Annotated in this window: 104 protein-coding genes, 10 tRNA genes and 1 pseudogene (1 of these 115 cut by a window edge); 40 read left to right on the forward strand and 75 right to left on the reverse strand. The window is 59.9% G+C overall.

Annotated elements, in window-relative coordinates; translation table 11 throughout:
- Positions 1-16 precede the first annotated feature (16 nt).
- The 26 genes from ABNT42_RS09675 to ABNT42_RS09800 all read right to left on the reverse strand — a co-directional run bounded on the left by ABNT42_RS09675 (position 17) and on the right by ABNT42_RS09800 (position 20648).
- Positions 17-92: transfer RNA gene (locus ABNT42_RS09675), tRNA-Gly, on the reverse strand.
- Between the two features lie 49 nt (positions 93-141).
- A tRNA-Gly gene (locus tag ABNT42_RS09680) sits at positions 142-217 on the reverse strand.
- A gap of 62 nt (positions 218-279) precedes the next feature.
- Positions 280-355 (reverse strand) — tRNA-Gly (locus tag ABNT42_RS09685).
- Positions 356-476: 121 nt separating this feature from the next.
- Positions 477-1058: a CDP-diacylglycerol--glycerol-3-phosphate 3-phosphatidyltransferase gene (pgsA, locus tag ABNT42_RS09690; RefSeq protein ID WP_161035005.1), complete on the reverse strand. Its 582-nt coding sequence runs from the start codon at positions 1056-1058 to the stop codon at positions 477-479.
- A 99-nt stretch (positions 1059-1157) separates the two neighbouring features.
- The gene (uvrC, locus tag ABNT42_RS09695) at positions 1158-3020 is read right to left on the reverse strand and encodes an excinuclease ABC subunit UvrC (RefSeq protein WP_348696500.1); all 1863 of its coding nucleotides are present in this window, start codon (positions 3018-3020) and stop codon (positions 1158-1160) included.
- 36 nt (positions 3021-3056) lie between these two features.
- Positions 3057-3452 carry a holo-ACP synthase gene (acpS, locus tag ABNT42_RS09700; RefSeq protein ID WP_348696502.1) on the reverse strand — a complete coding sequence of 132 codons (396 nt, stop codon included), beginning with the start codon at positions 3450-3452 and terminating at the stop codon, positions 3057-3059.
- On the reverse strand, positions 3449-4210 hold the full coding sequence (gene pdxJ / locus ABNT42_RS09705) for a pyridoxine 5'-phosphate synthase (protein ID WP_348696504.1): 762 nt from the start codon (positions 4208-4210) through the stop codon (positions 3449-3451). The genes acpS and pdxJ overlap by 4 nt, the downstream gene beginning before the upstream one ends.
- A gap of 21 nt (positions 4211-4231) precedes the next feature.
- Positions 4232-5122: a DNA repair protein RecO gene (gene recO, locus ABNT42_RS09710; RefSeq protein WP_348696506.1), complete on the reverse strand. Its 891-nt coding sequence runs from the start codon at positions 5120-5122 to the stop codon at positions 4232-4234.
- 10 nt (positions 5123-5132) lie between these two features.
- A complete protein-coding gene (gene era / locus ABNT42_RS09715) occupies positions 5133-6032 on the reverse strand; it encodes a GTPase Era (protein ID WP_155435128.1) in 900 nt (299 codons plus the stop codon).
- A 9-nt stretch (positions 6033-6041) separates the two neighbouring features.
- Complete coding sequence (gene rnc / locus ABNT42_RS09720; protein WP_348696508.1) at positions 6042-6860, reverse strand: ribonuclease III; 819 nt, start codon at positions 6858-6860, stop codon at positions 6042-6044.
- A 29-nt stretch (positions 6861-6889) separates the two neighbouring features.
- Complete coding sequence (locus ABNT42_RS09725; RefSeq protein WP_348696510.1) at positions 6890-7267, reverse strand: DUF4845 domain-containing protein; 378 nt, start codon at positions 7265-7267, stop codon at positions 6890-6892.
- Positions 7268-7293: 26 nt separating this feature from the next.
- A complete protein-coding gene (lepB, locus tag ABNT42_RS09730) occupies positions 7294-8211 on the reverse strand; it encodes a signal peptidase I (RefSeq protein ID WP_348696512.1) in 918 nt (305 codons plus the stop codon).
- Positions 8208-10001 carry a translation elongation factor 4 gene (lepA, locus tag ABNT42_RS09735; RefSeq protein ID WP_348696514.1) on the reverse strand — a complete coding sequence of 598 codons (1794 nt, stop codon included), beginning with the start codon at positions 9999-10001 and terminating at the stop codon, positions 8208-8210. The genes lepB and lepA overlap by 4 nt, the downstream gene beginning before the upstream one ends.
- 278 nt (positions 10002-10279) lie before the next feature.
- Entirely contained in the window at positions 10280-10525 is a 246-nt protein-coding gene (locus ABNT42_RS09740) for a glutaredoxin family protein (protein ID WP_348696516.1), read from the reverse strand.
- Between the two features lie 50 nt (positions 10526-10575).
- Positions 10576-12111 carry a Do family serine endopeptidase gene (locus tag ABNT42_RS09745; RefSeq protein WP_348696517.1) on the reverse strand — a complete coding sequence of 512 codons (1536 nt, stop codon included), beginning with the start codon at positions 12109-12111 and terminating at the stop codon, positions 10576-10578.
- A gap of 123 nt (positions 12112-12234) precedes the next feature.
- On the reverse strand, positions 12235-12546 hold the full coding sequence (locus ABNT42_RS09750) for an RseA family anti-sigma factor (protein WP_348696518.1): 312 nt from the start codon (positions 12544-12546) through the stop codon (positions 12235-12237).
- Between the two features lie 83 nt (positions 12547-12629).
- The gene (gene rpoE, locus ABNT42_RS09755; RefSeq protein WP_348696520.1) at positions 12630-13232 is read right to left on the reverse strand and encodes an RNA polymerase sigma factor RpoE; all 603 of its coding nucleotides are present in this window, start codon (positions 13230-13232) and stop codon (positions 12630-12632) included.
- A gap of 82 nt (positions 13233-13314) precedes the next feature.
- Entirely contained in the window at positions 13315-13812 is a 498-nt protein-coding gene (locus tag ABNT42_RS09760) for a protein YgfX (RefSeq protein WP_348696521.1), read from the reverse strand.
- Positions 13813-13973: 161 nt separating this feature from the next.
- On the reverse strand, positions 13974-15221 hold the full coding sequence (gene fabF, locus ABNT42_RS09765) for a beta-ketoacyl-ACP synthase II (protein ID WP_348696523.1): 1248 nt from the start codon (positions 15219-15221) through the stop codon (positions 13974-13976).
- A 29-nt stretch (positions 15222-15250) separates the two neighbouring features.
- On the reverse strand, positions 15251-15490 hold the full coding sequence (acpP, locus tag ABNT42_RS09770) for an acyl carrier protein (protein ID WP_055936274.1): 240 nt from the start codon (positions 15488-15490) through the stop codon (positions 15251-15253).
- 145 nt (positions 15491-15635) lie between these two features.
- Entirely contained in the window at positions 15636-16382 is a 747-nt protein-coding gene (gene fabG / locus ABNT42_RS09775) for a 3-oxoacyl-ACP reductase FabG (protein WP_155435118.1), read from the reverse strand.
- A 69-nt stretch (positions 16383-16451) separates the two neighbouring features.
- Entirely contained in the window at positions 16452-17387 is a 936-nt protein-coding gene (fabD, locus tag ABNT42_RS09780) for an ACP S-malonyltransferase (protein ID WP_348696525.1), read from the reverse strand.
- A gap of 99 nt (positions 17388-17486) precedes the next feature.
- The gene (locus ABNT42_RS09785) at positions 17487-18512 is read right to left on the reverse strand and encodes a beta-ketoacyl-ACP synthase III (RefSeq protein ID WP_348696527.1); all 1026 of its coding nucleotides are present in this window, start codon (positions 18510-18512) and stop codon (positions 17487-17489) included.
- Positions 18513-18535: 23 nt separating this feature from the next.
- A complete protein-coding gene (plsX, locus tag ABNT42_RS09790) occupies positions 18536-19594 on the reverse strand; it encodes a phosphate acyltransferase PlsX (RefSeq protein ID WP_348696528.1) in 1059 nt (352 codons plus the stop codon).
- 193 nt (positions 19595-19787) lie between these two features.
- Positions 19788-19970: a 50S ribosomal protein L32 gene (gene rpmF, locus ABNT42_RS09795; RefSeq protein WP_008449924.1), complete on the reverse strand. Its 183-nt coding sequence runs from the start codon at positions 19968-19970 to the stop codon at positions 19788-19790.
- 177 nt (positions 19971-20147) lie between these two features.
- Entirely contained in the window at positions 20148-20648 is a 501-nt protein-coding gene (locus ABNT42_RS09800) for a DUF177 domain-containing protein (protein ID WP_348696531.1), read from the reverse strand.
- 128 nt (positions 20649-20776) lie between these two features.
- Here ABNT42_RS09800 and ABNT42_RS09805 point away from each other — a divergent pair, with 128 nt between their 5' ends.
- Both ABNT42_RS09805 and ABNT42_RS09810 read left to right on the forward strand, forming a co-directional pair.
- Positions 20777-21388, forward strand: a complete 612-nt coding sequence (locus ABNT42_RS09805; protein ID WP_348696532.1) for a Maf-like protein — start codon at positions 20777-20779, stop codon at positions 21386-21388.
- A 19-nt stretch (positions 21389-21407) separates the two neighbouring features.
- Positions 21408-22133, forward strand: coding sequence for an SAM-dependent methyltransferase (locus tag ABNT42_RS09810; protein WP_348696534.1), 726 nt, complete (start codon positions 21408-21410; stop codon positions 22131-22133).
- 51 nt (positions 22134-22184) lie between these two features.
- On the opposite strand, the gene ABNT42_RS09815 is transcribed toward ABNT42_RS09810, so the two are convergent.
- Together ABNT42_RS09815 and rlmJ are read right to left on the reverse strand one after the other, a co-directional pair.
- Complete coding sequence (locus ABNT42_RS09815) at positions 22185-23453, reverse strand: EAL domain-containing protein (protein WP_348696536.1); 1269 nt, start codon at positions 23451-23453, stop codon at positions 22185-22187.
- Positions 23454-23551: 98 nt separating this feature from the next.
- Entirely contained in the window at positions 23552-24805 is a 1254-nt protein-coding gene (gene rlmJ, locus ABNT42_RS09820; protein WP_348696537.1) for a 23S rRNA (adenine(2030)-N(6))-methyltransferase RlmJ, read from the reverse strand.
- A gap of 206 nt (positions 24806-25011) precedes the next feature.
- Here rlmJ and ABNT42_RS09825 point away from each other — a divergent pair, with 206 nt between their 5' ends.
- Together ABNT42_RS09825 and ABNT42_RS09830 are read left to right on the forward strand one after the other, a co-directional pair.
- Positions 25012-25269 carry a hypothetical protein gene (locus ABNT42_RS09825; protein ID WP_348696539.1) on the forward strand — a complete coding sequence of 86 codons (258 nt, stop codon included), beginning with the start codon at positions 25012-25014 and terminating at the stop codon, positions 25267-25269.
- Positions 25266-25490, forward strand: coding sequence for a hypothetical protein (locus tag ABNT42_RS09830; RefSeq protein ID WP_348696541.1), 225 nt, complete (start codon positions 25266-25268; stop codon positions 25488-25490). The genes ABNT42_RS09825 and ABNT42_RS09830 overlap by 4 nt, the downstream gene beginning before the upstream one ends.
- Positions 25491-25543: 53 nt before the next feature.
- Here ABNT42_RS09830 and aceA read toward each other — a convergent pair whose 3' ends face one another.
- From aceA to rraA, 3 genes are all read right to left on the reverse strand, one after another.
- Entirely contained in the window at positions 25544-26839 is a 1296-nt protein-coding gene (gene aceA / locus ABNT42_RS09835; RefSeq protein ID WP_348696543.1) for an isocitrate lyase, read from the reverse strand.
- Positions 26840-27131: 292 nt separating this feature from the next.
- Complete coding sequence (locus ABNT42_RS09840) at positions 27132-27734, reverse strand: PEP-CTERM sorting domain-containing protein (protein ID WP_348696544.1); 603 nt, start codon at positions 27732-27734, stop codon at positions 27132-27134.
- 47 nt (positions 27735-27781) lie between these two features.
- A complete protein-coding gene (rraA, locus tag ABNT42_RS09845; RefSeq protein ID WP_348696545.1) occupies positions 27782-28279 on the reverse strand; it encodes a ribonuclease E activity regulator RraA in 498 nt (165 codons plus the stop codon).
- A 159-nt stretch (positions 28280-28438) separates the two neighbouring features.
- On the opposite strand from rraA, the gene ABNT42_RS09850 reads away from it, so the two are divergent.
- Positions 28439-29377, forward strand: a complete 939-nt coding sequence (locus ABNT42_RS09850; RefSeq protein ID WP_348696547.1) for a diguanylate cyclase — start codon at positions 28439-28441, stop codon at positions 29375-29377.
- A 5-nt stretch (positions 29378-29382) separates the two neighbouring features.
- Here ABNT42_RS09850 and clpB read toward each other — a convergent pair whose 3' ends face one another.
- The 6 genes from clpB to ABNT42_RS09880 form a co-directional block, all read right to left on the reverse strand.
- On the reverse strand, positions 29383-31965 hold the full coding sequence (gene clpB / locus ABNT42_RS09855; RefSeq protein ID WP_348696549.1) for an ATP-dependent chaperone ClpB: 2583 nt from the start codon (positions 31963-31965) through the stop codon (positions 29383-29385).
- A gap of 119 nt (positions 31966-32084) precedes the next feature.
- A complete protein-coding gene (locus tag ABNT42_RS09860; RefSeq protein ID WP_348696551.1) occupies positions 32085-32582 on the reverse strand; it encodes a molybdenum cofactor biosynthesis protein MoaE in 498 nt (165 codons plus the stop codon).
- Positions 32582-35068: a DUF349 domain-containing protein gene (locus ABNT42_RS09865; RefSeq protein WP_348696553.1), complete on the reverse strand. Its 2487-nt coding sequence runs from the start codon at positions 35066-35068 to the stop codon at positions 32582-32584. The genes ABNT42_RS09860 and ABNT42_RS09865 overlap by 1 nt, the downstream gene beginning before the upstream one ends.
- Positions 35069-35136: 68 nt before the next feature.
- Positions 35137-35808, reverse strand: a complete 672-nt coding sequence (locus ABNT42_RS09870) for a hypothetical protein (RefSeq protein ID WP_348696554.1) — start codon at positions 35806-35808, stop codon at positions 35137-35139.
- Between the two features lie 141 nt (positions 35809-35949).
- Positions 35950-38370 (reverse strand): GNAT family N-acetyltransferase, encoded by a 2421-nt coding sequence (locus ABNT42_RS09875; RefSeq protein ID WP_348696556.1) that lies wholly within the window; start codon positions 38368-38370, stop codon positions 35950-35952.
- An 18-nt stretch (positions 38371-38388) separates the two neighbouring features.
- Positions 38389-39387 (reverse strand): DUF2804 domain-containing protein, encoded by a 999-nt coding sequence (locus ABNT42_RS09880; protein ID WP_348696558.1) that lies wholly within the window; start codon positions 39385-39387, stop codon positions 38389-38391.
- 182 nt (positions 39388-39569) lie between these two features.
- Here ABNT42_RS09880 and ABNT42_RS09885 point away from each other — a divergent pair, with 182 nt between their 5' ends.
- The 9 genes from ABNT42_RS09885 (at position 39570) to ABNT42_RS09925 (ending at position 51560) form a co-directional block, all read left to right on the forward strand.
- The gene (locus tag ABNT42_RS09885) at positions 39570-42224 is read left to right on the forward strand and encodes a diguanylate cyclase (protein WP_348697130.1); all 2655 of its coding nucleotides are present in this window, start codon (positions 39570-39572) and stop codon (positions 42222-42224) included.
- An 84-nt stretch (positions 42225-42308) separates the two neighbouring features.
- On the forward strand, positions 42309-43547 hold the full coding sequence (locus ABNT42_RS09890; RefSeq protein WP_348696560.1) for an exonuclease SbcCD subunit D C-terminal domain-containing protein: 1239 nt from the start codon (positions 42309-42311) through the stop codon (positions 43545-43547).
- Positions 43544-47431, forward strand: a complete 3888-nt coding sequence (locus ABNT42_RS09895; RefSeq protein ID WP_348696562.1) for an AAA family ATPase — start codon at positions 43544-43546, stop codon at positions 47429-47431. The genes ABNT42_RS09890 and ABNT42_RS09895 overlap by 4 nt, the downstream gene beginning before the upstream one ends.
- 115 nt (positions 47432-47546) lie before the next feature.
- Positions 47547-48164, forward strand: a complete 618-nt coding sequence (locus tag ABNT42_RS09900; RefSeq protein WP_348696563.1) for a putative metalloprotease CJM1_0395 family protein — start codon at positions 47547-47549, stop codon at positions 48162-48164.
- Positions 48165-48204: 40 nt separating this feature from the next.
- Complete coding sequence (locus ABNT42_RS09905; protein ID WP_155435095.1) at positions 48205-48414, forward strand: hypothetical protein; 210 nt, start codon at positions 48205-48207, stop codon at positions 48412-48414.
- A 76-nt stretch (positions 48415-48490) separates the two neighbouring features.
- Positions 48491-49543, forward strand: coding sequence for a hypothetical protein (locus ABNT42_RS09910; RefSeq protein ID WP_348696565.1), 1053 nt, complete (start codon positions 48491-48493; stop codon positions 49541-49543).
- A 113-nt stretch (positions 49544-49656) separates the two neighbouring features.
- Complete coding sequence (locus ABNT42_RS09915; protein WP_348696567.1) at positions 49657-50826, forward strand: class I SAM-dependent methyltransferase; 1170 nt, start codon at positions 49657-49659, stop codon at positions 50824-50826.
- Between the two features lie 52 nt (positions 50827-50878).
- Positions 50879-50955, forward strand: a tRNA-Met gene (locus tag ABNT42_RS09920).
- 74 nt (positions 50956-51029) lie between these two features.
- Positions 51030-51560 (forward strand): GNAT family protein, encoded by a 531-nt coding sequence (locus ABNT42_RS09925; RefSeq protein WP_348696569.1) that lies wholly within the window; start codon positions 51030-51032, stop codon positions 51558-51560.
- Positions 51561-51587: 27 nt separating this feature from the next.
- On the opposite strand, the gene ABNT42_RS09930 is transcribed toward ABNT42_RS09925, so the two are convergent.
- The gene (locus ABNT42_RS09930) at positions 51588-52055 is read right to left on the reverse strand and encodes a hypothetical protein (protein WP_348696571.1); all 468 of its coding nucleotides are present in this window, start codon (positions 52053-52055) and stop codon (positions 51588-51590) included.
- 162 nt (positions 52056-52217) lie between these two features.
- On the opposite strand from ABNT42_RS09930, the gene ABNT42_RS09935 reads away from it, so the two are divergent.
- From ABNT42_RS09935 to dbpA, 4 genes are all read left to right on the forward strand, one after another.
- Complete coding sequence (locus ABNT42_RS09935) at positions 52218-52676, forward strand: VOC family protein (protein ID WP_348696573.1); 459 nt, start codon at positions 52218-52220, stop codon at positions 52674-52676.
- Positions 52677-52789: 113 nt separating this feature from the next.
- On the forward strand, positions 52790-54451 hold the full coding sequence (locus ABNT42_RS09940; RefSeq protein ID WP_348696575.1) for an acid phosphatase: 1662 nt from the start codon (positions 52790-52792) through the stop codon (positions 54449-54451).
- A 125-nt stretch (positions 54452-54576) separates the two neighbouring features.
- On the forward strand, positions 54577-54801 hold the full coding sequence (locus ABNT42_RS09945; RefSeq protein WP_348696577.1) for a hypothetical protein: 225 nt from the start codon (positions 54577-54579) through the stop codon (positions 54799-54801).
- A 77-nt stretch (positions 54802-54878) separates the two neighbouring features.
- Positions 54879-56288: an ATP-dependent RNA helicase DbpA gene (gene dbpA / locus ABNT42_RS09950; RefSeq protein ID WP_155435089.1), complete on the forward strand. Its 1410-nt coding sequence runs from the start codon at positions 54879-54881 to the stop codon at positions 56286-56288.
- A gap of 75 nt (positions 56289-56363) precedes the next feature.
- Here dbpA and ABNT42_RS09955 read toward each other — a convergent pair whose 3' ends face one another.
- The 3 genes from ABNT42_RS09955 to earP form a co-directional block, all read right to left on the reverse strand.
- Entirely contained in the window at positions 56364-57971 is a 1608-nt protein-coding gene (locus ABNT42_RS09955) for an amidase (protein ID WP_348696580.1), read from the reverse strand.
- A gap of 225 nt (positions 57972-58196) precedes the next feature.
- Positions 58197-58772: an elongation factor P gene (locus ABNT42_RS09960; RefSeq protein WP_161040723.1), complete on the reverse strand. Its 576-nt coding sequence runs from the start codon at positions 58770-58772 to the stop codon at positions 58197-58199.
- Between the two features lie 133 nt (positions 58773-58905).
- Positions 58906-60063, reverse strand: a complete 1158-nt coding sequence (earP, locus tag ABNT42_RS09965) for an elongation factor P maturation arginine rhamnosyltransferase EarP (protein ID WP_348696582.1) — start codon at positions 60061-60063, stop codon at positions 58906-58908.
- Positions 60064-60260: 197 nt separating this feature from the next.
- On the opposite strand from earP, the gene ABNT42_RS09970 reads away from it, so the two are divergent.
- The 3 genes from ABNT42_RS09970 to ABNT42_RS09980 all read left to right on the forward strand — a co-directional run bounded on the left by ABNT42_RS09970 (position 60261) and on the right by ABNT42_RS09980 (position 63429).
- Positions 60261-61136 carry a hypothetical protein gene (locus ABNT42_RS09970; RefSeq protein ID WP_348696584.1) on the forward strand — a complete coding sequence of 292 codons (876 nt, stop codon included), beginning with the start codon at positions 60261-60263 and terminating at the stop codon, positions 61134-61136.
- 62 nt (positions 61137-61198) lie between these two features.
- Positions 61199-61474 carry a hypothetical protein gene (locus ABNT42_RS09975; protein WP_348696586.1) on the forward strand — a complete coding sequence of 92 codons (276 nt, stop codon included), beginning with the start codon at positions 61199-61201 and terminating at the stop codon, positions 61472-61474.
- Positions 61475-61485: 11 nt separating this feature from the next.
- Positions 61486-63429: a S8 family serine peptidase gene (locus ABNT42_RS09980; protein ID WP_348696588.1), complete on the forward strand. Its 1944-nt coding sequence runs from the start codon at positions 61486-61488 to the stop codon at positions 63427-63429.
- A 52-nt stretch (positions 63430-63481) separates the two neighbouring features.
- Here ABNT42_RS09980 and ABNT42_RS09985 read toward each other — a convergent pair.
- The 8 genes from ABNT42_RS09985 to ABNT42_RS10020 form a co-directional block, all read right to left on the reverse strand.
- A tRNA-Glu gene (locus tag ABNT42_RS09985) sits at positions 63482-63557 on the reverse strand.
- A gap of 38 nt (positions 63558-63595) precedes the next feature.
- A tRNA-Glu gene (locus tag ABNT42_RS09990) sits at positions 63596-63671 on the reverse strand.
- A 244-nt stretch (positions 63672-63915) separates the two neighbouring features.
- Positions 63916-63991, reverse strand: a tRNA-Glu gene (locus ABNT42_RS09995).
- A gap of 42 nt (positions 63992-64033) precedes the next feature.
- Positions 64034-64109 (reverse strand) — tRNA-Ala (locus ABNT42_RS10000).
- 118 nt (positions 64110-64227) lie between these two features.
- Positions 64228-64303 (reverse strand) — tRNA-Glu (locus ABNT42_RS10005).
- Between the two features lie 23 nt (positions 64304-64326).
- Positions 64327-64402: transfer RNA gene (locus ABNT42_RS10010), tRNA-Ala, on the reverse strand.
- Between the two features lie 85 nt (positions 64403-64487).
- Positions 64488-65897 (reverse strand): glutamate--tRNA ligase, encoded by a 1410-nt coding sequence (gltX, locus tag ABNT42_RS10015; protein WP_348696589.1) that lies wholly within the window; start codon positions 65895-65897, stop codon positions 64488-64490.
- Between the two features lie 88 nt (positions 65898-65985).
- On the reverse strand, positions 65986-68346 hold the full coding sequence (locus tag ABNT42_RS10020) for a glycoside hydrolase family 127 protein (protein ID WP_348696591.1): 2361 nt from the start codon (positions 68344-68346) through the stop codon (positions 65986-65988).
- A gap of 233 nt (positions 68347-68579) precedes the next feature.
- On the opposite strand from ABNT42_RS10020, the gene ABNT42_RS10025 reads away from it, so the two are divergent.
- Positions 68580-69278, forward strand: a complete 699-nt coding sequence (locus ABNT42_RS10025; protein WP_348696592.1) for a DsbA family protein — start codon at positions 68580-68582, stop codon at positions 69276-69278.
- Positions 69279-69314: 36 nt separating this feature from the next.
- Here the strand turns inward: ABNT42_RS10025 and ABNT42_RS10030 are convergent, their stop codons facing one another.
- Both ABNT42_RS10030 and apbC read right to left on the reverse strand, forming a co-directional pair.
- Complete coding sequence (locus tag ABNT42_RS10030; protein WP_348696594.1) at positions 69315-69704, reverse strand: DUF4399 domain-containing protein; 390 nt, start codon at positions 69702-69704, stop codon at positions 69315-69317.
- Between the two features lie 12 nt (positions 69705-69716).
- The gene (apbC, locus tag ABNT42_RS10035; protein WP_348696596.1) at positions 69717-70817 is read right to left on the reverse strand and encodes an iron-sulfur cluster carrier protein ApbC; all 1101 of its coding nucleotides are present in this window, start codon (positions 70815-70817) and stop codon (positions 69717-69719) included.
- A gap of 99 nt (positions 70818-70916) precedes the next feature.
- On the opposite strand from apbC, the gene metG reads away from it, so the two are divergent.
- Complete coding sequence (gene metG / locus ABNT42_RS10040; RefSeq protein ID WP_348696598.1) at positions 70917-73124, forward strand: methionine--tRNA ligase; 2208 nt, start codon at positions 70917-70919, stop codon at positions 73122-73124.
- A gap of 24 nt (positions 73125-73148) precedes the next feature.
- Positions 73149-73628: a GNAT family N-acetyltransferase gene (locus ABNT42_RS10045; protein WP_348696600.1), complete on the forward strand. Its 480-nt coding sequence runs from the start codon at positions 73149-73151 to the stop codon at positions 73626-73628.
- Here ABNT42_RS10045 and ABNT42_RS10050 read toward each other — a convergent pair.
- The gene (locus ABNT42_RS10050) at positions 73625-74563 is read right to left on the reverse strand and encodes a pyridoxamine 5'-phosphate oxidase family protein (protein ID WP_348696601.1); all 939 of its coding nucleotides are present in this window, start codon (positions 74561-74563) and stop codon (positions 73625-73627) included. The two genes, ABNT42_RS10045 and ABNT42_RS10050, sit on opposite strands and share 4 nt — an antisense overlap.
- Positions 74564-74565: 2 nt before the next feature.
- The gene (locus ABNT42_RS10055) at positions 74566-75189 is read right to left on the reverse strand and encodes a glutathione S-transferase (protein WP_348696603.1); all 624 of its coding nucleotides are present in this window, start codon (positions 75187-75189) and stop codon (positions 74566-74568) included.
- 121 nt (positions 75190-75310) lie between these two features.
- Here ABNT42_RS10055 and ABNT42_RS10060 point away from each other — a divergent pair, with 121 nt between their 5' ends.
- Positions 75311-76213 carry a LysR family transcriptional regulator gene (locus ABNT42_RS10060; RefSeq protein WP_348696605.1) on the forward strand — a complete coding sequence of 301 codons (903 nt, stop codon included), beginning with the start codon at positions 75311-75313 and terminating at the stop codon, positions 76211-76213.
- Here the strand turns inward: ABNT42_RS10060 and ABNT42_RS10065 are convergent.
- Positions 76210-77109, reverse strand: a complete 900-nt coding sequence (locus ABNT42_RS10065) for a DMT family transporter (RefSeq protein ID WP_348697132.1) — start codon at positions 77107-77109, stop codon at positions 76210-76212. The two genes, ABNT42_RS10060 and ABNT42_RS10065, sit on opposite strands and share 4 nt — an antisense overlap.
- 147 nt (positions 77110-77256) lie before the next feature.
- Between ABNT42_RS10065 and ABNT42_RS10070 the strand changes: the two genes are divergently transcribed.
- The 8 genes from ABNT42_RS10070 to ABNT42_RS10105 all read left to right on the forward strand — a co-directional run bounded on the left by ABNT42_RS10070 (position 77257) and on the right by ABNT42_RS10105 (position 84589).
- Complete coding sequence (locus tag ABNT42_RS10070; protein WP_155435074.1) at positions 77257-77466, forward strand: DUF3460 family protein; 210 nt, start codon at positions 77257-77259, stop codon at positions 77464-77466.
- Positions 77467-77506: 40 nt separating this feature from the next.
- The gene (locus tag ABNT42_RS10075) at positions 77507-78421 is read left to right on the forward strand and encodes a ScpA family protein (RefSeq protein WP_348696607.1); all 915 of its coding nucleotides are present in this window, start codon (positions 77507-77509) and stop codon (positions 78419-78421) included.
- A gap of 41 nt (positions 78422-78462) precedes the next feature.
- Positions 78463-79302 (forward strand): pantoate--beta-alanine ligase, encoded by an 840-nt coding sequence (panC, locus tag ABNT42_RS10080; RefSeq protein WP_348696609.1) that lies wholly within the window; start codon positions 78463-78465, stop codon positions 79300-79302.
- A gap of 590 nt (positions 79303-79892) precedes the next feature.
- Entirely contained in the window at positions 79893-80396 is a 504-nt protein-coding gene (locus ABNT42_RS10085; RefSeq protein ID WP_348696611.1) for a hypothetical protein, read from the forward strand.
- Positions 80397-80455: 59 nt separating this feature from the next.
- Positions 80456-80800 carry a DUF3024 domain-containing protein gene (locus ABNT42_RS10090; protein ID WP_348696613.1) on the forward strand — a complete coding sequence of 115 codons (345 nt, stop codon included), beginning with the start codon at positions 80456-80458 and terminating at the stop codon, positions 80798-80800.
- A 108-nt stretch (positions 80801-80908) separates the two neighbouring features.
- Positions 80909-81280, forward strand: coding sequence for a hypothetical protein (locus tag ABNT42_RS10095; RefSeq protein WP_348696615.1), 372 nt, complete (start codon positions 80909-80911; stop codon positions 81278-81280).
- A 1489-nt stretch (positions 81281-82769) separates the two neighbouring features.
- Positions 82770-83753, forward strand: coding sequence for a hypothetical protein (locus ABNT42_RS10100; RefSeq protein WP_348696617.1), 984 nt, complete (start codon positions 82770-82772; stop codon positions 83751-83753).
- A gap of 35 nt (positions 83754-83788) precedes the next feature.
- Positions 83789-84589 (forward strand): hypothetical protein, encoded by an 801-nt coding sequence (locus ABNT42_RS10105; protein ID WP_348696619.1) that lies wholly within the window; start codon positions 83789-83791, stop codon positions 84587-84589.
- 241 nt (positions 84590-84830) lie between these two features.
- Here ABNT42_RS10105 and ABNT42_RS10110 read toward each other — a convergent pair whose 3' ends face one another.
- The 16 genes from ABNT42_RS10110 to flhD all read right to left on the reverse strand — a co-directional run bounded on the left by ABNT42_RS10110 (position 84831) and on the right by flhD (position 99211).
- A complete protein-coding gene (locus ABNT42_RS10110; protein WP_348696621.1) occupies positions 84831-86030 on the reverse strand; it encodes an HDOD domain-containing protein in 1200 nt (399 codons plus the stop codon).
- Positions 86031-86078: 48 nt separating this feature from the next.
- On the reverse strand, positions 86079-86723 hold the full coding sequence (gene cheZ / locus ABNT42_RS10115) for a protein phosphatase CheZ (protein WP_348696623.1): 645 nt from the start codon (positions 86721-86723) through the stop codon (positions 86079-86081).
- 2 nt (positions 86724-86725) lie between these two features.
- Complete coding sequence (cheY, locus tag ABNT42_RS10120; RefSeq protein WP_008450066.1) at positions 86726-87115, reverse strand: chemotaxis response regulator CheY; 390 nt, start codon at positions 87113-87115, stop codon at positions 86726-86728.
- Positions 87116-87238: 123 nt separating this feature from the next.
- A complete protein-coding gene (locus ABNT42_RS10125; RefSeq protein WP_348696625.1) occupies positions 87239-88309 on the reverse strand; it encodes a chemotaxis response regulator protein-glutamate methylesterase in 1071 nt (356 codons plus the stop codon).
- Positions 88310-88350: 41 nt separating this feature from the next.
- Positions 88351-88947, reverse strand: coding sequence for a chemoreceptor glutamine deamidase CheD (gene cheD / locus ABNT42_RS10130; protein ID WP_155435061.1), 597 nt, complete (start codon positions 88945-88947; stop codon positions 88351-88353).
- Positions 88948-88956: 9 nt separating this feature from the next.
- A complete protein-coding gene (locus tag ABNT42_RS10135) occupies positions 88957-89826 on the reverse strand; it encodes a CheR family methyltransferase (RefSeq protein WP_348696627.1) in 870 nt (289 codons plus the stop codon).
- An 84-nt stretch (positions 89827-89910) separates the two neighbouring features.
- Positions 89911-91641, reverse strand: a complete 1731-nt coding sequence (locus ABNT42_RS10140) for a methyl-accepting chemotaxis protein (protein WP_348696628.1) — start codon at positions 91639-91641, stop codon at positions 89911-89913.
- A 129-nt stretch (positions 91642-91770) separates the two neighbouring features.
- A complete protein-coding gene (locus tag ABNT42_RS10145; protein ID WP_348696630.1) occupies positions 91771-92259 on the reverse strand; it encodes a chemotaxis protein CheW in 489 nt (162 codons plus the stop codon).
- Positions 92260-92279: 20 nt separating this feature from the next.
- Positions 92280-94499 carry a chemotaxis protein CheA gene (gene cheA / locus ABNT42_RS10150; protein ID WP_348696632.1) on the reverse strand — a complete coding sequence of 740 codons (2220 nt, stop codon included), beginning with the start codon at positions 94497-94499 and terminating at the stop codon, positions 92280-92282.
- 45 nt (positions 94500-94544) lie between these two features.
- Entirely contained in the window at positions 94545-94910 is a 366-nt protein-coding gene (locus ABNT42_RS10155) for a response regulator (RefSeq protein WP_155435056.1), read from the reverse strand.
- A gap of 64 nt (positions 94911-94974) precedes the next feature.
- Entirely contained in the window at positions 94975-95523 is a 549-nt protein-coding gene (locus tag ABNT42_RS10160; RefSeq protein WP_348696633.1) for a chemotaxis protein, read from the reverse strand.
- 22 nt (positions 95524-95545) lie between these two features.
- Complete coding sequence (motB, locus tag ABNT42_RS10165; protein ID WP_348696635.1) at positions 95546-96490, reverse strand: flagellar motor protein MotB; 945 nt, start codon at positions 96488-96490, stop codon at positions 95546-95548.
- Between the two features lie 51 nt (positions 96491-96541).
- Positions 96542-97402: a flagellar motor stator protein MotA gene (motA, locus tag ABNT42_RS10170; protein ID WP_348696637.1), complete on the reverse strand. Its 861-nt coding sequence runs from the start codon at positions 97400-97402 to the stop codon at positions 96542-96544.
- A 131-nt stretch (positions 97403-97533) separates the two neighbouring features.
- Positions 97534-98235, reverse strand: coding sequence for a class I SAM-dependent methyltransferase (locus ABNT42_RS10175; protein ID WP_348696639.1), 702 nt, complete (start codon positions 98233-98235; stop codon positions 97534-97536).
- Positions 98236-98318: 83 nt separating this feature from the next.
- Positions 98319-98864 carry a flagellar transcriptional regulator FlhC gene (gene flhC / locus ABNT42_RS10180; RefSeq protein WP_155435053.1) on the reverse strand — a complete coding sequence of 182 codons (546 nt, stop codon included), beginning with the start codon at positions 98862-98864 and terminating at the stop codon, positions 98319-98321.
- A 29-nt stretch (positions 98865-98893) separates the two neighbouring features.
- Positions 98894-99211 carry a flagellar transcriptional regulator FlhD gene (flhD, locus tag ABNT42_RS10185; protein WP_155435052.1) on the reverse strand — a complete coding sequence of 106 codons (318 nt, stop codon included), beginning with the start codon at positions 99209-99211 and terminating at the stop codon, positions 98894-98896.
- Between the two features lie 623 nt (positions 99212-99834).
- Here flhD and kynU point away from each other — a divergent pair.
- From kynU to ABNT42_RS10205, 4 genes and pseudogenes are all read left to right on the forward strand, one after another.
- A complete protein-coding gene (gene kynU / locus ABNT42_RS10190; RefSeq protein WP_348696642.1) occupies positions 99835-101076 on the forward strand; it encodes a kynureninase in 1242 nt (413 codons plus the stop codon).
- A 12-nt stretch (positions 101077-101088) separates the two neighbouring features.
- Positions 101089-101979 carry a tryptophan 2,3-dioxygenase gene (gene kynA, locus ABNT42_RS10195; RefSeq protein WP_348696643.1) on the forward strand — a complete coding sequence of 297 codons (891 nt, stop codon included), beginning with the start codon at positions 101089-101091 and terminating at the stop codon, positions 101977-101979.
- A 159-nt stretch (positions 101980-102138) separates the two neighbouring features.
- Positions 102139-102582: pseudogene (locus ABNT42_RS10200) on the forward strand (CHRD domain-containing protein); the annotation flags it as partial.
- Between the two features lie 9 nt (positions 102583-102591).
- Positions 102592-102690 carry a PEP-CTERM sorting domain-containing protein gene (locus ABNT42_RS10205; RefSeq protein ID WP_348697133.1) on the forward strand — a complete coding sequence of 33 codons (99 nt, stop codon included), beginning with the start codon at positions 102592-102594 and terminating at the stop codon, positions 102688-102690.
- On the opposite strand, the gene ABNT42_RS10210 is transcribed toward ABNT42_RS10205, so the two are convergent.
- From ABNT42_RS10210 to ABNT42_RS10220, 3 genes are all read right to left on the reverse strand, one after another.
- On the reverse strand, positions 102687-104708 hold the full coding sequence (locus ABNT42_RS10210) for a CocE/NonD family hydrolase (RefSeq protein ID WP_348696645.1): 2022 nt from the start codon (positions 104706-104708) through the stop codon (positions 102687-102689). The genes ABNT42_RS10205 and ABNT42_RS10210 overlap by 4 nt on opposite strands.
- 69 nt (positions 104709-104777) lie before the next feature.
- On the reverse strand, positions 104778-106697 hold the full coding sequence (gene htpG, locus ABNT42_RS10215) for a molecular chaperone HtpG (RefSeq protein WP_348696646.1): 1920 nt from the start codon (positions 106695-106697) through the stop codon (positions 104778-104780).
- A 118-nt stretch (positions 106698-106815) separates the two neighbouring features.
- Positions 106816-108465 carry a PLP-dependent aminotransferase family protein gene (locus ABNT42_RS10220; RefSeq protein WP_348696648.1) on the reverse strand — a complete coding sequence of 550 codons (1650 nt, stop codon included), beginning with the start codon at positions 108463-108465 and terminating at the stop codon, positions 106816-106818.
- Positions 108466-108770: 305 nt separating this feature from the next.
- On the opposite strand from ABNT42_RS10220, the gene ABNT42_RS10225 reads away from it, so the two are divergent.
- The 3 genes from ABNT42_RS10225 (at position 108771) to ABNT42_RS10235 (ending at position 112077) form a co-directional block, all read left to right on the forward strand.
- A complete protein-coding gene (locus ABNT42_RS10225) occupies positions 108771-109232 on the forward strand; it encodes a RidA family protein (protein ID WP_155435048.1) in 462 nt (153 codons plus the stop codon).
- 101 nt (positions 109233-109333) lie between these two features.
- Positions 109334-110527, forward strand: a complete 1194-nt coding sequence (locus tag ABNT42_RS10230) for a PLP-dependent aminotransferase family protein (protein WP_348696650.1) — start codon at positions 109334-109336, stop codon at positions 110525-110527.
- A 182-nt stretch (positions 110528-110709) separates the two neighbouring features.
- Positions 110710-112077, forward strand: coding sequence for a diguanylate cyclase (locus ABNT42_RS10235; protein WP_348696652.1), 1368 nt, complete (start codon positions 110710-110712; stop codon positions 112075-112077).
- A gap of 3 nt (positions 112078-112080) precedes the next feature.
- Here ABNT42_RS10235 and ABNT42_RS10240 read toward each other — a convergent pair whose 3' ends face one another.
- Positions 112081-113643 (reverse strand): FGGY-family carbohydrate kinase, encoded by a 1563-nt coding sequence (locus tag ABNT42_RS10240; protein WP_348696654.1) that lies wholly within the window; start codon positions 113641-113643, stop codon positions 112081-112083.
- A gap of 42 nt (positions 113644-113685) precedes the next feature.
- Positions 113686-114652: the 3' portion of a glycerol-3-phosphate dehydrogenase/oxidase gene (locus ABNT42_RS10245; RefSeq protein ID WP_348696656.1), read on the reverse strand. Its footprint extends 665 nt past the window's final position; only the last 967 of its 1632 coding nucleotides appear in the window; the start codon falls outside the window, past its right edge; its stop codon occupies positions 113686-113688.

Genomic DNA, 114652 nt, shown 5'->3' on the forward strand with positions numbered 1-114652 from the left:
CTGCTATCCGGAATTCTGGAGCGGGAGAAGAGTCTCGAACTCTCGACCTCAACCTTGGCAAGGTTGCGCTCTACCAACTGAGCTACTCCCGCGTAGGAGTTTGTACTGCTGTTTTACTGCACCATTCGTTTCCGGAGAAACTGGAGCGGGAGAAGAGTCTCGAACTCTCGACCTCAACCTTGGCAAGGTTGCGCTCTACCAACTGAGCTACTCCCGCATTGGAGTCCAACATTTTAGCACTCAGCGTTAAAACTTGCTAGTGCTACGTTATCGATGCTTTGGAGCGGGAGAAGAGTCTCGAACTCTCGACCTCAACCTTGGCAAGGTTGCGCTCTACCAACTGAGCTACTCCCGCGTCGTCGTCATCAACAACAGGCCAGCATTATAGAGGAACTACGCTGGCTGTCAATGGCAATCTTTTGTTTAAGCAAAAATATTGAATATCATTTAGCTGTTTTATCTGTCCCGCCCTGCTCTTACAGCTGGCCGGACTTTTCCTTGATCAGCGGCCAGGCCAGACGCAGGTAGTAGAACATCGACCAGACCGTCAGCACGGCGGCCACTTCCAGCAGGCGCGCCCCCCAGAACTGGCTATCGATAGCACCCCACAGCACATCATGGAACAGCAGCAGCGGAATCGCCATCATCTGCGCCGTCGTCTTGATTTTGCCGATCGAGCTGACCGCCACCGACTTGGAAGCGCCGATCTGCGCCATCCATTCGCGCAGCGCGGAAATGGCGATCTCGCGGCCGATGATGATGAACGACAGCACGGCGTTGGCGCGATCCAGTTGCACCAGCACCAGCAAAGCACCCGCCACCATCAGCTTGTCTGCCACGGGATCAAGGAAGGCACCGAAAGCCGACGTCTGGTTCCAGCGGCGCGCTAAAAATCCGTCAAACCAGTCGGTCACGGCGGCGACGATGAAGACCATGGTGGCGGCCAGATTCTGGTCAGCCACCGGCAGCACCGTGGTGGGCAGGTAGTACACGCCGACTACCAGCGGAATCAGCGCCACGCGCAACCAGGTCAACAGGATCGGAATATTAAAGGGCATAAAAAATCGGCTATCGTGAATGTAGTGATGCGCCGCTAGTCTACCTTGCTACGGCACATTAAACCAGCACACTGTTGAGGCTGCGGATAGAGTGCCGCCTCAGTGTAGCTGGCGATAGATTTCCTCGGCCAGCGCCTGCGAGATGCCTTCCACCTGCTTCAGATCCTCCACGCTGGCATCGACCACGCCGCGCAGACCGCCGAAGCGGGCCAGCAGGCGCTGGCGCCGCTTGGCGCCTATACCTTCGATTTCTTCCAGCCGCGAGGTCTGACGCGTCTTGGCGCGTTTGGCGCGCATGCCGGTAATGGCAAAGCGGTGCGCCTCGTCGCGGATCTGCGCCACCAGCATCAGCGCGGCTGATTCCTTGCCCAGTTCCTGTGCCTCGCGGCCATCGACGAACATCAGGGTTTCCAGCCCCACGCGGCGGCCTTCGCCTTTGGCTACGCCCACGATCAGACTGATATCGAGTCCCAGTTCGGCAAACACCTGTCGTGCCATTTCGATCTGGCCTTTGCCGCCGTCGATCAGCACCACGTCCGGCATCACGCCATCGCCATTGGCGACCTTCTCGTAGCGCCGCATCAGCACCTGCCGCATGGCGGCGTAATCATCGCCTGGCGTAATGTCGTTGATGTTGTAGCGGCGGTACTCGCCGTTCTGCATCTGGTGGTGGTGGAACACCACGCAGGAAGCCTGCGTCGCTTCGCCCTGCGTGTGCGAGATGTCGAAGCATTCGATGCGCAGCGTATCGATATCTTCCGGCTCCAGCGACAGCGCTTCCACCAGCGCACGCGTGCGCGACTGCTGCGAGCCCTGTTCCGACAGCAGGCGTGCCAGCGAGATCTCGGCGCCCTTCTGCGCCAGTTCCAGCCACTTGCGGCGCTGGTCCTGCGGCTGGAACACCAGATGGATGCGGTGACCGCACTGCTCCTGCAACGCCAGCATCAGCGCCGGCTGGTCGAATTCGATGTTCAGAATCAGCGTGCCAGGGATGAATTTTTCAGTGTAATGCTGTACCAGGAAGGCGGCCAGCACTTCCACTTCGATAGGCTGATCGGCAATCGCCGCCGCATCGCCGATATGGTTGGGGAAATAAGCACGGTCGCCTAGATGGCGCCCTCCCCTTACCATGGCCAGATTGACGCAGGCGCGACCACCCTGCACCAGCACGGCCAGAATATCCACATCGGCATCGCCAGTGGTCTCCATGCTTTGCTGATGCAGCACGCGCGACAGCGACTGGATCTGGTTGCGCACGGTGGCAGCCTGCTCGAATTTCAGCTCGGCGGCATAGGCGTGCATTTTCTTTTCCAGCTCGTCCAGAATCTCGGTCTGGCGGCCACGCAGGAAACGCGCCGCATTATCCACGTCCGCCTGATAGTCTTCCTTGCTGATCAGATCCACACAGGGGCCGCTGCAGCGGCCGATCTGGTTGAGCAGACAGGGGCGCGTGCGGTTGCTGTAGACGCTATCCTCGCAGGTACGCAGGCGGAACACCTTCTGCAGGATCTGCATGGATTCCTTGACCGCCCACGAACTGGGGAATGGTCCGAAATACTGGTTCTTGCGATCGACCGCACCGCGGTAGTACACCATGCGCGGCGCTTCGCCCCCCGTGATCTTCAGATACGGGTAGGATTTATCATCGCGGAACAGAATATTGAAGCGGGGGCTCAGTGCCTTGATCAGATTATTCTCAAGGATCAGCGCTTCCGCCTCGCTGTGCGTCACCGTGGTCTCCAGCCGTGCGATGCGCTCGACCATCATGGCGATGCGCGGGCTGCTCAGATTCTTCTGGAAGTAGCTCGACACGCGCTTCTTCAGATCGCGCGCCTTGCCCACATACAGCACCTTGTCTTCCGCATCAAAATAGCGGTACACGCCCGGCAGATTGGGCAGCTTGGCGACGGTCGCCAGCACCTGTGCACGCGCATCGGGCGCGCTATCTTCCACTTCGCTCATCTGGAATCTACACTCAATACACTCACGACACGCCGCTTATGCGGCCTGCTCGACGATCACAAATGCCACCGCGTACTCTTCTTCGTCGCTGATGCTCACCTGTGCCGACAGCTTATGCTGTTCCATGAATTCCTGCAGCACGCCGCTACAGACGATCACCGGCTTGCCGCTGGGGGCATTCAGCATTTGCGCGGCCGGCCACGTCATCGGCATGCGCAGGCCCAGCCCTATGGCTTTGGAAAAGGCTTCCTTGGCAGCGAAGCGGGTCGCCACAAAGCGCACCCCGCGTGCTGCATTCTGAGCCTTGCGGGCATGGTACTTCTCCATCTCCTGTGGCCCCAGTATCTTGCGCGCAAAGCGGTCGCCATAGCGCGCCAGCGACGCCTCGATACGAGGGATCTTGCAGATATCGGTACCGATGCCGTAGATCATGCGCGCGCGCCCAGACGGGTAGCCAGCATGATGGCCTTCATTTCACGCACGGCGTTTTCCCAGCCCACAAACACGGCATGACCGACGATGGCATGGCCAATATTCAGTTCGGCGATTTCAGGGATAGCGGCAATCGCCTGCACATTGGTGTAATGCAGACCGTGGCCGGCATTCACTTTCAGGCCTTTGCCCACGCCATACAGCGCACCGCGCTTGATGCGCTCCAGCTCTGCCGCCTGCTCGGCGCCCGCCGTATCGGCATAGCGCCCCGTGTGCAGCTCGATCACGGGCGCGCCGATGGCAGCCGTAGCATCCATCTGCGCCTCGTCGGCATCGATGAACAGGCTGACGCGGATACCTTCGGCCTGCAGCTGTTTCACGGCTGCTTCCACTGCCTTGTAATGCGTGACCACATCGAGCCCGCCTTCGGTGGTCACTTCGGTGCGCTTTTCCGGCACCAAGCAGACATCGGCCGGTTTGATGCGGCAGGCGAAATCGATCATTTCCGGCGTCACGGCCGCTTCCAGATTCATGCGCGTCAGCAGTTGCGGCGCCAGCGCGATCACGTCGGCGTCCTTGATATGGCGGCGGTCTTCACGCAGGTGCAGGGTGATGCAGTCGGCACCGGCCTGCTCGGCCAGCAGCGCAGCACGGATAGGATCGGGATAGCTGGTGCCGCGTGCATTGCGCAGCGTAGCGACGTGGTCGATGTTCACGCCGAGGTCGATGATGGTGCCTACAGGTTGCAGAAAGCTCATGGTGGATACCGTTTATCTGGTTTATAACTGCAGCAGGTCAATCAGAATCTGCCGCGTATTCAGCGGTGCGCCGCCCAGATGGTGGGCCAGCAGGAACCGCATTAACTGTTTGCTCTGGGACTGCGTGGCGCCGTCCTGATAATCTTCGCGCTCCATATCGAGCAGGGTCTTGCCCGCCACGCCGGGCCAGATATCGGCTGCGCGCTGCGGCCGTGGGCCCCGCTCAGGATCAACCACATACACCACGTCGGCCTGCACCGTGCTGCGGGTATCAGTACAGCGGGTAAGATCTGCGGCCACGCCCGTCTCTTTCAAGAGCGCGCGCTCGAACTTGCGCAGTACGATGGTGGGCGGTTCATTATGCGCTAGCTGGTTAAGTGTCGCGACGTAGTGGTCGAACAGGGCCGGATGGGCATCATCACGCGCCAGCAGTTTGACCAGTAGTTCGTTCAGATAGAAGCCACACAGCAGTGCGGTCTTTTCCAGCGGCAGCATGCCGCCTACCCACTCGGCATCAGTCAGTGTGCGCAACTCCGATTTGCCGACCCAGCTGGAGGACAGTGGCTGGAAGGTCTGCAGCACGCCGCGCAGTTGCGAATGGGGACGTTTGGCGCCCTTGGCGATCAGCGCCACGCGGCCATAGTCGCGCGTGAACAGATCGATGATCAGGCTGGTTTCTTTGTAGGGATAGCTGTGCAGCACAAACGCTGGCTGGCCGGCCACCTTGGTGCCGACGGTGCGTTCGCGTGCGGGCGCGCGGGCTGGCTTTCTGGCCGCCGGAACTGTGGCAGCGGCCGCTGTAGCGGCAGCATACGCCGCTGGGCTTTCCGCTACCTGCTCACGCTGTGCCGCCGCCGGCGCCGCGCTGGCGCCAGCCGCTACATCGTCGGCCTCAAGCGTGATGTTGGACATCGTCCCTCTGTTATTCGTAGCCGTAGGCGCGCAGCCCTGCTTCGTTGTCGGCCCAGCCGGATTTGACCTTGACCCAGATTTCCAGATACACGGGGCCGCCGAACAGCTTTTCCATATCCAGACGGGCTTGCGTCGACACTTCCTTCAGACGCGCGCCCTTATTACCAATGATCATGGACTTGTGGGTATCGCGCTCGACCAGAATCGCCGCGAATACGCGGCGCAGATCGCCTTCCTGCTCGAACTTCTCGATCATCACCGTGCTGGTGTAAGGCAGCTCGTCGCCCACAAAGCGGAACAGCTTCTCGCGCACGATTTCCGAAGCGAGGAATTTTTCGCTGCGGTCGGTAATATCATCCGGTCCGAAGATCGGTTCGTTCTCAGGCAGGAAGCGTTTGATTTCCTTTTCCAGACCGTCAAGCTGGAAGCGCAGCTTGGCCGACACGGGCACGATGGCCGCGAAGTTAAACTTGGCCGCCACCTGCTGGGCGAACGGCAGCAGCACGGCCTTGTCTTTCACGCGGTCGGCTTTGTTAATCACCAGCAGCACCGGCACTTCGGTTGGCAGCAGATCGAGCACCTGCTGGTCGGCCGGGCCGAAGGTACCCGCTTCGATCACGAACAGAATCAGGTCCGACGAAATCAGCGTATTGGTCACCGTCTTGTTCAGCGTCTTGTTGAGCGCATTGGCGTGGCGGGTCTGGAAGCCCGGCGTATCCACGTAGATCAGCTGGGCATCGTCGTAGGTCTGGATGCCGGTAATGCGGTGACGCGTGGTCTGCGCCTTGCGCGAAGTGATGCTGACCTTGGCACCGATCAGGGTGTTCATCAGGGTCGATTTGCCCACATTGGGGCGGCCCACGATGGCGATATAGCCGCAGCGGAACGGAGCGTTGGTGTCGGTAGTCATAATGCCTCTTTACTTGTTGGCCGCTTTGGTGGTGCCTGCCGGCGCCGGGCCAGGCGCAGGCGAGCTGGGTTCGCTCGACTGCACGGTGGCAATACCGGCCAGCTTGAGCTGGGCGGCACGGGGCTTGGCTTTGCGCGCAGCGCCCGGCGTTTTCACCAGTGCCTGCTCGGCGACTTCCAGCGCCAGCTTGGCCGCAGCCTGTTCACCGGCACGACGGCTACCGCCGCGGCCAAATACCTGTATGCCCAGCTTGGGCACCAGACATTCGATTTCGAATTCCTGGCTGTGCGCGGCGCCATGGGTGGCTACCACGTTGTACAGCGGCAGGGAGATTTTTTTACTTTGCAGGAATTCCTGCAGCAGCGTCTTGGCATCCTTGCCCAGCGTCTGTGGGTCCACCGTGTCGAGGATGGGGATGTAGAACGCGCGGATCACATCGCGCGCGGGATTGAAACCGCCGTCGAGGAAGATAGCGCCCAGCAGCGCTTCCAGCGTATCGGCCAGAATCGACGGGCGGCGGAAACCGCCCGATTTCAGTTCGCCTTCGCCGAGGCGCAGGAACTGCGACAGTTCCAGCTTCTGGGCGATTTCGAACAGCGATTGCTGCTTGACCAGATTGGCGCGCAGGCGCGACAGGTCGCCCTCGTCGATCTGCACATAGCGTTCGTACAGGATGGATGCCACTACGCAGTTCAGTACCGAGTCGCCCAGAAACTCCAGTCGCTCGTTGTGCAAGCTGCTATGGCTACGGTGCGTCAAGGCTTGCTGTAACAGCCCAGCATCCTGGAACGTGTAGCCTAGACGGGTTTGCAGTAACTGGAGATTCATTATTCGATTCGTCGGTTTGCTAAAACAGTTTATTGGTCGGTACGGGGCATGCCATGTTTGGCTGTGCTGCCTTCATATTCCAGCAGCAAGCTGGCCGGTCCGAGCAGGGGGATTTTCTTTTCGTAGGCGAAGCTGATTTCCGTTTCGCCGTTTTCGCCCCGGCTGATGATCAGATCTTTGCCGTTGATGGCGTTGATGTAGCCCACGGTGGCACTGGCATCGAAGGCCTTCTGCATCTGCAGCACCGTGCCACCGCCCGCCTTGGCGCTGACGATGGCATTCTGGATGGCGCGATATTCCGTGTAGGTGGGCACGATTTTCAGCGCCAGCACGGCGACAAAACCACCCACGGCCAGCAACACGATGAGCCCGACCAGTGATATCCCCTGCTGCCTAGCTGTGTGCATGACCGTTCCTTTCGCCACGTCAGTGCTTAGTGGATGGAGCCGATACGGCGCCAGTTACCGAGGTTGAGCCAGACAAAGAATGCCTTACCGACGATATTCTTGTCAGGTACAAAGCCCCAGTAGCGACTGTCCGCGCTATTGTCGCGGTTATCACCCATCATGAAGTAATTACCGGCAGGTACCGTGCAAGTAAAGCCTTCATAACGGTAAGTGCAATTCTCGCTATACGGGAACTGCTTCACGCCTTCCAGATTCAGGGTAGGCGCCGCTTCGTTATTGAGGATGCGGTGCGCCACCCCCGTCAGATCTTCCGTGTACTGCTTGTTGTACACCAGATGCTCGTCATCCAGATAATCGTCCAGCGCGGTGTACTTCACTTCCACGCCATTCACGGTTAAGCGCTTGTTTTCATAGGTGATTTTATCACCGGGCACGCCGATCACGCGTTTGATGTAATCCTGGCTCATATCCTGCGGATATTTGAACACCATCACATCGCCACGCTGCGGGTCGTTGATCTGGACTATCTTCTGATTGATGATAGGCAGACGTATGCCGTAAGTGAACTTATTTACCAGAATCAGATCACCTACCAGCAAGGTCGGCACCATCGACGACGAGGGAATCTTGAACGGTTCGTACAGGAAAGAGCGCAGGAAGAACACCAGTGCGATGACGGGGAAGAAACTGCCCGAGTATTCGATCCACGTCGGCTGGCGCAGCAGGCCCGCTTCGATGGCGGCACGGTTGCCCTGATTGTCTACCTTGATGCCGTCGGCTGTCAGCTTGGCGTTGCGGGCGTCGTATTCGGCCAGTGCACGGTCAGCCGCAGCGCGGCGCTGCTTGGCCAGATAGAACACATCGAGGAACCAGATCACGCCCGTCACCACCATCAGGATGAACAGGATTAAAGCGAAATTGCCCAGAATTACTTGCAGGTTCATTTCTCTTCCACTTGTAAAATTGCCAGGAAGGCTTCTTGTGGAATTTCCACCGAGCCCACTTGCTTCATACGTTTTTTACCAGCCTTCTGCTTCTCCAGCAGTTTCTTCTTACGGCTGACGTCACCGCCGTAGCACTTGGCCAGCACGTTCTTGCGCAGCGCCTTGACGTTTTCGCGCGAGATCACGGTGGCGCCGATGGCGGCCTGAATCGCCACGTCGAACATCTGACGGGGAATCAGTTCGCGCATCTTGGCGGCGACCTGACGGCCACGGTAGGCACTGTTGGAGCGGTGTACGATGATGGCCAGCGCATCGACTTTTTCGCTGTTGATCAGCATGTCCACCTTGACCACGTCCGAAGAACGGTATTCCTTGAACTCGTAATCCATCGACGCGTAACCGCGCGAAGTCGATTTCAGCTTATCGAAGAAGTCCAGCACGATTTCGCCCATCGGCATTTCGTACACCAGCTTGACCTGACGGCCGTGGTAGCTCATGTCCATCTGCACGCCGCGCTTGCCGATACACAGGGTAATCACCGAGCCCACGTATTCCTGCGGCATGTACAGATTGACGGTGACAATCGGTTCGCGGATATCGGCAATCTTCGATGGTTCCGGCATACGCGAAGGATTGTCCACCTTCAGGATGCTGCCGTCACGCATTTCCACTTCGTACACCACGGTCGGCGCCGTGGTGATCAGATCCATATCGAATTCGCGTTCCAGACGTTCCTGCACGATTTCCATGTGCAGCAGACCGAGGAAGCCGCAACGGAAGCCAAAGCCCAGCGCCTGCGACACTTCCGGCTCGTACATCAGGGCCGCGTCATTGAGCTTGAGTTTTTCCAGCGAGTCGCGCAGGGCGTCGTACTGGTTGGCTTCGACAGGGAACAGACCGGCAAACACCTGTGGCTGCACTTCCTTGAAGCCGGGCAGCGGCTCCGGTGCGGCGCGGCTGGCCAGCGTGACGGTATCGCCCACTTTGGCCGCTTTCAGTTCCTTGATACCGGCAATGATGAAGCCTACCTGACCGGCCGACAGCTGCGGCAGCGAGACGGAGCGGGGCGCAAACACACCAATGTCTTCCACCAGCTGCACCGAGTCGGTGGCCATCAGCTTGATCTTGTCTTTCGGACGCAGGGTGCCGTTGACCACACGCACCAGCATCACCACGCCCACATAGGCGTCGTACCACGAGTCGACGATCAGCGCCTGCAGCGGCGCATCCGGATCGCCCTTCGGTGGCGGCACTTTGGCAATGATGGATTCCAGCACATCGTCCACGCCCAGACCCGTCTTGGCCGAGCAGTGCACGGCGTCGCCGGCTTCGATGCCGATCACGTCTTCGATTTCCGCAATCGCGCTTGGCGGGTCGGCATTCGGCAAGTCGATCTTGTTCAGTACCGGCACCACTTCCACGCCCAGATCCAGCGCCGTGTAGCAATTGGCCACGGTCTGTGCTTCTACGCCCTGCGAGGCATCCACCACCAGCAACGCGCCTTCGCAGGCCGACAGCGAACGCGACACTTCATAGGAAAAGTCGACGTGGCCGGGGGTATCGATCAGGTTCAGGTTGTACACCTTGCCATCGCGCGCCTTGTACTGCAGAGCAGCCGTCTGGGCTTTAATGGTAATGCCGCGCTCGCGCTCCAGATCCATAGAATCGAGCACCTGCGCCTCCATCTCGCGCTCGGACAAGCCGCCGCACAGCTGAATGATGCGGTCGGCCAGGGTCGATTTACCGTGGTCGATGTGGGCGATGATGGAGAAATTGCGTATGTTATTCATTAACAGAGCCAAAAAACAGTCAAAAACGGGTACGAAACTAGTACAAAACGGGGCCGCTGGCCTAGCGCCGGCGCGCCATACAAAAAAAGCGCTCCGAGCGGGGCTGTCTGCCCTGGCGAGCGCCTTGATCACAGCGAGACTCAACTCCCGGCACCCTATCGGGATGCCTTACCCCCGGCATTTTACCGGATTTCAGAGTGGAAAGCCCGACTTTGCGCGGCAAAATGCTGCACTGCGCTCTCTGGCGCGCACAAAACAGGGATAAATTGCCTAAATTTTTAGCAGGCAGCCAGCAATTCGCGGACTTTTGCTTCGTCGAGGAAATAATGGCACAGCTCAGGCTGGTCCAGATCGGCAAACAGCACGGGCACCAGCTCATCGAAACGGGCTACCAGCGCCGGATCGTCGTCGACATCGATCACATCGACCGTAATCGGCTGTTGCGGGGTTTGCAGGCGCATCAGGGCATCCAGCATGTCCTGACATAAATGACAATAACTGCGCGAATAGAGGGTGAAATGCATAATCGGCACAGGGCCAGCCAGCAACCGCAGCGGCTGGCCCCGCAAACTCCTTATTTAGCGCTAGGACGGATGAAAATGAATTGCGACTGATCGCCGCGGCGCACCAGCAGCACGACCGGTTTTTTACTGTCGAGCTTGGACACCAGTGCGTGGAACTGGCGTGCATCGCGGATCTCCGTGTTATTCACCTGCAATAACACATCGCCCTGCTCCAGACCGGCATCGGCTGCAGCCCCGTCGGCGCCATCGAGCTGCACGCCGCCGCTCACGCCCAGCGCTTTCTTCTGCTCGGCCGACAGATCACTGACCCGCAGCCCCAGCGCGTAGGCAGCCGCTTTATCGGCCGGCGCAGCCTCCCCCTTACCTTCGCCTTTGCCTTTGGCGCGGGCCTCGGCCTTGGCCTGCTTCTCGCCATCGAGATCAGCGATGCTGATCGGCAGTTCGATCTGCTTGCCCTGACGCCACAGGGTAATCGTCAGCTTGGCGTCCAGCGGCGTACTCCCCACCAGCCGTGGCAGATCGGACGAGCGATTGATCGCCGTGCCATTGAACTTGAGGATGATATCGCCCGCCTTGACGCCCGCCTTATCGGCCGGACTGCCGCTCTCCACTTGCGATACCAGCGCCCCCTGAGCCGACTTCAGTCCCAGCGACTCGGCCACATCCTTGCTCACTTCGGCGATCTTCACGCCCATGCGGCCGCGCGTCACTTTGCCGGTCTTCTTGATCTGCTCGGACACGCGCACCGCTTCGTCGATAGGAATGGCGAAGGAAATCCCGTTATAGCCACCGGACAGCGTGGCGATCTGCGAATTAATGCCGATCACTTCGCCGCGCATATTAATCAGCGGACCGCCGGAATTGCCGGGATTAACCGCCACATCACTCTGGATCAGGGCCAGATAGTCGCCCGTATCACGCTGCTTGGCCGAGATGATGCCCGCCGTCACGGTGTTTTCCAGATTGAAGGGCGAGCCGATGGCAATCACCCATTCGCCCACCCGGATCTTGTCGGAGCTACCCAGCACCAGATAGGGCAGATTCGCCCCTTCGATCTTCAGCACAGCCACATCGGTGCTGGCATCGGCGCCCAGCACTTTGGCCTTGAATTCCCGTTTATCCGTCAGCGTCACCAGCACCTCGTCGGCGCCATCGATCACGTGCGCATTGGTCATCACATAGCCATCGGCCGACAGGATGAAGCCCGAGCCTACGCCGCGCGGCACGGGTTCTTCCGACGGTGCCTGGCGGCGGCCGCGCGGCACCGCTTTGCCACCGGGCTGTGGCAGCGCACCGCCAAAGAAGCGACGCAGGAATTCCTGCATTTCTTCATCACCAATCTGGCCCTGAGCCCCCATGCGCCCAGTTTTCGGCCGTTCCAGCGTACGGATATTCACCACGGCAGGGCCCACCTGATCCACCAGATCGGCAAAATTCGGCAAACCTGCCACAGCGGCAGTAGTGGCAGCAGCGGCAGCATGCGCCTGCAACGGCGCCAGTGCCAGCGCCACAGGGGAACTCCAGACAGCGGCGCCCAGCACTAGCGCCCCCAGCGTTTTACGATCGACAGCAAGAGTATTTTTCATGGAAGGTCATCATCTCTAACAGGTTGCGGAACGCAGCACACTGATGCAGGCTGGCCTGGCAGCCCCTGCATACAGGATCGCTTATGGTAAGCGAAAACGTGCACTTCGGCACAGTGGCGCCACTCAGGACGAGATGGTACTACCCTGCGTATCGGCGTCGTCGGGTGTCTCTGCGCTAGCACTGCCGGCCGCAACCTTGATTGCGCCCCGCACATAGGCAGGCTCGCCTGCCAGTCGCTGGGCCAATCCGGCCAGCAAGGATGCCTCGGCTTGCGCATCCGGCGCACGCCCAGCGTGGGTGCGCAGGACATCGCCTAGTAGGTGGTAGGCGCGCCAGTGGTGCTGTCCGTCCGGCGTGGTCAGTGCGGCCAGCGCCAGCTCGCGCTCGCTCTCGTCCAGCTCGCCGTCGGCCAGTGCCGAAAGCTGTTCACGCATCCGTGTCTGCATATCCATCGTGCCATCCGCCCTATCCCGACCCTAGCCTGTAAGCATTTCCAGCCGGAACCATCATTGCTGCCTTACCAGCGCTTGTCAACCGGCATATCGAGCAAGGGGCGCAGTTTGTTGGCAATGACTTCGCGCGCACGGAAGATGCGGCTACGTACCGTGCCAATGGGACATGCCATGATGGCGGAAATTTCTTCATAACTCAGACCTTCAATTTCACGCAGGGCGATGGCGGTGCGCAGATCTAGTGGCAAGGCATCCATGGCGGCATTCACGGTCTGGGCGATCTGTTTGCTGGCCAACATGGACTCCGGCGTATTCATATCGCGTAACTGTTCACCCTCCCCCATGCTTTCCGCCTGCTCGGCATCGATCTCGGTCGAGGTGGGCGTGCGCCGCCCCTGTGTCGCCAGAAAATTCTTCGCCGTGTTGATGCCGATACGGTATAGCCATGTGTAGAAAGCCGACTCGCCACGAAAATGCCGCAAGGCGCGATAAGCTTTGATAAACGTCTCCTGCACCACATCCTCGGCTTCGCTCTGGTCATGCACGATACGCGACAGCAGACGCATCAGCCTGCGCTGGTATTTCGCCACCAGCAGGTCGAAGGCCTGTTTGTCGCCATCCCGCACCCGTTCTACCAGTTGCTCGTCACACTCGCGTTCAGTTGTCACGCCCGCATTCCTCGATGGTCTGCAGCGCCGACAAACCCGCTATCCAAGCTATAGAGTTTGCGCGCTGCAAGAAGTTCCGCGTTTATTTGCTGCCGCCCCGCGCCGCCAGCGCCCGACTGGCCAGCATCAGCGCGCGCCAATCGGCTGCGCTCACGCTGTCGGGCAGCACCAGCAGATAGCGGCCATGCTGGCCAGCCACGCCCAGATGCAGCAGCAACAGAGAGGGCCAGATCAGGCTCCCCGCCAGCAGATAGTGCGCGTGCGGCGTGACCGTCGTCCGTACCGCAACGCACGCTGGCATGCTGCCCTGCGTCGCCGTGTTCAGCGCAGCCTTTTGCAAAGTGCTCTGCGCAGTTTTCTGATATACCGACAAGTACCACTGGCCGCCAGCGGATATATCAAGCTGCTGCAAGCCGCACTCGGGTTGGCGGCGCGCACCTGCGGCCAGCACGACACAGAGCAAGCTCCAGCCCTGCTCCGGCGCCGCGAGTGCCGTCAGGCAGACGGCACAACGCATGGCGCAGCACAGCCAGCGCAAGCAGACCGAGGGACGTAGCACGACACTGGCAGCAATCGACATGGCAAGCCGCACGTAGAACTAAGCAACAGGGAAAAACAGATGGAAGCGCCAACCGGATGGTCGGGCAATTCTGGCAGCAGCGAGTGCCGCTACCGAATTGACGCTCACCCTGTTTGGACAGGGTGAGCGTTATTTAGTTCAGGCCGGAGCCGAACCGGGTATTACAGTTTGCCGAATACCAGACTGCCGTTGGTGCCGCCGAAGCCGAACGAGTTCTTGACTGCATACTCGATCTTCATATCGCGCGCCACGTTGGCACAGAAGTCCAGATCGCAGGCCGGATCCTGGTTGAAGATGTTAATGGTCGGTGGCGACACCTGATGGTGTACTGCCAGTACCGTAAACACTGCTTCCAGACCGCCGGCACCGCCCAGCAGGTGACCCGTCATCGACTTGGTCGAGTTGATCACCATGTTTTTGGCGTGCGCACCGAAGGTACGCTTGATACCCTGCACCTCGGCCAGATCGCCCAGCGGGGTCGACGTGCCGTGGGCATTCAGGTACTGCACCTGATCCGGATTGACACCGGCATGCGCCAGTGCAGCAATCACGGACTTGCTGCCGCCGCTACCATCTTCCAGAGGCGAAGTCATGTGATAAGCATCGGCACTCATGCCGAAGCCCAGCAGCTCCGCGTAGATTTTGGCGCCGCGCGCTTTGGCGTGCTCGTACTCTTCCAGCACCATGACACCGGCGCCTTCGCCCAGCACGAAACCGTCACGATCGGTATCCCATGGACGGGAAGCGGTCGCTGGATCATCGTTGCGGGTGGACAGAGCACGGGCCGAAGCGAAGCCGCCCAGACCCAGTGGCGATACGGTCGATTCCGCACCGCCAGCGATCATCACGTCGGCATCGCCGTATTCGATCAGGCGGGCCGCCATGCCGATGCAGTGCAGGCCGGTGGTGCAGGCCGTCACGATCGACAGGTTAGGACCGCGCATGCCGTACTTGATCGACAGATTGCCCGAGATCATATTGATGATCGAAGCAGGCACGAAGAATGGCGAGATACGGCGCGGACCGCGCTTGTCGTAGTCTTGCTTGGTTTCTTCGATCAGCGGCAAGCCGCCGATACCGGAACCGATCATCACGCCGATACGATCGGCGTTCTCTTCGGTTACGACCAGGCCAGCGTCCTGCACCGACTGTATGCCGGCGGCCATGCCGTAATGGATAAAGGTATCCATGTGGCGCGCTTCTTTAGCGGGGATGTAATCCTCGATATTGAAGCCTTTGACTTCACCGGCGAACTGGGTGGTGAAAGCTTGCGCATCAAACTTGGTGATGCTGGCGATCCCCGATTTACCTTCGGTGATGGCGGCCCACGAATCGGCAATAGTATTGCCGACCGGGGTCACGCAGCCGAGGCCGGTGACGACAACACGACGGTTTTTAGAACCTCTCAAGCGATTCTCCTAGAGTCGATCGGGCAGAATTAGGCCTTGACGTGGGCAGTAGCGTAGTCAATCGCTTGCTGCACGGTCGTGATCTTTTCTGCTTGTTCGTCAGGGATTTCCATTTCGAATTCGTCTTCCAGAGCCATTACCAGCTCTACGGTGTCCAGCGAGTCAGCGCCGAGATCGTCAACGAACGAGGACTCGGTCTTGATGTCTGCTTCAGCGACGCCCAGTTGTTCAGCGACGATTTTCTTAACGCGTTGTTCGATATCCGACATGTTATGGCTCCATTATGTTTGTTACGGAAAGCGCGCATTTTATCAGGTTTGCGCGCCTAAAAACGATTTTCGGCGTCTGCTGCTATCTCAGCCGAAAACACTGCTAAAAGACGGGAACCGGTGAGTATTTCTTCACCGGAACACATCAATTCATATACATCCCGCCGTTCACGTGCAGGGTAGTACCGGTAATATAGGCTGCCTGTGGCGAAGCCAGGAAAGCCACCGCCGCAGCGATGTCTTCCGGCTTGCCCAGACGGGCCAGCGGAATCTGGGTCAGCAGGGCAGCGTGTTGCTCTTCGCCCAGCGATTTGGTCATATCGGTATCGATAAAGCCCGGCGCAACACTGTTGACGGTGATGTTGCGGCTACCGATTTCACGCGCCAGCGCGCGCGTCATGCCTTCTACACCAGCCTTGGCAGCGGCATAGTTCATCTGGCCCGGGTTGCCCGACGAGGCCACCACAGACGTGATGTTGATGATGCGGCCAGTCTTGGCCTTCATCATGCCGCGCAGTACGCCGCGCGACATGCGACCCACGGCGCTCAGATTGGTGGCGATCACCTGATCCCACTCTTCATCCTTCATGCGCATGGCCAGCTGGTCCATGGTGATACCGGCGTTATTGACCAGAATGCCCACCGCGCCATAGGTCTTGCTGATCTCGTCGATCAGACCCGTGCAGCGCTCGGCGTCGGTGACATTGAGTACCACGCCCTTGCCTGCTTCGGCACCGACTTCGGCCAGATAGGCGGAAATCGCTTCGGCACCCGCTTCGCTGGTGGCCGTGCCGATCACGCGCGCACCCTGACGGGCCAGCTCGATGGCAATGGCTTTACCGATGCCGCGCGATGCGCCCGTAACGAGGGCAACTTGGTTTGCTAAATTCATGTATTTCCTTTGACGTGTAGGGAGTGTGCCTGAAGACCTGCTTACTTGCCTGCTTAATTAGCTGCTGAATTATTTGAGCAGGGTCAACACGCGTTCCAGCGATGCTTGATCGGTAATGGCGTCGCCCACCAGATTGCCATCGATACGTTTGGTCAGACCCATCAGCACCTTGCCCGGACCGCATTCGATCACGTTGGTGATGCCTTCGGCTGCCACTTTCTGCATGGTTTCTACCCAGCGCACAGGGGCAGCAGCCTGACGTACCAGCGCATCCTTGATGGCAGCCGGGTCGTTCAGCACAGCCACATCGACGTTGTTGATCAGGGCGATCTGCGGTGCGGCAAAGCTCAGGTCGGCCATATAGTCACGCAGACGATCCGAAGCAGGCTTCAGCAGCGACGAGTGGAATGGTGCCGACACAGGCAGCTTCATGGCGCGCTTGGCGCCCTTGCCCTTGGCGATTTCGCACGCGCGTTCGACGGCCGCGGTTTCACCGGCGATCACCACCTGTGCTGGTGCATTGAAGTTGACGGCTTCGACCACGCCGCCAGCGGCAGCGGCTTCGCTGCACGAGGCACGCACATCATCATCGCTCAGGCCCAGTACCACGGCCATGGTGCCCTGCCCGACCGGCACGGCTTCCTGCATGGCTTGCGCACGGAAGCGTACCAGCGGTACAGCATCCTTGAACTGGATCACACCGGCCGCAACCAGTGCCGAGTATTCACCAAGGCTGTGACCCGCTACCAGCGATGGCAGCGGACCACCAGCCGCCAGCCAGGCGCGATACACGGCCACGGCGGCCGTCAGCATCACTGGCTGGGTATTGGTGGTCAGATCGAGCTCTTCTTTCGGGCCTTCGGCCATCAGTTTGCCCAGATCGAACTGCAGCGCGTCGGACGCTTCTGCAATGGTTTGAGCGACCACAGGATTACCGGCAAAGCCTTCCATCATGGCAATCGCTTGCGAACCTTGACCAGGGAAAACAAAAGCAAATTTAGTCATTACTTCATCCATCAGATTATGTAGATCGCTACGCTAGCATGTCATCGTGACATCTGCACTACTGGCGAGTTCGTTAGAACTCTAATTCTAAATCAGGGCCTAAAGTGCGGCCTTTTTGTCGCCTACCTCTGGCAAACCATTCATTTTCACAAGAACAGCGCCCCACGTAAAGCCACCCCCCACACCTTCCATCATCACGTTGTGACCATTTTGGATGCGACCATCGCGTACCGCCACGTCTAGCGCCAGCGGAATCGAGGCAGCCGAGGTGTTGCCATGCTGATCTACCGTGACCACCATTTTTTCTGGCGGCAGGCCCAGTTTCTTGCCCGTGCTGCTCATGATGCGAATGTTGGCTTGATGTGGCACCAGCCAGTCGATCTGGTCCTGCGTCATGCCAGCGTGCTCCAGAGCTTCATGCGCCACCTTCTCCAGCACGGAAACCGCCAGCTTGAATACGGCCGGACCGTCCATGTACAGGAAGGCCGAACCATCCACGCCACCGGCACTGACATTGCCCGGCACGCTCAGCACGTCCGAATGACGTCCGTCCGCGTGCAGCTTGGTGGCCAGCACGCCCGGCTCTTCCGATGCCGTCATGACGATAGCGCCAGCGCCGTCGCCGAACAGCACGCAGGTGGTGCGGTCTTCGAAATTCAGGATGCGCGAGAATACTTCGGCGCCAATCACCAGCACGTTCTTGTGCACACCGGCACGGATGAAAGCATCGGCCGTCGAAACGGCATACACGAAGCCCGAGCACACGGCCTGTACGTCAACGGCAGCGCCATTGTTGGTGATACCGAGTTTCTGCTGCACGATGCAGGCCGTGCTAGGGAAGCTGCCGAGGAAGTCCGGCGTCGAACTGGCCAGAATGATCAGATCGATATCGTTAGGTTGCAGCTTGGCCATGTCCAGCGCGCGCTGCGCGGCGATCACGGCCAGATCGGAAGATTTCTGCTCGGCTTCGGCGAAGTGACGCGCCGAAATGCCGCTACGGGTGACGATCCACTCGTCGGAAGTTTCAATACCGTTGGCTGCGAGCTGATCCGCCAGTTGCTGGTTGGTCACGCGCTTTGCTGGCAGATAGCTGCCAGTGCCGATAATTTTGCTATACAAAGTCATGCCCTCTCGTCGTCCACTACAGATTATTTTGAGGCCGGTGTTTCCGGCGCTTCGGCATTGCGCGGCATGAGCTCGGAAATCAGGGTCGAGATATGCGGCAACACATCATTTTTTGCAGCATCATACGCGCGCTTGATCGCCCATTCAAACGAATATGCATCAGCACCGCCATGGCTCTTGAACACCAGACCACGCAGACCCAGCAGGCTGGCGCCGTTATAGCGCGATGGCGACAGACGCTTCTTGACGTTGTTCAGTGCGCCACGACCGATCAGCGCACCCAGCATGGTGAGCGGATTGCGGGTGAATTCCGATTTGACCGTATCAGCAAAGAAGCGTGCCACACCTTCGACTGCCTTGAGTGTGACGTTACCCACAAAGCCGTCACAGACGACGATATCGGTCGTGCCTTTGAAGATGTCATTGCCTTCCACATTGCCGTAGAAGTTGAGCGCACCGCGCTCGTGGTCAGCCTGCAGCAGTTTGCTGGTGGCTTTGACCACATCGTTGCCCTTGATGTCTTCCGTGCCCACGTTGAGCAGGCCCAGCGTAGGACGGGGAATATTTTCCATCGCCGACACCATGACGGAACCCATGATGGCGAACTGGTGCAGGTGGTGCGGTTCGCAATCCACGTTGGCACCCAGATCCAGCATATAGGTCGGGCCGCCCTTCTGGTTAGGCATGATGCTGCAGATGGCCGGACGATCGACGCCCGTCATGGTTTTCAGCACATAGCGGGCCACCGCCATCAGCGCGCCCGTATTACCGGCCGACACGCAGGCCTGAGTCTTACCGTCCTTGACCTGTTCGATGGCCACGCGCATCGACGAGTCTTTTTTACGGCGCAGCGCCACTTCCAGCGGATCATCCATGGTCACCTGCTCGGAGGCGTGCACGATGCTCAGACGCGGGTGGTCTTCGGCGTGATGTTTTTTCAGTTCCGCACGTAATACGTCTTCCAGACCGACCAGTACCAGTTCGGCGTCAGCATGCTGCTTGAGGAAGGAAATTACCGCGGGGATAGTGACCGATGGACCATGGTCTCCGCCCATGCAGTCGATAGAAATTTTGATTGTCATTTGGGTTGATTCAGTACCACGCTCCAGTCCCGATGGGGCTGGCGACGGCCGGCGGCGGACCATACAGCGGTCGGTCTACGCGATTCAAAATGACGGTGTGCAAAGAGGATTGCAGCCGATGATAAAGAAAAAGCGATGCTGCGCGCCTTATACACGTAGCACCGCCTATTTCAGAGTCCAGCAAAAGCGTCGATTACTCGTCGTTTTTGGTTTTCAGGACTTTACGACCACGGTAGAAGCCGTTAGGGCTGATGTGGTGACGCAGGTGGGTTTCACCGGTGGTAGGCTCGATACCCAGTTGTGGAGCAACCAGGAAATCGTGCGAACGGTGCATACCGCGCTTCGATGGGGACTTCTTGTTCTGTTGAACTGCCATGTTAATGACTCCTAATACTAAGTTCTAAAATTTTAACACATTCGACCAGCAAATACATGCGAATCGAGTATCCTACCAGCAAAATTTCTTGTAGGCATTAGTGTATTGCTTTACTACGGTTCACTGCTAACTTGCCATACTCGATTACTACACGCGTTTGACACGTTCTTTACAACACTACTTATTCGGGGTCAGGCCCTTGAGGGCTTCGAAAGGCGACAATTTCGCGCTTTTTGCCTTGTCCAGCAGAGCGGTATCGGGGCAGACTTCATGCTTCGGCGTATGCGGCAGGGCCAGCAACGCTTCGTCTTCCACCATATCCATCAGCTCCATGCTGCGGCTACCGACGATCACATCGATCGTCTCATCATTAATCATTTCTTCGATTTCATCGGCTTGCTCGTCATCTTTACCGAGCATCAACAGCGTCGACGAATCGATGGTGTGCGCGTAAGGCGTCAGGCAGCGCTGGCAAACCAGTTGCACGGTACCGGCAACGGACAGCGTCATCTGCGGGAAGCCCATCTTGCTGATGCTTCCTACGGCACTCCAGGTAATCGTGCCGGACGGGTCCGCACACTCCTTGGCCAAACGGGTCATTTCGGCAACAGGCGTCACGCCTTGCTGGCTGCCGTTGCTCCGACAAAAATCAAAGGCGTCGATCACAATAGCATTCATTACAGAAAATTTCCCCGGAAAACCTGCGATAATAGCAGGGTTTTCAGTCGTAAGTCAAAGGATATGCGTAATTCTCCCTGATTTCAGGCACTTACGCTACCGGCGACAGAGCATATAACATTCCCCTCATGACCACAAGTTTACCCTGCACTCCTGCGCTGCCGCGCCTGATCCTTGCCTCCAGTTCGGCCTACCGCAAGGAATTACTCTCGCGCCTGCAACTGCCGTTTGAAGTGGCTGTACCCGATATCGACGAAACCCCGCTGGCCGGCGAAGGCCCGGCCGACACCGCACTGCGACTGGCGCGCGAGAAGGCTGCCGCCGTCGCCGCCCGCCTGCCCGGCTGTCCGGTGATCGGTTCGGATCAGGTAGCCACGCTCGATGGCACCCAGATCGGCAAGCCCGGCGACCATGCACGCGCTTTGGCACAATTACAACAGATGCGCGGCCGCACCGTGGTGTTCCACACAGCCCTGTGCCTGTGGGATGGTCGCGATGGCAGCTATCAGCTGTACGAAGTACGCGCCCACGTGAGCTTCCGCGATCTGCCCGATGCCGAGCTGGATGCCTATCTGCGCATCGAGCAGCCGTATGACTGCGCCGGCAGCGCCAAGAATGAAGGGCTGGGCATCGCCATCCTCGAACGCATCGAGAGCGATGACCCGACCGCCCTGACGGGTCTGCCCCTGATCGCCCTGACCGGCATGCTGCGCCAAGCTGGCATGCCGTTTTTTAAATAATGCACTATAAGAATCCACTATGACTGGCACCCTCTTCCTGATTCCCAATACGCTGGGCGACACTGAAACTCTGGCTTCCGTCCTGCCCGAACAGGTGCAGCAACTGACTTCGCAGCTCGATTACTTTGTCGCAGAAAACGCCAAGACGGCGCGCGCCTTCCTGAAACTGGTACATGCGCGCCACCCGCTGGCCAAACCGCTGCAGGAAATCCGCATTGCCGAACTGAATGTGAACACCCCCGCCAGTGCCCTCACCGGCCTGCTGCAACCACTGCTGGACGGTCAGGATGGTGGTCTGGTATCGGAAGCAGGCGTACCGGCCGTGGCCGATCCGGGCGCCGATCTGGTGCGACTGGCGCATCAGCATGGCATTCCCGTACGTCCGCTGGTAGGCCCTTCCTCGCTACTGCTGGCCGTGATGGCCAGTGGACTGAACGGCCAGAGCTTTGCCTTCAATGGCTACCTGCCCACCGATGCGGCCCAGCGCGCTACCCGCATCAAGGAACTGGAGCAACGCTCGCGCAAAGAAAAACAGACTCAGCTCTTTATCGAAACGCCCTACCGCAACGGCGCCATGCTGGAAGCACTGAGCACCGCCTGCGCTCCCGGCACGCTGATCTGTGTGGCAACCGATCTGAGCCTGCCTAGCGAGACCATCCGCACCATGACGGCAGCCAAGTGGAAAAGCGCAGCCGCGCCCGACTTCCACAAGAAGCCCACCGTGTTCCTGCTACTGGGACAATAAGTGCTAGCGTAAAGGTCGACGCGCCGCAGCGCTGCCGCAGTCGCGCGCCTGTCAGATGCCGCGCGTATAGTCGCTCACCCATTCGATGGCGGCCAGCTGTATCGCATACAGTGCCGCCGGCGTCAGCTGCAACGCATGCAGGCGCTGCGCCAGATGCTGTCCATCACGCCCCTGCTCTATCTGTTCGATCAGACTGAGCATGCTGCCATAGTCACCCGCACGGTACAGCAGCGCCGTGCGCACTTCTTCCAGCACCTGCACGCTATCGAGCACTTCGTTCATGTGCATGGAAAACAGCGTATCCATCAGCGACATGACCCCCACCGTAAAGCCGATGTCGGCATTCACCCGCTGACCGGGGCGTAGATGCTCCATCATCAGTTCCAGCGTCTTGCCGCGCGTGGTGGCTAGCTGCAGCAGTGGCGATGTAAATTCCTGTATCGCGCCATTTTTCACGTACAACAGGATCTGCAGCCAGCGCTTGAGCTGGCGCCGCCCCAGCACCATTAGCGCATGACCGACCGAATTAACGCGGCAGCGCGCACCTACGGCCGGCGTATTTACTAGCCGCAGCAGATTTAGGGTAATCAGGGCGTCGTGCTTGACGCTGCGCTCGATTTCTTCACTGGCAGCATCCTGATTGAGCAGATCCAGCAGATGTAGCACACTACGCTGCGAGGGGGAAATCTTCTTCCCGCTAAGTATCATGGGACGGGCAAAATAATAGCCCTGGAAGTATTCGAAACCCAGATCCATGCATTGCTGGAACTCGTCCATGGTTTCGACTTTTTCCGCCAGCAGTTTCTGGCGGGGATTCTTGAACTGGCGTGCCAGCGCGGGCAGGTGCTCCAGCCCTTTTTCATGGATATCGATCTTGATGACGTCGCACAGCGGCTGCAACTGCAGCACGTCGTCCGTCTGCTCGACCACATCATCAAGGGCAAACCGGAAGCCGGCACGTTTCAGTTCGCGTATGCGATCCAGCAATTCCGGTGTGGCTTTGACGGTCTCCAGTATTTCGAGAATGACTTTATCGGGTGGCAGGAAGCGGATGAAGTCACTCATCAGGCCGACCGCATCCACATTCACGAAAGCCATCTGCTCGCCCACCACCTGCCCCATGCCCAGTTCGGACGCATGGGCGATCACGCTGGCGGTGGCCGCCGTATTATCGCTGACACAGGCATCGTTACGCACACGGCCATCGCGGAACAGTAGCTCATAAGCTACCAGCCGCTGGCCACGATTCAGTATCGGCTGGCGCGCGAGGAAAAAGTTATCGAACGGTCTGGCCTGCTGCGGTGACGGCGCTAACATCATGGGACCACCCCATCTGGTAATCAGCCTGCGGAAGGCAATCCACGCTTGTCGGATTGCTACTGACTACCAGACTATACCCATCATGTCTTGCTGACAACTTATTTCTGTCGATTAACAGGACGGCGCGGTGCCGCACTACGCCCTTCCGTGGCGCCGCCGCTACGCGGTGCTGCCGGCGCGGGCCGCCGCGCCCTGGCGGCCAGACCTTCGCGACGCTCATCCGTACCAGCGCGCGGCGCGCTGCCAGCCGGGCCACGCCCGGCATTGCCCGCCATTCCGCGCGGTGGATTGCCGCCCGTCGCACGCCCCGCATTAGCGCTTCCTGTACGCGCAGCACTGCCGGCCGCGCCGCGCGGGCCGCTATTGCTAGCGTTAGCGCCCCCATTGCGGTTGGCACTACGCGACGCGCCAGCGGCGGCCGCTGCGTTACGGGGCGAAGCCGTGCCGCCATTGCCACGCACAGGCGTCGGCGTACCCGATTCCAGCGTAAAGCGGGCGCCACTGTCCACGCCCAGCGCCTTGACCAGATACGGCATCACCTGCTTGAGCATGGGTTCCAGCGTGTATGGCGGATTCAGAATGAACATACCGCTGCTATGCAGACCGAAACCATCCGGTGTCGGCTCGCGCGTGGTCAGCACCACATTCAGCCACTCGCTGCACTGCAACTGCTTGAGCTTGTCGGCAAACTGGCGCGATTCCATGCGCTGCAGCAGCGGATACCAGACGGCGTAAGTACCGCTAGGGAAACGCGTAAGCGCCTCGGCCAGCGCATCCTTGACCTTTTTGTAGTCCTGTTTGTCTTCATATGGCGGATCGATCAGCACCAGAGCACGGCGCGATGGCGGCGGAAGCAATGCCTTGAGCGACTGGAAGCCGTCGCTGCGCGCAACGATCACCCGCTTGCCGCGCACGGTAGGACGAATGCCCTGCTCGGCCGCATGTTCTTCCAGCTTGCGGAAGTTATCGGCCAGCAGCTTGGCATCGGCCGGATGCAGCTCGAACAGGCGCAGACGGTCCTGTTCGCGCGCCACCTGCTCGGCGATATACGGCGAGCCGGGGTAGTAGCGCATCTTGCCGCTAGGGTTCATGGCGCGAATCAGATCGACATATTCCTTCAGCTGGGGCGGCATATCGTCGCGCTCCCACAGGGGGCCGATGCCGGTATCGTACTCGGCATTCTTGGAAGCAAACGTCCCATCGAGCGCATACACCCCGGCACCCGAGTGGGTATCGATATAGGTGTAGGCGGTATCTTTCTGGTTCAGATACTGCAGCAGCTGGATGGTGATGAAGTGCTTGAGCACATCGGCGTGATTACCCGCGTGAAAGGCGTGACGGTAACTAAACATAGGGAGGACTTTCTTAAGCGATTCGGGCGCAAGCTTGCGCAAACAAGCCGCATTATCGCCCAGAACGCCCACACCGCCAAAAAACCGCCATTCTTGCCAGCGATCTGGCCCCCCATATCGAATGCATCAAACTGTGCCGCCCGAGCCTGCCTAAGATGGAACTGCCGCGCAGCATCCGCGCGCGACGCTCACCATCGGAGGAGATTATGGCTTTCAATAATGTAGGCCCGCTGACCTTTCTGGCGCCCGGTCAGACGGCGTTCTGGAATTATAGTTACCCCAGCGATCACGGCACCCAGTTTGCCTCGGCTGATGTGAAAGCGCCCAATCAGGGTGCCGTCCACATGGCCGACCAGCAAAGCAAGCGCAAGGAAAACAACGGCAACGCCACCTATTTTGTCCAGATTCACAACAAGGGCATAGGCGGCGCCTTCCACAACCTGCAAGGCGGAGGCATGTCATGAAAATGACCATCATTACTGACGATCAGGACAACATCCTCGCTGCCGTACAGGGCCACTCGCTGACCGAACGTCAGGGTCAGGTCGAAGCCACTGTGTCGTTCGCACCGGGCCACCGCACCCACATGCTGGAAGTGGATGATGATCTGGCCACCATCGACGACCTCGACAGTTTTCAGGATCGCCTGAAACAGCACCTGTGCCAGCATCTGGGCAAGCCCTAAATGACTAGGGACAGGGCCGCAGTGACTGTCTGCGCTGCGGCCCTGCTTTGCGCTCAGGCCACTTTGGGCTCGAAGAATTGCTCGTCCTCGGTCGAACCCTGCAGCGCCGTAGTGGAAGACAGACCGCTCTGGATGCACTGGGTCACTTCATCGAAATAACCGGTACCCACTTCGCGCTGATGCTTCACGGCTGTAAAGCCCCGTTCCGCCGCAGCGAATTCAGCTTCCTGCAATTCCACAAAGGCCGTCATGTGGCGCCGTGCATAGCCGTGCGCGAGATGGAACATGCTGTAATTGAGCGCGTGGAAACCGGCCAGCGTGATGAACTGGAACTTGTACCCCATGGCTGCCAGCTCGCGCTGGAAGCGGGCAATGGTGGCGTCGTCCAGATTCTTTTTCCAGTTAAACGAAGGCGAACAGTTATAGGCCAGCATCTTGCCGGGGAAGCGCGCATGCACGGCTTCGGCAAAGCGCTTGGCATAGGCCAGATCGGGCCGCCCCGTCTCACACCACACCAGATCGGCATACGGAGCGTAGGCCAGCGCCCGCGCCACCGCCTGATCCAGCCCCTTGCGCACCTTGAAGTAACCCTCCACCGTACGCTCGCCCGTGCAGAACGGTTTGTCGTTGTCATCGATATCGGACATCAGCAGATCGGCGCCTTCCGCATCGGTGCGGGCGATCAACAAGGTGCTGGTGCCCATCACATCGGCTGCCAGCCGTGCCGCCGTCAGCTTCTCGATGGCTTCGCGGGTGGAGACCAGCACCTTGCCGCCCATGTGGCCACACTTCTTGGCCGAGGCTAGCTGATCCTCGAAATGCACACCGGCCGCACCCGCTTCTATCATGGCTTTCATCAGCTCGAAGGCATTCAGCACGCCACCGAAGCCCGCTTCCGCATCAGCCACGATGGGCGCAAAGTAATCGATCTCGTCGCGCCCTTCCGACCACTGTATCTGGTCGGCCCGTTGCAAGGTGTTATTGATGCGCTTGACGGCCATGGGCACAGAATTGACGGGATACAGCGATTGATCGGGATACATTTCACCCGCCTGATTGGCGTCGCCAGCCACCTGCCAGCCCGACAGGTAGATGGCTTTCAGCCCTGCCTTGACCTGCTGCAACGCCTGATTGCCCGTCAGCGCGCCCAGCGCATGCACATGCGCTTCCTTGGTCAGCAGTTGCCACAGCTTGTCAGCACCGCGCTGCGCCAGTGTATGACTAATGGGCAAGGAACCGCGCAGGCGCACCACGTCGGCTGCGCTGTAAGTACGTCGCACGCCCATCCAGCGCGGGTTGCTATCCCATTCCTGCTGAAGTTCGACAATTTGCTGTTCACGAGTGGCCATGATGTTCTTCTCCTGCAAAAATTAAAATCCGCTGACTCCATGATAGACCTTTTGTGCTTTGCACAATGAGTCTTATATAAGACAAATGATCAGATTTTAATTATTACAAATCAGCGACTTAAACACGAAATTTCAGGATACGGAAAGCAATTTCTCAAAATGGAAGAATTCGGCGAGAGGTCGAAATGGCGCGTACCACAATGTAAAACGAAGATTTCGCCAGATGAAAAAAAACCCCGGATGCTAATGCATGCGGGGTTTGATCGTGGCGCCAGTGGCGCCCGGCTAGGAACTAACTGCGGCGACGCCGTGCGGTGTAGCCTAACAGGGCCAGCCCGCCCAGCAACATGGCATAGGTGGACGGCTCGGGTACGGCCAGCACGGTGAATCCGGTCGCGGCAATATAGGCGCCCGACATGACGAAATAGCTGATGCTGGCGGTGCTTTCGCTAAACCCGTAAAACACGCCCTCATTCACGCTATCGTCCGGCAGATTAATATTTAATACCACGGATTCAATCAGCTGGTGGTTGGCATCATAGGCAGCAATGGTGGCATCGCCGAAGCTGCGGCCATAATTGAACAGCGCACCCACCGCCACGACCGGCTTCGCGAAAGCCAGTTGCATCATGCTGAAGCCATCATTGGGCGAAGCCAGCGCCATGCCCTCCCACTTGCCGTTCTGGTGGAAACCGAAGTGATCGGTGTAGCCGAACAACGATTTTTCGCCATTGCTACTCCACACCACCCCATCTGCCAGCGTCTGAGGTGTCAAGACATTGCCGCTATGGGGCGTCATCGTCAGCACCGTGGCATCCGGTATCGACGACACCACCGCAGCCTGCGCCGTCAGCACCGTAGCGGCACTTGCAAGCGCCATCAGAAGTTTTTTCATGGCAATTCCTATCGATCAACTTTGTTTGCTATTTTACATCGACAAGCTTAGCACGGTAGCGCCTGCTCCGCTACTAAAATTCCGTCTGCATCCGCATAGATCCACGCGCCGGGACGCACTGCCACCCCTTGAATCTGCACTTGCACCTGCCGGTCACCCTCGCCTTTTTTACTGCTTTTACGGGGGTGTGCCGCCAGCGCACGCACGCCGATCTGGCAGGCATTGATCTCGTCTGTATCGCGGACACAACCATCGACCACGATACCGGCCCAACCGTTGTTCTGCGCTAACAAGCCCAGTTGACCGCCCACCAGCGCGCGGCGCAAGCTGGCGCCACCATCAATCACCAGCACCTGCCCCTGCCCGGCCGTTTCGAGCACAGCACGTACCAGCGCATTGTCTTCGTGCACACGCAGCGTGTAAGCCGGTCCGGCAAAGCTGCGCAGCTGGCCATACGACTGGAATACGGGCGGCAAAACAGCCAGCCGGCCATCATCGAGCTGCTCAGGGTGGTCGTCGCATAAATCGGTGGTGGCAAATTTCATGATCTGTCCTGAACTGGTGTTGAAAATAATGTCAATTCTATGCCGTAGACCAGCAAGCGCACAGCCAGACTGTGGCGAAATGTCAATTTCATCATAAATTCTTCTGTCCTGAACAAGAAATGCGGTACATTAAATATTTCCCCTACTCCGAGCGCGTGTATGACAGACGTGTCCCTATTTTCCCACGAGCAAATCGTCGGTCTGTTGGCGGCCCTCCCTGATCCGGCGTTCATATTTACTCGCAGCGGCCGCTACGCTGCCTTGTTCGGCGGCGCCGACAACCGCTATTACCACGACGGTAGCTCGCTGGTCGGCAAGACCATCGCCGATGTGCTCAGCGATGAACGGGCCGAGTGGTTTGTCCAGCAGATCGGCATAGCGCTCGCGCGGCCCGCCATGCACGTAGTGGAATATCCACTCAGCGGGCGCGATGTACGGGGATTGAGCAACGAAGGGCCGCCCGATGTGATCTGGTTCGAAGGAAGGGTCAGAGCACTCGATTATCAAGTGCAGGGCGAAGATGCCGTGCTATGGATCGCCAGCAATATCACCGCCAGCAAGCGGCTGGAAAAGCAGTTACGCATGTTCAGCGAAACGGATTCGCTGACGGGACTGGCCAACCGGCGCAAACTGATGCAGATGCTGGACGAGCACTTTGAGCTGCACGAGCGCTACAACACTCCCAGCGCTGTGCTGATCTTCGACATCGATGAATTCAAAGGCATCAACGACCGCTACGGCCACCTGTGCGGCGACCGCGCGCTGCAGACCACGGCTGAAGTCTGCCGCTCCGTGCTGCGCAGCACGGATTTTCCCGCCCGTCTGGGTGGCGACGAGTTCGTCGTGCTGATGCCCCATACCACGCGCGAACTGGCCCAGCCCATCGCCGAACGGTTGCGCATGCGCGTGGCAGAAGAACTACGCCTGCTGGGAGTGCTAGGCGATGGCGCCACCATCAGCGGCGGCCTCAGTGAAATGCTGGCCGGCGACCACTCGTTCGAGGATGTGCTCAAGCGCGCCGATGTGGCGCTCTACAATGCAAAACGGCAGGGACGCAACCGCATCACCTGCCATCTTCCAGCCAGTGCCGAAGCCTAGCAGTCTTAGCTGAAACTCAGCTCGCCATCGCGCACATCCACCTGTATGGTGTCCTTGGGACCAAAGCGGCCTTGCAGGATCAGCTTGGACAGGGGATTCTCGATCTGCTGCTGGATCGCCCGTTTCAGTGGCCGCGCTCCATACACAGGATCGTAACCGGCTTCGGCGATCTTCTGCAGCGCCTGATCCGTCACCGTCAGCGTCATTTCCATGCGGGCCAGACGCTGCTCCAGTATCGCCAGCTGGATCTTGGCAATCGCGCCGATATTCTTCTCGTCGAGACCATGGAACACCACGATTTCATCGATACGGTTGATGAACTCTGGACGGAAGTGCGAGCGTACCTCTGCCATTACGGCCAGCTTGACCACGGCCGGATCGGCATCTTCCATCGCCTGCATCTTGTGCGAGCCGAGGTTGGAAGTCATGATGATCACGGTGTTCTTGAAGTCCACCGTACGGCCTTGCCCGTCCGTCATGCGGCCATCATCGAGCGCCTGCAGCAGCACGTTGAACACGTCGGGGTGGGCTTTCTCCACCTCGTCCAGCAGGATCACGCTGTAAGGCTTACGCCGCACGGCTTCGGTCAGATAACCGCCTTCATCGTAGCCCACATAGCCGGGCGGCGCACCAATCAGACGGGCCACCGAATGCTTCTCCATGAATTCGCTCATATCGATACGGATCAGCGCTTCTTCCGTATCGAACAGGAAGCCGGCCAGCGCCTTGGTCAGCTCCGTCTTGCCCACGCCCGTGGGGCCGAGGAACATGAAGGAACCGTATGGACGGTTAGGATCGGCCAGACCGGCGCGCGAACGGCGGATCGCATCGGCCACGGCCGATATCGCTTCATCCTGTCCCACCACGCGCTCGTGCAGCTTGGCTTCGATATGCAGCAGCTTGTCACGCTCGCCCTGCATCATGCGCGAGACGGGAATACCGGTAGCACGCGATACCACTTCAGCGATTTCTTCCGCGCCCACTTCGGTGCGCAGCAGCTTGGGCTGACTGGTATCGGTCTTGCTGGCCGATGCCGCCTCCGCCTGTTTCAGCTGGGCTTCCAGTTCCGGCAGACGGCCATACTGCAGTTCCGACACGCGCTGCCAGTTGCTGTCACGGGTAGCCTGCTCCATCTGCAGCTTGATGCGGTCGATCTCTTCCTTGATGTGGGTACTGCCCTGCACCACCGACTTCTCGGCCTTGAGGATTTCCTCGTAGTCGTTAAGTTCACGCTGCAGACGGACAATCTCTTCCTCAATCAAGTCCAGCCGGCGGCGCGAACCTTCGTCCTTTTCCTTCTTCACCGCTTCCTTCTCGATCTTCAGCTGGATCAAACGGCGTTCCAGCTTGTCCATCACCTCCGGTTTGGAATCGATCTCGATCTTGATCTTGGACGCTGCTTCGTCGATCAGATCGATCGCCTTATCAGGCAGGAAACGGTCGGTGATATAGCGGTGCGACAGCTCGGCCGCCGCAATGATGGCGGCATCCGAGATCGCTACCTTGTGATGCAGTTCGTACTTGTCCTGCAGGCCGCGCAGAATCGCAATGGTGGCTTCCACCGATGGCTCGTCCACCAGGATCTTCTGGAAGCGGCGCTCCAGCGCAGCGTCTTTTTCGATATATTTGCGGTATTCGTCCAGCGTGGTGGCACCCACGCAGTGCAGCTCGCCACGCGCCAGCGCAGGCTTGAGCATATTGCCCGCATCCATAGAGCCTTCGGCCTTGCCGGCGCCCACCATGGTATGCATTTCGTCGATGAAGACGATGGTCTGGCCTTCATCCATGGCCAGCTCTTTCAGCACGGCTTTCAGGCGTTCCTCGAACTCGCCGCGGAACTTGGCGCCAGCCACCAGCGCAGCCATGTCGAGCGACAGCACGCGCTTGCCTTTGAGCGAATCGGGCACTTCGTTGTTGACGATACGCTGCGCCAGACCTTCCACAATGGCGGTCTTGCCCACGCCCGGTTCGCCGATCAGCACAGGGTTATTCTTGGAGCGGCGCTGCAGCACCTGGATAGCGCGACGGATTTCATCATCCCGTCCGATCACGGGATCAAGCTTGCCGGCGCGGGCGCGCTCGGTCAGATCCAGCGTGTATTTTTTCAGCGCTTCGCGCTGGCCTTCGGCATCCTGATTATCCACCTTGGCGCCGCCACGCACGGCGTCGATGGCCGCTTCCAGCGCCTTGCGCGTCAGGCCGTTTTCGCGCGCCAGCTTACCAGCATCGGATTTATCGTCGGCCAGCGCCAGCAGCACCATTTCACTGGAAATGAACTGGTCATTACGCTTCTGCGCTTCCTTGTCGGACAGATTCAGTATGGCGATCAGTTCGCGGCTGGCCTGTACGTCGCCATTGGTGCCCGAGACTTTCGGCAGGCGTTCCAGCGCACTGCCCAGCGACTTGACCAGACCGCCGATGTTGACGCCGGCGCGCTGCAGCAGCGAGCGTGCGCTACCGTCGTTCTGGTTCAGCAGAGCGGTCAGCAGGTGGACCGGCTCGATATATTGATTGTCGTTACCCACCGCCAGACTTTGCGAGTCCGACAGGGCTTCCTGTAACTTGGTCGTGAGTTTGTCCTGACGCATGGTGTTGCTCCCATCAATTTAACTTATCGCCCAAATAGGGGTGATCAATTACATTTCAAGGATTCACCGATTTATTTCATCTTTCCATGCGCCAGATCAAGTCTTGCGGGAAGAACGAGCTATTTTGACCACTTTTCCAGTGCGACATCATCGCTCACGCGGGCATCCACCCAGCGCGCGCCTTCGGGCGTCTGTTCCTTTTTCCAGAACGGCGCTTCCGTCTTGAGGAAATCGATCATGAATTCGCACGCAGCAAACGCCTCGCCACGGTGCGCCGAGGTGACGGCCACCAGCACGATCTGCTCCATCGGCTTGAGCGGGCCAACGCGGTGGATTACCAGCGCACCGAAAATATCCCAGCGTGCGCGCGCCTGCTCAATGATGGTCTGAATAGACTGTTCCGTCATGCCCGGATAGTGTTCGAGTTCCATCTCGGCCACGCTGGCGCCTTCGTTCAGATCGCGCACCGTGCCGACAAAACTGACGATGGCACCCACGCCGGGCTGGCTGGCGCGCAGTTGCGCCACTTCCGTACTGAGGTCAAAGTCGTGCTGCTGTACGCGCACGCTGTAGCGTTCGGCCGCGCCGCCCGCCGTTGCCGTGATCGGGGCCGCCATCAGCGCTCTCCTCCGCCGATGCGACGGAACAGCGCTTCGATGCGGCTCACCGTACGGTCATCGGCCAGCGCCGGCATGGCGCACAACTGCAGATAGGCTGCCGTGGCACTTTGCGGCTTCTGGCCCGATTTGAGCGAAGACTGCAGCACTTCCACCTGCATCTTCAGGCGCTCGCGGGCAAATTCGGCACCACTATCGACACCGGAGACGATTTCCAGTCGCAGCACTTCGTCCAGCAGGCGGCTGCGGTTAGCTTCCAGCTGCGCCAGATAATTGGCGGCATCGCCACCCAGCAGCGCCAGCGCTGCCTGGAACCGGCCGCCCAGCGCCTTCTCGTAGTCGCCGCCCAGTTTAGGAATAGCCACCCAGCGCGCTTGCCATTCTTCCGCGCTGGCCGCATCGCTGGCCGAATCGCTAGCAGTCGCCGCTTGCGCCAGCCGGCCTTCCAGCGCCTGACACAGGCGCAGCTTGTCGCGCAAGGCATGTGCCTGCGCTGCACCGCTACGGCGGCGGATCGCATCGGCCTGCGCCTGCACCTGGGCCTGCGCGGCCTGATAGCGCTGGCTGATGCGGGCTTCGGCAGCACGCGGTACCACGCCGGCATGCTGCCATGCGCTGGCCGTTTCGCGCAGCAGCGCAGCAATCGCCGCTAGCTGGGCCTTGTCATCGCCGCTGAAAGTAGCGCTTTCCAGCTGCGCGCACAGCGCTTCGCGCGCATGCAGATGAGTTTTGCGTTCATGATCAGCCGCATGCGCCACTTCCTTGCGGCGCGTGTAGACGGCATCGCAGGCGGCGCGGAAACGCTGCCACAGCGCCTGTTCGGCCTTGCGCTCGAGCGGCAGCGCCTTGGCCTGCTCCTGCCAGCGCTCCTGCAGGCGCTTGAGCTGATCCAGCGTATGACGATCGCTAGGCTGCAGCGCTTCGGCTTCCTGTATCAGCTGCTCGCGCCGCGTCACTTCGATCTTGCGCTGCTGCGTGAGCGGCGCCAGCATCTGTCCCAGCGCTTTATCGAAAGCCTGTTCCAGCTTGCGTTTTTCCTTGCGCTCCATGGCGCCCAGACGGCTCCACATCTGGCGCAAGCGCTGGCCTGCTGCGGCCACGTTCTTCAGATCCGCACCTTCTGCGGCGGCCTGCGCCATGGCGCGAGTTTCCTCGATCAAGGCGTGCGCCTTGGCCGAATTGGCGTGGCGCTCGTCGGCCAGTTGCTTGAAGTGGGCCGCGGCTGGTGCATAGGCCGTGGTGCAAGCACGGTCGAAGCGCTCCCACAGGCTGCGCGGCGCATGGCCGGACACTGCATCGAGCGCTTTCCAGCGTTCGCGCATGCTGCCGACCTTCTTGGCCAGCTCGCTCATGGCCAGCCCCAGGGCTGGCAGTTCTTCCACCACCTTGACCAGTTCTTCACGCGAGACATTGCCGCTCCAGCGCGCCCAGTCGCTCAGGCGCTTGAGTTCTGCGCGCAGATGGTTGAGCCGCTCCGTGACAGCCGGCGCCAGCTTGGCCTTGTGCTCCTTGAGCCACTTGTCATGTTCGGCCGCCGCATGCAGCAGCCCCTGCTCCAGCGCCTGCTCCAGCGCATCGAGCGTACTAAGAAATTGCGGATCGGTGACCACAGGCTTGGACTGTTTGGCCGGCTTGGCAATGGCAGGTTCGGCTGCCGCATCATCAGCAACATCAGCCGCAGCCACCGGCGCCCCGACCTCTGCTACTGCGGCGGCCAATGGCGTTGCGGTCGCGGCGCTGGCTGGCTGCGGAACCTTGGTGGCAACCGGCGCCGCCAGAGCCGCACGCGCCTGCTGCAAGGCTGCGCTGTAATCATTGAGCAGATGGCGCGGCAGAGTCGCATGTTCGGCAGCCTGCAAGCCCTGTGCATAGCCCGCTTCATGGCTAGCCAGCGCCGCTTCCAGCGCAGACTTGTCCGCCCCGCTTTGCAGCAACTGGCGCAGAGCAGCCAGTGCATCGATCATCTGGCGCTGCAACTGCACCTGCGCCTGCAGGCGCACATCGAGTGCCGCACGCTGGCTGGCAAAGCTGGCTGCCTGCGCCGCATCGGCGGTGGTAATACTCCACTGGCGATCCAGTTCCGCTACCTGATTGGGGGTGAGCTTGTCATCGGCCAGCAGACGCGCGGCCAGTTCCAGACAGGCCGCCGCCTTGCGCTGTTCGGCTTCGTGATAGCGGATCGCATCGAGCCGGCTCTGCATCAACTTGGCTACGCGGCGATCAGTATTGCGCATGGCCTGCAGCACCTGCTCCAGAGAGGCCAGACTGCGCACATGCTCGGCGGCCTGCAAGCGCACCCCGGCAAATTCGCTGTGCAGAATCAGCGCAACAGCAGCCGCTTCATCTCCGTTCAGTGCTGCTGCCTGCTGCGTCTGCAGTTCGCGGCGTTCGGCCGATGCTGCAGCGGCAGCGCTGGGCGCCGTCTCTGTCGCGGCCGGAGCTTCGCTGGCGTTATCGCCGTTGCGCTTGAAGATGAATTCGAACATGATGCGCTATGAAGTATCTAAAACCACCATCATAGCAAAGCAGAGAAAATTTGCCTGTTACAGCACGCTTATTTCGGCGCCGGCACTTCCTGCTCGGGCCGTGCACGCAAGCGTGGCAAAGCCGCCATGACGTCTTGCTGTACTGGCTGCAGCTCTATCATCGGCAACACCTGCAAACGTGGCATGTTGATAGCTTCTGCGTCGGGCTGGGGCGCCGGTGACGCGCTGCGTTTGAGTTCTTCCACGCGCTTGTCGTGCAGCATCAATTGATTCGCAAGGGAAAACCAGGCATCACCAGCGATGCTGTTACGTGCCAGCGCGAACAGCTCGTGCTCCTCTTTTTCCAGCTTTTGCAGCATGGCCGTGCAGAACGCTTCGATATTGTCGCTGAAGCGCTGCACCTGCCCTTCACCTGCATCGGCCAGCGCTGTGGCCTGCTCCTGCAGCGCGCGCACGGCTGCCAGAGCCGACTGGTTGAGCCGGTTCAATTCTTCGAGCAGTTGGTCGGCGCGCTCGGTGGCGGCGCGCAGGGCGGGTATCAGATAACGCTCCGTTTTGCGCCACTGGCAGGCCTGATACAGGGTATTCAGGCTGTGGCAGGCATATTCGAGCTGGGCCAGCGTAACGCTATTCTGCTGCATCAGCGTGGAACGCACATATTGCTGGAACGCCAATAAATTGAGGCGAACACTAGCCTGTTCAACGGAAAGTGCGACCAGTGCATATGTGGCGGTTAACATTCTGACTCCCAAAGCTGTGGTATGACCAGACCGGATGGCTGGCAAGAGCGGAAGTAAAAGTGTAAATAAAGCCGACAGCCACGCTTTGACTTAAAACAAAACGGCGCGCCTCCCCAATATAGCGCAAAGCGGGGCCAAACGCTATCGTAATGGCAACTGCAGGCGCACCAGCCCCGTTTCCGGATGGGGCAGCACGCTGCCGCCGAAATGCCGCACCAGCTTCTGCACGCCCAGGTTCTCGGCCAGCGCGTCGCCCACAATCTGCGCCGTGCCATGGCTGCGGAAGTAATCGACCAGCTTCTGGAACAGGATGTAGCCCAGCCCCTGCCCCTTCAGATCGGAGCGGATGATGATGGCAAATTCGGCCGCCTGATTATCGGCGTCGGCGATTGCCCGCACCACGCCCAGCGTCTCCGGCGCGCCGTCAGCGCCCGTGCGGGTGGCGATAAACGCCATGGCGCGGTCGTAATCGATCTGGGTCAGACGGGCCAGCTGGCCCGGTGGCAGCTCGCGCATGGCCGTGAAGAAGCGCAGCCGCACGTCGTCCGGATCGAGCGCGGCGAAAAACACCTGATGCTGGGGCGCGTCTTCCGGCCGGATGGGACGCAGCAGGATTTTGCCACCGCCCCAGTCCAGCGCCTGCTCCAGTTCCTGCGGATAGGGGCGGATCGCCATGGCGCGGTGGCTGCGCGCTGGCCCCAGTGCCAGTTGCGCGCCCAGCGCCACCACGCTGCCGCCCAGCACCAGCAGCGGATTCAGGTCCAGCGCTGCCAGTTGCGGCAGATCGGCCACCATGTCGGCCACCTGCACCAGCGTACGGCACAGCGCTTCCGCGTCGGCGGCGGTCTGCGCCTGCTGCAATAGCCGCGCCACACGGGTGCGGCTCACCATGTCGCGCGCCAGCACCATATTCAGTGGCGGCAGTCCGGCCGCGCGGTCGGCCGCCACTTCGGCGGCCAGCCCGCCCTGCCCGAAATACAGCACAGGGCCGAACACGGCATCGGTAGCAATCTCGATGCGCGCAGCGGCCAGCGTGGTGCCGGCCAGCGCGGCCTGCTGCGGCGTGGCCAGCGCAATGCCGTAAGTCGCCAGCAGACTGCGTAGGTCGGTATCGGACAGGCGGGTCTGGCCGCTACTCTGTGCCGCAGCCACCAGCGCCTGCGCTGCCGCCCGTTCCGGTGCCGAGGTAGCGGCCAGTTGAGCCGGCACCTCCATCAGCAGGTCCTGATTGCGCCGGTACTGGGCAATCTGCAGGAAACCATGCACGGCTTTTTCCGGCGTATCGTAGGTGGGCAGGCCCGCTTCGGCAAACACCTGACGGGCCGCCGCCACAGCGCTGCCGCCCAGCCAGCAACTGAGCACATTCTTGCTGGCGCCGCGCAGCAGCGGTGCAATCGCCGTGGCGATCTGCTGACTGTCCACCATGGCCGTGGGCGCGTGCAGGAACAGCAGCGCATCGGCATTGGTTTCATGCAGCAGTGCCTCCACGGCAGCCTGATAGTGCGCCACCGGTACATCGGCCAGCAGCGCCACAGGATTGGTCGGCTGGGCGCAAGTACGCCGCAGTAACAACTGCGATTCGGCCGACAGTGGCGCCAGCTGGGCACCACCGGCAGCCAGCGCATCGGCGGCTATCAAGCCCAGCCCCACGCCGTTACTCAGCACGGCCAGCCGTTCGCCCCGCTGGGGGCGCTGGCGCGCCAGCGTTTCCACGGCATCGAACAGGTCTTCGATCGATTGCACGCGCAGCATGCCGGCGCGGCGGATCGCCGCATCGAATACCAGATCGGCGCCGGGCTCGGCATCGCGCCCCACTTTCAGCACAATCACGGGCTTGCCGCGCGCCGCCAGCCGGCCAGCCGACATGAATTTACGGGCGCAGCAGACCTGCTCGATACATAACAGAATGGCCTCGGTAGCACTATCGGCGGCCAGATAATCAAGCAGATCGCCGAAGTCCACATCGGCCGTCTCGCCCATGGTCAGAAAACGGGAAAAACCGATGCCGTGCAGGCTGGCCCAGTCCAGCATGGCCGTACCCAGTGCCCCCGATTGCGCGACGAAGGCCAGCTTGCCGGCGCTGGCCGGAATATGGGTAAAGCTGGCATTCAGCCCCAGCGCGGGCGTCTGCAAGCCGACGCTGCCGGGCCCCAGTATGCGCACCTGATGGCGCTTGGCGGCGGCCAGCATGGCCTGCTGCAGATTGCGCCCGCCGCTATGGATCTGTTCCAGTCCTGCCGTCATGACAATGGCGGCGCGGGTGCCACGTGCGCCCAGTTCGGCGATCAGATTGGGAATAGTGGCCGGCGGCGTGCACAGTATCGCCAGTTCCGGCGCAGAAGGCAGGGCCGAGACGCGGGCATAACAGGGTAGGCCCTGCAGATTCTGGTGACGCGGATTGAGCGGCCAGATGGCGCGCGCGCTGGCCCCCAGGCCAGCGGCAGCCTGCGCCTGCAGCAGATTGGCCAGCACGCGGGTGCCGATACGGTGCGGCTTGTCGGAAGCACCGATCACCGCCACCGAACGGGGCTGGAACATGCGGTCAAGGTGGCGGATACTCATGGTGCGACCACTCCTGCCTTACCAGCGCGACGCATGGTCTTCCGTCACACCGGCCAGCCGTTGCACGCTGCGGCGTGGCTGGTCCGGCGTGCCGCGCACCCAGCCGCTGAAGGTGCCGATCGGCTGCACATAGCGGCTGGCCGCCACCAGCAGATTCTTGTCGCCGTGGCGTGCGCCTTCCGGCGTAAAACTCAGCTCCAGCAGGCCGTCGTCAGTGCTGATCTGCCATGGTGCAGCGCTATCGGCCGGGTCGAATTCGAAACGGGCGGCGCCCAGCGGGTACAGCTGACCATCCAGCCACAGCGCATTCTCCTGCGCGCCGAAATAGCCGGCCTGCAGATTGAAACCAAGCGACAGATCATGCGCCGAAGCCCAGCGCCATGCCGTATTGCGCGCCAGCAGACCGTTCGAATAATCGAAACTGGCCACCCCGCCATCGAGCGCCAGCCTGCGCCCACCTACCCGCAGCTCACCCTGCAGCGGCATGCCGCCCGACTTCTGGGTGGCATGTACGGCGCCATCGGCCACCGGCCCGCTGGCCAGCAGCAGCGGCGCCGCTGCCGGCCCGAAGCTGGCGTCGATGGCAAACTCGCCACAGCGCAGCGTCAGGCTGCTGGCGCCATCGCTGGCTGTGTTGATATGGATCTGTTTTCCCAGCAGACGGAACTGGCTCACGCCGGTCATCCGGTGCGGTAGGCTGGCCGTGCAGCCAGGCAGGCCATCCTGCGCGAATTCGGCCAGCATGCGCCCGCTCTGGCGCTCGAACGCATAGGCAAACGCAGTGTTGGTCCAGCCTACATCGACGATCGCTACCGCACAGAACACCTGTTCCGTGTACAGCGCCACGTAATGCCAGCGCTTGTGGTGAAAACGCCGCCACAGCCGGCTGCGCGCATACGGCGGTGCCAGCTGGCGCCAGTCGATGGCGCCCGTATGGCCGGCAAAGCGGCCGAAAATCGGCTGGCCATCCATGCCGGGCAAGCGTGGCGGTGCGGCGGACAAGGTGGTGTGCTTCATACGGCCGGATCCTGTAAAGGCAATATCCAGCAGCTATTCTAATAAGAAAATCAATATTGCCTGTGTGCGCGACACAGTTTTTTTTACATTTGCCGCCATAAACGAACCCCAAATGAGACATTTCCATGCAGAATTAGATCGATGGCATTCTGTGGCAATTTAGTGGACAATACTGCCCCTTGATGAAGACCCCTGCCCCTCCCATGTCGCGCAGCTATTTACGCCGGCTGTATCGCGCGATACTGCTGCCGGCGTTCGCGCTCGCTCTGCTGGCGGGCATGTGGACTGCCGTGCTATTTCAGGTGGAGCAGGAGCGCGTTTCAGCCCGTTACGAGGCAGTGCTGCATAGCCAGTCGCTGGCCCGTACGCTGGCCGAACATACCAACCACCTGCTACGCCAGAGCGACCATGCCACCCAGCTATTCAAGCTCAAGTTCGAGGAATCGGGCGGCACCCTGCGGCTAGCCGAATTCACCCGCGCTAACGGCCTGCTCGATTCGCTGCTGCCATCCAAACTCGAACTGCCACTGGCACTGGTGGCCGCCGATGGCCGCGTCATCGAAAGCCGCTCTGGCTATTTCGCCCCGCAACTGGGGCAGCAACCCTTCTTCCTGCATCACGCCCAGAACAGTTCCGACACCCCGCTAGTCACTACCCCGGTAGTCGAGCCGCGAAGCAAGAAATGGCAGATCCAGATCTCGCGCCGGCTCAACCAGCGCGATGGCCAGTTTGCCGGGGTGATCGTGATGATGATCGATCCGGCTACTTTCGTGGAAGATTACGACCGCCTGAATCTGGACCCCGGTGGCAGCGTCATGCTGATCAGTCGCGAAAACGGTATCGCCACGGCACGCGTAGACGAGCAGCTCATTATCAGTGACGCCATTGATTTTACCGCCGCCCAGAGCGGTGGCCGTATCGGTACACTCGACGAACTGCTGCTGGCGCGGCCGTTCGACGCAGTGGAACGCATCTACGGCTATGCAGAAATGCCGCGCTACCTGCTACTGGCCGTGGCGGGCAACCCGCTGAAGTCGGAAATGGCCGGCTTCGAACTGCGCCGCGAACGCTATCTGATCGCTGCCACGCTAGGCTCGCTGATGGTGCTGATCTTCGTCGCGCTGCTGATCCAGCAGACCCGGCGCCTGCATCGCAGCACGCTGATGGTCAGCGAAGCGCAGGAAATGCTGCGCGCCGCCGCCGATGCCAGCATGGACTGCGTGTATCTGCTCAAAGCCTGCCGCCTGCGCGGTGCCGATAACCCGATTGCCGATTTCACGCTGGTGGGCCTGAACGACCGCGGTGCCGCACTGCTGGGCATGACGGCCGATCAGGCACGCGGCAAGCGCCTGCAGGAACTCATGCCGCAGTTGCACACGCACGGCTTTGTAGAAAAATACAAGACTGTGCTGCTGACCGGTCATCCGCTGGACGAGGAGTTCGAAGTCGACTTCCTGCCCAGCGGCGAGCATTACTGGTTCCATCACCAGATTGTGCCGATCAAGGAAGGCGTGGCCGTCACCACCCGCGATATCACGCCGCGCAAGAAAAGCGAACTGGCGATCCGCAAGAGTCAGGCCGAACTGGCAGCCGTCAACGATGTGTCGCCGCTGGGGCTGATGCGGGCCGACGCGAATGGCCAGTGCACCTATGTCAACCGCACTTTCGAATTCGTCACCGGCCTGATGCGCTCGGAAGCGCTAGGCGAAAACTGGCTGCGCGCCATTCATCCGGGCGACCGTGCCAACCTGCAGGCTGCGCTGAAACAGATGGCAGTGACGCGCCTGCCGTATCAGGACACGCTGCGCTGCGTCCACCCTGACGGCAGCATAGTCTGGGTGATGTTCAAGATCGCCGCCATGATCGTCGACAAACAGATCTACGGCTATGTCGGTACGGTCGACGATATCACCCACGTGCGCAAATCCGTCATGGCGCTACGCGAAAGCGAAGCGCGTCTGCGCACTATCGCCGACACCCTGCCGGCGATGGTGGCCTACATCGACAGCGAAGAGATTTTCCGCTTCCATAACATCGCCTACGAGCGCGAGTTCAATCGCAGTGGCACCACCGTGCTGGGCAAGAGCGTGCTGGAGACCATGGGTGCCGCACGCTACGACTACCTATCGCCGTATATCAAGCGTGCGCTGGCCGGCGAAACCCTCAACTTCGAAGAGGAAGACAGCAGCGACACCACGATCCGCACCTTCGAGGTGGTCTACATTCCGCAGGTAGACGAGGATGGCAACACGGTAATCGGCTTCCACGTCATGCGGCAGGACATCACCGTGCAGAAGCGCGAGAAACAGCGCCTGCTGCGCCTGACCCAGATCGACACCCTGACCGGGCTGACTAACCGTGCCGGCTTCCTGCAGAAGCTCAGCGACAGCATGCAGGCCAGTGCCGAAGGCCAGCACCTGATGGCCGTGATGTATATGGATATCGACCGCTTCAAACCCGTCAATGACACCTACGGCCACAGCGTCGGCGACGCGCTGCTGCGCGCCTTCTCGACCCGCCTGACCCACACCATGCGCGCCAGCGACACCATCGCCCGTCTGGGTGGCGACGAATTCACCATCATCATGGATCGCATCAACCGCGCCGAAGATGCCACCGCGCTGGCCGCCAAGATCGTCACCACCATGCAGGCACCGTTCGATCTGGACGGCACCATCGTCTCGATCTCGGCCAGTATCGGTCTGGCCTTCTACCGCAATCAGGACATCACGCCGGCAGAACTGCTGCATCAGGCCGACCTGCTGCTGTATCAGGCCAAACAGAATGGCCGTAATACCTACCGTGCCGGCGCGCCACTTGCTGACTACGCAGCCTGACCCTCGCTACTGCACTTTCTCAACCTCGCCGGCAGCAACTTGCGCTATATTGTGCGCTTCCCTGCTGTTCTGACTACTCACTCCATGCGTCTGCTGCACACTTCCGACTGGCATCTGGGCCAGACCTTGCATAACTACGAGCGCCATTACGAACACCAGCAGTTTCTCGACTGGCTGCTCGATACGCTGGAACAGCAGCAGGCCGATGCCCTGCTGATCGCCGGAGATATCTTCGATAACGCCAATCCTTCGGCTGCCTCGCAGCGCCAGTTCTACCAGTTTTTGCGCGCCGCGCGCGAACGGGTGCCGCATCTGAACCTGATCGTCATTGCCGGCAACCACGATTCGCCGGGCCGGCTGGAAGCCCCCGCACCGCTGCTGGAAGCACATGGCACGCGGGTAATCGGCCATGTGCCGCGCACGGCCGATGGCACCATCGATGTCGCCGCCATGGTGCTGCCGCTGACCGATCGCGACGGCGCCGTGCAGGCATGGTGTCTGGCCGTGCCCTTCCTGCGTCCGGCCGATGTGCCACGCCCGCCGCAGGCCGAAGGCCAGAGCAGCAGCGCGGATCCCTATCTGGCCGGCATCGCCCTGCTCTACCGGCAGACGCTGGAACATGCACTGGCCTGCCGCAGTGCAGGCCAGCCGATACTGGCCATGGGCCACTGCCACATGGTCGATGGGCAAATGTCGGAAGACTCCGAGCGCCGTATCGTCATCGGCGGCACGGAAATGCTGCCCGCAGGGATCTTCGGCAGCGAGATCTGTTATGCCGCACTGGGCCACCTGCATCTGGCGCAGAGCGTGGGCAAACAGCAGCACATCCGCTACTGCGGCAGCCCGCTGCCCCTGTCATTTGCCGAGATCGGCTACCAGCATCAGGTACTGCAGATCGATCTGGCCGGCGGTGAATTAGGCCAGATCACCGCACTGCCGGTGCCGCGCGCCGTGCCCCTGCTGCGGGTGCCGCCCCGCCCCGCACCTTTGGCCGAAGTGCTGGTACAACTGGCCGCGCTGGCAGCAGAAGAAGTGCCGGCCGAACGCCAGCCCCTGCTGGAGGTACGGGTGCTGCTGGACGCACCGGAACCGGGCCTGCGTGCCAGGGTCGAAGCGGCGCTGGAAGGCAAAGCCGTGCGGCTGGCAAAAATCGAAACCACCAGCGCTGCCCGTAGCGGCGCGGCCGATACGGCTATGCTGACGCTGGACCAGCTGGAACGCATGCAGCCCGACGAGATCTTTCGCCAGCTGTACCGCCAGCGCTACGATCAGGATGCGCCGCCCGACCAGCTGAGTGCTTTCGCGGAGTTGCTGCTGCCATGAGAATTCTACGTATCGCCGGTAAAAATCTGGCCTCGCTGGCCGACGAGTTCAGTGTGGACTTCGAACAGCAGCCGCTGGCCGCCAGCGGCCTGTTCGCCATCAGCGGCCCCACGGGTGCGGGCAAAAGCACCCTGCTAGACGCCCTCTGTCTGGCCCTGTACGACGCTACCCCGCGTCTGCTGCGGGTGGCTGGCCGTAATTATCTGGCCGACGTGGGCAGCGAAACCATCACCACCCAGGACACCCGCAACCTGCTGCGCCGTGGCACGGCAGAAGGCTATGCCGAAGTCGATTTCGTCGGTGGCGACGGCGCCAGCTATCGCGCCCGCTGGAGCGTGCGGCGCGCCCGCACGCGTGCCGAGGGCGCGCTGCAACCCACCGCCATGTCGCTGCACCTGCTACCGGCACTGCAACCGCTGGGGCATACCAAGACGGAAGTGAAGGCAGAAATCGAGAAGCGCATCGGCCTGTCGTTCGAACAGTTCACCCGCGCCGTACTACTGGCACAGAACGAATTCTCGGCCTTCCTCAAAGCGGAAGACAACGAGCGGGGCGAACTGCTGGAAAAACTGACCGGCAGTGCCATCTACAGCGAAATTTCGATGCGCGCCTATGCGCGCTACAAGCAGGAACAGGAAGCCCTGCAGCGCCTGAACGACCGGCTGGCCGACCAGAAACCATGCAGTGCCGAGCAGCGGCAGGAACTGGAAGAGCGTCACAGCGCCGCGCTGGCGGTACAGCAGGAACTGGAACAGCGCAGCACTGCGCTGGAACAGCAACTGCACTGGCACCAGCAGGCGCAGCGGCTGGCCGAAGCCGAGCAGCAGGCCAGTCTGGCCTGCGCTGCCGCCCATGCCGCCATCGAACAGGCCGCGCCGCAACGCGCCGCGCTAGCGCAACTCGATGCCGTCCAGCCTGCACGCGCACTGGCCAGCGAATGCCAGCGCCTGAGCCGCGAAGTCAGCACCACTACCCAGCAGATCGCCGCGCTGGCACTGCAAGCGCAGCAGGCCGCCAGTGCGCTGGAGCAGCACAATCATGCCCAGCACAGCGCCAGCCAGCAGCTACAGCTGGCCGAGCAGGCACTGCGCGACGCCACCCCGCTGCTGGATCAGGCCAAGGCGCTCGATGCCCGCGTCGCGGCCCTGCAGCCGGCATTCCAGCAGGCGGCAGCCGCCTGCGCCGAGGCCGATCAGGCCGATCTGGCGGCCCGCTCCGCCCAGCAGGCGCGCAATGACGAGCGCCAGCAGCTCGCCGCGCAACAGGACAGCAGTAAGCAATGGCTAGCACAGCACCAGCAATGGGCTGCCATGGCGCAGTCGTGGGAACGCTGGGAAGTCCTGTTCGTACAAGCCGGCCAGCAGGCCGCGCAGGCGGAACGATTGAATCAGGCGCTGGCAAGGCTACAGCAGCAGGTGCAGCACCAGCAGGAACAGCAGGCTCAGGCCCAGTCGCAACTGGCTGCCGGCAGCCAGCGCCTGCAGGTACTGGAGCAGCAGCACCAGAACGCGGCCACTACGCTGGCACAGTATGCGCCCGCGCAGTTGCAGGCTAGCCGCCAGCAGTTGGGCGCACGGCGTAATCTGCTGGCACAGGCTGAAAAGCGCTGGATCGAGCTCGATGCACGCCAGTCGCGCCATAGCTACCTGCTGCTGCAGGCCGACCAGTTGCGCACGGCCGCGGCGCAAGCCGATGCCGAACTCAAAACGGCGCAGCAACAGGCCGGCACACTGCTAGCCCACAGCACACAGGCCGAGCGCTCACTCAAACTGGCGCAGGCTGCCTGCGCCGCCAGCGTGCAGGATCTGCGCGCCACACTGGAGGACGGCCAGCCCTGCGCCGTCTGCGGCGCAACCGAACACCCCTATCATCACGACGATAGCCGGCTGCTGTCCTTGCTGGCCGGACTGGAAACGGAGGTGACACACTGGCGCCAGCAGGTAGAGGCCAATCTGGCGCTGCAGACGGCACGCCGCACCACCGAACAATCCTGCCTCGATCAGTTGCAGGCACTGGCGCGCGAGACCACCACGCTGGCACCGGCGCTGGCGCAGGCGGCACAGGCATGGCAGGCCATGGAAGCACAACTGACCAGCGAGCCGTTGCCCGAAGCTGGCGAGCGCACTGGCTGGCTGGTCAGTCAGCTGGAACAGCTGGGCGCTGCCCTGCAGAGCATCGAAGCACAGGAAAGAGACTGGCATCAGGCACGGCAGGCACATGAAGAAGTACAGGCAGCACTAAGCCTTAGCCGCAGCGAGCACCAGCAGTTACAACAGACCGTCGCCAGCTGGCAGACCGCGCTGGCCGAAAGCCGCAGCGAAGCCAAGGCACTCGATGTACAGCGCGTCGATCTGGCGCTGACTCTCAGCAGTCTGCTGGCCGACCTTGATCCCGCCTTCAGCGGCAGCGATCTGCCCAGCGATGACTGGAAAGATGCATGGCGTGCCGCACCAGCGCGCTTCTTCGCCGCCCGTCAGAGCGAAGCTGCCCAGTGGCTGCGCCAGCGCGCCAGCTACGACGCACGCCATCAGCGCCTGCAGACGCTGGATATCGAACTGCGGGCCGGTCTGGAAGCCCAGAGCAAAGCCCAGCGCGATGCGGTACAGGCAAGGGTGGCCTACAGCAGCGCCGAAGCGCAGTTGCAGGATCTGCGGCAGCAACGCCAGCAACTGTGGGCCGGCCAGCCAGTGAGCGAAGTCGAAGCGGCGCTGAACCAGACGCTCGATGGGGCGCGCCAGCAACTGGCACAGCGCCAGCACGCTGCCCAGCAGGCCGCGCAAGATGGTGCACGGGCCGAAGCCGCGCAAGCGCAGGCGCAAGGTCATCTGGCGAATCTGCAGCAGGCAGGCGCCCATGCACAACAGGCGCTGCAGGACTGGCTGCGCGAATACAATCTGCAGCAGCAGACCGCACTGGACGATCTGGAACAGCTACATGCCCTGCTGGCCGTCACGCCGGAAGCCATCGACCAGCAGCGCGCGGCACTACAGGCGCTGGAGCGCAATGCGGCAACGGCCGCCACCGTGCTGCAGGAACGCCAGCACCAGCGCCAGCAGCACGCGACCACGGCACCGCCAGCCACGCCCGATAGCGAACTGGCACTGACGACACCCGACACGCATGCCACTGCCGCCGACGCCGATAGCGCGGATCCGACGCCAGCTGGCAGCGCCACGCAGGGGCAATCTGCCGAGAGCAAGTTAGCCGCCGCCAGCACCTTGCTGGCGCGCGCGCTGTCAGCGTTGCAGCAAGAATTCCGCCTTGCGCGTGAACAGACTGTAGCGGCGCAACTGGCACTGGCGCAGGATGACGCGCGCCGTAACAGTGCGCAGGCCATGCTGGCCCAGATCGAACAGCAGGAAGCCAGCGAACAGCGCTGGGCGCGTCTGAACGAGCTGATAGGCTCGGCCGACGGCAAGCGATTCCGCAACTACGCCCAGCAGTACACGCTGGATGTACTGCTAGGCTATGCCAATGCCCATCTGCGCCATCTGGCGCGGCGCTACCAGCTGGAACGCATCGTCCATCCGGCCAGCCCGTCATTGGCGCTGCAGGTGCGTGACCGCGACATGGGCGACGAAATGCGCTCGGTGCATTCGCTCTCCGGCGGCGAATCCTTCCTCGTCTCGCTGGCACTGGCGCTGGGTCTGGCCTCGCTGTCATCCAACCGCGTGCGGGTCGAATCGCTATTCATCGACGAAGGTTTCGGCAGTCTGGACGCGGAAACCCTGCGTGTCGCCATGGACGCCCTCGATGGACTGCAAGCCATGGGACGCAAGGTGGGCGTGATCTCGCACGTACAGGAGATGACGGAGCGCATCGCCACCCGCATACTGGTGCAGCCCGCGGCTGGCGGCCGCAGCTGCGTCAGCGTGCAGGGCTAGCGCTGACGGCGCGGATACCGGTCTATGATCGGCGCGGGCGATGCTGCGCTATAAATTTGCTATCATTTAGCTGAGCCGTCGCCCAGCTGCGCGGCTGCCGTCCGGACCGCACACCATGAACCTGAGCGCCACTACGCCCCGCACTACCAGCCAGCCGGCCACGCCCAGCGTGATGCCGGTGCGGGTGGCTGCGTCGGCGACGCCAGCCGGTCCGGCATCCGCCTCCATTAGTGCCGCTCCCGCTACCAGCTTTTCCGGCAGTGCTGCCACCACCAATCTGACGCCAGAAGCGCTGGCACTGATCTCCCAGCTCAAGGCGCGCGACACGGAAGTGCGCCAGCACGAACAGGCGCACATGGCCACGGCCGGCGGTCTGGCCACGTCGGGCGCGTCCTACACCTATCAGCGCGGCCCCAACGGGGTCGATTACGCCATCGGTGGCGAAGTGCATATCGATACCTCGCCCGGCCGCACACCGCAGGAAACCATAGAACGGGCCCGCACCATACAGGCGGCCGCGCTGGCACCGGCCAGTCCGTCCGGCGCTGATCAGGCGGTGGCGGCTCAGGCCCAGCAGATGGAATTGCAGGCCCGCACAGAACTGGCCGTGCAGCAGGCGCAGGAACTGGCGGCCAGCGCCAGCGGCAGCAGTAACGACAGCGGCAGCCAGAAAGTCAGCCAGACCTACCAGCAACTGCCGCTGGTGCCGCCCAAACTCGATATCTATGCCTGAATGCTAGAATGCCGCCTTTGTCCGTCTTTCAGAGCACAACATGTTAAAAGCACCACGCACCCTGACCTTCAAATGCGCCAAATGCGCCAAAGCCGTACAGGTACGCCTGCAGAAAGTCTCGGCCTGCTCGCACATCCAGCCGTATTTCGGCGTTTGCGCCTGCGGCGAGCCTAAGCACCACGCCATCGGTCAAAAAGACGCGGTGGAATCCTATCTGGCGGCACCGGAAGGCTGGACCCACCACCACTAAGTGACTGCGGGCTCAAGATTCCGGCCAGATTACCGTTAAAAGAAATATCATCAAACGGAATCTGCTGGAATCTGCCATGTCCACCATATCTGCCCTCACATCGCGCAACCTGCCAGCCTCGCTGTATGCTGGCGGCACGCCAAATGACAGCAAAACCAGCGCTAGCCGGCAAGTCCAGGCCAGCAATACTGTGCCGGCCAGCGCCAATCCGGTCAGCTCGATTGCGGCCGGCTCGGCCAGCAATGCGCTCGACCAGCATCTGGCCGCCGTCAGCAACGACACCATAGACTACGCCCAGAGCTTCCTCAGCAGCTTCGCCCAGACCCTGTTTGGCAGCAGCGGCAAAGATGCCCAGATCAGCTTCGATAGCGCCAGTCTGGATAGTTCCAGCACCGTCGCAGCGGGCGTGCGCCAGACTAGCGGCAGCTTTGGCAGCAGTTCCGCTGCCGCCTTCCAGCTGACCGACAGTTCGCATTTCATCGGCAAGGGCACCATCACCACGGCTGATGGCCGCAAATTCGACTTCGAAGTGGAAGTCCAGTACGACGCCCAGTTGAGCGCCTCCGCTAGCCGCAGCAGCAGCGTCGTCAATGGCAGCAGCGACTCGGGCAGCAGCGCGCAGCAACTGCTGGATAGCCTGTCGACCCAGAAAACCTCGAGCGCCCGGACTGAAGCCAGCCGTGGCCTGACCACCAGCACCAGCGAGCTGCCGAAAGTCCAGTTGCCGAATATCGATTTCCCCGGCACCCTGTCCGACCTGTTCAAGCTGATCGGACTGGATCTGCAGACCGCCCTGTCGACTGGCGACAGCTCGCCGGACCGCAGCAGCGACGGCATCGACCGTAACACGCTGCGCAGCCTGTCGCTGCGCCTGCTCAATCTGGTCAACAGCAAAGACACCAATACCTACAGCGCTCCTAGCGCCGCCGACAAGGCCAAGGCCGTCTCAAATGACGGCGATACGGCCAAAGCCCAGGGCAGCACGGCAGCGACCAGCAGCGATGCCGCCAGCAGCACGGCGGCCGAGGCGGCCACTGACGCTGACGCTGCCGCTGCCGTTCCTGCACCGGCACCGGCAGCAGCCAGCACCGCAGCGGATACCGATCAGGATGGCGATCGCGACGCCTAAACAGCAACGGCCAGTATAATAGGTGCCGCCAGCGCAACAACCGCCAGAGATGCCAGCCATCTCCGGCGGTTTTCGCTTCGCCCCGACGTCCACTTACCTACTGATCGCCCGCCATGTCCGTACAAACCGCCGCCCCTGCAGCACCTCAAATGATCCACTGGGAGGAGAACGGCGTCCCATGCAGCGCCGTCTGGCATTCGGAAGCGGGCATGCCGCCGCCCAAGCGCGTGGTCATCGCGGATGACCGCACCAATGCCGATATCGCCTACCGCATGGCCTGCGAAGGCACCGCCATGCTATGGCGCGGCGACTTCCAGAACGCACGTCAGCTTTTGCAGGCACTGGCCCGCCGCGCCGACCACAAGGGACGTGGCGGCAAAAAAGCCAAGCCGCCCAAACCAGCGGCCACGCCCACGGAAGCCTTCCACCTGCACCGGCAGGCACAATCGCAGCGTGCCCGCACGCTGGCCATGCTGCTGATACCGTTCGAAGCGGGCTACAGCATTCCTCTGCGCCGCGCACCCGATGTGCAACTGGCCTGCAACGAAGCCTATGGCCGCTTTAGCGCGCCCTTCGTCGCCTCGCTGCGCGAGCTACTGGGACTGATCGGCGCCCACGAGTGGCGCCGCACCGGCGTCGAAATTCCCGCCCTGCAGGCCCGTATCCACCCGCACTACGGGGTGTTCTCGCCGGTGCGTGGCGAATATGTGCAACTGGTGGCCGAGGCCCCGCTGCCCAAGGATGTTTCGCTGGCGTTCGACATCGGCGCTGGTACGGGCGTACTGTCAGCCGTGCTGGCCCAGCGGGGCATCCGCAAAGTCGTGGCCACCGATATGGACCAGCGCGCCCTCAGTTGCGCGCGCGAGAATCTGCTGCGGCTGGAACTGGATCATCAGGTAGAACTGCAACAGGCCGACCTGTTCCCTGCCGGCCGTGCGCCGCTGGTGGTATGTAATCCGCCCTGGGTACCAGCGCGCCCTAGCTCTTCCATCGAATACGCAGTGTATGACCCGGACAGCCGCATGCTGCGCGGCTTCCTCGCCGGCCTGAAAGAACACCTGACGCCGGCTGGAGAAGGCTGGCTGATCCTGTCCGATCTGGCCGAACATCTGGGCTTGCGCCCACGCGAGCAGCTACTGGGATGGATCGCCGAAGCGGGCCTGAAAGTACTGGGCCGGCAAGACGTACGCCCGGTTCATCCGCGCGCCAGCGACGCCAGCGATCCGCTACATGCCGCCCGCGCTGCCGAAGTCACTTCGCTATGGCGGCTGGCAGCGGTCTGATACAGCCCCCTTGCATTTCAGCGCACAGGTGTATATAATGTGTGCCTTCAGACGCGGGGTGGAGCAGTCTGGCAGCTCGTCGGGCTCATAACCCGAAGGTCACAGGTTCAAATCCTGTCCCCGCAACCAGATTCTAAAAGCCGCTGATTTCTCACGAAGTCAGCGGCTTTTTCACATCCGCACGGGAAATAGCAGCGCAGCGTATGCAAACCATTACCCTCCACCGCCCCACCCTCGCCGACCTCGACCAGCTACTGGAATTCGAACTACGCAACCGTGAATTTTTCGAACGCTGGATCAACGCCCGCCCCGCCCAATTCTACAGCCGCGAAGGCGTTGCAGCCGCCATCGAACTGGCGCAGCAGGAAGCAGGTGCAGACCATGCCTATCAGTACCTAGTACGGGACAATGGCCGACTGGTGGCGCGCGTCAACCTCACCCAGATAAAGCGCGCCCATTATCATTCCGGCTCGCTAGGCTACCGCGTCGGTGAACGTGAAACTGGGCGCGGGATTGCCCGCCATGCGGTCCGCCTCTTGTTGCAACAAGCCTTTCAAGAGTTGGCGCTAGCCCGTATCGAAGCGACCTGTCGCCCGGAAAATCCGGCCTCCATCCGCGTGTTAAGCGACAATGGTTTCAGGCAGTTCGGCCACGCCCAGCGTGCCTTCGAACTCGACGGCCAGTGGTTCGACCTACTGTACTTCGAAGCGCATGCCGCAGACATCCATCCCTGAACAGATGCACTGGCGCTGCGGGCACACTCAATCGAGATAACGGTCAAATACGAGAGACTCGAGATTGTCGCCACCGATCAGATCGACGCTGGCGATGTCGCAGGCCAGTTGGGCGGGCAGACTCTGGCCGGCCGGTATGCCCAGCTGCTTGCGGATAGAGGCGGGAGTAAGTTTGTGGCGCTTCAGATAGTCGCCATCAATGTAGGCCTGCGCAATCACCACACGGTTATGCGCGCCCAGCACCACGTTCAGATAGACTGCCGGATCGGGCGCCAGTTCATACACCACCGTCTGGTCGCGCCGCTCCAGCACCTTGGCCTGCGAGCGCTTGAATTTGCGCTTGGCCATACTGTCGATAGGACGCATCAGCCCCTGTATGAAGCGGCATTGCTGATGGTCGGGAATCGGCTCCTGCGCGCGCGCACTCGGGCTCAGTGCCAGCGATACCAGCGATACCAGCGATACCAGACCAGAGACTAAACGGGCTTGTTTCAATTTTTTTTCCTCGGCGTTCTAAGCGCGTTTGCTGCCCCTGACACTATAAACCATCGCGCCCCGCAAGGTAGTGAGTTTCTACGCAATTTGCCGGCTCAACATGATGGTATTCTGTTCAACCTTAACAGGAAAGTACGCTAACCCACTTAATTTCAAGCCGCCATGAACCCTCTCGCCGCTCTCCCTCCTAGCCAGCGCCTGCATCTGATTTTACTGGGCGTGAACGATGTCGCCGCGTCCCTACGTTTCTATCAGGCACTGGGCTGGCAGCCCGCCGCTAGCAGCAATGAAGGCTTTGTTAAGTTCGATCTGGGCGGCTACGCACTGTGTCTGCTATCGCGTGCCGCCTTTGCCGCCGATGCGCTCTCGCCCACCGTCAGCGGCAGCGGCTTTGCCGGTGTCGGCCTCGTCTATCTGGCGCGCAGCCCCGATGAAGTAGCGCAGGTGCTGGCACACGCCGTTGCCGCCGGCGGCACCCTAGTCAAGCCGGCCACCCGCACCGACTGGGGCGTGGCGGGCTATTTCAAGGACCCCGACGGCCACCTGTTCGAGGTCGATTACGAAGATGGCTGGGTACTTGATCCGGCCCACCGCCTGCATGTCGACGGCATCCAGCCCTAGGCTAGTGCAGCAAACTATAGCGAGCGGCTGATACTTCAATTTACTTTTCCACCATACCAAGCTGGACACAAAACTGTCACAATTGCCTCTTTTATTCAGCCTAGGAGTCCAGTGTGAAAGATACCGATCAGGATAAAGCGCCCGTAGTGCAGGATGCGCCAGCGAACCCTTCACGCCGGCGGATTTTTCAGGCCGCTGCTGCCACCGGTATCGCCGCCACCCTGCCCGTAGTGAGCGAGACCGCTAGTGCCAAAGCCGTCAGCAATAGCTCGCTGGACGCTAAGCTCAAAGCCCACGTGAAAAACGTGGTGGTGATCTATCTGGAAAACCGCAGCTTCAACAACCTGTTCGCCAACTTCCCCGGCACCGCAGCGCCGCTGTCGGGCGCCACGCCGGCCGCCTGCCTGCAGCGCGACCGCGATGGTTCGGTACTGCCTACCCTGCCGAAGATCTGGGGCGGCATGGTGCCGAATACGCAGGACATCGGCGGCAAAAAGTACGCCATCAAGGAAGACGATATCAAGGGCTTGCCAAATGCACCGTTCAAGCTGGTCGATACGACCGGTCAGCCATTGCCGGAAGCCGTTATCACGCGCGACCTGTGGCACCTGTTCTACCAGAACCAGATGCAGATTAACGGCGGCGCCAACGACGGCTTTGCCGCCTGGGGCAACACGGGCGGCATGGTGATGGGCTACTACGGCGAGACCAGCAAGAATCTGGGCCTGTGGAAGATCGCCGAGCAATACACCCTGTGCGATAACTTCTTCATGGCAGCCTTCGGCGGCTCCTACCTGAATCACCAGTTCCTGATTTCCGGCCGCACGCCGGAATACTTCAACGCACCGCAAACGGCAGCACGCAAGAAAATCGCCGTGCTGGATGACGGCCCGACCGGCTTCCGCCTCAGCGTCACCAAAACCAGCCCCGCTTCGGCCATGGACGGCCATCCGGACTTCGTCAACAACGGCGCCATCACGCCGGACGGCTATGCCGTCAACACCATGGCACCTCCGTACCAGCCTAGTTACATCCGTCCGGCACCGGGCGGCGATCCTATGCTGGCCAATCCGGACGACGCCAACACCCTGCCACCGCAAACCTACGACACCATCGGCGACCTGCTGACGGCGAAAAAAGTGAGCTGGGCGTGGTATGGCGGCGCATGGCAGGCCGCACTGGATGCACGCGGCGGCGGCGAGAAGCCTAACTTCCAGTACCACCACCAGCCGTTCAACTACTTCAAGCAGTTTGCACCGGGTACGGCGGCACGCGCCGAACACCTGCGCGACGGCGGTCTGGGTGACAGCCCGATCTCGAACAAATTCCTTGCTGACGCCATTGCCGGCAAGCTGCCCGCCGTGACTTTCTACAAACCGCAAGGCAATCTGAATCTGCACGCGGGCTACTCGGACATCGAATCGGGCGATGCCCACATCACCAACGTGATCGAGCACCTGAAGAAATCGCCGCAGTGGAAAGACATGGTCATCGTCGTCACCTTCGACGAAAACGGCGGCTGGTGGGATCACGTAGCGCCACCCAAAGGCGACCGCTGGGGCCCAGGCTCGCGCATTCCGGCCATCGTGATTTCGCCTTATGCCAAGAAGGGACAGGTGGATCACAGCTTCTACGACACCACCTCCATCCTGCGCTTCATCACCCGCCTGCACGGCCTGCCGCTGCTGGACGGCCTGAAGACCCGTAACGACGCCTTCGCGGCGCGTAAAGCCCTGCCGCCGGGCGACCTGACCGGCGCCCTCAGCTTCCGCTGAGGTTAGGCGACGCAGTGGCTTTGTGATACACTGCGTCCCTGTATTTCACTGAGCCCGACTGCTGCAGCCGGGCTTTTGTTTTGAGCGGCGCATTTTCATCACGCGCCGTGGGCAAGAGATGAATCATGAGAGATAAAAAAGATAACGCCACGTTCGACCTGCCCGGTTTCAGCCCGGCCGCGCCGCTCGAACCCGAACCCAAGCGTCCGCCGCCACCACGCTCCAAGCGCAATACACAGAAACAGGTGCAACTGGAACTGCTGGAGCCGACCGACACCACCGGTCTGCCACTGTGGGTGCGCGACGACAAGCTAGACCTCACCGGCCTGCCGGTGTGGGCACCAAACTAAGTATTTTTCCCACAGCATCGGGCTGTCTCAGAGCCTGTTAGACTGTGCTGACGTCCTTTTTATACAGGTCTGACACCATGACATCCACCGCTTTCAACAGCCTGCCGCTGGCGCCTGCCCTGCTGGCCAATCTCGACACTCTGGGCTACAAGGAAATGACCGCCATTCAGGCGCAAAGTCTGCCTTCCGTGCTGGAGGGGCGCGATCTGATCGCGCAAGCCAAAACGGGTAGCGGCAAGACCGCCGCTTTCGGCATCGGCATTCTGGCCAAACTGAATCCCGCATGGTTTGCCGTGCAGGCGCTGGTGCTGTGCCCGACGCGCGAACTGGCCGATCAGGTGGCCAACGAATTGCGCCGTCTGGCACGCGCCACCGGCAATGTCAAAGTGCTGGTGCTGACCGGTGGTTCGCCCATGCGTCCGCAGATCGCTTCGCTCGAACACGGCGCCCACATCATCGTCGGCACGCCGGGCCGCGTGCGCGACCATCTGGGCCGCCAGACGCTCGATCTGTCGAAAGTGGAAACGCTGGTGCTGGACGAAGCCGACCGCATGACGGACATGGGCTTCTACGACGAAATCGCCAACATCGTCAGCGCCTGCCCGAAACGCCGCCAGACCTTGCTGTTCTCGGCCACCTACCCTGACGACATCCGTCGCGCCACCGATTCCTTCCTGGCCGATCCAGTTGAAGTGACGGTGGAAGCGCAGCACGACAACAGCCAGATCGAACAGCTGTTCTTCGAGATCGGTTTCGATCAGCGCAACAGCGCCGTGGCGCGCCTGCTGGCACACTACAAACCTGTTTCGGCGATCGCCTTCTGTAACACCAAAGTGCAGTGCCGCGAACTGGTGGACGAACTGCGCGCCAAGGGTTTCTCGGCACTGGCGCTGTACGGCGAACTGGAACAGCGCGAACGCGACGAAATCCTCGTGCTGTTCGCCAACCGTAGCTGCTCCGTGCTGGTCGCCACCGACGTGGCCGCACGTGGACTGGACATCCAGAATCTGGAAGCCGTGATCAACGTCGACGTGTCGAAAGACACGGAAGTACACATCCACCGTATCGGCCGCACGGGCCGTGGTGGCGAGCAGGGTCTGGCGCTGTCGCTGTGCGCACCGAACGAGAAAAAATGGGTCAAGCTGATCGAAGAATATCAGCAGGCACCGGTCGCATGGTATGACCTCGACAGTCTGGATGAAGGCGAATACGGCGTCGACGCCGCGCCGATGATGACGCTGGTAATCGCTGGCGGTAAGAAGGACAAGCTGCGTCCGGGCGATGTGCTGGGCGCGCTGACGGGCGATGCGGGTCTGGCCAAGGAACAGGTAGGCAAAATCAACGTCACCGAGTTCCAGACCTACGTGGCGATCGACCGCCGCGTGGCCTACGACGCCTACGAACGCCTGAGCCGCGGCAATCCGCTGGGCGGCGACTTCGGCGCTTTCAAAGGCCGCAACTTCAAGATGCGTTTTATCGAAATCTGATGGTGCCGCGCGGCTCATGCCGCGCAAAGGCAGTACTGGCCGGCCAGCGATCTAGCCCTGGGACTAGTGCATGGCCTAGCGCACGCTGAGCGATACGCTGGCGGGGAATTGCGGCGCACGGCGGTGACGCGTGGCCTGTTCGTAGGAATAAGCCATGCGGATCAGCAGTGCTTCGCTGTAGGCAGCGCCCACAAACGACAGCCCTACCGGCAAGCCCTGCACATGCCCTGCCGGCACCGTGATGTGCGGATAACCGGCCACCGCGGCAGGCGACGAGAAGCTGCCGCCATAATGGTCGCCATTGATAAAGTCGGTCAGCCATGCGGGGCCACCCGTCGGCGCCACCAGCGCATCGAGCTGGTGCTGCTGCATCACCTGATCTATCCCTTCCGCGCGCGCATAGCGGCGGTTATTCAGTAGCGCATCGCGATACGCTGGCGTATCCAGATCGCCTTTGCTCTGCGCCTGCTCGAGATATTCCTGTCCGAAGTATTTGAGTTCGCGCTCGTGATTCTTCTTGTTGAAGGCAATCACATCGGCCATATTCGCCACCGGCGCATGGGGCGCGTACTTCTTCAGATAAGCTTCCAGATCGGCCTTGAATTCGTACAGCAGCACTTCGGTTTCGGTCTCACCGTACTTGGCCGAATTGGGCACTTCCGTATCGATCAGCGTGGCACCTTGCGCTGCCAGATCCTGTAGCGCACGCTCGATCACCATATCCACTTCCGGATTACTGCCAAAGAAATTGCGCGCTACGCCGATACGCTTGCCCTGCAAGCCGCCCTTTTCCAGCGCCGTGCTGTAATCGGTCATTTTGCCGCGGCTTTCCGCCGTGGCTTCATCGTCGGCATCCACGCCCACCATGGCCGTCAGCATCAGCGCCGCATCGGCCACGCTGCGCGCCATCGGACCGGCCGTATCCTGCGAATGGGCGATAGGGATAATACCGCTGCGGCTGACCAGCCCCAGCGTCGGCTTGATGCCGACCACGCCACAGATCGAGGCAGGCGAGACGATGGAACCATCGGTTTCCGTCCCCACCGCCAGCGTGGCCAGATTGGCCGCAATGGCGGCGCCCGAACCGGAGCTGGAACCACTGCAGTTACGATCGAGCGAATACGGATTCAGCGTCAGGCCGCCGCGCGCACTCCAGCCGCTGACAGAATGGGTGGAGCGCATATTGGCCCACTCGCTCAGATTAGTCTTGCCGATGATGACGGCACCGGCCGCCCGCAACTGCGCCACCACATGGGCATCGCGCGCGGCACGCACCCCGTTCAGCGCCAGCGAGCCGGCCGTGGTGCTCATACGGTCACCCGTCGCGATATTGTCTTTGAGGAGAACGGGAATGCCATGCAGCGGGCCGCGCAGACGCTTGAGCATGCGCTCGCGGTCCATTTCCAGCGCGATCTTCAGGGCTTCGGGATTGATCTCGATGATGGAGTTCAGGCGCGGGCCGGATTTATCGATATTGCGGATGCGCGCCAGATACTGCGAAGTCAGCGAATGGGAGGTCAGCTTGCCCGCTTCCATCATCTGTTGCTGCTCGCGCACGCCCGCTTCGAGAATGCCGCCCGCACCGAACTTGAAAGCAGCGCCCGACGGTGCGGCAAGCACCCGGCTGCTGCCCGCGGCAGCACCTGCCGTCAAGCCGATCCGTACGAATTCCCTGCGATCCATGCCATCCCCATCGAAAAAGAAACAGAATTAACGCGTGCGCAACTTATTGCATCTTATAAATATAGCAGCGTGTTTCCAGCCGTACAATAAAAATTCTTACGATTCGGCAAATAATTTCTGTTTTTCAATGAAAAAAGCACGCTAGCGGTCTGCTAGCGTGCTTTTTAGGGGTAAAAAGGCCGAATTTACGGCCTTTTTGACGCAGTCTTACAACAGACTGACAGATTAGTCGCGAACGATACGCTTGTATTCGTTGGTGCGGGTGTCGATTTCGATCACGTCGTCCTGGCTCACGAACAGTGGAACCTGTACGGTGAAGCAGTGAGCTTCGATCGCGTTTTCGATTTTGGCTTCTTTCAGAACGTTGCCCGAAGTGTTGCCCTTAACTGCAGGCTCCGAGTACACCACTTTACGTGCGATGGTGGTTGGCAGTTCGACCGAGATCGCTTTGCCATCGTAGAACACAGCTTCGCATTCCATACCGTCTTTCAGGTAGTTCAGTGCGTCGCCCAGGTTTTCTTCTTCGATTTCGTACTGTTCGTAGTCAGCGTCCATGAACACGTACAGTGGATCTGCGAAGTACGAGTAGGTTACTGGCTTCTTGTCCAGAACAACTACGTCGAACTTGTCGTCGCCGCGGAATACGTTTTCCATTGGCGCGTTGGTCAGCAGATTCTTCATCTTCCACTTGTAGGTGAAGCCCGTGCGGCTCGAACCGTTGACGTCGGAACGCAGAACGATCATAGGCTTGCTGTCAACCATGATGATGTTGCCAACACGAATTTCTTTTGCAGGTTTCATAGTAAATATTCGATTCTAAGTAGGTTGCGTAAAAATCATCTGTTGCTCGGCGTATCGCCTGAAGCTCACGGTTGATCAGGTAAAAATGTGCAATAGATTAACCCAGCATTATACCCTGCTTTTGCCGTCTCGCCTATCTCAGCGTGCCAGCGAAACGCAGCAGGTTGGAGGCCAGATCACCCAGTGCCAGCATTTGCTGCTGCCATGCTGCGGCGCGCTGCTGCATGGCTGGCATCTGGGTGCGATAGGCCTGCCACAGCGCGGGCCAGTCGGCGGCGCTGCCACCCGCGCCATTCCACTGCAGGCTTAGCTCACTTAAGGCGCTCAGAGCTGGTTGCTCGCTCGCATAGCGCTGCAGGAAGGCGCGCAGTTTTTTGTGGTGGAGCTGCTCGTCCTGCGGATAGATGTGCCAGACGAACGGCCGCCCTGCCCACTGCGCGCGCACGAAGGAGTCTTCGCCTCGCACGAAATTCAGGTCGCAAGCCCAAAGCAGGCGATCGTAATCATCCTGCGGCACGAATGGCAGCACGCGCAGCGTCAGCGCACCGTGCGTGGCGCTGGCACCGGCGCAGGCCGGCATGCCGAGAAACGCCTGCACAGCTTCGGTCGCCACGCCTTCCGGCACCAGACAGGTGGTAGGCGTATCGTCGTGCTGCCATGCCGCCAGCAGTTCGGCCACGGGCGCATGGGGATAGCAGAACAGGCTGACCAGGCGCGCCGCCATCTGCGCAGTTGTGAGTCCCAGCTGTGCCAGAAAAGCCGTGCGTGCCGCCGCATCGGACTGGAACGTTAGGCGCTGCTGATCCAGCCCGGCCTCCACCAGCAAGCCACCTGTTTTTTCTGTAAAGCCGGGGAAGAAGAAGTGCTTGATCAGACCCAGTTGCGGATGGGTGGAACTCAGACAATGACAACCTTCCACCCACTCTTCCGCCGTCAGCCCTTCCAGATTGAACCACACAGGGCGCGGCTGGCACTGCGCCATCGCCGCGATGTAGGCCGGCGGAATATCGACGGCGAAAAACTCGATGACGATATCGGCCACATCGCCGGTAGTGAACGTACCGTCCATGCTGTGCCAGTGGCGCACTGTGACGCCCGCCTGCACCTGCCGCTCGGCCTGCACATCGACCGTGGGGCAGATACGGCGGAAGCTGACCAGATCATCCACCCACAGCGTGACGGTGATGCCGTGTTCGCGCTGAAGCTGGCGCGCCAGTCGCCAGCAGATACCGATATCGCCGTAGTTATCGACAACGCGGCAGAACAGATCGAGACGGGTCAGGCTAGTCATGGCAGGGCAGTAAATGAACGAGGCTGGATGATACCCGATCCACGCCCGTCCTCGCAGATTCACGCGCCACATCTAGCCTGAACTTCCCTACCCGCGCGCAGTCAAAACTGCTCCGGTATGCGGCGCCGCCAGATAGTTCGGCGCAGGCGCACGCACCGGTCACGCTTGCTATGTCCCCCACCACGAAAGGAGATGCCATGAATGAGCTACAACAGTACTACACTGGCGCCATGCTGCCGCAGCAAGGCGGCCTTGCGCCACAAGGTTTTCTCGGCGGTCTGCTAGGCGCACCGCTCGGTGGCCTGATCGGCCGCGGTATCGGCGGCCTGTTTGGTAATGCCCAGCTAGGCCACCAGATCGGGCAGGCAGCCGGCGGTATCGGCGGCGCCTTCCTGCCGCTGGCAGTCGATCCCGTTACAGCCGCCTATGCACAACAGGCGCAGCAACAACAGCTGCTGCAGCAACAACTACAGCAGCAACTACAGCAGCAGGCACAACTCGCACCTCAGGGCTGGTTCGGCAATATCGTCAAGAGCGTGGCGCAGCCACTCGGCCAGACCATAGGCAATGTGTTCGGTCACGGCCAGCTAGGCAGCACCATCGGTGGATATGCAGCACAACTAGGTGGCATGCTGCCGTTTGCTGTTGATCCTGTCCAGCATGCCTATGCCCAGCAGGCCGCACAGCAGCAACAGCTCCAGCAACTGCAGCAATTACAGCAACAGCAGCAGATCCAGCAGCTACAGCAACTTCAGCAGATGCAGCAGATGCAGCAGGCACAGGGCATCGCCCCGCAGGGCTGGTTCGGCAACATCATCAAATCGGTCGGCCAGCCACTGGGGCACGCTATCGGCAATGCCTTCGGCCACGGCCAGTTAGGCAGCACTATCGGCGGCTATGCGGGACAACTGGGTGGCATGCTGCCGTTCGCGGTCGATCCCGTGGCCGCAGCCTATGCGCAGCAGCAACAGCAGCAGATGCAGCAAGCGCAGCTTGCACAACTGGCGCAGCAGGCGCAGATGGCCAGTGCCGGCAATAGCGCCCTGTATGGCGGCCAGCAAACGCTGCACTGATCACGTCATCGCGCCCTGCCCTCCGCCTCGCGCGGAGGGTCTGCATAGCAAAGGAGAGCTCCATGTTAGATGCGCAGACAGCGCCCGCCCACTACCTGATTCACGCTAGCGACCAAACGGCCATGCTGGATTTTCTCGGCCACGCCGAGCTGGATCCGGAGATCCGCATACTCGACCGCATCGGCGCGCCCGACGCGCCACACACACTGGTAGTAGAACTCAGCGGCGCCAAAGCGCGCGCGCTGGCACAGCAGTTCCGCAACACCTCACCTCAACTGACGATAGAGCCGGACCAGCCGCTGACCATGTTCGACATGCTCTCGGCCGGCCCGCTGTGAAAGGAAGATCCATGGCCAAGTCCAATCCCCATGACGGCGCCCGCGTGGCGTCCGATGCCGAACCCGAGCCCGAGTCCACTCCCAGTTCTGGTAGCGCGAGCGACAACCCGACGCTGGCCAGTGAGCGGAGCAGCGGCGCCACCGAGACAGGCAGCGCAACTGGCGGCAACGCCGCTACCGCCAGCAGCAATGCCGGCGCCGGCGCTACCATACGCGCCATCGGCACACGCAAGAAGCAGTATGTGATCGCGCCGCGCCAGAGCGATGGCTTGCAGACACTGGGCCTGCAGCCACTGCAGTTCTCGGCGCTGGAACAGGCGCTACGCAACAGCGCCGATATTGAAGTGATCGATAAAGTCGGACCGAAATCGGTGCTGGGCGCTCTGGCAGATGGCATGGGCGGCGCGCAGGGCGTGCTGGTAGCGCGCATGACCGAGCAGAAGGCCGGCATCTTGCACCAGCAAGGACAGGGGCGCCTGCTAGTCGAGCCGGATCAGCACCTGAATCTGCTCGATGCCCTGCCCCGCCAGCCCGCCATGGTTACAGGCGTGATCCCCAGCGGTGGCCCCGTCCTGAATATCGCACTGCGCATAACTGCACAGGATGGCTCTCCTGTACCCGAGGCCGAAGTATCGCTGTTCGGCAGCCTGCTGCCAGCCAGCGGCGTGACTAACGCCAGCGGCGAAGTAAGCCTTTCGCTGTATGGCGAAACGGCGCAGTCGGTGCGCGCACTGTACGTCAAACCCAAAGCCGATTTCTGGAGCCTGTACCAGCGCGATCCCGACATTCAGAGCGATCAATCGAATGTGGTGGCACTGCGCGCCTTGTCCGACTGGCCTGCCCTAAGTGGCTTCCCGCGCCAGCGCTGCTACTGCTGGGGACAGAAAGCCATGCGGCTCGATCAGCTACCCGGTAATTATCGCGGTCAGGGCATCAAGATTGCCATCATCGATTCCGGCGCTGCCACTAGCCACGATAATCTGCACGGCATCCATGCCGGCTTCGATGTGCTCAACAAGAAAACCAATCCGGACGGCTGGGAACAGGATACGCTGGGTCACGGCACCCACTGTGCGGGCATCATCGCCGCGGCCGATATCGCCTCCGGCATACGGGGCTTTGCGCCCGATGCGGAAGTTCACGCCTGCAAGCTATTCCCCGGTGGCCAGATCAGCCAGCTGATCGACGCACTCGAATACTGCATCGACAAACAGATCGATGTGGTCAATCTGAGTCTGGGCGGAACGGAAGTATCGGAAGCGCTCGAGCAGCAGATCATCCGTGCCAAGCGCGCGGGCATCGCCTGCATTGTCGCGGCGGGGAATTCCGGCGGCCCCGTGCAGTATCCCGCTTCGTCACCGAATGTGCTGGCCGTTGCTGCCGTCGGCAAGCTCGATGAATTTCCGGCCGATAGCTACCATGCCCAGACTCTGTCGCAGAATGTCGATGCCTACGGCTACTTCACGGCCAGCTTCAGTTGCTACGGCCCGCAGGTGAGCGTGTGCGCACCGGGCGTTGCCATTCTGTCCTGCGTACCGCCAAATAACTTCGCCGTGTGGGATGGCACCTCGATGGCCACGCCCCATGTGACGGGACTGGCAGCGCTGACGCTGGCGCACCATCCGGATTTCCAGACCCAGCCCTATGTGGGGCGCGGTGCGGAACGGGTGGAACGGCTGTTCCAGCTGATACGCGCGAGTGCGCGGCGCGTCAGTCAGGCCGACCAGAGCCACACCGGCTACGGTATGCCCGATGTGCTGCTGGCGGTGGGCTTGCAGGCGGCGCGTCCATCCATCACGCCGCAGCAGGCGGGGCTGATCGCGCCACTGGTGGCCAGCGTGCCGAATCTGTATGACCCGCTGGCACGCGAAGCAGCACGTGCAGCACTGGCAGCCTATCAGGGTAGCTGGTTCCATCCGGGCGGTAGTCCGCCCTACAACCCCATCATGTGGTAGTTGAACAGCGTAGAAAAGCAAAAAGCCGCACTAGGCGGCTTTTTGCTTGATCTGGCGTCCCCAGGGGGATTCGAACCCCCGTACTCACCGTGAAAGGGTGATGTCCTAGGCCTCTAGACGATGGGGACAGAAAACTGTCCGTACTGCTGACCTATTAGAAAAATCCTGGCGTCCCCAGGGGGATTCGAACCCCCGTACTCACCGTGAAAGGGTGATGTCCTAGGCCTCTAGACGATGGGGACTTTTCTAAGGCGCGAATCATATCAGCGTTCGCCCTACTGCGCAAGAGAAACCCGCTAACACCGGCAAAAAACCGCGAAAAAGCCCTGCAATGTTGGCGGCATCACCACAATTCGCAATTCGGGGTCAGGTCGGGCAAAGGTACAGCCTCGACCATAGACATGCATGAGTCTGTACCTTTGCCCGACCTGACCCCGGACATACCGACGTAAAAAAAGCCGCTCTAGGCGGCTTTTCTACATATCCTGGCGTCCCCAGGGGGATTCGAACCCCCGTACTCACCGTGAAAGGGTGATGTCCTAGGCCTCTAGACGATGGGGACCTTGGAACTACGGTTACTACGTCGTTATCACTTCTACGCTGTTGGTGGAGGTAAGCGGGATCGAACCGCTGACCTCTTGCATGCCATGCAAGCGCTCTCCCAGCTGAGCTATACCCCCCGGGCGCAGAAATAATAAAAGCCGCTTGCGCGACTTTTGTTTTCACTACTTGTATCTCTATCGGGCCTAAGCCTAATGTCAAACAATCAGTACAAACAACGTCAACTACAAAACTACTTGGCGTCCCCAGGGGGATTCGAACCCCCGTACTCACCGTGAAAGGGTGATGTCCTAGGCCTCTAGACGATGGGGACTGCGAACAACCAATTCTACAACGTGGTGGAGGTAAGCGGGATCGAACCGCTGACCTCTTGCATGCCATGCAAGCGCTCTCCCAGCTGAGCTATACCCCCGTTTGCTGCAGAAACAAGAGTATAGCAAAGAAGCTGCACTCTGCAAATACCCTTTTGCAACTTTGCTCTGATTTCAATCCAGAAATCAGCCCAGTGCTGACAGACGCGCCAGCACGGTGTCGCGACCGAAGATCTGCAGCACCGCATCAATCGCTGGCGTCTGCAACTGACCCGTGATCAGCAAACGCAGTGGCATAGCCATCTGCGGCATTTTCAGACCGTTCGCAGCCAGCACTTCCTTCATCATGGCGGACAGGGCTTCTTTGCTCCACTCGACAGTTTTGCAACGCTCGGCAAATTGTGCCAGCGCCGGTTTAACGGCATCGGTCAGGTGCTGGGCCAGCAGCGCAGCATCCGGCTGCGGCGTGCGGAAGAACAGCATGGCCGCATCAGCCAGTTCGTTGACGGTGTTGACGCGCTCTTTCATCAGCGCCAGCACGGCCGGCAGTGCCGGTGCGCCTTCGAACACGGCACCGTTCGCAACCATGCGCGGCTGCGCCAGCGCGGCCAGACGTTCGTTGTCAGCCTGCTTGATATAGTGGTTATTCAGCCAGTTGAGTTTTTCGATGTTGAACTGGGCGGCCGAATTCGACAGGTGGGTACCGTCGAACCATGCACACACCTGCTCCATCGAGAACACTTCGTCGTCGCCGTGGCTCCAGCCCAGACGGGCCAGATAATTGAGGATAGCTTCCGGCAGATATCCTTCAGCCGGATACTGCATCACGTTCACAGCGTCCTTACGCTTGGACATTTTCTGGCCGTCGGAACCGAGAATCATCGGCAGGTGGCCGTATTCCGGCAGCGGCGCACCGATGGCGCGCAGGATGTTGATCTGACGCGGCGTGTTATTCACGTGGTCGTCGCCGCGCAGTACGTGGCTGATTTCCATGTCCAGATCGTCGATCGCCACGCAGAAGTTATAGGTCGGCGTACCATCCGGACGGGCGATGACCAGATCGTCCAGTTCTTTATTACCGATGGTGATGGTGCCTTTGACGAAGTCGTTCCAGCTCACTTCACCGTCGAGCGGGTTCTTGAAGCGTACTACGGGCTTGCGGCCTTCAGGGATCGCTGGCAGTACCTTGCCTTCTTCCGGACGCCACGTACCGTCGTAGCGTGGCTTCTCGCCCGCCGCAGTGGCACGGTCGCGCATGGCCTGCACTTCTTCCGGCGACGAGTAGCAATGGTAGGCGGTACCGGCTTCCAGCATCTGCGCGATCACTTCGCGATAGCGGTCCATGCGCTTCATCTGGTAGAACGGGCCTTCGTCATGGGTCAGACCCAGCCACGCCATGCCGTCGATAATCGCCTGCACGGCTTCAGGGGTGGAACGCTCCAGATCGGTATCTTCAATCCGCAGCACGAAAGTGCCGCCGAAGTGACGGGCAAAGGCCCACGAATACAGCGCGGTACGGGCGCCGCCCAGGTGGAGGTAGCCGGTCGGGCTAGGGGCAAAACGGGTACGGACTGGCTTGGCTGGTGCGTTGGTCATCGGAATAATAAAGCTAAGATATAAAGACCGCTATTTTACCGCGTCAGCGCAGCCATGGCGCATATCCCGTCCCTGCCCGTCAGGAAAGTCAGGATGCTATGGCCGCGCGCTGGGTGAACAGCCGCACGCCGAACACCGGCCCCGCCGTGTGCCCCGGCTCGGGATCGAAACGCACCACCACGCTAGTCTTGCCACGCGTGAGCTGTTCGGGCACGGGATACTCCTGCTCGATAAACACACCGGGGTGGCTGCCATCGAGCAGCACGTGGGCGATACGCTGGCCATCGATACTGATGTAGAAGTCGCGGTTACGCTCCTCGCCCCAGTAACTGGCCTGCAGCAGCAAGGGGCCATCCGTGCACTTCATACTGAAGCTGAAATAGCCGCCCGTGCGCGCATCGCGGCCGTTGCGGCCACGGTAGGACACCGGATAGGAGATCTCCGCCTGCAGCGCATGATCGCGCTCGGGCTGCATCTCGCCCAGATGCATCACATCGACCGAGCGTGCAGCCAGATCCCTGAGCCGCGCCTCCTGCTGGCGGAAAGCGACTTCCGCTGCCGCCCACTCGCTGTCCGTATAAAGGTTGAAGTACACGGCAGAGCGCCGTTCGTACTGCGAGAAGAATGGCGAGAACTTCATATCGGCCGGACGCCCCGTGCCGACGCTGCGATACACCGCCTGCGCTTTATCGGTCGGTGCAAACGCTGCCAGTACATTGGCGCCCACCAGTGCAGGGGCCAGACCGCTGTATGGCCGGTCGGCTGCGCCCAGATCTGCTGCCAGTACCATCGGGCCGCGCAGCAGTGCCACCACGTGTGCGTTACCGGCCGCCCCTTCCAGCCGCAACGCCAGAGGCAAGGACAGACGCACAGTATCACCAGCACGCCAGCGCCGACGCACTAGCAGATAGCCTTTCTGCTGACTGGTGGCGTGCGCCTTGCCATTGACCAGCAGCGTGTGGCTACTGGCCCACGCCGGCAAGCGCAGCGCCAATGTGAACTCGCGCTGACCGGCCAGCCGGCGCAGCGTCAGATCGATCTCCCCCTCAAACGGATAGCGCGTGCTCAGCTCCAGTCTGGCCTTGTTCCACTCCACCGTCGACGGAATATACAGATTGACGAATAGCGTATCGCCCTGCTCCCAGTAAATCGAATCGCCATGTTTGGCATGACTCTCCATTCCGGACAGCACACAGCACCAGAAGTCGTTATCTTCGCTTGAATATTCACGCGCCGTGCCCGACATCAGCGGCGTCATGTAGGTGAACATACCGGTACGGGGATTCTGGTGCGCCAGAATATGATTGAGGTGGGTGCGCTCGTAGTAGTCGAAGTAAGCCGCATCCGGCGCCCAGCTATACAGGTGACGGGTCAGCTTGAGCATGTTGTAGCTGGCGCAGGCTTCGCAGGTCTGCTCGGTGATGTGATCGGCGATGCTATCGGGTGCAAAGAAGTATTCGCGATCGCCGTTACCGCCGATGACGTAACTATGGTGCTCGGTGACGCGGTGCCAGAAGAACTCCGCCGCTTCACCATCGCTACGGCGGCCGCCCACTTCACGCAGGCGCGCCAGACCTATCAGCTTGGGAATCTGGGTATTGGAGTGCAGATTGGCCAGTTCATCGCGTCCTTGGGCGAGCGGCAGCATCACCTTGCTGTGATACAGGCGCCGCGCCAGCGCCAGCCAGCGCGCATCCTTGCTGCGGGCGTAGAGTTCGGCGAAGCTCTCGTTGATGCCACCATGCTCGCAGGCCAGCACCTGCTGCACCTGTTCGTCGCTGAGGGCAGCAAACACCCGCTCGATATAGCCGGCCAGCCCCAGTGCGACGGACAGCGCCTGAGCATTACCCGCATGCGCCTGTGCGTCGAACAGTCCGGCAAATAGCTTGTGCCAGTTATATAGCGGCACCCAGCAGCCATTCAGATCGAAGCCGGCCGATTTGATCTCGCCGCGCATAATTTCAGGGAAGATCTCGCGGCCATCAACCAGCGTGCCGTCGGCGCGCTTGCGCATGAAACCCGCCACATAGCCATCACCATGGGCCTGCTGCACCCGTGCCAGTTCGGCCACGATGTAATCGATGCGCGGCTTGAGCGCCCCATTCCCCGTCTGCGCATACATCAGCGACAGTGCCGACAGATAATGGCCTAGGCCTTCGCCCGCGATGGTGTCGGACTCCCAGCCGCCATAGATGGCGCCTTTGGTGGGCAAGCCGGCGAAACGGTGATAGTTGTGCAGGAAACGGTCGGCACTGAGGCGCAGCAGATACGCCTGATTGGCCTGCAAAGCCTGCGCATAGATCGACGGCGTCAAACGGACCGACGACAGCGGCAGCGCCCGCGCGGTAGCGGGAAAGTCCGCGCTAGCGGCGCGCGCCTGCGCATTGCCATGCCACCCCGCCACCAGACCCAGTCCGGCGGCGCCCCGCAACAACTGTCGACGTTGCATACTGACTCCATCAGAGATATCCAGCCTCTAATGTAAGTGCAGGCGCAGGGGGCGTCTTGTCACGGCTACACTAAAAAGATGACGAAATGTGCACAATTAAAGCCAAGCGGAGCCAGGCCAGCCGCCTGATTGCATCGATTTATGCAATTAGCCATTTCGAAATAGGCGGTTTATTTACTCAAATGATCAGAATAAAGTAGCACCCATCTGACTGCCTATTGAGAGCAAAAGCCATGAACACCAGCAAACTACACTACATTTACGATCCCCTATGCGGCTGGTGCTACGGCGCCGCAGAGCTAGTCAAGGCCGCGCGCGAAGTGCTGCCTGTAGAAGCGCACGGCGGCGGGATGATGACGGGTGCACGACGCCAGCCTGTCAGCGCGCAATTACGCGACTACGTAATGCCGCATGACCGCCGCATTGCGCAACTGACTGGCCAGCCATTCGGCTCGGCCTACTTCGAGGGATTATTACGGGACAATACAGCGGTATTTGATTCCGCCCCGCCAACGGCTGCCGTGCTGGCTGCGGAAACGCTGGCCCAGCGCGGTCTGGACATGCTGGCGCGGCTGCAGACGGCGCACTATGTGGAAGGCCAGCGCATTGCCGACCACGCCGTACTGGTCAAACTGGCCGGCTCGCTAGGGCTGGACACCGAAGCGTTCGCACAGACACTGGAACAAGCGGAAGAAACCGCACTGGACGAGCACGTCGCCGCAACGCGCCGCCTGATGGCCAGTCTCGGTGCGCAAGGCTTCCCCAGCTTAGCGCTGGAGCGCGATGGACAATTCACCCTGCTCGACGTCAGCGCGTTTCTAGGTGAACCACAAAAATTACGCAGCTGGCTGGTAGCGCAACTGCCCGCCCCCACGGCCTTATCGGCCGGTGGAGCACAGTTCAGCTGCGGACCAGATAGCTGCGCAATCTAGCAACTAACACCTCGCCCTTGCTAGCAAGGGCGCCGCTTATTTGACGGTAACCGTGATGTCTTTGCTCATGCCGGGACCGTAGGACTGGTGCATGCCGTTGGCAAACTGCATGGACAGTTTATAGGTGCCCGGCGCCAGTTTGACTTCGGTTTCCGTCTGACCTTTACCAAAGTGGATATGGGTTTCATCGGCTGGCACCACGTCGCCCTCTTTCACAGGCTTGGCGTTGATCAGCAGATGGTGGTGACCGGTATTGGCCGTCATATCCCCTGCCGGCTTGATCTCCATGCCGGTCACGGCAAATTTCACTTTGAACGGGCTGCTGACGGTAGCGCCATCAGCCGGTTCCACAAACGCTACGGATTGCTGGGCAAAAGCAGTTACTCCGGCCAGCATCAAGCTGGCGGCAAGGATCAGACGTTTCATACGGTTCTCCGGTTAGTCGTTTTTAATAACAATACTAGGGAACTTACTGGTCATATCTTTGGCCTTCTCCGAGACCTGTACTGCAATCTTGCGCGCGATATCCTTGTAGATACCAGCTACTTTGCCATCCGGCTCGGCCACCACGGTCGGCTTGCCCGAATCGGCCTGCTGGCGGATCGCCATGGTCAGCGGCAGCGAACCGAGGAAATCCACCTTGAAGTCGGCGCACATCTTGGCACCGCCACCTTCACCGAAGATGTGTTCCACATGGCCGCAGTTCGAGCACACGTGGGTGCTCATGTTCTCGACGATGCCCAGAATCGGAATGCCGACCTTCTCGAACATCTTCAGCCCTTTGCGTGCGTCCAGCAGCGCGATATCCTGCGGCGTGGTGACGATCACGGCACCCGTGACAGGCACTTTCTGCGACAGCGTCAGCTGGATATCGCCCGTGCCGGGTGGCATATCCACCACCAGATAATCGAGATCGCGCCAGTTAGTCTGCTCCAGTAGCTGCTGCAGCGCCTGCGTGACCATCGGGCCGCGCCACACCATAGGCTCGTCCGGATCGATCAGGAAGCCGATCGACGACACCTGCACGCCGTAGTTTTCCAGCGGTTCCATGGTCTTGCCATCCAGCGTTTCCGGACGACCGGACACGCCCAGCATCATCGGCTGCGACGGGCCATAGATATCGGCATCGAGCAGACCGACGGAAGCACCTTCCGCCGCCAGTGCCAGTGCCAGATTGACGGCCGTGGTGGATTTACCCACGCCGCCTTTGCCGGAAGCCACGGCAATGATATTTTTCACATTCGGCATCAGCTTCAGACCGCGCTGCACCGTGTGGGCGATGATCTTGCTGCTCACCTGCACCGTTACGCTGTTCACGCCCGGCAACACGCGCACGGCGTCCGTCACCAGTGCGCGGATCGCGTCAAACTGGCTGCGGGCCGGATAACCGAGTTCGATATCGAAGCTGACGTTGCCGCCTTCGGCTTTCAAATTCTTCACGGCCTTGCCGCTGACAAAATCCTTTCCCGTGTTCGGATCGATAATGCGGGCCAGTTCGGCCTTGACTTGCGCGAGTAGCTCTTCAACTGTGATGCTCATGTAAATCTCCGTGAAATGTGCCCACATTCTAGCGCATCGTGGCAGAAATCCGCTGGCAGCGGCCGCGGAAGATGACCTGATGCGGCTTCCACTGGTAAAATGCTCCTTTTCCACCCACAAAGTGCAACAACCATGACTCGTAAGCTGTTCGTCACCACTGCCCTGCCCTACGCTAACGCCGCTTTCCATATTGGCCACATGATGGAGTACATCCAGGCCGACATCTGGGTCCGGTTCCAGCGAATGCAGCGTGATGGCGATGCCCAGCGCGTAGTGCACTTTGTCGGCGCCGACGATACCCACGGCACGCCGATCATGATTGCCGCAGAGAAAGAAGGCATCACGCCACAGGAGTTCGTGGCCAAGATCGCTGCGGGCCGCGCCCAGTATCTGGACGGCTTCCATATCGCTTTCGATAACTGGTACTCGACCGATTCGCCGGAAAACGTGGAACTGTCGCAAGGCATCTACCGCAAGCTGCGCGATGCCGGCCTGATCCAGACCAAGACGGTAGACCGCTTCTTTGACCCCGTCAAAGGCATGTTCCTGGCCGACCGTAACATCAAGGGCGAATGCCCGAAATGCGGCGCCAAAGATCAATACGGCGACAACTGCGAAGTGTGCGGCGCGGCCTACCAGCCTACCGATCTGGTCAACCCGTTCTCCGTGTTCACCAACGCCACGCCCGTACTCAAGCCTTCGGAACAGTATTTCTTCAAGCTGTCCGACAAGCGCTGCTACGAATTCCTGCGCGACTGGCTCAACACCCCGGGCCGCTTGCAGCCGGAAATGGTCAACAAGGTATCGGAATGGCTGGGCGAAGCCGGTGAAAAGCTGGCCGACTGGGATATCTCGCGCGATGCGCCCTACTTCGGCATCCCGATTCCGGACGCACCGGGCAAATACTTCTACGTCTGGCTGGACGCGCCAGTGGGCTATCTGGCATCGCTGAAAAACTACTGCGACAAGCAAGGCATCGATTTCGACGCCCTGCTGGCCGACCCGCAAACGGAACAGATCCACTTCATCGGCAAGGACATCGTCTCCTTCCACCTGCTGTTCTGGCCTGCCATGTTGAAGTTCGCCGACCATCCGACCATCGAGCGTATGCGCGTGGCCGTGCACGGCCACCTGACCGTCAACAACGAGAAAATGTCCAAATCGCGCGGCACCGGCATTTCGCCGCTGCGCTACCTGAATCTGGGCATGAATCCGGAATGGCTGCGTTACTACATCGCCTTCAAACTGAACTCCAAAGTGGAAGATCTGGACTTCACGGGTGAAGACTTCGTGGCCCGCGTGAACTCGGACCTGATCGGCAAATACGTTAACATCGCGTCGCGCTGCGCCGGTTTCATCGCCAAGAAATTCGACGGCAAGCTGGCCACCAGCCTGTCCGACAATGCACAGGCATGGATCAAGCGCGCACTGGTGACGGCTGAAGGCGTCGAGCGTCAGGCGAATATCGCCGCCAACTTCGAAAGCCGCGAGTTCGGCAAAGCCCTGCGCGAGATCATGGAGATCGCCGACTTCGCCAACCAGTACGTGGACGAGAACAAGCCATGGATCCTCGCCAAAGACGAGAGCAAACTGGCCGAGCTGCATGACGTCTGCACCACCGCGCTGATTCTGTTCCGCCAGCTGTCGATTCTGCTGTCGCCAGTGCTGCCGGGTGTGGCCGCCAACGTGGCCAAGTTCCTCAACGACGAGAAATTCGACTGGGCCCAGACCGACGTGGCCAGCGGCGTAGTAGCCAGCGCCATGCTGGGCCGTACCATCGGTGCCTACGCTCACCTGATGACGCGCGTGGATCCGAAGATGATCGAAGACCTGTTCGATGCACCACAGGCTGCAGCTGCGGGCGCCGCCGCTGCTGCTGCACCGGCTGCTAAAGCAGAGAAGCCGGCCAAAGCCAAGGCTGCACCAGCGGTGCAAGTCACGGAAACGGGCATCGAAGTGATTGCACCGGAAATCTCGGTAGACGACTTCTTCAAGGTCGATCTGCGTATCGCCAAGATCGTCAACTGCGAACACGTGGAAGGCTCGGACAAGCTGCTGCGCCTGACGCTGGACGCTGGCGAAGGCCGTCTGCGTAACGTCTTCTCGGGCATCAAGTCGATGTACCAGCCGGAAGACCTGATCGGCAAGCTGACCGTACTGGTAGCCAATCTGGCACCACGCAAGATGAAGTTCGGCGTGTCCGAAGGTATGGTGATGGCTGCTTCCGCCGTCGACGAGAAAGCCAAGCCGGGCATCTACATCCTCAACCCGTGGCCGGGCGCCGAGCCGGGCATGCGCATTAGCTAAGAAGGTATCAGCCGAGGATAGCGCATGAACATCGTGGTACGCGAAGCGACACTGGACGATGCCCCCTTGATTGCCGAGCTCACGCGCGCTGCGTGGGCCGGCAAAGTCAATGTCACCTCTAGCGGCCACCGCGAAACCGCCGTACTGGTCGCAGAACATCTGCGGTCAGGCGGCGGTTTTGTTTTACTGGTCGACGACAAGCCGGTCGGTTCGGTGCGCTGGCTGCCGCTCGATGACGATGCGGATGTCTGGGAAATCTGCCGCATGGGCGTGCTGCCCGAGTATCGCGGCCAGAATATTTCGCAGCACCTGCTGGAATCCGTGATCCACCACGGGCTGGCGGTAGGCATAGAAGAAATGCGGCTAGCCGTGCGTAGCGACCAGCCACGCCTGATCGACTTCTACACGGCCTACGAATTCGAACTGGCGGAAGAACTCGAATACTCGCACGCCAATCCGCTCGAGCCGCCGCCGCTGGTAATGCGGCGTATGCTGGACAACTAGGCCGCTGCCCAGCTGCCCGTACGTTCCAGTTGGCGCGCCTGCTCCGGCGCGCTCCAGCGCAGCGGCAAGGCCGCCACATTGCGCACCACTTCCCGCACATGGAAACGCAGCAGACGCTCGGCACCGGCGTAGGCCTGCACCTGCGCACCCTCCCAGATAATCTCCGCATCCACCGCCAGATGCAGCAGATCGCCACTCTCGAAATCGATGAACAGCAGTCCTGCTCTCGCATCTTTAGCCAGATTGCCCAGCGTGTTGAAGAAGAAATTCCCCATGAACTCGGGCGCCAGCAAAGTGCGCTCGTCTTCCACCAGCACGAAGCCGGGCTTGCCGCCTCGGTGCGACATATCCACCCCACGCCCCAGCCCTGCATCCTCGGCCATATGCGCGCTGGCGATGAAGTAGGTATCGGCGGCAGCGATCAGCGCACGGTCAGCCGAACTCAGTGCCGTGGCGCGCAGCACCTGCGCGGCAGCGCCGTGGCGCTCGGCCGGATAATGCTGGCGGCTCTGGATGTACTTGGGGCAGTTGCCGAAACTCTGGCGCACGGCGATCTGCAGACTAGTTCCCTGCCGCTGCACGATCTCGCCATTGATGCGATTGCGCCGCCGCGTGGTCGGCTCCAGTCCCAGCCCGCCCACATGGGCACCTACCTGTAACAGACCTTCCAGCGGATCACCGGCCAGCAGGCCGCCGTCGATCTGCAGCGTCGCCTCGTCCGGTGTGCTGATGAAACCGGCCTGCGCCGCCAGCAGCGTGGCCCACGGCTGACCGTCTGCATCCCGTGCAGCCAGATAGAAGAACGGCAGACCGGCGAAGAAATCGCGGTGCTGCTGCGGCATGAAAGGACGGATGAATTCCGCCGCACCGGCGATACGCTCGCGCATACCGGCGCGCTCCTGCATGGCCAGTTCTCCCGCATGGAAGGTCGTCATGATTACATCTCCTCGGTGGCCAGACCGACTGGCGTTACGGGCATCGGTACGAAACCGGGCAAGGCACGGATGGCATCCAGCCACGCCCGCAGTTTAGCGTAAGGCTTGAGCGAGACACCACCTTCCGGTGCATGGGCGATGTAACTGTAGCAGGCCACATCGGCAATGGTGGGATGCTCGCCCGCCAGCCACGGACGCTGCTGCAGTTCCTGCTCCATTACGCCGAACAGTTGCGTCGCCATAGTCTGCGCCGCGACCAGATTGCGCTGCGCGCCAAATACATTGACCAGACGTGCGGTAGCGGGCCCGCCAGCGATCTTGCCGGCGGCGATGGCCAGCCAGCGCTGCACCTGCGCTGCTGCCACGGCTTCACGGGGCAGCCACAGGCCGCTCACATCGTAGCGCGCTGCCAGATACACGAGGATGGCATGAGAATCGGCCAGCGTCACATCGCCATCTTCCAGCACAGGGATTTCGCCGAAAGCGTTCTTGGCGAGGAAGGCGGCCTGCTTGTGCTCACCATTGGCCAGATCCACCCGCACATACTCGTGCGGCAGTTGCAGCAGGTGGAGGAACAGTTCAACGCGATGGGTGTGGCCGGAAAGAGGAATGCCGTACAGCTTCATAAATACTCCTGTGTGAGTGAGGGTGTACAGCGAGTATAGGCAGGCCTGATCGTTGCGATAAGCCGTACAAAGCAGGAATCAGAGTCCATCTAAAGTGGACAATCAGCGGTACAATCACCCCATGATAGACCTGCACAACATCAATCTGAACCGCCTCACCACCTTTGTCGCGGTGGTCGAAGCGGGCTCGCTGACGGCCGCAGCGCAGCGGCTGGGGCTGGCCAAATCCATGGTCAGCAAACACATGCAGTTGCTGGAACAGGAGATAGGCGTGGGCCTGCTGATCCGCTCCACACGCAAACTGAGCCTGACGGAAGCGGGCCGCAGTTTCTACGACGCCAGCCGGCAGTTGCTGCGCGCCGCCGAGCAGGCCATCGAACAGGCACGTAGCGGCCGGCTAACACCGCAAGGCACGCTGCGGGTGGCGTCGCCCATCGACTATGGCGTGATGGTGCTGTCGCCCGTGCTGACCCAACTACGGGCCGACTATCCGGCGCTGAAGATAGAACTGGTGTGCAGTGATCACCGCATCGACCTGATTGCCGAAGGCATCGATGTGACGGTCAGGCTGGGCAAGCTCGATGATTCCGGCCACATGGCGACGCGCATCGATCAGCTGCGCCGCTGGCTAGTGGCCAGTCCCGCCTTCATCGCCCGCCACGGCATGCCGCGCACGCCAGCCGATCTGCCTGCCCTGCCCCATATCGCGCTGACCGTGATCGCCCAGCCCACCCAGTTCACCCTGCACGGCGCCGACGGCAGCAGCACCGCCGTACACATGCAGAACACGGTGTTTTCCTCGAATACGGCGTATGCCACCCGCGCTGCAGCGCTGGCCGGCGACGGCATCCTGCGCGCCACCGAGTTTTCCGTCAAAGATGATGTGGCAGCCGGAAGGCTGGTGCGGGTTCTGCCCGAATGGTCACTGGCAGTGAGCGAAATCCACGCCGTGTATCCGGCTACGCCGCACCTGCCGCAGAAAGTACGCGTGCTGATCGATGCGCTGAAGGCAGCTAGCCGCTAGCGGCGTGCCGAAATCACAATGCCGCCCACGATCAGGGCAAACGCGGCAGCGTGATAGGCATGCGGCGTTTCACCCAAAATGGCGGAGGACAGCACAGCCGTGAACAGCGGCGTGAGGTTGACGAAGAACGAGCCTATCGCAGGGCCGGCAGCGCGCACACCAGCGCCCCAGCAGCCAAAGGCGATGATGGCCGGCCCCGTCGCCACATACAGCAATCCGGCCACCAGCGCCCAGCTCCAGTGCACAGGAATCGCACCCAGCGCCTGTTCACCCAACGCAAAACCGCCCGACCACAGCACGCCAAACGCCACCTGCGCTAGCAGGAAACTAGCCCAGTTAGCGCGGATCGCCGCCGGCTCCTTGACCCGCAGCAGCAACCAGCTATACAGCGACCATGCGATGGTGGCCAGTATCATGAACAGATCGCCCGCCACCAGCCGCAGTTCCAGCACATGGCGCCATTCGCCGCGCGCCAGCACCAGCACCACACCGGCAATCGACAGCACGGCACCGGCCACCTGCTTGCGGCTGATCGGCACATCGAAGAACAGCCAGCCCGTCAGCATCATCCAGACCGGCATACCGGAGGCCACCAGCGTGACATTGATCGGCGTCGAGCTTTGCAGCGCCATGTACTGCAGGGCGTTGTACATGCCGATGCCGAGCAGGCCCAGCGCCGCATACTGGCGCCAGTAGCGCCACAGCCCCGCTTCGCCCCGGAATACAGGGCCGGCCAGCGGCAACAGGAAACAGAACGCCAACGCCCAGCGTAGAAAATTCAGCAACACGGGCGGCAGCATGTCGTGCAGCAGGCGTCCGACGATGGCATTGCCGGCCCACAGCAGCGGTGGCAGGGTCAACAGCAGGATGGTACGGGGGGCAAGGCGCTCGGTCATCAGGGGGAGTTTCGTGAAAATCATGCAACAATCAGCCATGAAGCATACCTGATTCATGCATTTCGCGCTGTCAGGCCTGCATCAAATTCGCCCGCTGACGCTGCGGCGCGGTAAAATACGCGTTGCTGATCCACCCACAGAGACTATATGAAACTGTCCAAACAACATTCGATGTACGAATCCGAGCACACCCTGTTCATCAAGGCCCTGAAAGAAAAGAATCCGGGTATGGATGAGCGTCAGCAGCAAGGCCGCGCCCTGCTGTGGGACCGTCCGCCGATCTCCCTCGATGAACAGCAACGTCAACTGGCTTCGGCCGTGAAGCAACAGGCTTACGTTTACCAGAACAAAGTCTAAGCTCCCCACTTAGCTAGCCACTGCCGCTACCTGAGCAGCAATGACGTTGCCAGACGATACGCTGGAGCAGCAAGCGCCTGCAGCCGACCTCGATTCGGCCGCAGGCCTGCCCTCATCCGGCGAACCTGCCGTCAGCCCGGAAGCGGTGGCCGAAGCGGCCGCCGTAACCAACGAAGTGGCCGCCCTCGCCCGCCTGTATGGCGAGCCGCTGCTCAAGCTGCCCAACGATCTGTACATTCCGCCGGACGCGCTGGAAATCTTCCTCGATGCGTTCGAGGGGCCGCTGGACTTGCTGCTGTACCTGATCCGCAAACAGAATTTCAATATTCTCGATATTCCGATGGCGCAGCTGACGCTGCAATATCTGAAATACGTCGATCAGATCCGCCTGTCCAATCTGGAACTGGCCGCAGAATACCTGCTGATGGCTGCCATGCTGATCGAAATTAAGTCGCGCATGCTGCTGCCGCAGCGCCAGACCGAACTCGATACCGACATGGACGACCCGCGTGCCGAACTGGTGCGCCGTCTGCTCGAATACGAACAGATCAAGCTGGCCGCCTACGATCTCAACGCCGTGCCGCAGGTGGGGCGCGATTTCATCCGCACCCAGATCTTCATCGAGCAGAGTCTGGTCACCAGCTGGCCGGATGTCACGCCCGTTGATCTGCAGCAGGCATGGCTGGATGTGATGAAGCGCGCCAAACTAGTACAGCACCACAAGATCAGCCGCGAAGAACTGTCCGTGCGCGAGCACATGACGGCCATCTTGCGCCGGCTGCAAAGCAGCCGCTTCGTCGAGTTTGCCGACCTGTTCGACATCGCTGGCGGCGTGCCCGTGGTGGTGGTCAACTTCGTCGCCCTGCTGGAACTGGCCAAGGAAACGCTGGTGGAAATTACCCAGGCAGAGCCGTTTGCACCGATCTACGTGCGGCTGGCCTATTCGCCCGCCTGACCGGCGCGGCCTAACCGACTTTTTTACGTTAGAACTACGTTATGAAAATCATTACCTCGATTGAAGAACTGCGCGACCAGCTGAGCGGCCAGTTGCGTACGGCATTCGTTCCCACCATGGGCAATCTGCACGAAGGCCATCTGTCGCTGATGCGTCTGGCGCGCAAGCACGGCGACCCCGTGGTGGCCTCGATCTTCGTCAACCGCCTGCAGTTCGGCCCGAACGAGGACTTCGACAAATACCCGCGCACCTTCCAGGCTGACGTAGAAAAGCTGGAAAAAGAAGGCGTCTACGTGCTGTTCGCCCCGACCGAGAAAGACCTGTATCCCGAGCCGCAGGAATACCGCGTGCAGCCACCGGATGGCCTCGGCAACACGCTGGAAGGCGAGTTCCGTCCGGGCTTCTTCAACGGCGTGTGCACCGTGGTGACCAAGCTGTTCTCGTGCGTGCAGCCGCGCGTGGCCGTGTTCGGCAAGAAGGATTACCAGCAGCTCATGATCATCCGTAACATGGCGCGCCAGTTCGCCATGCCGACTGAAATCGTGGCGGCTGAAACCTACCGTGCCGACGATGGTCTGGCGCTGTCCTCGCGCAATATGTATCTGTCGGAAGCGGAACGGGCGGAAGCACCGGCGCTGTACCAGAGTCTCAACTTCGTCGCACAGGAAATGCGCAACGGCCATCTGGACGTGTTCCAACTGGAACACCGCGCCATGGACGATCTGGCCAAGCGTGGCTGGAAGCCCGACTACATCTCCATCCGCAAACGCAACGACCTGCAACCGCCTAGCGCTGGCGATCTGGCACAGGGCACGCCGCTGGTGGTGCTGGCCGCGGCCAAGTTGGGTTCTACCCGCCTGATCGACAATCTGGAAATCTAAAGCCATCCGCGGCGCGCAACGCGCCGCGCAGCCTCCACCTCTAAGATACAGCCGGCCGCGTTCATACACGCACACAGTTATACCGGCTGTACTCGTCTAAACCTTCTCATCCCTCCCCGCCCCAAGCGCAAAGAAGCTTGCGAACACAACCTCGCCAACCACTGGAAGACGCTGCCCATCAATGGCGAAAATTCACGCCTACCGTGGGATTTCGTGAGCTTTACTAATTGGCAAGCTGCTATCCTGTAGGCCATTGACTAAATCCATAGCCAATAAGCAGACCGAAGTTTTATTCAGGGATTACATGCACTTTGCCACTATTTTAGGAATCGCTGGTAGTACCGTAGCGATAATGTGTTTCGCATGGCAGAAGAAATGGCTGCCTACGCTGGCTTATGCCTTCGCGCTGAGCTACATAATTTTCGACAAAGTATATCCATCTGTTCTACCGGACTATCTGGTTATCGGAATTGCCGCCATGTTCCTAGTTCTGGCCCTAATCTTTTGCTGGCAGGCATATTCCAGTAGAAAAGTCAGCTAGCGGCCAAACGCAAACATTTCAGCATAATTTAGAGGACATAAACGTAAGCATGACCAGGAGGGGCCACTTTTTAATCGTTTGTTGCATCGTTATCGTAGCAATTTCCGCGGCTTGGGGCCTTTCGTTTTCTGCGCACCTGCTTAATATTTTGGTGACGCTTGCCGCCGTGACTTATTTGGGAGTGCTGACCCTACTTGCATTTCGTCTTAAACCGAAATATGTAGCAATTCCACTAGGATGTACCGCAACATTCACCTGGTTATTGCTGATGCTCTATCTGGGCTGTGTGACGCTTTTCGATGGAAATTCCGCTGTTTCTGTAGAGCTGGATGAGGGGCTGCATTGCGAAGAGTCCGTGTACGGATTTGTGACAAGCGACTCCGGCGAAGAACTGACAATTTATCGGAGGTATCTCTTCATAGACAGAAAGATTTACCATGAAGTTCATTCTGATGTCTATCCAAATGAAGTTCAAGCTATTCCTGCAAGCATTACAAATGTAGTGAACCAGTGCCACGCTCAAATAAATAAGAAACGCTCGGCAACCAACTAGCTTTGAGCGCAAAGGCCAGTAGCTATCCATCGAAAAATCAGAAATTCAAGGAACATTTAGTGCTGAACGACCTGGAAAAGAAAAGGATTGAAAACGCTGTCGGAGCTTTCGTTGCAAGGCGTCGCCCTCCTGCGCACATTCGAAACGAAGTTGATCTGAATTTCAGGATTGCAGGGCAAAGCATAGAAATTTTTGAGATTCGCCCCGTTTGGCAAGGCAACGGCGAAACGCATGAGAATCCTATCGCGAAAGCGACGTTTATCAGAACCCGAAACGTTTGGCAGTTGTATTGGCAACGCAGAGACTTGAAGTGGCACATTTATGAGCCGTTGCCAGCTGTGCGATCAATTGAAGAAGTCATCGCCGAAATTGACGCTGATCCATGTGCTTGCTTCTGGGGATAACTCATCGCCACATCAGTGCGCACTTCAAGCCCAGCACGGCCTGAAGGCGCAGTTGCGTCGCTCGAATTATTCCGGATTAGCAGCATCGATTCGTGGAGGATGCACGTTTTGAAACTACTCTTTTTAGGAATTTTAATATTTTCAACAATGGCAAGCGCTGCCGAAAACGAGAACGATCCCTTAAGAGATACTGTCGTGCCTGAAAGTCAATTGAAAGCCATGCAAGGACACGTCGACTCGTCGTTAAGTAGAGCGGTAGCCGAAACATTAAAAAATGAACCCCTGCCTCCGCAGTATTATCAAAGCGCTATAGCATTTAGCTCCAACAATACGGATATTATGACTGCTGCTTTTATTGAAGCAAGGGTGCCGGATTGCCTTCATTCGGAAGGACTAAAGCGCCAATCCACGTTTTTCCTAAAGGGAGTTCTAGCGTTGCCGTTTATAGCTGTCGCCAAAGTACGAAGAAAGTGTATTTAAGATATGGCTGTGATCGGCCAGAAGCAGACCTAGACGTATTGATGGGAGATGGGGTGGCAGAATTTCGATGGACGAATACAGGTATCGTTTCTGATGGTGAGTTTTTCGCAATCGGTGACGAGGACGTTTGGTCATACAAATGGGTAAAAGCTGAAGATGAATCTGTCCAGCTACCTCATCCCAGTTACCCGACGCAGATGCATCGTTTCAGCGTATATCGAGTTGCAATGCCCTCTGGGGAAGTGCGATTTGCTGCCGCCGAGGTTTCTCCAAATGTATGGGCTTTTTACGTGTAAGCCGGATACGGCCAGAACCGGTCAGCCAAGATTGAAATCAAATGAGTGGAGATAATTCAAATGAAGTGGTGCCGGCGGTTAAGGATGGTGACGCAGAGCGTCCGATTCCTTCGCGATGGCGACCGGCCCTATGCAGCATCGTGACTGCATTTTTGAAGGGCGATTTTCTTTTAGCAGAAAATATAGTAGGTGTAGAAGCTATTTCTCAAAAGACCGCAACCCATATTCAGTCATATCTCCGAGACTATGGCGCGACCTTGGTCCCTCTTCCGGAAGAGACATGGAATTCTTCAGTATGCATATGGGCGGAAACTCACTGGGACTTCTTATTGGACCTATACACTAGGGAGGAAGGCCCTAGCGATTTAGTGTTGAGAGGACGCGTCACTGATACAAGTTCTGGATTTAAGATTGCCGTTCATATGGTCCACGTGCCATAGGTACGTTAAAGCAGCTAGGCTCATTACGGCCATTAACCGACGCTCCAGTTTTAATCCAACGCTGGCTATATCGAGGAAAATTTTGATAAAAACCTTCATCGCGATACTTGTCTGTCTCATGTCCATGTCGGCGGTTGCAGACCATGAGACTTATGTGCTGGGCTGGAAAAATAAGTCAGAACAACTTACCTACCATTCCTGTGGTTGTGCAGATAGCTGTTGGGTTGCAGAGCTACGCGAAAGCAAGACGAAAAGTTTGAAAGCCACTTTGAGATCCGACTGTTCAAAGCTCCACGCAATCTATCCCGCAAATTCTCCAGAGCGGGAGTTACCAAGGCCGGCATCAGAGATCAACGATCGAGTTGATAAAATGGATATGATATCTAAGGAAATGAAAAACATTATCGAAGGCAGTCCTTCGTCAAAAGAATAGCTGATAGGTCATTGGCTCAGATCGGCCATCAGCAGACTGACGCGAAAAGAATGTAATGAATCACGAGAAAATGGTTAGGGCATGGCAGGAAAAAATTCCAACCAAGTGTGAACAAATCCTGCAACGACCGCTAACCAATGCAGAAACATCTTTTGTACGCAGTCGTGAGGGCTTTCTTACACTCGAAATGATTGAGGACTCGGTAGCGGTGATGTCCCCTTCTGAACTAATAAAATATTTAAATTCTGAACTCGGCAGCTGACGGCCAGAATAGGTCATTCGAAAGTATTAAAACAAATAGGCAGAAATAGGCGTTAAAAATGCACGTGCTATTCTTAGACCAAAATAAATGGATTGATCTCGCACGGGTGCATGCGGGCAAGACGACTTCAGGGCCTCACCTCTTGGTATATCAGGAACTATTGGATGCGGTTCGAGCAGAAGAATTGATCGCTCCTCTGACTGTTTCCCATATTTTAGAAACATCCAAGCGGAACGATCCAGAAAGTCGGAAGAAAGTTGTTGAAGTTCAAGCTCTACTAAGCAAAGGCTTCGCATTTCGCAGTCGAAAGGCACGCCTTCTAATCGAGATGCGAAACGCCTTAAGTAAAGCCTTCGGTGAGAGTACGGAGCAATTACCTGCGAATTGGACTGTCGTGCCGGGGTTTATGCAGGCGTTTGAAATGTTCGATGCACTTGTAGCATCGCCGGAAGATGCTGCTGTCTCTCGCTTTCTGAATCATCACGTTGACCTACAAACTCAATACGTTGACTATATGATGAATCAAGATGATGGACGCCGGCGTGCAGCACACGCTACTTTCGCCAATGATTCTAAGCAGCTTATTTCTCAAATTGAAGCGCGTCGCAAAGTTATGGATGGCTCGACAATAGATCTCCGTTGGCGAGCATATGCAGCGAGACTGTTCGTTGATCATCAGAGTCTTATCACTCATATGCTTAATGTTGTTGGGCATACCGTTGATGAAATGAAGGAACTTGGCGGCGAAGCAATAGTTAAGTTTATTCAGGATGTCCCCACATTGAATGTTGAAGCAGAGTTGGCTGTACGCCTAGAATTAAAAACTGGCCCATTAAAAGTCAACGATATTCAGGATATGCACTCCTTTTGTACGGCCATTCCATATGCCAGCAGAATAGTCGCTGAACGAGGATTCATATCACTTGCGCGACAGGCGAAGCTTGATAATCGCTACAATGTTTCACTTTCAACAGACGTGGGCGAACTTCAAGGAATGTATCGTTCACTCCACAGTCGTGCAGAGCGACCCCAAGCTTACTGATTTTCATTTAGGCGAGTAATGAAGGGGAAATATTTATGACATGGATAGTTGGGGCAGCATCGCTCTTTGGCTACGGAACATTAATTTCAGACGTTCAAATGACATGGAAAGATGGACGTCAAGCAGATATCTTACAGAAGGCATATCCACTCGGAAGATTTATAGTGGGTGGGTTTTCAGGTTCCGTCTATATCGGATTTCGACTCATGGACAGTTTCAGAAAAATGCTTGAGCTCCCATTACAATCCTCGACTCATGCGTGGTGTCCAAATCAAGCAGCGAAGGAGTGGACTCAGATCGCAAGAGCCATTTTCGAGTCGGCACCGGATGCAGAGAGAAAGTTGGGAGCTCGGTTTTTAATTGTCGGCATTTCCCCTACAGATACGATTTCTGAAACTGACATTCCAGTCGTGCAGGTTATACGCTTTTCGAGTCCAGACTTTCTACCTGGCTTCTTCAGAAAAAGTATGGCAATCTGTAATATTGGGAGCGGTTCAAAAATCACGAGTTACAAGAATTCGTTAAGACCTCTGCTTGATTTCAGGACGTCGCCAGTAAATATTGAAGTTGCCGGTATGGGCTGGTGGGCAAAAAATCTCGCACAATCAATGACGAGAGCCATAATCGAGAATCCTCAGTCTGGAATTAGTAGGCACTTAAATGTACTAGCCTTCATGCGTGGCAGTATTCTTCAAACGAATAACGATGAGATCATTTTCCATCCAAATTTCTCTTCACCCGAAGTAATCCAAATGCCAAGGTTGGCGACGTCATATTCTGAGTTTCAACTGATGGCTGCCGCAACCGATATTGAATCTACTGCTGCATCTTGCTGAAGATTGTTAGGTTTTACGTCATTGCCGCCCGTCCGCTTTGGGGCGGAAGCAGCCGGTCATTTCTGATGCATCGCTACCAATTCGCGTGATAACTCTTATTATCTGCATTGTGGCAGTTAAATACTTCAGTCCGGAGCAATATTACTAGCCAAGGTCGCCCCAGAATGATTAACTGGTATTGAACTACGGAGACTATTCAGTTTCCCCCAGGAAAAGCAGCCGATACGGCTAGCTCGCCTTATTATGCCGCCACGTTCTGCGCCCACGCTAGCGCTGCCAGATGAGCCGTGTTGACATCGAGCGGACTAAGTTTAAGCGCCGCTGCCAGCGAAAACACCAGATTCGAATTCAGCTCGCAGGCTTCGGCCAGCGCCAGATACGGGCCATATTTGCCATCGCGGTTGCACAAAGCCGCCACCACATCTTCCGGCAACTGAATATTCGCCAGCACCTCGTCCATGCTGATGCCGAGCAGCCTGTCCAGCAGCGAGAACATACCGGCCACAAACACCTGCTCTGCTTCGCTCTTGCCTAGCGCCTGCTGCGCCAGCAGTTCGGCCAGCCGCCCGCGCACCACGGCCGTTTCCAGCAACACAGGCGAATAGCCGGTGGTACTGGCGGTGGCCAGCAGCAGCGTCAGCCAGCGGTACAGCGGCGCATAGCCCAGCAACGCCAGTGCCTGCCGCAGCGACTGGATTTCCCGCCCCGCACCGAAACCGGCCGAATTGATAAAGCGCAGCAGCTTGTAGGACAGCGTGGCATCGCGCTTGAGCACAGCCTCGATCTGGCCCACGTCGGCATTCTGGCGCACCATCTGCATCAGCTGCATGATGATGGTCTGGGCCGGATTCAGGCCCTTCTGGTCTTTGCTGGGGCGCGGCGTCAGGTGCAGCTTGCCGACGAAGGCATTCAGGCCCAGCAGCGCGCAGGCGTCGAAATCGGCCCAGTTGGAAACGGGCCGCGCCACCATGCCTACGGCAGCGTGACGCAGCGCTGCGTAGTTGCGCGCCTGATCGGCCACATCGGCACCGGAGAAGCGCACTTCCACATAGCTGGCAATGCTGGGCAAACGGGTGCCGATGCGCTGCAGGTCGGCTTCGCGTAGCAAAATGCCCACGCCACCGGCGCGCAGCGCCTGCACGGCGGCCATGGTATCAGGGTGGGACAAGGTGGCCGCTTTCAGCGCTAGCACCGTGTGCTGCGGCGGCAGCTGGTGCAAGGCATCGGCCGACAGCATGGTCGGCACGGCTTCAAGGAACAGCGCCTTGTCGCGCAGCAGCCAGTCGCCCTCGGGGCCTACCAACTGTTCGGCCACGAAGGCCAGCAAGAGTTCCTGCTCGGCCGGGGTAGCGGCTGCGGCGGACCAGCACAGCTCGTAACCGAGCACGCGCTGGCGCGCATCGAGCAGGGGTTCACGCACGAGGAAATCAGTCTGATGCATGCTGTAGGGCCCAATGAGAGAGGCCCGCACTAGGCGGGCCGGAGCTGGTCAGAAACCGAGACTGTCGAGCAGGTCATCCACCTGCCCTTGATCGGCCACCACATTTTCGCGCGTCGGGTCGATCTGCGGTCCGTTCAGCAGACCGTTATCGAGTTCCTTTTTCATCTGGTCCGGCGCAAAATCCACCAGCATCTGTACCAGTTGCTGTTCCAGATTCTGCGCAATGGCCGTGACTTTCTTGATCACCTGCCCCGTCAGATCCTGAAAATCCTGCGCCATCATGATATCCATCAGATGGGCTTTGGTCTGGCTCGTGCCCGCTGCGGCCTGATCCAGTGCCGCAATGGTCTGCTGCGCCAGTGCCCGCCAAGCGGCGTTGTCGGCCTGCTCGCCAGCGGCCAGCAAACCATGCCATTCCGCCTTCAGGGTACGGGCATGGCCACCTATCTGGTCCTGCAAGGGGCTGGCCGCATCGGTGGCGTTCAGCACCTTCTGGGCCGCATCTTCACTCAGGCGCGCGACGTAATCGAGACGGTCACGCGCATCCGGGATGTCCGAAGCGGCTTTTTCAATCAGTTTATCTAGCCCCAGACCACGCAAACTGTCATGCAGAGTGCGGGTCATGTGGCCTATACGCGACAGAAACTCCTCATTCGGCACCATGATACCGGTGCCGCCTGGCTGCTCCACCATCCTCAAGCTCCGAGTTTTTCGAAGATCTTGTTCAGTTTTTCATCCAGCGTAGCAGCGGTGAATGGCTTCACCACATAACCATTGGCGCCAGCTTGTGCGGCAGCAATGATGTTTTCCTTCTTGGCTTCCGCAGTCACCATCAGCACTGGCAGTTTGGCCAGAGCGGGATCAGCACGGATGTTTTGCAGCATGGTCAGACCGTCCATATTCGGCATGTTCCAGTCCGACACGACGAAATCGAACGATTCAGCGCGCAGTTTGGCCAGCGCCATCACGCCGTCTTCGGCTTCGTCGACATTGGCATAACCCAGTTCTTTCAACAGATTCCGGACAATGCGGCGCATCGTCGAAAAATCGTCTACGACTAAAAATTTCATCTTTGGATCAGCCATGAATTACTCCGTTGTTTCTCTACGCGGTTGTTAATAGTGTCTGCAATTACCAGCAAGTTGTAGGATAGCATTTTCGTTGCTTGAAGGCGAACAAAGTCGCACTAAAACGTCACACTTGACATTTTATACGCGCAATGCCCGCATTCCGTGTGCCGCCAGATGGCCCAGCACCATGCCCGGCAGTGCCGACAGCGCCCCTACTTCGTGCGCGGCACCGATGGCAATCGCTTCGCGCGGCATACCGAACACCACGCAGCTAGCTTCATCCTGGGCAAAATTATGCGCGCCCGCCTGTTTCATTTCCAGCATGCCGGCCGCACCATCTTTGCCCATGCCCGTCAGGATCACGCCGACGGCATTCTTACCGGCATGCTGCGCCGCCGAGCGGAACAGCACATCCACCGACGGACGGTGACGGTTGACAGGGTCGGCCTGATCGATGCGGGTCATGTAGTTGGCGCCGCTACGGGCCAGATACAGGTGCGAATGGCCCGGTGCGATATACGCGTGGCCGGGCAGAATACGTTCGTTACCGGCCGCTTCCTGCACCGAAATCTTGCACAGCGAATCGAGGCGCTGGGCAAACGAGCGGGTAAAGCCTTCCGGCATGTGCTGGGTAATCAGGATGCCGGGGCAGTCCGACGGCATCTGCATGAGGAATTCGCGGATGGCTTCCGTGCCGCCCGTGGAAGCGCCGATGATGATCAGCTTTTCCGACGACGTCAGCGGGTTGCGCAATTGCGGCAGCTGGCTATGCACTTCGCTGCCGGCAGCGGGCAAGGTACGGGCGCGCACGCGGGCCTTGGCCGCGGCACGGATCTTATCGGTGATCAAGTCGGTGTATTCGCGCATCCCGGCCTGGATAGAAATTTTAGGTTTGGTAACAAAATCGACGGCGCCCAGTTCCAGCGCGCGCATGGTAATCTCCGAGCCGCGCTCGGTCAGCGAGGACACCATCACCACCGGCATGGGGCGCAGACGCATCAGCTTTTCGAGGAAATCCAGCCCGTCCATCTTGGGCATTTCCACGTCCAGCGTCAGCACATCGGGATTGGTCTGCTTGATCAGTTCGCGCGCCACCAGCGGGTCGGGTGCTGTCGCCACCACCTGCATGTCGGGCTGACTGTTGATGATCTCGCTCATGACGCTACGGATCAGCGCCGAGTCGTCCACGATCAATACTTTGGTCTTCATTCCATACTACTTTCCGGGCAAAAAGGCCCTTGCTACTCAGATCAGAACAGATCGATCTCACCACCCACCGGCGCCACTTTGAGGCGGCTGGCGTATTCGATTTCGCGTTTAACCAGCGTGTCGTTATGAGTCTGCATCAGTTTCTTGACCAATACCTTGCCCGTGCGGGGGAAGAAATACACTTTGCGCGGATGCACATCGTTGAGGTCTTCTGCCACCACCCGGATTTTTTCCACTTTCAGGAAATTCAGCACGAAAGCGGCATTGCGTTCGCCTACATTGATTGCGGTAAAACCTTTCAGCACCGCGCCGCCACCGAAGCACTTGGCTTCCAGATTTTCGCGCTTGGCTCCCGCTTTCAGCAAGTCATTGATCAGCACCTCCATGGCATACGTACCATAACGGGCCGAAGCAGAAACCGGGCTATTCGGCTCGCCGCCATCGGGCAGCATGAAGTGGTTCATGCCTCCCAGCCCCGTCACACGGTCGCGGATGCAGGCCGATACGCAGGAACCCAGCACCGTCACGATCAGCATATCCTTGTTGGTGTAATAATACTCGCCCGGCAGGATTTTGGCGGCCTGACAATCAAAGGTGCGATCGTAATAAACGTTGGTGGCAAATTGTTCGAGGTCCATGATTTCCTCTCACAGCCGGGCGACGGCTTTTTGCGCCGCGCCACGATGCTGATCATCCAGTTCATACACGGTCTTGCCGCGCAACTTGAGCGCATCGGACACGTACAGGAAGTTTTCCGAGTGGCCCGCAAACAGCAGCGCGTCGGGTTTCATCAGCGGCACAAAGCGAGACAGGATCTTGCGCTGGGTCGCCTTGTCAAAATAAATCATCACATTCCGGCAGAAGATCACATCGAACTGGCCACTGATAGGCCAGCTTTCCGCCAGCAGGTTAAGCTGCTTGAAGGTAATCAGATTACGTAATTCCGGCCGCACGCGGGCATAGCCGGCCTTGTCACCCTTACCACGCAAGAAGAAGCGGCGCGCCCGTTCCGGCGCCATCTTGTCCAGCCGGTCCATGGTGTAGACCCCGTTGGCGGCATGGGCCAGCACATTGGTGTCGATGTCCGTGGCAATGATGTTGCAATTCGGCGTAAGCGTATTGAACGCTTCGCACACCGTCATGGCGATGGAATATGGTTCTTCGCCGGTGGAACTGGCCGAGCACCAGATATTGATGGTCTCGCGCTTGTGGCGGATATGTTCCGCCAGCAAAGGGAAGTGATGGGCTTCGCGGAAGAACGAGGTCAGATTGGTGGTCAGCGCATTGGTAAAAGCTTCCCACTCTTCGTCACCCAGCCGGCCCGCTTCCAGATCGTCCAGATACTTGCCGAACGATTCGATATTGGTGGCGCGCAGCCGGCGTGCCAGCCGGCTGTACACCATTTCCTGTTTGCTGTCGGCCAGCGAAATACCGGCGCGCTTGTAGATCAGCCCCCGTACGCGCTCGAAATCCTTGGCGTGAAATTCAAATTCTTTGCTGCCCTTGGTATGCGGCATATTCTTAAATCCTTAACTCTGTCGCGAAGATGCCGTGCTAGCCGCACGCTATCCGGCGTGCGGCGCTAGTTCCCAGCTAGGTGCTTAGAACTCTTCCCACTCGTCGCTCGCATTCGCAGCCGGAGTGCTGAGCTTTTTCGGTGCTGCAGCACGCGCTGGCGCAGCGGCCGGACGGGGCGCCGCTACGGCAGGTGCCGGGGCCGGCGCCGGTGCTGGCGCAGCAGCCGGACGTGGCAGCACGCGCGCAGCCGGACGGCGCATATCCTGATCATGCGACAGCTTGAAGATGCTGACCGCCTGCGCCAGCATCTGGGCCTGTTCTTCCATGCTCTCTGCAGCGGCGGCAGCTTCTTCCACCAGCGCAGCATTCTGCTGGGTCATTTCGTCCATCTGGTTGATGGCCTGATTGACTTCCTCGATGCCGTTGCTCTGTTCCTGCGTAGCGGCAGTAATTTCGCCCATGATGTCGGCCACCTGACGAATCGAGGTCACCACCAGATCCATGGTCTGGCCGGCTTCATCCACCAGCTTGCTACCGGCATCGACTTTCTCTACCGAATCGCTGATCAGCTCTTTGATCTCCTTGGCAGCACCAGCCGAACGCTGGGCCAGATTGCGCACTTCCGAGGCCACCACGGCGAAGCCGCGACCCTGTTCACCGGCACGGGCCGCTTCCACTGCCGCATTCAGCGCCAGAATATTGGTCTGGAAGGCGATGCCATCGATCACGCCGATAATGTCCACGATCTTGCTCGACGATGCCTTGATCGAACCCATGGTATCGACCACCTGCGACACCACCATGCCGCCTTTTTCCGCCACCGACGAAGCGGTAACAGCCAGCTGGTTAGCCTGACGGGCATTGTCGGCATTCTGTTTCACGGTGCTGGTCAGCTCTTCCATCGAAGAAGCGGTTTCTTCCAGCGAGCTAGCCTGCGCTTCGGTACGGGCCGACAGATCGGCATTGCCGGAAGCGATTTCCTGCGACGCGGTCGAAATCAGCTCGGTACCGGTACGCACATCGCCCACCGTCTTGGCCAGACTTTCGTTCATGTCTTTCAGAGCCTGCAGCAGTTCGCTGGTTTCGTCATGACCTTCCACATGCACGTGCGAAGTCAGTTCGCCAGCCGCCACTTTCTGCGCCACGGCCACGGCACCGGCCAGCGGTACGGTAATCGAACGGGTGGTGATGGCAGCGCAGAACACACCGATGGCCACGGCCACACCGCCGATCACGAACAGCAGTATCATCAGGCCACGGTCAGCCGTCACGGAACCAGCCATCACTTCGGCTGCATTGGCCTGCTGCATTTCCACCAGCTTGTTAATCAGGCCCAGAGTCTGCTGGTTGAGCGGATCGATACGGCCGGAAATCACTTTGGCCGCGCCTTCGCTGTTAAACGCCAGCACTTGACCGATGGCTTCCTTGAAAGCCTTGTCCACGTCGGCGTCGAGCGCCGCGATTTCGGACAGGGCTTTCTTTTCCGCCTCGCTCAGACCCAGCGCTTTCAGATCGCTGACGGCTTTTTCATAGCGCGCGCGCTGGTCTTTCACCTTCTGCTCTTCTTTCTGCATCAGGCTAACGTCCGATTGCAGGCCGATATTGCGCATGGCAATCCCGGTTTCCAGCATCGCGCTTTTCATGGTGCCGGCCAGCAGATTCTTGCTGGTAGTGAGCTCCAGCCCCTTGGTCAGCTTGCTCTTATTACTGTAGTTCAGGTAGTTGGTCATCAGGACCATGGCTACCAGAATCAGCAATATGGCACCGAAGCCCAGACGCAGCCGTGCACCTATCTTGAAATCGCGTAAATTCATGTTGTTTCTCCCCTAGCTGTCTATGCTGGCAGGCCGCAGTAAATTCCGGGACCTGACCTAATTATGAAACCTGTGCTGCGCACTCTTTTGGGCGCTTATAAGCCTTGCGTACAGTCGTGACGGCGCGGTTTAGGCCGCCAGCTGTTCCATCAATCCCATTTCTTCACTGGCCATCAGCTTGTCGATGTTGACCAGTATCAGCATACGCTCATCGATGGTGCCCAGTCCAACCATATACTCGCTGCTGAAGGCTGTGCCCATCTCCGGTGCCGGCTTGACCTGCTCGGGAGTCAGCGTGGTAACGTCGGAAACCGAGTCCACCACCATGCCCACCACCCGTCCGCTGATGTTGAGAATAATTACCACAGTGAACTGGTCATACACGGGCTCGCCCAGCTGAAACTTGATCCGCATGTCAACCACGGGAATGATGATGCCGCGCAGATTGATCACGCCCTTGATGAATTCCGGCGCATTGGCAATCCGCGTCACGGCTTCATAGCCACGGATTTCCTGCACTTTCAGAATATCGATGCCGTATTCTTCTTTCCCCAGCGTGAAAGCCAGATACTCGTGTCCGGCGATCTCTTCTGCTGCATTGCTTAGTATTTCTGCCATGTCGAAGTCCTTGACGAGAGTTAGCTAAAAATCTGTTCGTCGGCCAGCTGCCGCGACGAGCGGATCAGCGCTGCCACATCGAGAATCAGGGCCACGCCGCCATCGCCGAGGATGGTGGCGCCCGAAATGCCTGCTACCTTGCGATAATTCGATTCCAGATTCTTCACCACCACCTGCTGCTGGCCCACCAGTTCGTCGATGAACAGGCAGGCTTTGCGCCCTTCCGTTTCGATAATGACGACGATGCCCTGGCACGGATCGGTAAAGCGCGGCGTGATATCGAACATCTGGTACAGCGGCACCAGCGGCAGGTATTCGCCGCGCACCTTGATGACGCGCCCCTTGCCGCTGATTTCCTTGACGTCTTCCGGCTCCGGCTGCAGCGATTCCACCACAAAGCCCAGCGGCAGAATATAGACTTCCTCGCCCACGCGGATCGACATCCCGTCCAGAATAGCCAGCGTCAGCGGCAGCGAAATCGAGATCGTGGTGCCGAAGCCGCGCGCCGAACGGATATCCACTACCCCGCCCATGGCGCTGATATTGCGTTTCACCACGTCCATGCCCACACCGCGGCCGGACACGTCGGTGACCTGCTCGGCGGTGGAGAAGCCGGGCGCAAAAATCAGCTGCCAGACCTCGGCATCGCTCATGTTTTCGCTCAGCGGCACACCGTTCTGCTGCGCTTTGGCCAGAATCTTTTCGCGGTTCAGACCACCACCATCATCCGACACTTCGATGATGATGTTGCCACCCTGATGGGCCGCCGACAGGAACAGCCGGCCCGCATCGCTCTTGCCGGCAGCGCGCCGCACGGCCGGCATTTCAATGCCGTGGTCGATCGAATTGCGCACCAGATGGGTGAGCGGATCGACGATACGTTCGATCAGGCCCTTATCGAGTTCGGTGGCCGCACCGTTGGTGATGAAATCGACTTTCTTGCCCAGTTTGGCCGCCAGATCACGCACCATGCGCGGGAAGCGCGAGAACACGAAGTCCATCGGCATCATGCGGATCGACATCACGGCTTCCTGCAGATCGCGCGTATTGCGCGTCAGCTGGCTGACGCCGTTGAGCAGGCGTTCGTGCTTCATCGGGTCGAGGATGCCGACGCGCTGTTCGATCATGGCCTGGGTAATCACCAGCTCGCCCACCAGATTGATCAGCTGGTCGACTTTTTCAATCGAGACGCGGATCGAGGACGATTCGGCACCGGCACCATGGGGCACCGGATGGGCTTTCTCTTCCTTCTTGGCAGCGGCTTTCTTTTCTTCTTCGGCGATCTGCTGCGGCGTCGGCCCGCTGTCGACGATGCCGGCATTGGCGCGGATCTGCTCGACCGGCTGGAAGAAGCCATAGCCACGCGCATCTTCGCTGCTGGCTTCCGCATTGGCGCGGATTTCATCGAGCGGCTGGAAGAAGCCATAGGCTTCGCCATCCTTGGCGCCAGCAGCGGCGGCGCCTTGCGGCTGCAGTTCGGTGCTATCGAAGAAGCCGTAGCCGAGCGCGTTCTCCACTTTGGCCCGTTCCGCCCCTTCCAGCTGGGCCTGCGCATCATCGAGCGGCGGCAGTTCCGTCACTTTCATGTCGTCCGGATTGAGCACGAACGAGCAAATGGCAATCAGGTCATCCAGACTTTCATGGGTGGTGACCAGCATGGCATTGCGGTCTTTATCGAGCGGAGTAATCGACACATGGCCCATCAGGCCCAGTTCGGCGCCGAGCGCCTGCACTTCGCGGTGCGCCATGGCGGGCAGTTCCAGCCGGAAGCGCTTGCCGCCACTATGGTCGACCGCATGGGTCTCGGCGGTATGGAACGACGGCGCAATCGGCGCCATGGCCGTCACGGGCACATCCTGCGCCAGCGACTGCAGCATCATGCGTACATTACCCACCGCATCCTGATCGACGCTGCTACCGTGGCGATGGCCATCGAGCTGCATCTTCAGAATGTCCTTGGCCGCCAGGAAGGCGTCCACATGCTCGGCCGTCAGCGGCATTTCGCCTTTGCGCACGCGGTCCAGCAAGGTTTCCAGAATATGGGTCACTTCGGTCATGTCGGTGATGCCGAAAGTCGACGCGCCCCCTTTAACAGAGTGGGCAGTCCGGAACACCGCATTCAGGTCTTCCGGATCCGGATGGTCGACATCGACGGCCAGCAACAGCCGTTCCATTTCAGCCAGCAATTCTTCGGCTTCATCGAAGAAGACCTGGAAGAACTGGCTAATATCGATGGTCATGGTGATACTCCCTTGGTTACACTCAGCATGATTGCCTGCGCGGGATCAGCCTATGACCTTCTTCACTACCTCGATCAGCCGTTGCGGGTCGAACGGCTTGACCAGCCAGCCGTTGGCACCGGCCGCACGGCCTTTGGATTTCATCTCGTCCGACGATTCCGTGGTCAGCATCAGAATCGGGGTTTTCTGGTAAGTGGGCAGCTCGCGCAGCAGCTTGATCAGCTGCAGGCCGTCCATGCGCGGCATGTTCTGGTCGGTCAGCACCAGATCCACGGTTTGCTGCTTGGCCTTGTCCAGTCCGTCCTGACCGTCCACTGCTTCCACCACCTGATAGCCAGCCGCTTTCAGGCTGAAGGCCACCATCTGGCGCAGGGAACTGGAATCATCAACTGCAAGTATCGTCTTGGCCATTTCTCTTCTCACTCATTAAATTTCGGACTTCAGGGTCCGGTTGATTCATTATCCGGGGCGGCGTTCAGAACAGTTCGATGTCGCCGCTCTCCAGGTGTTGCTGGCTGACCGCCTTGCGCAGCACGCTGCGCAACTCCAGACTCTGGACAGCCAGCGCCATGCTGACCTTGCCGAGCAGGTCGACGATCTCTTCGTTATCGCTTTCGGGCAGCATTTCGGCCCCGTGTGCACTCATGGTACTGAGGAATTCGCGCAGGCCCGTAACACGTTTGAGGGTACGGTCCAGCAGCTGGCTGGTCATGTCCTGGAACTGCAAGCTGGTAATGGCAGCATTCACATAGCCGCCCACCTGCCCCTGCAACGCGGCCAGCTGGGTGCGTTGCTCTTCAGTGACTTCGCCACCGGCCAGCAACTGGGCAATGGTGGCCTGCTCCGCTTCGACGGCCTTGTGGATGGCCATGAAGTTGAAGGACAATTTTTCGATAGCTTCTTCCAGCAGCAGACCAGTCTGTATCAGATCGGTCTCCACTTCGGTCAAATGCTGGCGCCCATGGTCAGCCACGCCCGACATGAGGCGTTTGACATGCGATCCCAGTATCTTTTTTCTCGTCATAACTGTCTCTTTGATGCGGCGCTTATTTGCGCACCGGTGGAACACCGCGCGCTGGTGGCGCTGCGGCGGCCGCTTCTTCCTCCGCCCCGACTTCAATCTGCCGCACGCCATCGCGCAGCACACTTTCCTCGGTACGTTTATTCATCACCAGTATGCTGATGCGACGGTTGACGGGGTTGAACGGGTCAACTTTATCGAGATTGTTGGCCGATGCCAGTCCCACCACGCGCAATACTTTGGACTCGGCCATGCCACCGATAATCAGCTCGCGACGCGAGGCATTCGCCCGGTCAGAGGAGAGTTCCCAGTTACTATAACCGTTGTCGCTAAGAAATGGTGTCGAATCCGTATGACCTGACAAGCCAATCTTGTTCGGAACATCATTGAGTACGAAGCCAATTTCGTGCAGGATCTCGCGCGTGTAAGGCTGCAGCTCAGCTTTGGCAGAGGCAAACATCGGCCGGTTCTGCTCATCGACGATCTGTATGCGCAAACCTTCGCTAGTAATATCCAGCAACAACTGGTCTTTGTATTTTTTCAGCAGCGGGTTGGCTTCGATCTTGTTCTCGATCTTTTCCTTCAGCGAAGCCAGCCGGGTGCTCTCCTCCGCTTCCAGCGCCGCCTTGGCCTGCTGCAGGCTGACCTTTTTGGTCGCATCCTGATCGTTGCTGGCCTTGACCTGACCATCCTGCCGCGTAATATCCTTGCCGCCGCCCTTGATGACGGAAGAACTGTCACCGGCCGCGCTACCACCCGACATCGCCACCTTCAGGGGCTGTTTGAAATACTCGGAAATCCCAGCGAGGTCGCCCTTGGCGGTCGAGCCGAGCAGCCACATCAGCAGGAAGAAGGCCATCATCGCCGTTACAAAGTCGGCATAGGCAATCTTCCAGGCGCCGCCATGATGGCCGCCGCCATGTTTCTTAATCTTCTTGATAACAATGGGCCGTAAGCCTTCTTCAGCCATGCCAGCTCCTTACCCCGTATTCTGCAGTTCCAGCCATGCTCAAGCGGCCGCTCACTTGGATTTCGATTTCTTGATGTGATCCTCCAGCTCGGCGAAGGTCGGGCGCTCGGTCGAATACAGCACTTTACGGCCGAATTCCACTGCCAGCGCAGGGGCATAGCCATTCAGACTGGCCAGCAGCGTGACTTTGACGCACTGGAACATCTTGCTCGACTCATCCAGTTTCTGTTCCAGCAGACCGGACAGCGGACCCACGAAGCCGTAAGCCAGCAGAATACCGAGGAAGGTACCCACCAGCGCGTGCGCAATCAGAATCCCCAGTTCGGCCGGCGGCATACCCACCGATTCCATGGTGTGCACCACCCCCATCACCGCCGCCACGATACCGAACGCCGGCATACCGTCGCCCAGTTTGGCAATCGCGTGGGCTGGCACAGCACCTTCGTGGTGGTGGGTTTCCAGTTCCATATCCATCAGATTCTCGATCTGCATGGCGTCCATATTGCCCGACACCATGAGACGCAGGTAGTCGGTCATGAATTCGACGATGTGGTGATCCGCCAGCACGCTGGGGTATTTACTGAAGACGGGGCTCTGCTCGGGATTTTCGATATCGCCCTCGATCGACATCAGGCCTTCTTTACGTACTTTGGACAGCACGTCGAACAGCAGCGACATCAGTTCCATATACAGGTCTTTCGTATATGGCGAGCCTTTGAGTACGGTAGGCAGTGCTGCCACCGTGGCTTTCAGCGCTTTCGGTGTGTTACCGACCATGAAAGCACCGACGGCGCCGCCGCCGATCATGACCAGCTCGAGCGGCTGGAACAGCGCAGCAAGGTGGCCGCCGGAAGCGGCATAGCCACCGAACACGCCCACGCACACGACCACATATCCAATTATGACTAACAAGTGCCCTGCTCCCTAGAGTGAAAACGGCACTGCCGATAGCAATGTGGCGGCCGATTTCAGAAAAATTTACATATAGAACTACAATAACGCGACTCTAGGGGGAGGAGCAAGAGAATAACGCTAAATGATGCTTAAAAGTACCATATGTAAAGTGGCTTACCGGTCTCTGTGGCATAGATGGTCTGATCGGCTGGTCGTCCCTCTATGGCAAACTCGTAGCTGACCAGCATACTGCCGGCCAGCATCTCGGCGGACGCCTTTTGCCACAAGGCCGGCATGGCAGCCGGTGACAGATAGGCAAAAACCAGTTGAAACTGCGCAAAATCAAGTTTCTCGTAATCACCTAATAAGAACTGTGCGCGGCTGCCACTCAGCATGGCGCGCAGGCGGCTGTACAGCCAAGGCAGGGGCGCCAGTTCGATGCCGACGCAACTCGCCAGCGGACGCTGACGGGCCAGATACAGCACCAGCCCACCCAGCCCGCTACCGATGTCTATCATGCGCACGGGCTGATCGGCCGGCAGAACTTGACGTACAGCATCCCAGATTTCAGGGGTGGAAGGATAGTAAGGCACTTGGGTGCGGAAGGTCGACCAGTACCAGCCCAGCGATAGCAAAAAGGCTAGCAAAAATAGCCATGGCGGCAACTGCAAAGCCAGCGCCAGCATCAGCGTGGCGGGAAACAGCAGCTGTATCCAGCGCCACCAGCGCGCCAGTCCCAGCCGCCAGGTCAGCAGTCCAGCCCAGCCGCCCTGCAGCAGCACGGCACTGTATTCATTCAGGGGGAAATGCAGGCGCGCTAATAAATAGATGGTCAGCAGGGTCAGCGGCATACTGACGCACTGAATAAGCAAAGCGCGTATGGCGGGAGCCCGCCCTACGCGCTGCAGATAGGAAGTTGAAGGTGTGGCGGGCGTCACGCGGCCAGCTGATCGGCGTCGCGGGCTTTCTTGGTCTTGCCGGCGCGCGAAGGCATGTGGCACAGGCCGCAGACATAGCTGCCATGCAGGTCCATGCTGTTGACGACGAATTTACCCTGGCATTTGCCGCAAGGCGCCAGTTCCAGCATTTTGCTGCTGAAGAAACGTACCAGCGTCCACGCGCGCGTCAGCGACAGCAGCGGCTCTTCGCCCGGCTCCGGCGGCATCTGCTCCAGATACAGCTTGTAGGCTTTCATCACGGCTTCGATGCCGGTGGCGCCTGCATGTTCGGTCAGGAACTTGTGGATGTTCATGAACAGCGAGGAATGGATATTCGGCTGCCAGGTCAGGAACCAGTCCGTGGAGAAAGGCAGCATGCCTTTCGGTGGCGACACGCCACGCAGTTCTTTATACAGCTTGAGCAGACGTTCGCGCGACAGCGACACTTCCGACTCCAGCAATTGCAGACGTGCACCCAGTTGGATCAGTTCGATGGCCAGCTGGATTTCCTGGGCTTCCGATACGACGCTTTTCTTGCTCATGATCTGGGCTCCGCTGCAAAAGTCAGTAATTACGCGATTTCTTCGACTGGCTGGCCGGCCATCAGGATGGCGGCGTGCGACTGGGCCAGTACGCGGTCTTTATTGTAATTGGTCAGCATCGACAGGATGGCGCTGTCATCGAAGCGGAAGCGGGCCAGCATCATGTTGCCGCCTGCCAGTTTCAGGATCTGGGCATTGCTCATGCCTTCGATCAGGTCGGCGATCTCGGCAGCGATACCCAGACGGAAGATCGCGGTGACTTTATCAGCGCGGATCATTTGCTGGGCCAGCATCAGGTAGCTCAGGTTGGCGTCGCGAATTTCAGCCATCATATCGTTAGCGGTCATTTCCTTCTCCTCGTCCGTTATCTGCACTTCAGAAACACATTTGCGTTTCCAGTGAGATACATTCTGCGTGAGCAACAAAAAACGGAGTAGTGGACAAACTCCGTATTTTTTTCCGGGAAATGACGAACACGACCAGTCGGTGTTTGTCTGACAAACACACGCCGATCACTCATCTACGCCCTTGCAGCGTAGGAAATTTGCGGTTTTCGATCTTCAAAAAAAGTCCTGCTCTGAAATAAAAACTGCGTTTCTGGCGACTCTTTTTTGCTACATCTAACCCTGTTACGGCAGCTTTTTTAGGAACTTTAGGGTTTTAACGAAAAATTTTTAAATTTTTTTCGATTATTTACACCCACCTACTTGCGCTGCCTGATGACGCTTTTCTGCTCATCATGAAAAGGGTATCGGCAGGGTTTTGGGGAACTTTAGGGTTTTTTTGAAAAAAATCGAAAAATTTTTAAAAAAGTTTGCAAAGCTAGGAAACATGCGGCTTCCAGCCCGTTTTCGCCCTCGCCCTAGCCTATGCGGAGGGCATAAAAAAGCACTTTTAACCTGTTACACTGACATCCTTGGCAATTTATTGAAGCCTAAAGTATCGTCTCCACTTGCAAGAAAGTTACAAAATGACAACTCGCAATGCTTGCCTCGAACGCGACGCGCAGGATCCGCTCGCGCCCTTACGGGCCCAGTTCGATCTGCCTGAAGGAGTAATTTATCTGGATGGCAACTCTCTCGGCGCCCGCCCGCGCGCTGCCCTCCCCCGCGCCCAGCAGGTCATTGCCCAGGAATGGGGGCATGACCTGATCCGCAGCTGGAATACGGCTGGCTGGTTCGACCTGCCTAAACGGCTGGGCAACCGGCTGGCGCCCCTGATCGGCGCGCGCGACGGCGAAGTGGTAGTGACCGATACCACCTCCGTCAATCTGTTCAAGGCGCTGGCCGCCGCCCTGCACATGCAGGCTGGCCAGCCTGAGCGCCGCGTGATCATTACGGAGCGCTCGAATTTCCCCACTGACATCTATATGGCCGAAGGGCTGAGCCGCTGGCTCGAGCGCGGCTACCGCCTGCACCTGATCGACGATGTGGCCGAACTGGCCGGCGCCATCAATCAGCAAACCGCCGTTGTCATGCTGACCCATGTAAATTACCGCACGGGCTACCAGCACGACATGCGCGTCACCAGCGCCCTCGCCCATGCGGCCGGCGCCCTGATCATCTGGGATCTGGCCCACTCGGCCGGCGCCGTGCCCGTCGATCTGCATGCCGATGGCGCCGATCTGGCAGTCGGCTGCACCTATAAATATCTGAATGGCGGCCCCGGTGCACCGGCCTTCATCTGGGTGCCTGAGCGCCATCAGGCACAATTCCAGCAGCCGCTATCGGGCTGGTGGGGCCATGCTGCACCGTTTGCCATGGCACCGGTGTTTGCGCCGGCCGATGGCATCGCGCGCGCCCTGTGCGGCACCCAGCCCATCGTTTCGCTGGCCATGGTGGAATGCGGCCTCGATATCTACGACCAGACCAGCATGACCGCCCTGCGCGCCAAATCGCTGGCCCTGACCGACCTGTTCATCGAGCTGGTGGAGCAGCGCTGCGCCGCCCATCCGCTGGGACTGGTGACGCCGCGCGAACATGCACGGCGCGGCAGTCAGGTCAGTTTCACCCATCCGCATGGCTATGCCGTGATGGCCGCCCTGATCGCCCGTGGCGTGATCGGCGACTACCGCGAACCGGCCATCATGCGCTTCGGCTTTACGCCGCTGTACACCAGCTTTACCGATGTATGGGATGCCGTCGACATCCTGTGCGACATTCTGGACCAGCAGGCATACGATATCCATGCCCGACGCGACGCCGTCACCTGACACGAGAACACTATGACTGACAACAAGACAGCAGCCAGCGGCTGCCCCATGCATGCGCCAGCATCAGCTGCTCCCGCCGGTGACGCCCAGTGGCACGGCGCCCAGATGGATTTCAGCAAGGATATGAGCTATGGCGACTATCTGGGCCTGAACCAGATTCTGACAGCGCAGCACCCGCTCTCGCCCAACCATAACGAAATGCTGTTCATCGTGCAGCACCAGACCAGCGAACTGTGGATGAAGCTGATGCTGCATGAGATGCACGCCGTGCGCGCCCATCTGCAGGCCGACGATCTGCCACCAGCCTTCAAGATGCTGGCCCGCGTGGCCCGTATCATGGACCAGTTGGTACATGCGTGGGATGTGCTGGCGACCATGACGCCGCCCGAATACACCGCCATCCGGCCGTATCTGGGCGCCTCGTCGGGCTTCCAGTCCTACCAGTACCGCGAGATCGAATTCATCCTCGGTAACAAGAACCCGGCCCTGCTTAGCGTACACGCCAGCCACAGCGACACCTACAGTGTGCTGGAACAGGCACTGCACGCGCCTTCCGTGTACGACGAAGCTGTCAAACTGCTGGCGCGCAATGGCTTAGCCATCGCGCCGGAACGCCTGAACGGCGACTGGACCCAGCCTACCCGCGCCGACGAGTCGGTCAAACAGGCGTGGCTCACCGTGTACGGCGACACCGAGCGCTACTGGGCTCTGTACGAACTGGCGGAAAAGTTGGTGGATCTGGAAACGGCGTTCCGTTTCTGGCGCTTCCGCCACCTCAACACGGTGGAGCGCATCATTGGCTTCAAGACAGGTACGGGCGGCACGACCGGCGCCAGCTATCTGCGCAAGATGCTAGACGTGGTGCTGTTCCCCGAATTGTTCGCCCTGCGCACGGAGCTGTAGCACTTCATCCGGCACGGCGGGAACTCGCCCGCCGTACCTCACTCTAAGCTAGACCTTTAACCCGTCGCGCGAGGAGGAAATACGATGAAGCCTATACTGCAACACCGCTGGGCCCGGCTGGCCGCTGCTACGGGCCTGCTATGCGGGCTGGCCGCTGCAATGCCAGCAGCCCATGCTGCTGCCGCCAACTACACGGCCATACTGACGGGCGCGCAGGAAGCCCCGCCCAATACCTCCAGCGCCATCGGCGCCACCGTAGTACGCTTCGATGCCAGCGCGCACACGCTGGAAATCGACACGGCTTTCGGCGGACTGCTAGGCACCAGCACGGCCGCCCACATCCATTGCTGTACCAGCCTCGCTGGTAGCGGCACGGCCCCCGTGATGACGGAACTGCCCTCGCTACTGGGCTTCCCGCTAGGCGAACATTCAGGCGCCTACAGCCATGTGTTCGATACGACACTGAGCAGCACATAGAATCCCGCCTTCATTGCCAGCCACGGCGGCACCATTGCCGGCGCAGAATCAGCCTTCGCCATGGGACTGGACAGCGGCACGGCCTATTTCAACATCCACAGCACGCTCTACCCGCAAGGAGAAATCCGCGGCTTCCTGCAGGCGCCGCCCGTACCCGAGCCGGCCAGCATTGCCATGCTGGGGCTGGGCGTGCCGGCCGTACTGCTGGCGGCACGCCGGCGCCGGCGCAGCTAGCGCTTGCTGCTAATCAGGGGCAGTTCGATATAGCTATCGTGGTAGATGCGCTGGGTGGCTTTACGATAGTCCGCAGGCTGGGCGAAGAAGATATTCGGCACAAAGGTTTGCGGATTACGGTCATACAGGGGGAACCAGCTAGACTGGATTTGCACCATGATGCGGTGCCCCGGCAGAAACACATGGTTGGCCGCCGGCAGTGCAAAGCGGTAGGCCAGCGGCGTATCGGGCGTCAGCGCTTTCGCTTCCGACAGCGACTCGCGGTAGCGACCACGGAAGATATCGGCCGACACCATCAGCTGGTAGCCCCCCATTTCCGGCTGCGCTGCCACCTGATCGGGATACACGTCGATCAGCTTCACCACCCAGTCGGCGTCAGTGCCGCTAGTGGCCGCCAGCAGGTGGGCGATCGGTTCGCCACTGATTTTTACGGGAGCCGTCAGTACCTCGCTGGTATAGCTGAGCACATCAGGGCGGCCGGACGCTTCGCGCTGGTCATCCACCAGCCAGCGTGGCCATGTCAGCCCCTTGGCCTCGTCGTAACCGACAGGCAAGATGGGACGGGCGCGGTAAGGCACGGGTTTGGCCGGATCGGAGACATATTCATCATAGGCCGTGGCCTTGGCAGGCACGGCTGGCGCTGCCACCGGTGCGCGGCCCAGCGCCAGCTTGCTGTCGGGCGCCAGTTTCAGTGCCGTCGGCGTCGTGCTGCAGCCGCTATTGCAGCCACTGGGCCAGCGGTCCAGTGCACGCCATTTATTGCTGCCCGTCTCGAACGCTGACACGGCAGCGATATTGAGCGGTGGTGCCTCATCCTTCAGATAATGGTCGAGGAAGGGACGCAGTATCTCCTGCCGGAAGTGCAACGAAGTATCGCTGCCAAAACGTAGCGCCCCCAGCTTGCTGCCTTCGTCAATGGCACCGCCATGGTTCCACGGCCCCATCACCAGATACACTTGATTATCGCGATCAAGCGGCTTGATGGCCTTGTACACGGCCAGCGCACCATAGATATCTTCGGCATCCCACCAGCTATGCACCAGCATGGTGGGCACTTTCACAGGCTGGCGCGCCAGCACCTGATCCACCGCCTGTTCCTGCCAGAATTTGTCATAGGCCGGATGGCTGCTCAGCTTGCGCCAGAAACCTATCTGATCCAGACCGCGCTGACGTGCCAGCGCACCGGCCGAGCCCGCGCGCAGGAAGGTGTCGTATTCATCATAGTGGCTGCTGTACCACTTCACTTCGCTGCGGCGTGTTGCTACCTGTTCGAGGATGTAGGACAGACTCCCCTGCCGGAATGCGCCATTATGGAACCAGTCATCGCCGCGCCAGCCATCCACCATGGGATTCATGGGCACGGAGGCCTTCAATGCCGGATGAGGATGCACCAGCGCCATCAGCGGCAGATAGCCATCATAGGAAATCCCGATGATGCCCACTTTGCCATTGCTTTCAGGGACGTTATGCGTGAGCCATTCGATGGTGTCCCAGGTATCGGTGGAATGATCGACCGGGGTGGGATTGAAGGTCGAACCGGCCGGCGGCCGGGTCATCACATAATCGCCTTCCGAGCCATGTTTGCCCCGCACATCCTGCATCACCCGGATATAGCCGCCCTGCACCACCACATCGGCGGCATTGTCATAGCCTTGCAGGATGGATTCCAGTTGCGAACTTTCCGCATGGGCCGTCAGTTCGGCCGCGTTATACGGCGTGCGGGTCAGCAGCATGGGGGCACGGCTGGCGCCACGGGGCACGATAATCACCGTATTGAGCTTTACGCCATCGCGCATGGGGATCATCACGCTGCGCTTGACATAATCGTGGCCGTCTACGGGCGCATGGAATTCATCCGGCGTTTCGCTCGGCAGTGCAGGATATAGGGGAGCCGTCGCAGCAGCGGCGGTTGCGGGATTGCCAGTGCTGGAGGTAGTGGCAGTAGGGGTAAGCTGCGCCTGTACCACAGGCGCAAGCAGCATCAGGGCGCTGGCCAGCGCCACTGTGTATCGAGACATGTTTCCTCCCGGAGGTGTGCTTGCAGATGCGCAAACATAGCACACTCCGGCAGGAAGCCAGCAATGCTGTTACTTGGCAGCGCCGTTCAGCAGCATTTCATTGAGGCGCTTGACGAAGGTGGCCGGATCGCTGAGCGAACCGCCTTCTGCCAGCAGAGCCTGATCGAACAGGATGTTGGCCCAGTCGTTGAAGGCCGAACCGGCATCCTGATACTTCAGACGGGTCACCAGCGGGTGGTTAGGGTTGATTTCCAGAATAGGCTTGGATTCCGGCGCATTCTGGCCCGCGGCCTTCAGCATACGCAGCAGGTTGCCCGACAGTTCGTGCTCGTCGGCCACCAGACAGGCTGGCGAATCGGTCAGACGGAAGGTGACGCGCACGTCTTTGGCCTTGTCGGTCAGGGCTTCTTTCATCTTGCCGACCAGATCCTTGTACGAGCTTTCCGTCTCCTCGTGTTCCTTCTTCTCCGCTTCGTCTTCGAGCGCGCCCAGATCCAGACCGCCCTTGGCCACGGAGACCAGTTCCTTGCCTTCGAACTCGGTCAGGAAGGACAGCATCCATTCATCCACGCGGTCGGTCAGCAGCAGAACTTCCACGCCTTTCTTGCGGAAGATTTCCAGATGCGGGCTGTTCTTCGCGGCCACGTAGTTATCGGCCGTGACGTAGTAGATCTTGTCCTGACCTTCCTTGGCGCGGGCGATGTATTGCTCGAACGAGACATTCTGTTCGTCGCTGTCGTTGGCGGTCGAGGCAAAGCGCAGCAGCTTGGCCAGACGGTCCTTGTTGGTGGCGTCTTCGCCGATACCCTCTTTCAGCACCTGACCGAACTCGGTCCAGAAGGTGGTGTACTTGTCTTTCTTCTCCTGCTCGTCGGCATTGGCCAGTTCTTCCAGCATGCCGATGACGCGCTTGGTCGAGCCGTCACGGATCACTTTCACATCGCGCGATTCCTGCAGAATTTCACGCGACACGTTCAGTGGCAGGTCGGCCGAATCGATCACACCTTTCACCATGCGCAGATAGGTCGGCATCAGCTGTTCGGCATCGTCCATGATGAACACGCGCTTGACGTACAGCTTGATGCCGCCGCGCTTGTTGCGGTCCCACAGGTCGAACGGCGCTTTGGCCGGAATGTACAGCAGCTGGGTGTATTCGCTGCGGCCTTCCACGCGGTTGTGGGTATGCGTCAGCGGTGCCTGGAAGTCGTGCGAGACGTGCTTGTAGAACTCGTCGTACTGCTCCGGCGTGATGTCGGCCTTGTTGCGGGCCCACAGGGCGCTGGCCTGATTGACGGTTTCCAGTTCGTCCTTGAGGACGGTTTCCTTCTTCTCTTCGTCCCATTCTTCCTTCTGCATCACGATAGGCAGGGAGATGTGGTCGGAGTATTTACGGATGATGGATTTGAGTTTCCACGACGACAGCAGTTCGTCTTCACCTTCGCGCAGATGCAGGATGATGTCGGTACCGCGGCCCGACTTCTCGATCTGTTCCACCGAATAGTCGCCCTGACCTTCCGATTCCCAGCGTACGCCTTCGCTGGCAGCCGCGCCGGCACGGCGGGTTTCCACCGTGATCTTGTCGGCCACGATGAAGCCCGAATAGAAGCCCACGCCGAACTGGCCGATCAGCGCTGCGTCCTGCTGCTGGTCACCGGACAGCTTGCCGAAGAATTCCTTGGTGCCCGATTTGGCGATGGTACCCAGATGGGAGATCGCTTCGTCACGGCTCATGCCGATGCCGTTATCGGAAATGGTGATGGTGCGTGCGGCCTTGTCAAACGCCACCTTGATTTTCAGTTCGTGGTCATTGCCATACAGCGCATCGTTGTTGATCGCTTCGAAACGCAGTTTATCCGACGCGTCGGAAGCGTTGGAGATCAGCTCGCGCAGGAAAATTTCCTTGTTCGAGTACAGCGAGTGGATCATCAGCTGCAGCAGCTGCTTTACTTCTGCCTGAAAACCTAGGGTCTGCTTTTCGGTATCTGCCATTTTTATAAGCCTTAAATAGTCTTGTGAATAGTCTTGTGAATAGTCTTGTGAATAGTCTTATGCTATGAGTTGCGTTTAGCGCAACAGTTGCCCCTAATTGGGGATGCTCTACGCCATTTCAAGAGCGCGCCAGCTCGCTTTCGAGGAAGCGCCATACTTGCGGGTCCTGCATGGCGGCCACGTTCAGGCGCATGCGGGTGGACGGTAGCTGGGCCGGCGAAAACAGGCTGCCGGGCGCCAGCAGCAGGTTCTGCGCCATGGCCCGCTCGGCCAGTACATTGGTGTCGCGCCCCGCATCGACCCAGACGAACATGCCGGCCGGCGCCGCCACATCCACCTTCAGGCCTACCCGCTCCATCTGGCGGATCGTCTTGGCGCGCAGGCCGTCGAGACGGGCCCGCATACGGTCGGTATGCTTGCGGAAGGTGCCGTCCGACAGCACTTTGTACACCACCCGCTCGCCGATGTCGCTCGTGGTGAGCATGGTCAGCATCTTGCGGTCGGCCAGCCGTTCGGCCCGCTCTGGCGAGGCGGCAATAAAGCCCACGCGCAGATTGGCGGCCATGGTCTTGGAGAAGCCACCCAGATAGATCACGCGCTGCAACTGGTCAAGCGCGGCCAGCCGCGTGGCCGGCTGCACCGCGCTGCCCGGATGCAGGTCGCAGTAGATATCGTCTTCCACGATGACAAAATCATGCTCCTCGGCCAGCCGCAGCACCTGAAACGCCTTGGCCGCCGAGAGCGAGGTAGAACTGGGGTTGTGCAGCACCGAGTTAATGATGAACAGCTTGGGCTTGTGCAGCGCGGCCAGTTCGGCCAGCTTGGCAATATCGGGGCCATCGGCCAGCCGGGGGATGCCCACCACCTTGGCGCCCAGCGCCGCAAACGAGCCGAACATGAGGAACCATGCGGGATCATCGACAAAAATCGTGTCGCCGGGCTGGGTAAATTCGCGCGCCACCAGATCCAGAGCCTGCGTCACACCGGCGGTGGTGACCAGCTGTTCCGGCGCAGCGGCAATTTCCAGTTCCGCCAGCTTGTGCTGGAGCTGCTGGCGCAGGGGCAGAAAACCTTGCGGCACGCCATAACTGAGGAGTACACCGGCATTTTGCCGGCTTACGGCCTTCAATGCATTCGAGATGGCCGCCCCATCGAGCCAGTCGGACGGCAGCACGCCGCTGCCGGGCATCTGCGCATGGGGCATCTGGCGGAACATATTGCGCACCAGCCAGACCACATCGATAGGTTTGACTTCGAAGCCGCTGCCATGACCTGCACCGCGCTGCACCGACTGGCCAGCGGCCACGCCGTGCCCCGCCATGCCGGCCCGCTCGCGCACGAAGAAGCCGGCACCACGGCGCGATTCCAGATAACCGGTCGCCACCAGCCGGTCGTAGCTGGCCACCACCGTGAACGGCGACACCCCGTGGGCAGCTGCGAACGCGCGGATCGACGGCATGCGCGCGCCGCCGCGCAGCAGGCGGTCATCGATGCGGGCCGCAACGGAGCGCACAATCTGGTCGATCAAGGTTTCGCCCGACTCGCGCGACAGCAAACCGAGCAAGGCGCCAGCCGGCGCCGCGCGGCGCGTCCGCACCACACTGGCTGGCACGGCCACGCTGGCCGTATCGGCGGCAATCTGGCTGCTTGCAGCCATGGCGGCCTTTGCAGCGCGGGCTTCGGCGGCTGCCAGCGCTTCCGCTACAGCAGCAGCGGCATTGGCAGCAGCATCGCCCAGCAGCGAGCGGCGTTGTCGTGTATTGGTCATTTTGCCATCACAGTACAGAAATTAACTTTATAAGTGTACTTGTACTGTACTGGCTTTGTCACGTAGCATAAAGTCTAGTAAAAGCCGTTCGTGAGAGATGGCGCCCCACCCTGCCCGACTGGCCGGCAGCATTTTCTGCAACTGGCAGCGCCACCAGTGGCGGTGCAGGGCGAGAAATGCAGGTAAAACGGCGGGAAAACCGTAGACTATCTTGATTTTGCCTCAATTGTGGGCAGCGCCTGCTACAACACGTACAATAACGGTCTTGAATCTGTCCCACCCACACTTTTTGATCTGGAACTCACATGTCTGTCTACGAAAAACTGAAAGCACTCGACATCACCCTGGCTGCCCCTGCTACCCCGGCTGCGGCCTATGTTATGTATGCTCAAACGGGCAATCTGGTGTTCCTGTCCGGTCACATCGCCAAGCGCGCAGACGGCAGCGTATGGGTAGGCCAGCTGGGTAAGAATATCGATACGGCAGAAGGCAAAGCCGCGGCCCGCGCCATCGCCATCGATCTGATCGGCACCCTGCAGGCTGCCGTTGGCGGCGACCTGACCCGCGTCAAGCGCATCGTTAAAGTTATGAGTCTGGTGAACTCCACGGCGGATTTCACCGAACAGCATCTGGTCACCAACGGCGCCTCCGAGCTGCTGGGCGAAGTGTTCGGCGATGCCGGCAAACACGCCCGTTCGGCCTTCGGCGTTGCACAAATCCCGCTGGGCGCCTGCGTCGAAATCGAATTGATCGCGGAAGTCGCGTAAGCGGGCGGCCACTTATCCGTGGCTGTTCCTATTAAGAAAGCACGCCACAAGCGCGCTGATAGCATCACCGGCCCTGCCGGTTTTACTCTAGTGAGACAAGTATGAAAATCGAAAACCCTGCAACTATCCAGTGGCGCTTCTCGGAACGCGCCGACCAGCTGCAATCGTCCTTCATCCGCGAAATTCTGAAGATCACCCAGCAGCCGGAAATCATTTCCTTCGCTGGTGGCCTGCCTTCGCCGCTGACCTTCCCGGTCGACACCATGAAAGCGGCCTTCGACAAGGTGCTGAGCGAAAACGGTAAAGTGGCGCTGCAATACGGCCCGACCGACGGCTACCTGCCGCTGCGCCAGTGGATCGCCGATTCGCTGTCGACCAATGACGTGAAAATCGTGCCGGAACAGGTGCTGATGACCTCCGGTTCGCAACAGGCGCTGGACCTGCTGGGCAAAGTGCTGATCGACGAAGGCAGCCGCGTGCTGGTGGAAACCCCGTCCTATCTGGGCGCGCTGCAGGCCTTCTCGGTATATCGCCCCGAATTCAAATCGGTAGAGACCGACGAACACGGTCTGGTACCGTCCTCGCTGGATAAAGTGGCCGCCGGCGCGCGTCTGCTGTACGCCCTGCCTAACTTCCAGAATCCGACCGGCCGCTCGCTGTCGGTGGAACGCCGTGTGGAACTGGTAGAAACCTGCGCCCGTCTGGGCCTGCCGCTGATCGAGGATGATCCTTACGGCGCACTGAGCTACAAAGGCGCACCGGCACCGAAGATGGTGGCGATGAACCCTGATGGCGTCATCTACATGGGCTCCTTCTCCAAGGTCCTGACCCCCGGCATCCGTCTGGGCTACGTGGTAGCACCGCTGCCGCTGGTACGCCGTCTGGAACTGGCCAAACAGGCGGCCGACCTGCACACTTCGCAACTGACCCAGATGGTGGTCTACGATGTGATCAAGGACGGTTTCCTCGACCAGCACATCCCGAAAATCCGTACCCTGTACGGCGACCAATGCCAGGTCATGCTGGACGCCATGGCGCAGCACTTCCCATCCGCCGTGCAGTGGACCAAACCGGAAGGCGGCATGTTCATCTGGGTGACCCTGCCTAAGCACATCGACGCGATGAAACTGCTGGATGAAGCCATCGCCCAGAAAGTCGCGTTCGTACCGGGTTCGCCGTTCTACGCCAACGAGCCGGAAACCAATACCCTGCGCCTGTCCTTCGTGACCGTGCCGCCAGAGCGTATCCGTGCCGGTATCGAGATCCTCGGCAAACTGATCACGGCCAAACTGTAAGGCTGACATCAAGTATAAGAGCGGCTACGGCCGCTCTTTTTTTAGAAAAAAACAACAGCTTGCAAACGTCTTCATAGTGCTCAACGTTTATTTCCCGAAAAAAACATAATTATTTGTCCCATAAGTGCTGAGCTTGGCGTTATGATTTTGCACGTACCCCCAATTGATTAGCAGGACAGCCCTTGTTCACCCCAGTTAACCCTCTGCAACACGCTAGCCGACGTGATGCCGCGATTCTTATCGTGGACGACGCGCCGGAGAATCTGAGCGCCTTGCGGACTATGATGGTGCAACAGGGATACCAGACATTTGTCGCCAACAACGGCGAACGTGCGCTTAAAATCGCCCGCCGCGTCCATCCCGATCTGATTCTGCTCGACATACTCATGCCCGGCATGGATGGTCTGGAAACCTGCCGCCAGCTGAAAAGCCATGCGTCCACCCAGCGCATCCCTGTGATCTTCATGAGCGCCAAGACGGCGACGGAAGACGTGGTGGCCGGCTTCGATATCGGCGCAGTGGACTACATCAGCAAACCGCTGCGCATGGCCGAAGTGTGCGCCCGCGTGCGCACCCAGTTACAGATCCGCAGCCGTAGCGAAACCCAGGAAGAACAGGCCGAACGCCTGCGCGCCATCGTCAACAGCATGGCCGAAGGTCTGTTGATCATCGAGGCGGATGGCCGCATCCAGTTTGCCAACCCTGCCTGCGTCAATTATCTGGGCTATACGGAACAGGAACTGGCGGGCCGGAATATCTCCGAGCTGCTCAACCCCATGGTGGCGCAGGAATATCTCGATTACTTCCGCCGCTATGCGGCCGAGCCGGAATCGGCGCACAGCCACGGCACGCGCGAAGTGATCATCCGCCACCGCAACGGTAGTTCCGTCTGCATGGATCTGACGCTGACGCCTATGGTGCTGCGTCAGCCCCTGTTTGTCGGCCTGCTGCACGACATCACCCACCACAAGCAGTCGGAAGACGCGCTGCAGCGGGCTGCCATGATAGACCCGCTGACCAAGATCGCTAACCGGCGCCACTTCGATAGCTTCATCGAGAAGGAATGGCAGCGCGCCATGCGCAGCGGCCTGCCGCTCTCGCTGGTGGTACTCGATGTCGATCACTTCAAGCTGTATAACGATACGCTCGGCCATCCGGCCGGCGACGCCTGCCTGCAGCAGGTGGCGCAGGCCATCGCTGCCCATGCGCTGCGCCAGACCGATCTGGCCGCGCGCTATGGCGGCGAAGAATTCGTGCTGCTGTTTGCCGAAACCGATGGCGCCACGGCGCTGCAGATGGCCGAAGCCATCCGCGCCCGTATCGAAGGCCTGCAGATCCCGCACCCGCGCTCCAGCACTTCGCCATGGCTGACCGTCAGCATCGGTGTGGCGACGACTCACCCGCGCCATCTGGACAGCATAGAATCGCTGTTTGTGGCAGCCGACCGCGCCATGTACGTGGCCAAGGAACATGGCCGCAATCAGGTGCAGGCCACCCAGTGCGGCAGCAGCAGCGCGATGGATGCCATCAAAGCGCTGGTGATGCGCTAAGCCCTACATCTGCTCAGGGTAGCCGGTAATCTCGGCAATCTGCTGGTACATCGGCTGCAGCCGCTGGTACATATGCAGGTAGACGCGCTTGTACAGCTTGTCGTAGATCTGCCGGTTGGCAGCAATCGGCTGGAACACGCGGCCGGGACGGGTCATGGCGCGCGTCGCCGTATCGAAATCCTTATACAGGCCCAACCCCGCCGCCACAGCGATGGCCGCGCCCAGCCCCGAAGTTTCGTAGACATGCGCACGCACGGCAGGTAGGCCGAAGATATCGGCCGTCAGCTGCATCGCGGCATCGCTCTGCGAACCGCCACCGGCCACGCGCAGCTCCGTCACCGCTACCCCGCTACGCTTCTCGATACGCTCCTTACCTTCGCGCAGGGCATACGCCAGCCCCTCCAGTATGGCGCGGTACATGTGGGCGCGCGTGTGCACGTCGCCAAAGCCTATCATCGCTCCCTTGGCTTCCGGCCCCGGCGTCTTGATGCCGGGACTCCAGTACGGCTGCAGCATCAGACCCATGGAACCGGGCGGCACTTCGTTCACCAGCTGGTCGAACATGAATTCCGGCGCCAGCCCCTGCTCGGCGCCTGTGCGCTGTTCCAGATGGCCAAACTGCTCCTTGAACCAGTTCACCATCCAGTAACCGCGGAAGATCTGCACTTCCGTGCTGTAGCCCCCCGGGATTGCGGCCGGATATGGGGGAATCAGCGGCGTCACTTCCACGTATTTACGGCTGGTGGTATTGATGGTGGCCGTGGTGCCGTAACTGAGACAGGCGATGTGCGGCTCCAGCGCCCCAGCACCGATCACTTCGCAGGCCTTGTCGGCCGCCGCCGCCACCAGCGGCGTACCTTCGGGGATGCCGGTGAATGCTGCCGCGTCGGCCGTAATGGCGCCGATGATGGTGCCCGGCGCGACCAGTTCCGGCAGCATCTCCGGACGGATTTTCAACGCTTCCCATTTCCAGTCGCGCTTACCGGCCCACTTGTGAGCCTTGTAATCGAACGGCACGTAAGCCACTTGCGAACCGACCGAATCGACATGGCGGCCGCACAGGCGGAAATTCAAGAAGCCTGACAGCAGCAGATATTTATGGGTCTGCTGCCAGACTTCCGGCTGATACTGGGCGATCCAGTTGATCTCCGCTTCGCGGCGAAAGTATTCGATGGTGCCGGACAGGCCGGTGAGCTTGAAGGCAGTGCGCCACAACAGACTCAGTGGCGGCTGCGGCCCCACCCGGCGCTGATCCAGCCATGTGATGGCGGGCCGCAGCACCTTGCCGTCACGGTCTACATTTACCACCGTGCCACGCTGGGTGGTGACGGCCACGCCCTTGATGGCACTGCGCGGTACACTGCAGTTCTGCCACAGCTGCTGGCAGGCCTGCCCTACTGCGCGCCAGTAGCCATCAGCATCATGCTCGGCCCAGCCGGGGTGTTCGGAATAATAGGCCTGCAAATGCACTTGCGACTTCGCCACCAGTTCACCCTGCAGATCAAACAGCAGGGCGCGCACGCTCTGGGTGCCATTGTCGATAGAAAGAAGGTATTGCTCTGCCATGGTGCTCTGTCTCGTTTTTGTCGTTGTTATGCCAGCCCGTACTTATGCGGGCAGGCTGTAGTGCCTGTTCCATAATGCCACATAGGCCGCCAGTTCGGCATCCCAGCGCTGATCACTCCAGCCCAGTTCGGGCTGGCAGATGGCACGGATGCGCGGCATGATGGCCAGCCCGCCCTGCCGCAACTGCAGGCCGATGCGGCTGCGGCGCAACAGCAGATCTTCCAGCCGCTGCACGGATTCGCAACGCGCTGCCCAGCGCAGCTGCACCCAGCAAGTCTCCGTGCCGCCTATCAGATCCAGTTCATCGTCCTGCGCGGCGGCCAGCACCTGCGCTGTCAGTGCGCCATAGCGCCCCTGCAGCTTGTGCGCCATACCGGCCGGCAGTTGCGGCGTATGCGGCAGCGGCGCAGGCTGGGCGTCAAACACAGGGCACGGGCTCAGGTCGGCCTGCCAGTCCGGCAGCAGGCTGGCGACACGGCGCAAGGCATCGAGCGCAATCACGCGGAAGGTGGTCAGCTTGCCGCCCGTGACGGTCAGCAGGCCATGTTCCAGCCACAGCGCGTGGTCGCGCCCTTCCTTGGACGGATCGGCTTTGCCCGTATCGATCACGGGCCGCACGCCGGCATAGGTGGCGATTACATCGCGTTCGCTCAGTGCCAGTTGCGGGAACTGATCGTGCAGCACGGCCATCAGATATGCCACTTCAGCGCGCGTGATGCTGGCGTCGTGCGACATATTGTCTTTGTGATCGACGTCTGTAGTGCCCACCAGCGTCACGCCTTCCCACGGGAAGGCAAACACGGGACGGCCATCGTAAGGATGCATCAGGCTGATGGCTTGCGCCAGTGGCAAGCGCCATGCGGGCAGCACCAGATGGCTACCACGCAAAGGGCGCAGCCTGGGCTTGAGCGCAGTCCCGCTGGCAGCGGCATGCGCCGTAGCGTCGCCTGCCTGCAGGCGCAGGCCATCAGCCCATGCGCCGGTCGCGCTGATCACTACGCGGGCCCGC

The sequence above is a fragment of the Duganella fentianensis genome, assembly GCF_964031615.1.
GTDB lineage: Bacteria > Pseudomonadota > Gammaproteobacteria > Burkholderiales > Burkholderiaceae_D > Rugamonas > Rugamonas fentianensis_A.

What these genes read in the sequence shown, in the direction of transcription:
- pgsA (WP_161035005.1), bottom strand. Translation starts at nt 1,058, where the DNA reads ATGCCCTTTAATATTCCGATCCTGTTGACCTGGTTGCGCGTGGCGCTG.
- uvrC (WP_348696500.1), bottom strand. Translation starts at nt 3,020, where the DNA reads ATGAGCGAAGTGGAAGATAGCGCGCCCGATGCGCGTGCACAGGTGCTG.
- acpS (WP_348696502.1), bottom strand. Translation starts at nt 3,452, where the DNA reads ATGATCTACGGCATCGGTACCGATATCTGCAAGATCCCTCGTATCGAG.
- pdxJ (WP_348696504.1), bottom strand. Translation starts at nt 4,210, where the DNA reads ATGAGCTTTCTGCAACCTGTAGGCACCATCATCGACCTCGGCGTGAAC.
- recO (WP_348696506.1), bottom strand. Translation starts at nt 5,122, where the DNA reads ATGTCCAACATCACGCTTGAGGCCGACGATGTAGCGGCTGGCGCCAGC.
- era (WP_155435128.1), bottom strand. Translation starts at nt 6,032, where the DNA reads ATGACTACCGACACCAACGCTCCGTTCCGCTGCGGCTATATCGCCATC.
- rnc (WP_348696508.1), bottom strand. Translation starts at nt 6,860, where the DNA reads ATGAATCTCCAGTTACTGCAAACCCGTCTAGGCTACACGTTCCAGGAT.
- ABNT42_RS09725 (WP_348696510.1), bottom strand. Translation starts at nt 7,267, where the DNA reads ATGCACACAGCTAGGCAGCAGGGGATATCACTGGTCGGGCTCATCGTG.
- lepB (WP_348696512.1), bottom strand. Translation starts at nt 8,211, where the DNA reads ATGAACCTGCAAGTAATTCTGGGCAATTTCGCTTTAATCCTGTTCATC.
- lepA (WP_348696514.1), bottom strand. Translation starts at nt 10,001, where the DNA reads ATGAATAACATACGCAATTTCTCCATCATCGCCCACATCGACCACGGT.
- ABNT42_RS09740 (WP_348696516.1), bottom strand. Translation starts at nt 10,525, where the DNA reads ATGCATTTCACCCTCTATTCGCGCAGTTATTGTCATTTATGTCAGGAC.
- ABNT42_RS09745 (WP_348696517.1), bottom strand. Translation starts at nt 12,111, where the DNA reads ATGAAAAATACTCTTGCTGTCGATCGTAAAACGCTGGGGGCGCTAGTG.
- ABNT42_RS09750 (WP_348696518.1), bottom strand. Translation starts at nt 12,546, where the DNA reads ATGCGTGAACAGCTTTCGGCACTGGCCGACGGCGAGCTGGACGAGAGC.
- ABNT42_RS09760 (WP_348696521.1), bottom strand. Translation starts at nt 13,812, where the DNA reads ATGTCGATTGCTGCCAGTGTCGTGCTACGTCCCTCGGTCTGCTTGCGC.
- acpP (WP_055936274.1), bottom strand. Translation starts at nt 15,490, where the DNA reads ATGTCGGATATCGAACAACGCGTTAAGAAAATCGTCGCTGAACAACTG.
- fabG (WP_155435118.1), bottom strand. Translation starts at nt 16,382, where the DNA reads ATGAATTTAGCAAACCAAGTTGCCCTCGTTACGGGCGCATCGCGCGGC.
- fabD (WP_348696525.1), bottom strand. Translation starts at nt 17,387, where the DNA reads ATGACTAAATTTGCTTTTGTTTTCCCTGGTCAAGGTTCGCAAGCGATT.
- ABNT42_RS09785 (WP_348696527.1), bottom strand. Translation starts at nt 18,512, where the DNA reads ATGACTTTGTATAGCAAAATTATCGGCACTGGCAGCTATCTGCCAGCA.
- plsX (WP_348696528.1), bottom strand. Translation starts at nt 19,594, where the DNA reads ATGACAATCAAAATTTCTATCGACTGCATGGGCGGAGACCATGGTCCA.
- rpmF (WP_008449924.1), bottom strand. Translation starts at nt 19,970, where the DNA reads ATGGCAGTTCAACAGAACAAGAAGTCCCCATCGAAGCGCGGTATGCAC.
- ABNT42_RS09800 (WP_348696531.1), bottom strand. Translation starts at nt 20,648, where the DNA reads ATGAATGCTATTGTGATCGACGCCTTTGATTTTTGTCGGAGCAACGGC.
- ABNT42_RS09805 (WP_348696532.1), top strand. Translation starts at nt 20,777, where the DNA reads ATGACCACAAGTTTACCCTGCACTCCTGCGCTGCCGCGCCTGATCCTT.
- ABNT42_RS09810 (WP_348696534.1), top strand. Translation starts at nt 21,408, where the DNA reads ATGACTGGCACCCTCTTCCTGATTCCCAATACGCTGGGCGACACTGAA.
- ABNT42_RS09815 (WP_348696536.1), bottom strand. Translation starts at nt 23,453, where the DNA reads ATGATGTTAGCGCCGTCACCGCAGCAGGCCAGACCGTTCGATAACTTT.
- rlmJ (WP_348696537.1), bottom strand. Translation starts at nt 24,805, where the DNA reads ATGTTTAGTTACCGTCACGCCTTTCACGCGGGTAATCACGCCGATGTG.
- ABNT42_RS09825 (WP_348696539.1), top strand. Translation starts at nt 25,012, where the DNA reads ATGGCTTTCAATAATGTAGGCCCGCTGACCTTTCTGGCGCCCGGTCAG.
- ABNT42_RS09830 (WP_348696541.1), top strand. Translation starts at nt 25,266, where the DNA reads ATGAAAATGACCATCATTACTGACGATCAGGACAACATCCTCGCTGCC.
- aceA (WP_348696543.1), bottom strand. Translation starts at nt 26,839, where the DNA reads ATGGCCACTCGTGAACAGCAAATTGTCGAACTTCAGCAGGAATGGGAT.
- ABNT42_RS09840 (WP_348696544.1), bottom strand. Translation starts at nt 27,734, where the DNA reads ATGAAAAAACTTCTGATGGCGCTTGCAAGTGCCGCTACGGTGCTGACG.
- rraA (WP_348696545.1), bottom strand. Translation starts at nt 28,279, where the DNA reads ATGAAATTTGCCACCACCGATTTATGCGACGACCACCCTGAGCAGCTC.
- ABNT42_RS09850 (WP_348696547.1), top strand. Translation starts at nt 28,439, where the DNA reads ATGACAGACGTGTCCCTATTTTCCCACGAGCAAATCGTCGGTCTGTTG.
- clpB (WP_348696549.1), bottom strand. Translation starts at nt 31,965, where the DNA reads ATGCGTCAGGACAAACTCACGACCAAGTTACAGGAAGCCCTGTCGGAC.
- ABNT42_RS09860 (WP_348696551.1), bottom strand. Translation starts at nt 32,582, where the DNA reads ATGGCGGCCCCGATCACGGCAACGGCGGGCGGCGCGGCCGAACGCTAC.
- ABNT42_RS09865 (WP_348696553.1), bottom strand. Translation starts at nt 35,068, where the DNA reads ATGTTCGAATTCATCTTCAAGCGCAACGGCGATAACGCCAGCGAAGCT.
- ABNT42_RS09870 (WP_348696554.1), bottom strand. Translation starts at nt 35,808, where the DNA reads ATGTTAACCGCCACATATGCACTGGTCGCACTTTCCGTTGAACAGGCT.
- ABNT42_RS09875 (WP_348696556.1), bottom strand. Translation starts at nt 38,370, where the DNA reads ATGAGTATCCGCCACCTTGACCGCATGTTCCAGCCCCGTTCGGTGGCG.
- ABNT42_RS09880 (WP_348696558.1), bottom strand. Translation starts at nt 39,387, where the DNA reads ATGAAGCACACCACCTTGTCCGCCGCACCGCCACGCTTGCCCGGCATG.
- ABNT42_RS09885 (WP_348697130.1), top strand. Translation starts at nt 39,570, where the DNA reads ATGAAGACCCCTGCCCCTCCCATGTCGCGCAGCTATTTACGCCGGCTG.
- ABNT42_RS09890 (WP_348696560.1), top strand. Translation starts at nt 42,309, where the DNA reads ATGCGTCTGCTGCACACTTCCGACTGGCATCTGGGCCAGACCTTGCAT.
- ABNT42_RS09895 (WP_348696562.1), top strand. Translation starts at nt 43,544, where the DNA reads ATGAGAATTCTACGTATCGCCGGTAAAAATCTGGCCTCGCTGGCCGAC.
- ABNT42_RS09900 (WP_348696563.1), top strand. Translation starts at nt 47,547, where the DNA reads ATGAACCTGAGCGCCACTACGCCCCGCACTACCAGCCAGCCGGCCACG.
- ABNT42_RS09905 (WP_155435095.1), top strand. Translation starts at nt 48,205, where the DNA reads ATGTTAAAAGCACCACGCACCCTGACCTTCAAATGCGCCAAATGCGCC.
- ABNT42_RS09910 (WP_348696565.1), top strand. Translation starts at nt 48,491, where the DNA reads ATGTCCACCATATCTGCCCTCACATCGCGCAACCTGCCAGCCTCGCTG.
- ABNT42_RS09915 (WP_348696567.1), top strand. Translation starts at nt 49,657, where the DNA reads ATGTCCGTACAAACCGCCGCCCCTGCAGCACCTCAAATGATCCACTGG.
- ABNT42_RS09925 (WP_348696569.1), top strand. Translation starts at nt 51,030, where the DNA reads ATGCAAACCATTACCCTCCACCGCCCCACCCTCGCCGACCTCGACCAG.
- ABNT42_RS09935 (WP_348696573.1), top strand. Translation starts at nt 52,218, where the DNA reads ATGAACCCTCTCGCCGCTCTCCCTCCTAGCCAGCGCCTGCATCTGATT.
- ABNT42_RS09945 (WP_348696577.1), top strand. Translation starts at nt 54,577, where the DNA reads ATGAGAGATAAAAAAGATAACGCCACGTTCGACCTGCCCGGTTTCAGC.
- dbpA (WP_155435089.1), top strand. Translation starts at nt 54,879, where the DNA reads ATGACATCCACCGCTTTCAACAGCCTGCCGCTGGCGCCTGCCCTGCTG.
- ABNT42_RS09955 (WP_348696580.1), bottom strand. Translation starts at nt 57,971, where the DNA reads ATGGATCGCAGGGAATTCGTACGGATCGGCTTGACGGCAGGTGCTGCC.
- ABNT42_RS09960 (WP_161040723.1), bottom strand. Translation starts at nt 58,772, where the DNA reads ATGAAACCTGCAAAAGAAATTCGTGTTGGCAACATCATCATGGTTGAC.
- earP (WP_348696582.1), bottom strand. Translation starts at nt 60,063, where the DNA reads ATGACTAGCCTGACCCGTCTCGATCTGTTCTGCCGCGTTGTCGATAAC.
- ABNT42_RS09970 (WP_348696584.1), top strand. Translation starts at nt 60,261, where the DNA reads ATGAATGAGCTACAACAGTACTACACTGGCGCCATGCTGCCGCAGCAA.
- ABNT42_RS09975 (WP_348696586.1), top strand. Translation starts at nt 61,199, where the DNA reads ATGTTAGATGCGCAGACAGCGCCCGCCCACTACCTGATTCACGCTAGC.
- ABNT42_RS09980 (WP_348696588.1), top strand. Translation starts at nt 61,486, where the DNA reads ATGGCCAAGTCCAATCCCCATGACGGCGCCCGCGTGGCGTCCGATGCC.
- gltX (WP_348696589.1), bottom strand. Translation starts at nt 65,897, where the DNA reads ATGACCAACGCACCAGCCAAGCCAGTCCGTACCCGTTTTGCCCCTAGC.
- ABNT42_RS10020 (WP_348696591.1), bottom strand. Translation starts at nt 68,346, where the DNA reads ATGCAACGTCGACAGTTGTTGCGGGGCGCCGCCGGACTGGGTCTGGTG.
- ABNT42_RS10025 (WP_348696592.1), top strand. Translation starts at nt 68,580, where the DNA reads ATGAACACCAGCAAACTACACTACATTTACGATCCCCTATGCGGCTGG.
- ABNT42_RS10030 (WP_348696594.1), bottom strand. Translation starts at nt 69,704, where the DNA reads ATGAAACGTCTGATCCTTGCCGCCAGCTTGATGCTGGCCGGAGTAACT.
- apbC (WP_348696596.1), bottom strand. Translation starts at nt 70,817, where the DNA reads ATGAGCATCACAGTTGAAGAGCTACTCGCGCAAGTCAAGGCCGAACTG.
- metG (WP_348696598.1), top strand. Translation starts at nt 70,917, where the DNA reads ATGCTCCTTTTCCACCCACAAAGTGCAACAACCATGACTCGTAAGCTG.
- ABNT42_RS10045 (WP_348696600.1), top strand. Translation starts at nt 73,149, where the DNA reads ATGAACATCGTGGTACGCGAAGCGACACTGGACGATGCCCCCTTGATT.
- ABNT42_RS10050 (WP_348696601.1), bottom strand. Translation starts at nt 74,563, where the DNA reads ATGACGACCTTCCATGCGGGAGAACTGGCCATGCAGGAGCGCGCCGGT.
- ABNT42_RS10055 (WP_348696603.1), bottom strand. Translation starts at nt 75,189, where the DNA reads ATGAAGCTGTACGGCATTCCTCTTTCCGGCCACACCCATCGCGTTGAA.
- ABNT42_RS10060 (WP_348696605.1), top strand. Translation starts at nt 75,311, where the DNA reads ATGATAGACCTGCACAACATCAATCTGAACCGCCTCACCACCTTTGTC.
- ABNT42_RS10065 (WP_348697132.1), bottom strand. Translation starts at nt 77,109, where the DNA reads ATGACCGAGCGCCTTGCCCCCCGTACCATCCTGCTGTTGACCCTGCCA.
- ABNT42_RS10070 (WP_155435074.1), top strand. Translation starts at nt 77,257, where the DNA reads ATGAAACTGTCCAAACAACATTCGATGTACGAATCCGAGCACACCCTG.
- ABNT42_RS10075 (WP_348696607.1), top strand. Translation starts at nt 77,507, where the DNA reads ATGACGTTGCCAGACGATACGCTGGAGCAGCAAGCGCCTGCAGCCGAC.
- panC (WP_348696609.1), top strand. Translation starts at nt 78,463, where the DNA reads ATGAAAATCATTACCTCGATTGAAGAACTGCGCGACCAGCTGAGCGGC.
- ABNT42_RS10085 (WP_348696611.1), top strand. Translation starts at nt 79,893, where the DNA reads ATGACCAGGAGGGGCCACTTTTTAATCGTTTGTTGCATCGTTATCGTA.
- ABNT42_RS10100 (WP_348696617.1), top strand. Translation starts at nt 82,770, where the DNA reads ATGCACGTGCTATTCTTAGACCAAAATAAATGGATTGATCTCGCACGG.
- ABNT42_RS10105 (WP_348696619.1), top strand. Translation starts at nt 83,789, where the DNA reads ATGACATGGATAGTTGGGGCAGCATCGCTCTTTGGCTACGGAACATTA.
- ABNT42_RS10110 (WP_348696621.1), bottom strand. Translation starts at nt 86,030, where the DNA reads ATGCATCAGACTGATTTCCTCGTGCGTGAACCCCTGCTCGATGCGCGC.
- cheZ (WP_348696623.1), bottom strand. Translation starts at nt 86,723, where the DNA reads ATGGTGGAGCAGCCAGGCGGCACCGGTATCATGGTGCCGAATGAGGAG.
- cheY (WP_008450066.1), bottom strand. Translation starts at nt 87,115, where the DNA reads ATGGCTGATCCAAAGATGAAATTTTTAGTCGTAGACGATTTTTCGACG.
- ABNT42_RS10125 (WP_348696625.1), bottom strand. Translation starts at nt 88,309, where the DNA reads ATGAAGACCAAAGTATTGATCGTGGACGACTCGGCGCTGATCCGTAGC.
- cheD (WP_155435061.1), bottom strand. Translation starts at nt 88,947, where the DNA reads ATGGACCTCGAACAATTTGCCACCAACGTTTATTACGATCGCACCTTT.
- ABNT42_RS10135 (WP_348696627.1), bottom strand. Translation starts at nt 89,826, where the DNA reads ATGCCGCATACCAAGGGCAGCAAAGAATTTGAATTTCACGCCAAGGAT.
- ABNT42_RS10140 (WP_348696628.1), bottom strand. Translation starts at nt 91,641, where the DNA reads ATGAATTTACGCGATTTCAAGATAGGTGCACGGCTGCGTCTGGGCTTC.
- ABNT42_RS10145 (WP_348696630.1), bottom strand. Translation starts at nt 92,259, where the DNA reads ATGGCAGAAATACTAAGCAATGCAGCAGAAGAGATCGCCGGACACGAG.
- cheA (WP_348696632.1), bottom strand. Translation starts at nt 94,499, where the DNA reads ATGACCATCGATATTAGCCAGTTCTTCCAGGTCTTCTTCGATGAAGCC.
- ABNT42_RS10155 (WP_155435056.1), bottom strand. Translation starts at nt 94,910, where the DNA reads ATGGCCAAGACGATACTTGCAGTTGATGATTCCAGTTCCCTGCGCCAG.
- ABNT42_RS10160 (WP_348696633.1), bottom strand. Translation starts at nt 95,523, where the DNA reads ATGACGAGAAAAAAGATACTGGGATCGCATGTCAAACGCCTCATGTCG.
- motB (WP_348696635.1), bottom strand. Translation starts at nt 96,490, where the DNA reads ATGGCTGAAGAAGGCTTACGGCCCATTGTTATCAAGAAGATTAAGAAA.
- ABNT42_RS10175 (WP_348696639.1), bottom strand. Translation starts at nt 98,235, where the DNA reads ATGCCGCTGACCCTGCTGACCATCTATTTATTAGCGCGCCTGCATTTC.
- flhC (WP_155435053.1), bottom strand. Translation starts at nt 98,864, where the DNA reads ATGAGCAAGAAAAGCGTCGTATCGGAAGCCCAGGAAATCCAGCTGGCC.
- flhD (WP_155435052.1), bottom strand. Translation starts at nt 99,211, where the DNA reads ATGACCGCTAACGATATGATGGCTGAAATTCGCGACGCCAACCTGAGC.
- kynU (WP_348696642.1), top strand. Translation starts at nt 99,835, where the DNA reads ATGACAACTCGCAATGCTTGCCTCGAACGCGACGCGCAGGATCCGCTC.
- kynA (WP_348696643.1), top strand. Translation starts at nt 101,089, where the DNA reads ATGACTGACAACAAGACAGCAGCCAGCGGCTGCCCCATGCATGCGCCA.
- ABNT42_RS10210 (WP_348696645.1), bottom strand. Translation starts at nt 104,708, where the DNA reads ATGTCTCGATACACAGTGGCGCTGGCCAGCGCCCTGATGCTGCTTGCG.
- htpG (WP_348696646.1), bottom strand. Translation starts at nt 106,697, where the DNA reads ATGGCAGATACCGAAAAGCAGACCCTAGGTTTTCAGGCAGAAGTAAAG.
- ABNT42_RS10220 (WP_348696648.1), bottom strand. Translation starts at nt 108,465, where the DNA reads ATGACCAATACACGACAACGCCGCTCGCTGCTGGGCGATGCTGCTGCC.
- ABNT42_RS10225 (WP_155435048.1), top strand. Translation starts at nt 108,771, where the DNA reads ATGTCTGTCTACGAAAAACTGAAAGCACTCGACATCACCCTGGCTGCC.
- ABNT42_RS10230 (WP_348696650.1), top strand. Translation starts at nt 109,334, where the DNA reads ATGAAAATCGAAAACCCTGCAACTATCCAGTGGCGCTTCTCGGAACGC.
- ABNT42_RS10240 (WP_348696654.1), bottom strand. Translation starts at nt 113,643, where the DNA reads ATGGCAGAGCAATACCTTCTTTCTATCGACAATGGCACCCAGAGCGTG.